Source organism: Actimicrobium antarcticum, from assembly GCF_039536745.1.
In the GTDB taxonomy this organism is placed as follows: Bacteria; Pseudomonadota; Gammaproteobacteria; order Burkholderiales; family Burkholderiaceae_D; genus Actimicrobium; species Actimicrobium antarcticum.
Genome location: NZ_BAAAZE010000008.1, coordinates 857,208 through 972,550, shown reverse-complemented (window position 1 = coordinate 972,550; position 115,343 = coordinate 857,208). Strand labels below are relative to the sequence as shown.

The following is a 115,343-nucleotide window of genomic DNA, read 5'->3' as shown; positions in this document are numbered from 1 at the left end:
TTCGCGGCGGCGATATCGTGGGCGACCACACGGTGCTGTTTGCCGGCATCGGCGAACGGATCGAAATTTCGCACAAGTCATCAAGCCGCGTCACGTATGCCCACGGCAGCTTGCGCGCAGCACGCTTTCTGGCAAACAAAACTACCGGCCTGTTCGACATGCAGGACGTGCTCGGGCTGCGATGACACGATGGTGGGACTGCGTCCGGAGCCGGCACGTCAGACACCACCAGCATCGCCTCTGATACCAACCGGCGTGAAGGCGGGCGCGGTCCGGATCAAGTCCTTCAGCTGTTTTTCGTTGCCCGACCAGCCCGCTCACGCGACTATGCAGCAGCAGAGTCGCCAACCCGCCACAGCCGTTGGAAAACCGGTTGCGCTGTGGTACCAGATACCGATCCCGTCTACACTGCACTCCTGACTTTTTACCCAGGAGCAGCATGAATCTCTCGCCACAACTCGCCCGCTACTGGGCTCAGGGTGACGCCATCTCGCATGCGGTGGCCTACCTGCTGTTGCTGATGTCGCTGGTGAGCTGGTACTTCATTTTGTCCAAGTCATGGAGCGCGTGGCGACTGCGGCGCAGTGCCGTGGCCCTCGATGCATTCTGGAAAGCTCCCAGCATCGCCGACGCCGTCGCCGTCCTGAAACTAGCCGATCCCGAAAACATCTACACCCCGCTGGCGGCCCGCAGTGCCGACGCTGCCACGTTGACGCCCGCCGCCGGTTCTCTCAATGCCGCCAGCGATCGCGGCGAACTGATCACCCGCACGCTGCGCCAGGAAATCAACCGCGTCTCCTCGCGTCTCGAAAGTGGTCTGACCTTGCTGGCCTCGGTCGGTGCGACCGCCCCGTTTGTCGGTCTGCTCGGAACGGTGTGGGGTATCTATCACGCACTGGCGGCGATCTCGACGGCCGGTACGGTACAGATCGACAAGATAGCCGGTCCGGTTGGCGAGGCACTGATCATGACCGCGCTCGGACTGACTGTAGCGATCCCCGCAGTGCTGGCCTACAACGCATTCACCCGCGTCAACCGCGTCACGTTAGCCGAACTCGATGCCTTCGCGCATGACCTGCACGCCTTCCTGACCACCGGCGCACGGGTAGGAAACTGACATGACCTTCGGCGGATTCAACGACAAACAAACTCCTGCGCCCATGGCCGAGATCAACGTCACGCCGATGGTCGACGTGATGCTGGTACTGCTGGTGATTTTCATCATGACGGCACCGCTGCTGACGCAGGCAATCAAGCTCGATTTGCCGCAGGCGACATCGGCCTCCGCGCCCGACAACCCGGCCACCATCCAGCTCGCCATCGATGCCAGCGGCACCCTGTACTGGAACGATACGGCGATCACCACGCCCGAACTCGAACAGCGCTTTGCCGACGCGGGCAAGCGCACTCCGCAACCTGAACTGCGCTTGCGGGCCGACAAATCGACACGCTACGAGGTGATTGCGCAAGTCATGGCATCTGCCCAAAGCAATGGCCTGAGCAAACTGGGCTTCGTGACCGAGCCCAAGCCGACCGGCTCCCCGGCGCGCTGACAACAAGGTCAGCGGATAAACCGGAACAGCATCGACGATAGCGATTCGATCAACGGCAGCGGCGTGCCCTGCCAGAACCGCTTCGGCCGGGACAGCGGAATCACGCCATGCAGGATCACGCCAAAATCCAGCGATGGTTCATGCGGGAAATAATTCTCCTGGATCGACACGATTTGCCGGAAGCCTTTCCGGAAGTAGTACCGTAACTGCGGATCGAGCGGCTCGCCGGAGCGTCCACGCTTTTTGCTGTGGACATATTCCCAGGCGGGCAGGTCCGGCTTGCACTCACGGGCCCGCCGGAAGCCCGGCATCGGCGAACCCAGATACACATCGCGCCACCCGGCCTTGAGCGCACGCGGGTAAAAAAACCGGTACAGATCGTCGGCGGCAGCGGCATTCGTGCTGCTCAGGCTGATGCCAAACAGCGCCCGGGTGTCACTGTGCAGTTCGCAGGCAGCAGGCAAGTTGGCGGTCACGTCCCACCGGGTCGGCGCGGTAAAGATGGCCGGGTTGACTGGCCGCATGAAGGTCGATGCCAGCGCCTTGCCCGACTGGAGGCAAAACGATCCGATACACAGTGTCGGATAGGCAGCGATGCGTTGCCGCAGCATGCTCTCGGTGGCCGCCTGGTTCGGTTCCCATTTGGCATGTTCCAGCGCCAGCAAGGCAGGGATATCGGTCTGCTGCAGATAACGCGTCTGAAATCGCGGTGCGGTGAGGCGACGTAACCAGTCAGCAAACATGATCGACTCCTTTGGAAGGTGTGTGCAGCGCTGCTGCCGAGAGTTCGGCAAGCACGCCGGTCAGATAGCCTTGCGTGATGACTGCGCGGGCACGAAAGGCGGGCTCCTGCATCAGACTCCGGTGCAACCGACCGAGCCGGAAAAAAGGTACCGAGGGAAACAGGTGGTGTTCGGCATGGAAATTCACGCCGTTCTGCGCAATCAGCAAGCGTTCCGGCCAGCCGACCAGAACCGTGCGCGAATTGGCAAAGCCCTCTGCAGGCAAGCCGAAATGCTCACCCAGATCCCGCACATACAGAATCGCCATCAGGACAGTTGCCAGCGGCACGATCCAGTACAGTAGCAGCGTGTGCCACATGCCGAAGTAGGTCACCGCAGCGACCAGAACCAGTGCAAACACCAGCCGGTAAATCGCGGTGCTGCGCGGCAGCGAAGTGGCCATACCCGCATCCACTGTGTAGCGCTTCAACTCCTGCAGCGTGTACCAGCCGATGCCGTGTTTGAGCACGTCGGACCACACCTGCTGCCGCGTTTTCGGGAACTGGTAGCGCAGCTTCCGTGCGGACGCCACGTAGTTGGGATCGTCTTCGGTCCAGGCATGTTTGTGATGCAGCATGTGGTTGCGGCGGAAGCCATGGATCGTGATGAAAAACGGGAAGGCGGTGAAGACGTCGCCGACCAGATCGTTGAGCCAGGCGCGCTTGCGGCTGAGCTGGTAGTGGGAATAATCATGCATCAGCGTCAACAGCGCATGCTGGCGCGTGGCGATCAGAGCCATGCAGAGCAAGCTGATAACCCAGTGCGACGACCAGGTCGCCAGCACTATGAGACCGAAGATACAAAGCCATTCGAGGCCGGTCTGTAACAGCAACCGAATCGGCGCGGGCCTGGCCAGCGCTTTCAGCAGCGCCCGCGGCAGGATGATTTTTTCAGGGAAAACGGGTGTGGTGGTGGACATGGGCAACTCCATTCAGCGATTTAACGATATTTTGTCGTTAACTTAGCGGTGAATTATGTCCGTGCAGTGACATGAAGAAAGAACAACGCATGGAACCACACAGCGTGGGCAGCTACTCATGGAGCGCACTGCTTCGAATAATTATCTCTGACTCTTCCGACCCACCATCATGCTTAACGCCATAGCATCCGGCAGCAACGCACCTCTTTCTCACCGATCTGCCCTTGCAGCTATCGACGAGATCGTTGTCGCGTCGCCACGCGCTGCCGATGCGCGCCATCAGGCAAATGACCGACACGCCCAGGCCGCCAACAACACGATGCGCACCCGGATCGCGCGACTGTTCAACACCAAAAAAGTACCGGATTTGCCAGCGCTGAAGTTCCCTGCAGAATGGGCAACGGCAGCGGGCGACATTTGCCAGAGATGGATCGATGAGCAGACTCGCCACGACCCTGGCAAGGTATCGCTCGTCGCCCTGTCGCGCATGAAAGCACTCGACTACGAGCGCAGGAACCTGCCGCAGATTCATGCAGCGCAGCGGCTGTTGCCCGCATCGGCAACGCAGCAGGATTATTACCAGGCACAAATCGAAGCATTCCTTGCCGCCGTCGGTGAAGAAGATCCGCAGCCCATGCTGGAGAGTTTCAAACACGCCGGTACCGGCGGTCTCCATCGGCAGCATGCCACCGTGGGTGCGACCGTCAGCAACTCGCTGAGCGCGGCAATCCTGTTGGCGCCCGATCCGGTGACCAGAGTCGCCCTGGTCGCCGCGCGCCTGTTGACGCAAAGTGCCACCTCGGCTGCCGTCATTGCGGCGGGACCCCGCCGCTTTCGCAACGCCTGTGCCGAAGACGTGATGCAGCTCGGACGGGCCGATGCAGCGCCTGCGGCCAAGCGGGCGCCCAACATGTTGCAGGCATCGCTGGCCGTCATGCGCATCTTGAAAGGCTCGGAAAAAAACCTGCAGGAAATGCAGAGCGCCATGCAGGCATTGGAACGCGCGCAGCAGGCAACCACGCCGAACCCCAACGCGCTGCGCGAGACCCGGCAACGGCTGGAACTGGCATTCGCCCGAATTTGCCACCAGCTATCGGTCAAGTTCAACTACAAGGCCGCCTCCGAAAGCGCAAAAATTGAATTCTTTGGCAATCTGCGTTACCTGTTGACCAGCTATACCGGCTTCAGCGCTACCCTGACGGCCGGTCTGCTCGCGATCATGACGCCGGTCTTCATCGGCGCGGCCGTCACCGGCGGACTGGTCGCCGGGGCGGCAGCACTGACCGTGGCGATGTATCTCGGTTACCAGCTCAGTACCGGCCCCTCACGCGACGGCGAAGAAAAAGCCAAACGTGCAATTGTTGCCCTGGTAAAAATGCTGGAAGTACTGAGTGGCGAAGATTCCGCCGGCATGCTGAGTCGCGCAAAAGCCTATTCCGACTATTTACAGGAAAGAAAAGTGCCGCGCTTTTGCAAACGGCCAGCCAGGCAACGGATCAGGCAAGCTGCCAAAACGCGCTTGCTGGAACGGCTGGCAGAAACCACCCGCGCCGCACCCGCGCACGCTGGTCTTGATCCCTCGGCCAACTGGCAAGCCTATCGTTCGCATCTGGACTCTGCCAACGCGATGACTGCCAATGCTGCGCAAGACCCCACCACCGGACCAGCCAGTGAGCAACAACTGGCCGCATTGAATGCGCAGTTCAGCGCCCGTCATCAAAACGACTTTGCGGTCAAGACTGTCGTCGATGCCTGGAAACTGCCGATGAGCATCCGCCTGAACGCCGCCAGTCGCATCCTCCAGGGCAAGGTGGCACGATCGCACAAGCGCTTGCTGGCGCTCAAACCGGGTGTGTTTGCCGGCACCGGACATGGCCGGTCAGGCCAGACAATCGAAAGCAAGCGGGCGATCGACCAGCAGAAGAACTTGATGCGCGATCATCTGTTCGACATGTTCAACCTGGAACTTGCACTGCAAGATCTGAAGCTGTCCGCCAACCCCGACGTGGATAGCCCGCGTCGGGCCAATGCTACCGGGCGACTTGCCGCGATCACGGATCAGGATGTGCGTCGATTATTTTGTGGTACCGCCGAAGAACAGGTCGAGTCGATCCGGCTCTCCAAGGAACTGACTGCCGGCGAAAGCGAGCGCTATACCCATGCCAATGCCGGCTCGGCATTCATCGGCATCGTGCTCAATATCGTCGTCCCTGCAGTGGATCTCGGGATCAGTGCGGACAAGGCTGCCGGTACTTACGGCGGCCCCAAATTCAACGACTATAAATTCGTCTTCGTTTCCCAGGCAGGTGCACAACCGGGCGCACACCAGAGCGCCGGCGACCGCGCAGCCATGCAAGGGCGCGAAATTCAACCGCAACTGCAACAAACCGAACTGGCAGAACCCGCGCCGGAGTTTGATCTGGATATCGCTCTGGCAGGCCATGCCATGACGCCGGCCGACGGCGCAGCGAAGAACGCCATGGATGGGCTGATGCAGCAGCTCTGCAACGCGGATGTCGTGCCGCGAACGCTGCGACTGGCACTGACTGGCAATGCGCTCGCGACCGGCGACGTATCCGGCGAACCCGTACCGCCCTCGCAAAATGTCGCCGTTAATCTGAAGCCGACCACGGCCTTTCATAGCGTGCAATACAAAAAAAATCCGTTCGTTCAACGGTTTCGTCATATAAGCGGACAACTCGGCATCATCGGACGGCAGGCGTCGATGTCCATCTTCGGATTGCCGGCACAGTTACTCGCGCAACGCAATCTGAACAGCTCACGTCCAACGCTCAATAACGCAGCCCGACTGACTGGCAGAGTACTCAAGTTGTTGCAACTTGGCCTGCCTGCAACCCCGGCACCCGCCTGTTTCCCGGCGGAGATCGTCCCGCCCAATACCTCCGGCCTGCTCTGCCTCGACAACGAACACGTGATACGGGTGCCCGGTGACGCGCCCGACCAGCCACCTCGACCGATCCATGCCCACAGGGCGGATCAACAGTTGCGAACCGGCGCGAGTTACGCCGCCGGGCAATCACCGGAAGACGCACGGGTCGAGGATTTTCTGTTGCAAGGGATAGCGTCGGGTCAGGGGATATTCCAGTTCGTGTCGCGGCGCGCGCACCATGCGCCCGAGCGCAGTCGCGAAACACCGGTCATCGCGTTGCTCGAACAACGCTGCCTCCGGCCGGACAAACCGCTGATCGGCGGGCGCTACCGACTCGAAAGTGTCGAGCGCACTGCGGGTAAAAATGCAGACGACGGCAGCGACTTTTTGCGCGCCGAAGTGCTCGTTATCGACACCTGGTCGACGGCGCTACCGGCGGCACCCCTCCGTATTCCGATCACGCAGGCCGGCCTTAAATTTACCGATCGACTGCTGCGCGTGGAGCAGATCGAGCGCGCCAGCGCGCTCCTGGATGCGCACAACGACCAATGCCTGACGCCGGACACACCGGAAGCCGCCGACAAAATGGTGCTCAGCTTTGCCGGCATCGGACGCAACGCCACGCTGATCACGTATCGCGTGCTGCGCGACGCCATCGCCCGTGGAGAGCTGACGCAAGACACGCTCGATGCAGCACTCGACGCCGAGATCACGGCCAACCGCGCGCGACGTGGTCCGGGGTATGTGCATTCGATCGAGCAGCGGAATGAATTGCGCGAGGCGTTGTCGATGTTGATCACGAGGAGAGATTCCTGATCGCCTGATACGAACAAGGAATCAGGCCCGTGAGTTGAACTGCAAAGGCCAGCAGCGGTCCGGCAACCTCGTAGATCTTTACAACCATTTTCCGATGGCGACGCATGCCGGGCTTAGCGGCCAGCCCCTTCAAGGTATTCGTCGAACCGAAAATTTCACCACACAGAAAAAGAACCTATCGTTGTGTCCGAAATTACTTGACCACCACAAACCACCGGCCGTAGGTTGGGCTGCCAAGCCCAACATGCGTCAAATTCCGTATGCGCTCGATGCGAGCGAAAGCAGTTTGCCTCTGTCGGGCAGCACCTGGTTTGATGCGTCGGAGCGCTACCGACGACCGTATAACAACTTCACAGGAAGCTTGACGCATGTTGGGCTTCGCAGCCCAACCTACGATTCGGCAACGTCATCGTCACCGTGCTTGCTGTCCGACGCCCACCTCGAAAGGTCTGACTACGCCACCTAACCTACAGAACGAGTGCTCCAAGAATTTTTCAATCCGCCCGGGCTAGCGGCAAAATTCGACAACATTGTTGCTCAAGGCAACTCGCAAATACTGCAGCTATGCCCCTTGCAGTTATGCAGCACGCTATTGCGAATCCGCCGCGTGCTCGTGCCCTGCCCCGCCACACCATTGCCGGCCAGTCGTTCGGCACCGGTGCGCGGCTTCCAGGTATCGGTCACCTGCAAGCTCACGCGCGAGGCATTGAGTGCCGGACGGGCGATGGTTTGCTGTTTGCAGTACGGGCATTCGATCTCGGTATGCAGTGCGGTGACCTTGAGCATGCGCTCGAAGATGCCTTCGCATTCGCTGCAGTGGATGTCATAGAACGGCATGATGATTTCCTTGAAAAAATGACGCGGCAGGGTCGGAGACCCCGCCGCAAGACGTGCATGTCTGTGCCTGCTACGGCTGCTTCCGACCCCAGTGCGCCAGGTCATTCAGCATGCCCTTGGGCGTGATGTCCTGATCGAAAATCTCGGTCGGGATCGACACCGTGCAGGCGCAGTTCGGAATATCAACGATGCCGCCGATGCGGCCTTCGACCGGCGCTGCGGTCAGCAGCATGTAGGCTTGTGGCCCGGTGTAGCCGAAGCGGGTCAGGTAATCGATCGCCTTCAGGCAGGCCTGACGATACGCGACCGTCGCATCGAGGTAGTAGTTCTTGCCGTTCTCGACGCTGATGCCTTCGAAGGTGATGTATTTGCTGTAGTGCGGCTTGACCACGCTAGGCAAAAAGATCGGTGCGGTCAGGCCGTACTTGGCCATGCCGCCCTTGATCAGGTCGAATGCCACATGGGTCGCGCCATCCATCTCGATTGCGCCGCAAAAACCGATTTCGCCATCGCCCTGCGAGAAGTGCAAGTCGCCCATCGAGAAGCCTGCACCCTTGACGTAGACCGGGAAGAAAATCCGCGTGCCCGAGGACAGATCCTTGATGTCGGTATTGCCGCCATGCTCGCGTGGCGGCACGGTACGGGCAGCTTCGGCGGCCATGCGGTCAAAGGCCGAACCGGTCACGCCACGCAGCACGGCGGTCTTCGGGTCCGGTGGTTTGGCCAGGCCGAGCTTGGCCAGTGGCGCTTCGCGGCGATTCCATTCGTTGAGCAAATCCATCGATGGCAAACAGCCCATCAGGCCGGGATGGGTCAGGCCGGCAATGCGCACGCCCGGGATGTGGCGCGAGGTCGCGTACAGGCCCTTCAGGTCCCAGATCGCCTTGGCGGGCTCAGGAAAATAGTCGGCCAGAAAACCGCCACCGTTGGACTTCGCAAACACACCCGAAAAACCCACTGGCGTGATCGGCTTGATGTCGAGCAGGTCGACCACCAGCAAGTCGCCCGGCTCGGCGCCTTCGATGTAGAACGGACCGGTCAGCGGATGGGCGCGGGTCAGGTCGACGTCGCGGACATCGGCGACATCATCGTTGTCATGGATCTGGCCATCGAGGAAGTCGAGCGACTCGATGATGATTTCTTCGCCCGGCTTGACGCGCGAGAGGAACGGAATATCCGGATGCCAGCGGTTGTGGCCCAGTTCGGGTTGCTCGGCCAGTGGTACGCCCGGCTTGATGGTGAAATGCTGCATGGTTTCTCCTCCTTGTTGGGTGATGCGTGACAAATGACGCAAATCAGATCAGGGCAGTCAAAAAAAACGCTAAATCAGGACGCCGGAAACGCACCGGCCACACAGCCCGCCTGATAGCCGCCGCTGACCGTGTCATCCTTGATGGTGGTGCAGACCAGCTTGACCCACTCGTCCTGCTGCAGGACGGTGCCGTCCGGCAGCACGCCGCCGGAGGCGGTGTACGAGAGCAGGCAAACCGGGCAGGTTTGTACCGAGCTGGCGCAGCGCGCCTTGCCACTGTCAGTGAAACCGGCTGTGCCGAATTTGTTGTAGTGCATGAAGCCAATCATCGCGATTCTCCTTGGGCAGAAAAAGTCAGGTGTTCGGGATACCGGGAATCGGGCATTCCGGTGTGCCGGCCGTGGTGCGCGTGAGCGCTTCCGATTGCACGCGGGCGGCTTGCGGGTCGTTGACCCAGGTCTTGTAGAAATCGAACGGGCAATCCGCCACACCGGCCGGGTCTTCGCCGGAATTGATGGTGCCGGTGTAACCACGGTGCAGCAGCTTGTAGAGATGGTTCTGCGACTGGCCGTGGCGGCGCGCGTCGCGGATGCTGCTGACCGACATTTCGGCGTAGTTGATGCCCATTTCTTCGGTGCCGCATTCTCCCAGCGTGCGACCGTCGTAGCCGATCAGGGCCGAGTGGCCAAAGTACGAATACACGCCGTCGAAACCGGTGGCGTTGGCCACCGCGACGTAGACGTTGTTCATGAACGCCATCGCCTTCGACACCATGATTTGCTGTTCCTTGGAGGGATACATGTAGCCCTGGCAGCGAATGATCAGCTCGGCGCCTTTCATGGCGCAGTCGCGCCAGATTTCGGGATAGTTGCCGTCGTCGCAAATGATCAGGCTGATCTTCAATCCCTTCGGGCCGTCGCAGACATACGTCGTGTCGCCCGGATACCAGCCTTCGATCGGTGTCCACGGCATGATCTTGCGGTACTTCTGCACGATCTCGCCCTTGTTGTTCATCAGGATCAGGGTGTTGTACGGCGCCTTGTCCGGATGCGCTTCATGCCGTTCGCCGGTGATCGAGAACACGCCCCAGACATTGGCCTTGATGCAGGCGGCGGCGAAAATGTCGGTCTCGTCGCCCGGGATGGTCGAGGCGGTGTCGTACATTTCCTGCGGGTCGTACATGATGCCGTGGGTCGAATACTCCGGAAAAATCACCAGGTCCATGCCGGGCAGGCCGGTCTTCATGCCTATCAGCATGTCGCCGATCTTGCGGGCGTTCTCAAGCACCTCGGCACGGGTGTGCAGGCGTGGCATCTTGTAGTTGACGACTGCGACGCCGACGCTGTCGTTGCTGCTGGAAATATCACCGTGTCTCATGCAAACTCCTTCAATCAAATTGTGTGCAACTAAATCGTGTGCATCAGATGCTGTCGACTAACACCAACTACACCAACTACACCAACTACACCAACTACACCGACAAATACCGGCTGATGGTCGGTGCATCCACATTGGCGCGCGTGTCTTCGTAGACGAAACGGCCCTTGTCGATCACCAGGAAACGGTCGGCAATATCGAGCGTAAAGCTCAATACCTGCTCCGAGACGATGATGGTCAGCTGACGCATCGTGCGGATCTCTTTGAGGCTACGAGCGATGTCCTTGATGATCGATGGCTGGATGCCTTCGGTCGGTTCATCGAGCAACAGCACTTTTGGCTCGGTGGCCAGTGCACGGGCAATCGCGAGCTGCTGTTGCTGGCCGCCGGACAGGTTGCCGCCCTTGCGGCCACGCATGTCATAGAGCACCGGGAACAGCGCGTAGAGTTCCTCCGGCACCTTGCCGCGGGCCTTGGCAGGCAGCCCGGTCTGGATGTTTTCCAGCACGGTCATGTGGGAAAAAATCATGCGGCCCTGCGGTACGTAGGCAATACCGTTTTCAACGCGCTGATAGCTTTCCATCGCACCGATTTCGGTGCCGTCGATGCGGATGCTGCCGCTGCGCCTGGGTAGCACGCCCATCAGCGTCTTGAACAGCGTCGTCTTGCCCATGCCGTTACGGCCCATGATGGCGACGATTTCGGTCTTCTCGACGTTCAGGTTGATGTCGTGGATGACCTGGCTCTGGCCGTAGCCGGATACGAGATTCGTGATGCTGAACATGGGTTCTCCTGTCGGTTTCAAGGCCGAGTTAATGACACAACTTTAGTGACCCAACTTCAATGGCCCAAATACACTTCGATGACCTTCGGATTAGCCTGCACCGATTCCATGCTGCCCTCGGCCAGCACTTTTCCCTGATGCAGCACGGTCACCTTGTGCGCGATGCTTTTGACAAATTCCATGTCGTGTTCGATCACCAGCACCGAGCGGCCCTGGCTGATCCGGCCGAGCAGTTCGGCGGTCTTGGTGCGCTCGGAGACGCTCATGCCGGCCACCGGTTCATCCAGCATCAGCAGTTCCGGTTCCTGCATCAGCAACATGCCGATTTCCAGCCATTGCTTCTGGCCGTGCGACAGCAGGTCGGCTTGCTGGTGCAATTGCTCGTCCAGGAAAATCTCCGCCGCGACTTCCTTGACCCGGGCGATCACGTCCGGCGAGCGATTGAAAACCAGCGCGCCAAACACCGAGCGGCCTCGCGGAAACGACATCTCCAGGTTTTCGTAGACACTCAGGTTTTCGTAGATCGACGGGGTCTGGAACTTGCGGCCGACGCCGGCGCGGACGATGTCGAATTCGCGCATTTTGGTCAGTTCGCGGTCGTTGAAGCGGATGCTGCCGGAGGTCGACGGCGTCTTGCCGCAGATCAGATCCAGCACGGTGGTCTTGCCGGCGCCGTTCGGGCCGATCACCACGTGGACTTCATTGCGCCCGACATACAGGTTCAGGTTGTCGACTGCCTTGAAACCATCGAACGAAACCGTCAGGCCTTCGATGGCCAGCACGGGACGGTGGGGATTGGTTACGCCGATCGGTGTGGTGCTCATTTTGCGGTCTCCAGGTAAACACCCTCTGCAGGGACTGCGGACTGGCGCGATGTGTCGTTCTTCTCGGTTGCTTTCGCTTTGGCGCGTCCCGAAGGCAGCAAGCGGGCCAGGTATTTACGGCCATGACTCTCATACAGGCCGGCAATCCCGTTCGGGAAATACATCACCACCGCGATGAACAAACCGCCCATCAAAAACAGCCACAACTCGGGGAAGGTTTCGGAAAAATAGGTCTTGCCGAAGTTCACCAGCAGCGTGCCGTAGACCGCGCCCAGCAGCGACATGCGACCACCGACTGCGGCGTAGATCACCATCTCGATCGAGGGCACGATACCGACGAAGGACGGCGACATGAAGCCAACCTGCAACGTGAACATCGCGCCGCCGATGGCGGAAAACGCCGCTGCCACGCAGAACACGAAGACCTTGAAACTGGCCACGTCGTAGCCCGAGAAACGGACCCGCTCTTCCTTGTCGCGCATCGCCATCAGCAAGCGCCCCAGCTTGGAGGTCAGGATGTAGCGGCCGATCAGGATGCACACCAGCAGCAGGCCGACGTTGACGAAATACAGGATCAGCTTGGCCGAGTCGGTACGGATATCCCAGCCCAGCATGGTCTTCAGGTCGGTGATGCCGTTGACGCCACCGGTCAGGCCCTGCTGGCCGATGATCAGGATCGACAGGATCGCGGCGATGGCTTGCGTGACGATCGAAAAATAGACATCGCCGACGCGCCGCTTGAACATCGCCACGCCGATCACGAAGGCCAGCAACGTAGGTACCGCGATCACCAGCAACAGCGTCAGCGGAAGGCTGTGAAACGGCTGCCACATGGCCGGCAGCGAGGTGATCTGGTTCCAGTCCATGAAGTCGGGGATGCCGGGTGTCGACTGGATCCTGGTGCTGATCGGGTCGGAGGCTTCGAGCTTCAAAAACATCGCCATGCAATAGCCACCGACGCCGAAGAACACACCCTGCCCCAGGCTCAGGATGCCGCCGTAACCCCAGCACAGCACCAGCCCGACGGCAACGAAGGCATACGACAGATACTTGCCGACCAGATTCAGACGGAAGCTATCGAACAGTAACGGGAACACCACGATCAGCAGTGCACCCAGCACCAGCAGGCCGATCGCGCCCTGCCGTCCTCCCAGCAATTTTTCGTAGTAGGTATTCATGGGTTTTCCTTTTATTGGGGTGGCGCCTGGGTGATCGGCAGGCCGATCATTTGCGTACCTTGGCGGAGAACAGGCCTTGCGGACGCATCAGCAGGATCAGGATCACTGCCGATAACGTGAGCACCTTGGCCATCGATCCGGACAAAAAGAATTCCGCTGTGGACTGGGTTTGCGCAATCGAGAAGGCCGATGCGATCGTGCCAATCAGACTCTGGGCACCACCGAACACCACCACCAGGAAGGTATCGACGATGTACAGCGAGCCGCTGGTCGGGCCGGTCGAACCGATCGTGGTGAAGGCAGATCCGGCCACTCCGGCTACACCGCAACCGAGTGCGAAGGTGGTGCGATCGACCTTGCGGGTGTTGATGCCAACCGCGCCACTCATCAGCCGGTTCTGCATCGTGGCACGCACCTGCAAGCCCCAGCGCGAACGAAACAGCAACAGGAAAATCCCGCCGGTCATCACCACGGTCAGGCACATCATGAACGCGCCATTGATCGGGATATCGATGTTCTCGGTCGGCTTGAACGACCCCATCAGCCAGTCAGGCAAGGTGGCGCTGACTTCCTTGGCGCCAAAGATCGAACGGAAGGTTTGCTGCATCAGCAGACTCAGGCCCCAGGTCGCCAGCAAGGTGTCGAGCGGGCGTTTGTACAGGCGGCTGATCATCAGCCGCTCGGTCAGATACCCGACGCCGTACGCAGCCAGAAACGACAACACGATCGCCAGAAAAAAATAGTAGGGCTGGAACGCCGGCGCGTAGGTGGTTGTAAGGCTCGAGAGCAAATACGTCATGTAGGCGCCGATGGTGAGGAATTCACCATGCGCCATGTTGATCACGCCCATCTGTCCGAAGATGATGGCCAGCCCCAGCGCCATCAGTAACAGCACGCAAAAGACGGACAGGCCATTGAAGCCCTGCATCGCGAAGATGGCGCCAAACTCAGATAACCATTCCATGGTGACTCCCGTTGATGCTGGTAAAAAATTCGGTGTTTGAATCGGTGCCTGATTCGACATGTGATTCGGTGTTTTTTCGTGCAAAAACCCGGTACATCACGGTCAGGTCGACCTGCGATGAACCGGTTGAGTCATGCCCGAACACAGCCCGGGTACCGTCTGACGGTGCCCGGGCCAGGCTCTGGTTACTGATAGCCTTTAGGGAACGGATTCGGTTCGATCAGACCTGACTCGTAGACCACTTTGAACTGACCGTCTTTCTGTGCCTGGCCAATGCGGGTCTTGCTCCACAGGTGATGGTTTTCATGCACCTTGACGTAGCCTTCTGGCGCCATCTTCAGTTCGATGCCAGCGGAAGCGGCGATGACTTTGTCGACATCGAAGCTGCCGGCTTTTTCGACCGCGGCTTTCCACAGCCATGGGCCCAGATAGCCCGCCTGGGTCACGTCACCCATGACCGAATTGGCACCGTATTTGGCCTTGAAGTCGGCCACAAATTTCTTGTTGTTGGCGTTGTCGAGGCTCTGGAAATACTTCATCGAGGCATAGAAGCCTTCCATGTTTTCGCCACCGATACCGAGCATTTCATCTTCGGTCACCGAGATGGTCAGCACGTTCTGGGTCTTGGCGGTGACGCCGGCGGCTTTCAGCTGCTTGTAGAAAGCGACGTTGCTGCCACCGACCACGTCAGTAAAAATCACGTCCGGTTTTTTCAGCTTGATCTTGTTGATCAACGAGCCGAACTGGGTGTTGCCGAGCGGGTAGTACTCTTCGCCAACGACCGAGCCCTTGATCACGTTCTCGATATGTTTGCGGGCAATCTTGTTGGAGGTCCGTGGCCAGATGTAGTCGGAGCCGACCAGGAAGTAGGTCTTGGCTTTTTTCTCCTTGGCGATCCAGTCGAGGCCGGCCAGCACTTGCTGGGTGGCTTCCTGACCGGTGTAGAACACGTTCTTGGATTGCTCCAGGCCTTCATAGAAAGTCGGGTAGTACAGCAGGCCATTGTCTTTTTCGAACACGGGCAGCACGGCCTTGCGGGACGCCGATGTCCAGCAACCGAAGACGGCGGCGACGCGGTCGCTTTCGAGCAGCTTCTTGGCTTTTTCGGCAAACGTCGGCCAGTCGCTGGCGCCGTCTTCCTGGATCACCTTGATCTTGCGACCAAGGATGCCGCCCATCGCATTGATCTGATCGATGGCCAGGCGTTCGGCCTGGATCGCGCCGGTTTCGCTGATCGCCATCGTGCCGGTGGCCGAATGCAACTGGCCGACCGTGACTTCGGTATCGGTGATGGCCAGCTTGGTGGTGTTGATTTTCGCGGTCGCCGGTGTCTGGGCAAAACCCATGGCCGGCAAGGCCAGCGCAGAAGCAACAGCCAGGCCCATGAGGACTTTGCGGCGCTGGGCCGACTTGATATCGGTGGGGGAACGATGAGTCATGCAATGCTCCTTTCAGACTGTGATGAGGCGGAAAAACGAAGTGGGCAACACACCGGAGTCACCGGCCGCCGGGAACCATGCTGTGGTGTCCTGAACCGGGAAGCTGTTTGCTCTGAGACAAAGAGTAGAAGTTGCGCTGCACTGCATCAATACGTCGTTTGACGTAAGTGATGCTGCGCAGGAGTTGGGAAGGGCATGATGCGGATGCTGTCGATCCCCGGAGATCGCGTGCTGCATGCGATGAAGCAAGGGTTGCGTCGCGGGGATGTGTTTTTGGGCAATTTGACGACGCTGCGCCCTCCGGCATCGGGTGACTGCAGCGCTGTTGGGCCGCAGTTCGGACTGACGGGCGCGGCCTTGCTTTTGATCAAGCAGGCAGGGATTCTTGCCCTTTTTTTAGGCGAAATTCAGGCGAGCAGATATACTTCTTGCGCCGCAGCACTGGCACGACAACCTGCACAGGCCGGTTCCCGTACAACCCGACATCGCCCATGACAAATTCCGACGCAAACAGTCCAATCGATTATCGTCCTCCGGGCGACACGCAAGGACTGCATGGCGGCAAGCAGTTGATTGCGTTTAACTGGTTATTGTTCCTGTATCCCGCATCGCTTGCGGTCAACAAGACGCTGCATGATGTGGTCTCGGTTTCGCTACTGCTATTGAGCCTGATCTGTCTGGTACGTTGCCGCGCGATACTGGCAGAACGGCTGCAGCCGGTCCGCAAGCTGTGGATTCTGGCACTGGTCTTGCCGATATGTCTGGCCGCAGCGCAGTACTTCCTTCTCGATCCGCCGCTGCCGCTGCGCGGCTTCGACGACGTATCGCGCTATCTGCCTGGCATTCCGATCTATCTCGCGTTGCTGGTGACGCGTCCGAACTTCCGCTATTTCTTGCGTGGCTGCCTTGTTTTTGTTCTCTATAGCGTCGCGCTACTGCTCGTCCACATGCAGATCCTTGGTCTCGACCGGGGTGCTCCGCCAAACGGCTTCCTTGCCATCATTCCACAGACGTCACTGACCATTGTCCTCGCCGCTCTCTCGACCTGGTTATGGCTGGATGCCGACGGCACTTGGCGCAAGCGGATCCCGCCGATTCTGCTTTGCCTGCTCGGCCTGGCCGCGCCACTGTTGTCAGTGACACGCAGCGGACTGTTGATCGCCGCCAGCCTTGGCATAGTCGCGTGGCTGCTTCTGGCACGGCGCAACCTGCTCGTCCCGCTTTGTGGTGCGGCCGTTGCAGTCATCACGGCCGTGGTTGTGATGTCGAGTTCGACACTTTGGCCGCGCCAGGACAACACGGTTACGGAGATCAACCAATACCTGACCCGACCCGAAACCGCACTAACCTCCGCAACGATTCGCATCGAGCTATGGCGTGCGGCGGGCAAGATGTTCCTGTCGCATCCGGTGCTCGGCATCGGCAACCACCGGTTTCCCGGTGAATTAGGGACGTTGGTTGCGCGCAAGGAGACCCGAACGAGCATGGAACTGTTTACCCACCCGCACAATGAATTTCTGCGCGCCGCAGCAGAAGGCGGCATTGTCGGCATCCTCAGTTTGGCGCTGCTGTATGGCGTACCGATGGCAGCGGGCATCGCCGCCTACAGCAGTCCTGCCCGGCGTATCGGGGCTGGCGTACTGATCGTACTTACCTCAGGCTTCATTCTGGCCGGGCTGGTCGATATTCTCTTGTACTGGCGCGAAACGATCCTGTTTTTTTCGATCACCATGAGCCTCATGCTGGTCGCACTTGATACGGGCTGGCGTACAGATAACCGAGTCGTGATCGCAAGCACAACCGATTCGGATGCCCGTGAATCGGCGAGGAAAAAAACATGATGGCAGGCACGATTCCTATCTACTGCATTTCACTCAGCGATCAGCTGGCACGGCGGGAGTACATGCGCCTGCAGTTCGAGAGATTCGGTCTACCCTATGCGTTTTTCGATGCAATCCGGATTTCAACGGAGGCAGACGTGCCTGCCATCTACAACCGCAAAGCCCGGCTACGATTTACGGGACGCGAACTCCGGCCTGGCGAAATGGGCTGCTATCTCAGCCATCAGGCGGTCTGGGCCCGTTTTCTTCAGACTGCAGAAAAGGCGTGCCTGATCCTGGAGGACGATGTCGAATTCCATCCGGATTTTGCCGAGGTCGTGCAGTCGCTCTGCGACACCAGTTCCTCGTGGGATTTTGTTCGGCTTTTCGGTGTTTTCAAGTGCCGTTATTTTCCGGTCAAGCGCATCCTTGGCCAACATTTCCTGGTCTCCTATCTCAAACAGCCGAACGGCATGCAAGGCTATCTGATCAATCGTTATGCCGCGACTGTCCTGTTGCAATACACCGCCAGCATGGTCCACCCGATCGATGTCGCCATCGACCGGGACTGGGAGCATCGTTTGAATCTGATGGGGATCGAACCAGCGTGCATTTCGCACATCGGAGAATTCGCGACCACGCTCGGTGCACAGGACCGTTCGCGACTTCCGCTGCGCACCAGACTTGCCAGAGAATTGCATCGCGCTGGCACACTGCACAAAAAACTCTGGTGGCGGGCTTGCAAGCGGGTGCATCTTTTGTTGCGCGGCTCATAAGTTGCTCGCGAGCCATGGCCGCGCTGAACACGGCGCTTGCCAAATGCTATAGAGCAATCCTGCTCAATATGGCCACCAACCGAGTCCCCGGACTCCCTGCCTTGAAAGCGATAGTTCGCAGGAATCACGACGCAACACGCGTCGAGCTTTGCCACATATAATTAAATTTTATGTGGCAAGGAAAAACATGAAGCCGCTTTTCACTACTCACCCAGCCACTATCCAGACGGAATTCGAGAATGTGCGTCAGTCCGCCCAGACGCAGGGAACGCTGCACATTGGAACACCGGGAACAATAGAAAAGCGGGAACGCGGCGACGGTGTGTTTCTCTACCATCGTTACTACGATGCCAATGGGAAGCCTTGCGACAAATATATCGGCGGGCCGACGGGCAACCATGCCGCAGACATCGCGATAGTACTGGCGCAGCAAGGTATTGACAGAACGAAGCAGGATGTGAATTCGGTCAAGATGCTTCGCAAGCTTGGCTTTGTCTGCATGGATGACAAAGCCGGTGCAACGCTAGCGGCATTGCATAACTTTGCGCTTTTCGAAGCGGGTCTGACTCTCATTGGAAGCCACGCTTACGGCGCCATTCTGAACAAGCTCGGCGTCATTGCCCAGAGCTATCTGACCGAGGATATCGATATCGTCAGATCGCACCCCCTGCATCTCGCTGCTGGCGTGAACCTGGCGTTCCTCGACGTTCTAAAAACATCGAACCTGCCATTCATCAAAGTTGCTACTGGCCTGCGCCCCGGCGACTCTGCAGTCACCCACAAACTGCCGGGGGCCGAACGCCTGCTGGTCGATCTGTTGGTCAACGGCAGCGAGACCGGCAAATCTGTCGCGGTACCGGAGCTTGGCGTTCACGCTCAGGCCGTGCCGTTCATGCGCTATCTAGTTGAAGATCGCATGGAGGCGATTACGATGAGCAAGAACCTGATCGTGCCCGTGCATGTGCCCTCGCCGGAGCGATTCGCAGTCCACAAAATGTTTTCGGCAATGTCGCGTAACAATCAGTTCGCCAAAACCGAAAAAGACCTGCTACAGGCGGCAACACTGGTCTGCGTTTTGGAAGCACGATATCCTGGCGAGATTGACGAGGCCATGTCGGCCTTTCCCTCGACCGGAAAAGCGGTGATGCTGAAAGGTGCAATACGGGCCCTCGATCAAGTGCAACAGCACAGTGCGCAGGCCGGTGAGGCATTTGCGCAGGCAATCGCGAATGTACGCAGCGGCACCGCCACAGCACCAGTTCCAGCGAAAAAAAAGCGCCACCCTGAGGCCTGAACCGTACGCACCGGATCGGGCGACATAGCCAAAAAACCCGTAGCACCACAGCCAGCGCAACACGTTTGCGCCTGAGCACCAGGCTCACCAAGGCGATTGTGGAAGTCCGATGCAGCCGCACCACCACGCCGTATCAAGGAACGTTTGCCCGGCAAGCGGGTCACATAGCCCTGATACGCAGTGCGCAAGAGTTTGGCAGTTGCGACCAACGAAAAGACGACAGCACATGTCGTGCAACACCAGATCGCCGAGAGAGCAATGTCCCACCCCTCCTTCCGACTGTCGCTGCGTTTCATCCTGCCATTGATTCTGGTACTGGGGCTGGGTGCCTATCTGGTTGTTCCGTTGATGGATGCGCTGACACTGCGCTGGTCGCTGCGCGATCTCGACACCCGCTCGCGCGTACTGGCAGCAGCACTGCAGGAGCCGCTGGCCGACTATGCCAACGACAAATCCACCACGCGCATCCGCCAATTGTTCAACCGCGCCATCGACGACGACCGCTTGTACGCACTGGCTTTTTGCAATACCGACGACGTCATCATTGCCAGTACCGCCAGCTATCCCGAAGCACTCGGTTGCCGCAACACCGGCTCCGGCGATGCCCTGCGCCAGCCATTAGTGCGGTTGCCGCAGGGGCCGATCCATGTGGCCGAGAGTCTGCTGACGGGGGATGCGAAGCCGCTCGGCAAGCTGATCCTGGTGCACGACATGCGCTTTATCGAACGGCGCAGCGCGGATGCGACCCGGTACGTGATGCTGCTCGCCGGCATACTTGCGCTGGTCATTTCAGCGATCACGCTGCTGGTGGCGCATCTGAGCTGGCATGACTGGATGAAGGGGGTACGCCGTCTGTTGCGCGGAGAATTGATGCCTTTGTCCGAAACCCCCGCCGCGGTGGCACCACCGGAAATGCAACCGCTGGTCGGCGACGTGCGCGCGCTGATGCGGGAATACCATCTGGAGCGCCTGGGCGCGCCGGCCGTCTCGGAACCGTGGACGGCAGACAAGCTGCGCACGCTGCTCGACGGCGAACTTGCCGGCGACCAGGTGCTGGTGGTCTCCAACCGCGAACCATATATCCACATCGACACGCCCGCCGGCATCGAAGTGCGGCGCCCGGCCAGCGGCCTGGTCACGGCCGTCGAAGCCGTCATGCGCGCCTGTTCCGGCACATGGATTGCGCATGGCGGCGGCTCGGCCGATCGCCAGACGGTCGATCGCCACGACCACGTACGGGTCCCGCCCGACAATCCCAGCTACACCTTGCGACGGGTCTGGCTATCGAAAGAAGAAGAGCGCGGGTACTACTACGGCTTTGCGAACGAAGGCATCTGGCCGCTGTGCCACATCGCCCATGTGCGGCCGGTGTTTCGCACCAGCGACTGGGACCGTTATGTCGAGGTCAACCAGCGTTTTGCCGAAGCCGTCATCAGCGAAGCACGTTCCGACGATCCGGTGGTGCTGGTGCAGGATTACCATTTCGCCTTGTTGCCACGCATGGTGCGCGAGGTATTGCCGCGGGCCACGATCATCACCTTCTGGCATATACCCTGGCCGAATTCGGAATCCTTCGGTATCTGTCCGTGGCGCGAACAGATCCTCGACGGACTACTCGGCAGCACCATCCTCGGTTTCCATACGCCGTTCCATCGCAAGAATTTCCTCGACTCGGTAGACCGCTACCTGGAGGCCCGCATCGAAACCGAGGCCTCGACCATTTCGTACGGCGGCGCCCTCACCCAGGTAGAAAATTATCCCATTTCGATTGCCTGGCCCGAGTCGGATGACAGCGACAACCTGCCTGTCGCCGAGGTCCGCGCCCGCGTGCGCAACGCGCTGGCACTCGCGCCGAACTGCCTGCTCGGCATCGGTGTCGACCGGCTCGATTACACCAAGGGCATCATTGAACGCTTTCAGGCGATCGAACGGATGCTGGAACTCAGTCCCGGCATGGTCGGCAAATTTACCTTCGTCCAGATCGCCGCGCCCAGCCGCTCCTCGCTGGAGGAATACCAGGCATTTGAAGTGCGGGTACGCGCACTGGCGCAGCGCATCAACCTGCGTTTCGGGCGGCCGGGCTATCTGCCGATCGTGCTGAAAGCCGCGTACCACGACCAGCAACAATTGCAGCAGTTTTACCGCGCCGCCGATGTCTGCATGGTGACCAGCCTGCATGACGGCATGAACCTGGTCGCCAAGGAATTCATTGCCGCCCGCAACGACGAAAGTGGCGTGCTGATCCTGAGTCAGTTCACCGGCGCCTCGCGCGAACTGCATGAAGCGCTGCTGATCAATCCCTACCATGTCGAAGAAGGCGCCAACGCCTTGCTGCGGGCGCTGACGATGCCCGCCATCGAACAGCGCGAGCGGATGCGCAGCATGCGGTCGCTGGTCAGGAATTTCAATGTCTATCGCTGGGCCGGACACATGTTGCGCGACGCCGCGCGCCTGCGCCAGCGCGAACGGGTCATGTCGAAGATCCATTCCCACAGCCGGCGCTCGCGACGCCAGGCGGTCTGAGTCATGGCGCTGCCTTTCTTTGATCACGGTGCCGCGCGTGTCGCGGCGCTGGTGCGGCCGGGCATGCTGTGTGCGTTCGATTTCGACGGCACGCTTGCACCGATCGTGGCCGACCCGGCTATGGCGGCGATGCCGGACAACGTGCTGCGCCGACTGTTGATGCTGCAACGCCATGCGCAGGTCGCCATCATCACCGGACGTGCGCTGGCCGATATCACCCTGCGACTGGACTTCCGGCCGGACCATCTGATCGGCAACCACGGCATCGAAGGATGGGCCGACTGGGAACGCTGGTCCGGGGGCTACCAGCGCCTGTGCGCGCACTGGCATGCGCGCCTGATCGTCGCGCTGCGCGACACCCGACACTTCGATCCGGCCATCGTCATCGAAGACAAAACCCTCTCGCTGTCGGTGCATTACCGGCGTGTGCGGGAGCGCCGCAATACCGAGATCGCTCTGCGGGCGCTGTTTGCAGGATTGCTGCCCGAGGCCCATGTCGTCACCGGCAAATGTGTCTTCAACCTGTTGCCTCCCGATGCCCCCGACAAGGGCGACGCCCTGGCCGGCCTGTGCGCCCGTTACGCACTGCCCAGTGCGATCTATGTTGGCGACGACGACACCGACGAAGCGATTTTCCGGCGCCATCGCGCCGACTGGCTAACGTTGCGCATTCAGGACGCAGCCGGATCCGGAGCCGAATTTTTTGTGCCGCATCAGCGCGACCTGCTGCGGGTACTCGATACGCTGCTGACACACCTTGCAGGCCAGGAGCCAATACGCCACGGAGCCGAATCATGACCACTTCCCTCGATCTCGGACTGATCGGCAATTGCCGTACCAGTGCGCTGGTAGACCGCCATGCTGCCATCACCTGGTGGTGCTATCCGCACTTCGATAGCGATCCGGTTTGCTGCAGTCTGCTGCAAGGCGGCGATGCCGCATTCGGCCAGATCGAGGTTGGGCTGGAAGGCGTCGTTTCCAGCGACCAATCCTACGAACGCAATACCGCCATCCTCACGACCCGCTTCAAGGATGCGGCCGGGAACGGCATCGAAGTAACCGACTTTGCGCCGCGTTTCGAACAGCATGGCCGCCTGTTCACGCCGTCGATGCTGGTGCGCATCATCCGCCGCACCAGTGGCCGACCGCGCATCCTGTTGCGGGTGCGACCGGCCATTGGTTACGGTAGTCAGCGTGCATCGATGCAGCTCGGTGCGCATCATGTCTCGTTTGCCGGCGCCTCCCAGTCCATGCGCCTGACCACCGATGCAGCCATCTCGGCGATCACGCACGAGATTCCTTTTTTTCTGCAGGACAGCGTGACGATGCTGATGGGTGCCGATGAAACCGTCGCCGCAGCACCGGCCGAAATCGGCCGTAATTTTCATGAAGCCACACGCACGTACTGGCAGCGCTGGGTCCGCAGTCTGGCCATTCCGTTCGAGTGGCAAGGCGTGGTCATCCGTGCCGCCATCACGCTCAAGCTCAATGCCTTCGACGACACCGGTGCGATCGTGGCGGCCACCACGACCTCGATCCCGGAAGCACCGGGCAGCGGGCGCAACTGGGATTACCGCTTTTGCTGGCTGCGCGATGCGTACTTCGTGGTCAATGCGCTCAACAGCCTGGGTGCCACCGCGACGATGGAGCACTATCTGGACTACATCCTCAACATCATCGCCGACACACGCGAAATTCCCTTGCAGCCGGTCTACGGCATCCGGCGCGAAGCGGTGCTCACCGAATTCATCCCGCCGGGGCTGGCCGGCTATCGCGGCATGGGACCGGTACGCGTGGGCAATCAGGCGTATGTGCAAGTCCAGAACGACGTGTTCGGTGAAGCGATCCTGGCCAGCACCCATGCATTTTTCGACTCCCGGCTGGAGCGACCGGCTGGTCGCCACATGTTCACCGACCTCGAACGTCTGGGTGAACTTGCCGTCCTGAATTACAACGTACCCGATGCCGGCCTGTGGGAGTTGCGCGGTGCCAAGCGGGTGCATACCTTCTCCAGCATGATGTGCTGGGCCGCCTGCGACCGGCTCGCCGCGATCGCGCTGCGGCTGGACTTGCCGGAGCGCGCAGCGGTCTGGGCGGCACATGCGTTGCGCATCCATGAACAGATCTGCACCTCGGCCTGGAATCCCGGCCTGAACAGTTTTGTCTCGACCTTCGGCGGCAACCGGCTCGATGCCAGCCTGCTGCTGATGGTCGAAATCCAGTTCCTGGCACCCGACGACCCGCGCTTCGCCGGCACCGTCCACGCGATCGAAAAATATCTGCGGCGCGGGGATTTTTTATTGCGCTACGACGAGCGCGATGATTTTGGCGAGCCCGAAACGGCCTTTCTGGTCTGCACCTTCTGGTGGATCATCGCGCTGGCCCAGCTCGGCGAACACAAACGGGCGCGCGCACTGTTCACCAATGTGCTGACCAAATGCAACCACCTCGGACTGCTGTCGGAAGACGTCGTACCGGATACCGGCGAACTGTGGGGGAATTTTCCGCAGACCTACAGCATGGTGGGATTGATCCAGTGCGCGGCACGCTTGAGCATCCCGTGGGATGAGGCGTATTGAGCGAGCTGACCAGCCGTTTCAAGGCAGGTTTTACCGGCAAATTTCACTGCGCAAACCACCGACCGTAGGTTGGGCTGCGAAGCCCAACATGCGTCAAGCTTCCTGCGCGGCTTGCGGCTTGCGGCTTGCGGCTTGCGGCTTGCGGTAGCTAAAACGGTTGCTCTCCGTTGATGCAAGCCGGGGGCGGCCCGGCAGCCGGTCACTTCTTTTTGCTTCGCCAAAAAGCAGTAACCAAGAAAAAGGCGACCGCTAGACCGCTGCCCTGCGGGTTCCCAAATACCGTGCCCGGTCAGGGGGAGGGCCGCAAACTCGCTGCGCTCAGACAGTGCGGCCCTCTTATCCCCTGCCCGGACACGGTATTTGGCAGCGGCCTTTTATGCGGAATTCAAGATCAAGACCAAGCCCAGCCTTGGTAATTGAATGATGGTCTCGCTCGCTTTGCGCGAGAAAGATGACTTGTAAAAGCCTTGTAGGTTTTGAGTTTGGCGTTGGTTTCGATACTGAATTTGAAACTGGTTTCGACGTTGGTTTCGACGTTGGTTTCGACGTTGGTTTCGACGTTGGTTTCGACGTTGGTTTTGACCTTGGTTTTGACGTTGGTTTTGACGTTGGTTTTGACGTTGGTTTTGAAGTCGATGTCGATCACGACGAGGAAGTTTTCTCGCGCAAAGCGGGCACGACCATCTCGCTGGTTCCAAGGCTGGGCTTGGTCTTGACCTTGAATTCCGCATAAAAAGATCGCTGCCAAAAACCGGGTACGGCAAGAGGATCAGAAGCCCGCACTGTCTGAGCGCAGCGAGTTTGCGGGCTTCCCTCTTGCCGTACCCGGTTTTTGGGAACCCGCAGGGCAGCGGTCTTGCGGTCGCCTTTTTCTTGGTTACTGCTTTTTGGCGAAGCAAAAAGAAGTGACCGGCTGCCGGGCCGCACCCGGCTTGCATCAACGGAGCGCAACCCGTTTTAGCTACCGACGACCGCACGCCGTGGCGACCTACAAGGCAGCTTGACGCATGTTGGGCTTCGCAGCCCAACCTACGATTCTGCTTCAGGACGAAGTGTGGTCTGGATAGCAACGCGCAAAAAATCCGCAATAAGTGCGGTGCCGAACAGTACTTTCCATCACGTTAATTTATATGTCTTAAAAGAATTCTCAACGCAAGTGTGACGGATCAGATATCAGTCGCGTGTTGTGCAATCCGTCACGTCATGGTGATGGACCCGAAAGGGTATAACCGATATTAGCCGCGGCAAAAGCGCCAGCCGAACATGAAGAATCAACACGGATTTACCCTGATTGAAGTCCTGATCGCCACTGCGCTCGTTGCCATCCTGGCAGCGGCGGCCATCTCAAGCTACGCGGCCTACCGGGAGCGCGTACGGGTCGCCGACGCACGACTGACCATTTCGGCAGTGTCGGCAAAAATCATGCTCTACGAAGTCGATGCCCGCGCTTACCCAGCCTCCCTTGCAGCGATCGGCATCACGCAACCTGATCCCTGGGGCAGGCCCTATGTGTATGTCGATCTGACGTTAATCAACGGCAAGGGAATGGCGCGCAAAGACCGTCGTTTGAATCCGCTGAACTCCGACTTCGATCTCTATAGCCTTGGCAAAGACGGTCTGTCGAAGAATCAGATTACGAACAAGGAGAGCCTGGACGATGTCCTGCGGGCCAGAGACGGCGCATTTATCGACCTTGCTGCGAATTTCTGACGCCGTGCCCGATTTTCGTACCCGGACATTTTTTCGCAGCCATGTTTCACGACGGATCACGCTATTTTTTGTGATCGCGGCACTGATTCCGACCCTGCTGCTGGGGTTGCTCACCTATCGCAGCATCAACGCCGGTCTGCAACAGCAACAGCACACCGAACTGGTGGAGGTCAGCCGCAGTTATGCGCAGGCCGTGGCTGGCAGGCTTGGCTTCGCCCATGCTGCACTGGCCGCGCTGGCACAGGACGACAGCGCCGTTCCTTCGCCCACGTCCAGCCGTTACCCGATGTTTCAGTCAATAGACCGGATACCACTGCGCGAACCGGCGTCCGAAAGGGATGTCAGCACGCGAGTCAAGCCAGATGCTGCACCGCATTCGGCGCTGCGGCTAGCGCTGCTGGCGGTACAACCATCCCGCGGTACCGGGCAGGCGGCCATTGTTTCGCTAATCGCTGTCTCACCGAGCCCATCCACTGCGCTGAAGGCACCACTCAGGACCGAGTATTTATGGGGAGATGGGGATGAGATCAGCGCCGCGTATTCCCTGTGCGTCTACGCGAGCGGCAATGCGCCGCTGTTTTGTAACGTTCCCACTGCGCCAGCGCAGCATCTGCGCGACGCCTCTGCGGCCAGAACAGGTAGCTTCGAGTTGTTCCTCAAGCCCGCGTTTCATGTCGCGCCCTGGACCATCGTTGCAAGCCGCCGCTTCCCGGCCAGCGGCGGCGCTTTTGCCGATTTTTTCATGGTGTACCTGACTGTCGCCGTCTCATCGGTCTTGCTGATCCTGCTACTGAGCCTGGTGCAGATCCGGCGTGTGCTCGGCCCGCTGGAACGTCTGACCGCCGGTGCAAGGCGCATCGCAACGGGTGATTTCAGTCCCGTTGCCGTCAGCACCGACGACGAGTTCGGCAAACTGGCCGTCGCGGTCAACGACATGTCCAACCAGATCGGGCGCCAATTGACGACACTGCAAACGCTCGCGGCAATTGACCAGAACATGCTGACCCGCCTCGATTTGCAGAGCGTCATCAGGATGGTCGACGCGCGCATCCGGCTGTTGCTGCCGCATGCCGCCCTCCACGTCGCACGCCAGGTCGCTGACCGGCAGGGTGCAGGCATTCTGTATTCACGGAGTAGCGACGAGACGGTGACCAGCGAAGACACCGTGGACGTGGATCCCTGCCACCAGGACCTCGCGCAAATAGCAATCTCGGCAACCGGCTTGTGCAATCCACCACTGACGAGGCTGACCGATGGCAACAGCAGCTGGACCACCGCGCTGATGTGGCAAGGCGCCAGCCGCGGCATTCTGTCGCTGACGTGGCCAGGACCATCCGTGTTGAACGCCGACACTGTGGACGAACTGACCAAGCTTGCCAATCGCATCGCTGTCGCGATCCAGCTGGAAGAACGGGAGCAGCATTTGCGCTATCAGGCGCTGTACGACAGCCTGACCGGTCTGCTGAATCGATCCGGACTGGAAGAAAAAATCCTGTCACTGATGGCCGGGCGCAGCGCTGGCGTGGTTCTCTTTATCGACATCGACCGCTTCAAGCAGATCAATGACAATTTCGGCCACAAAACCGGCGACCTGGTACTCAAGGAGGTTGGGCAACGCTTGCGTGTAGCGGTTGGCGCCGGTGTGGCAGGCCGCCTGGCCGGCGATGAATTTGTGCTGATCGTGGACGACAGCGATGCCACCAGCGTCGCCGCGTTTGCGCTGCAGGTCATGCAATCCCTGACGCGTCCGTGCGAGGTCGGCACGCAGCAATTTCAGCTGACTTGCAGCATTGGCATCGCGCTGCACCCGTCGACTATTGACGATGGCCTGACCTTGCTCGAACGCGCTGACGTCGCCATGTATCGCGCCAAGCAAAGTGGCCGCAACGCCTACCGCATCTACAACGCCGCCATGACCACCGAAAACCACCAGCGCCAGGCGCTGGAGTCGGACCTGCGGCAAGCACTGAAAGAGGGTCAGTTTTTTCTGCATTACCAACCCAAGGTGAACCTGGTGACAGGCGCAATCGAAGGTGCCGAGGCGCTGGTGCGCTGGCTGCATCCGGTGCGCGGTCTGGTGTCGCCATTGCAGTTCATTGGGCTGGCCGAAGAGATCGGACTGATCGTGCCACTCGGGGCCTGGATCATGCGCACGGCCTGCCTGCAGAACGCCGCCTGGCGACGCGCCGGACTCAAGCCGGTACGCATTGCCGTCAACGTGGCGGCGCGACAATTTGCCGAGCCCGGATTCGTGGAGTCGGTGGCCGCTATCCTGCACGAAACCGGACTGCCCGCCGATGGGCTGGAAATCGAATTGACCGAAGGCACGATGATGAGCGAGGGAGAGCAGATGATCGATCAGCTCACTAAGCTGCGCAACCTCGGCATCCTGCTAGCCATTGACGACTTTGGTACCGGCTATTCAAGCCTTGCGTATCTGAAGCGCTACCCGGTCAGCGTCCTGAAAATCGACCAGTCCTTCGTGCGCGATCTCGCCGCCAATCGCGATGATCAGCTGATCGTCACCGCCATCATCGGCATCGCCCACAACCTGCAGCTGCAGGTCGTCGCCGAAGGCGTCGAAACGCTGGCCCAACTGGACTATCTGAAGGCCCAGGGGTGCGATGTCTATCAGGGGTATTACTGCAGCAAACCGGTCATGCCAGCTGCGTTCATGGCCATGCTGGAAGACCAGAAACACCGGAGCGTCTAGTTGCTCATGCAAGCGGTACGCAACGCTGCAAGCTCAGGTGCTGTAATTGACTCTGGTTTGCCAATGACTGCAGGTGCACATTCGTGATCCCCGTGCACCGGCCAAGGTCGAACTGCTGCAATTGCGGCAGCTGCTCCAGACCAGCTACGGTCAGCGCGGGATTGTTGCTTATATCAAGATGGCGCAAACGCTGTGCCTGCGCTCCCAGCGCTGGCGCGATGATGCGCAAATCATCGTCGGCGATATCGCCATTGGCAAGGTCCAGCTTTCTGATACCGCCAACCCCAAAGGCAGACAGTGCATCCGGCAGCGCACGACGCCGCCTGAGCGCTACTGCCTGGGACGGCTCGGCTCCGGCGCTGCGGAATTTTCGTGCAATGCGCCTGAAATTCTTGCGATCGGCGGTATCGGGCCGGCTGGCGATCCGTACCAGAAGTTCGTCCGGCATGTCCTGCAATGCACAGAAAATGGCAGGTATCGGAACCTCCGGTGGTTGAGCCGCTGCAGCCTGAAGCGCGGCAGAACTGGCGGGTACGTTTGGCGAGAGTGCAAACCGGCCACTGCCCGCTTCCAACGTCGTCAGCACAGCTACCAGGATGGCCACGTCGGGCACACGCGTGTCGCTGCGCGCGGTCCTGCTGGCCGACATGCACGGCATTTTTCGAATTGCATTACCCATGACGCGTTACTACTTTCATCGAGTGAAGTCGCGGTCTGTGTCCGCGTACACAAAATGGTTCAACCTGGCTGCACCATGCCGATTGCGTACCCGTGAACAGGTCTGGACGTTGGCCCGGAACCCCGGCCTGAACAGTTTGGCTTTGATCTTCAGTAGCAACCGGCGACTGGTTTCCGGCTATTCGCTGGTCTCCCGTTCCATACTGAAAGACTGCAAAAATCTGGCAACCCGAAAGGTCACGCCTGCGGCCCGCCGATGACGGTCAGGCCGGGAAGACGCTGCAGCAATCGGTCGATTGCCCTGCGCGAGACCAATCGGCACTCGGTGATATTGAGCTCTTGCAGCGCTGCCAAGGTCTCCAGATGCGCGATACCGGCATCGGTGATGTGACTGTTTCCTTTCAGGCTGAGGTTCTGCAGCAAAACCAGTCCCTGCAAGTGCGCCAGTGCAGCATTTGTCAACGGCGTGCAGTAACTCAGGTCAAGGCGTCGCAGCGCTGCCATCCGTCCCACGTGGACCATATCGGCATCCGCAAGCTGCCTGCAGCAACTCAGATACAGCTCCTGTAACGCAGGTCGTGTCGCAACCTGCGCCAGACCGGCTCCGGTGAACCGGGTGCAGACGTTCAGGACCAGAAAGCGAAGGTCCGGCATCTGCAGCAGTGTGTGCAGGTCGGCATCCGTGACACGGGTCATGGCCACATTGAGCGTTCGCAACTGCGATAGTCTGCCCAGCTCTGCAAAACCCGCGCCGGTGATTTCCCGACACAGCGGCAGTGACAGGTGTTGCAGCGATTGCGCAGCACCGACGACGGCCATTCCTGCATCGTTGAAGTTTCTGCAATGCGCCAGGTCCAGATCCCGTAACGAGGTCACCGCCAGCAAGTGTGCCAGTCCGATTTCAGTGAGTTGATCGCAACCACTCAAGCACAGAGAATTCAGCGAGTTCAGCCCGGACAAATGCGCCAGGCCGGCATCCGTAATCCCCGTGTTGCCTTCCAGACTCAGGCGCTGCAAGGCAGTCAACGGCGCCAGACTCGCAAGAACGCCATCGTCCACGCCGGGGCAGAAAGTCAAATTCAGATGCGCCAGATTCGGCATGGCCGGTGCCAGATGGCCGAGGTGGTCGTTGAGCAGACCATGGCATCCGGTCAGATTCAGATGACGCATCGCATTCATTGGCATGGCTGCTGCCAGCCCGCTGCCCGTCAGGCGATGACACTGACTCAGATCCAGATGCTGCAACTGCGGCAACGCGGGCAGCAACGCCAGGGCCGGATCGGTCAGCTGGTCACAACGCTGCAGGATCAGGTGCTGTAACTGCGCCTGGTTCGCCAATAACTGCAGGTGCGCATTCGTGACCCCCGTGCACCGGCCCAGGTCGAGCTGCTGCACTGGCGGCAGCTGCCCCAGACCCGCTCCGGTCAGCGCGGGATTGCTGCTCAGATCCAGATGACGCAAACGCTGCGCCTGCATCCCCATTGCTGGCGCGATGGTGGGCAAATCGTCGTCGGTGATATCGCTGCTGGCAAGGTCCAGTTTGCGGAGTCCGCCGACACCAAAGGCCGATAGTGCAGCCGTCAGGGCAAGGCGCTGCCGGACTGCCACATGCTGGAACGACTCGGCACCGGCGCTGCGGAATTTCCGCGCAACGAGCCTGAAATTCCTGCGATCAGCCGTCTCGAGCCGGCTGGCGATCCGGACCAGAATCTCGTTCGGCATGGCCTGCAATTGCAAGGCCAGGGCAGATATCGGGATCACTGCCGGTCGGGAGTCGACCGGTTCAGGTGCGACAGGACTGGCGGGCGCATTTGGCGACAAAGCACGGTTGCTGCTGGCCGATGCCGATGCCGACGGTGTGAGCGCGGCTGCCGGCACGCCTGGATCTGGCGCGTTCGCTTCGCTGCGCGCGGTCCTGCTGGCCGATAGACACGGCATTTTTCGAATTGCATTACCCATGATGCGTTGCCACTTTCGTCGATTGAAGTAGCTGTCTGTACCCGCAACCATAAAATGGTTCCGGCTGGCTGCACCACGCCGACATCGTTAGCTGGAAGACTGCAACAATTTGCCTATCCGAAAGGTCGTGCGCGCCGCTCTTCGATGACGGTCAAGTCGGGGAGACACTGCAGCAATCGGTCGATTGCCCTGCGCGAGATCAATGGGCAACCAGTGATATCGAGCTCGCGCAGCCCGGCCAAACTCTCCAGATGCGCGAGACCGGCATTCGTGACGTGACTGCACCTCCGCAAGCTGAGTTTTTGCAGCAAGACCAGTCCCGCCAAGTGTGCCAGTCCGGCACCGGTCAACTGCGGACAGTAACTCAGGTCAAGGTGTCGCAGCGCTGCCATGCGTCCCACGTGGACCATATCGGCATCCGCAAGTTGCGGCGAGTTGCCCAGATACAGGGACCGTAACGCAGGGCGTGTCGCAACCTGTGCCAGGCCTGCCCCGCTGATCCCGGCGCAGGAGGCCAGTTTCAAAGAGCGAAGCTGTGGCATCTGCAGCAGAATATGCAGGTCGGCGTCCGTGACATAGTTAAAGCCCACATTGAGCGATCGCAACTGCGACAGTCTGCCCAGCTCTGCAAAACCCGCTCCGGTAATCGCCAGACACAGCGGCAGCGACAAGTGCTGCAGCGATTGCACAGCACCCACGCACGCCATTCCTGCATCGTTGAGCTGCTCGCAATGCGCCAGGTCCAGGTTGTGTAACGTGGTCACTGCCAGCAAATGTTCCAGTCCGGTTCCAGTGAGTTGATCGCAACCGCCCAAGCCCAGAGAATTCAGCGACCTCAGCCCCGACAGATGCGTCAGGCCGGCATCCGTAATCAGGTCGTCGTTTTTCAGGCGCAGGTGGCGCAAGGAGGTCAACGACGATATTCGGGAGAGACCATCATCGTTCATGCCGAGGCAGGAAGACAAATCCAGATGCGTCAGATTCGGCATGGCCGGTGCCAGATGGGCGAGGTGGTCGTTGTCCAGGCCATGGCATCCCGTCAGATTCAGCTGACGCAGCGCGTCCAGTGGCGTGGCAGCTACCAGTCCGCTGCCCGTGAGGTGATGACAATGGCTCAGATCCAGATGCTGCAACTGCGGCAACGTCGGCAGCAATGCCAGCGCCGGATCGGTCAACTGATCACAACGCTGCAGACTCAGGTGCTGCAACTGTCCCTGGTTCGCCAACGCTTGCAGGTGCGCATTCGTGACCCCCGTGCACCGGCCGAGGTCGAGCTGCTGCACTGGCGGTAGCTGTCCCAGACCCGCTCCGGTCAGCGCGGGATTATTGCTCAGATCAAGATGACGCAAACGCTGCGCCTGCAGCCCCAATGCTGGCGCGATGGTGGGCAAATCGTCGTCGGTGATGTCGCCATTGGCAAGGTCCAGCTTGTGGAGTCCGCCGACACCAAAGGCCGATAGTGCAGTCGGTAGGGCAAGGCGCTGCCGGACTGCCACATGCCGGAACGGCTCGGCACCGGCGCTGCGGAAGTTTCGTGCAATGAGTCGGAAGTTCCTGCGGTCGGCCGTCTCAAGCCGGCTGGCGATCCGGACCAGAATCTCGTTCGGCATGGCCTGCAATTTCAAGGCCTGGGCAGGTACCGGGATCACTGCCGGTCGGGGTGCGACCGGTTCGGGTGCTGCAGGACTGGCTGGGGCATCCGGCGACAATGCAAGGCTGCTGCTCGATGCCGACGTCGTGAGCGCCGCTCCCTGCACGCGTGTGTCGGGCACATTCGCGTCACTGCGCGCAGTCCTGCTGCCCGATAAACACGGCATTTTCTGAATTGCATTACCCATGACGCGTTGCGGCTTTCGTCGATTAAAGTAGCTATTTGTATCTGCAGATGCCAACTGGTTCCACCCGACTGCATCCCATCGACAACACCGGCTGGCAAGCGCACCACGTCGAGCGCCACACTCATTACATTGGTGCAGTGCCGCACCAGCATGTGTCGCCATACCAATGCCGGTCCCGCACAGCCCCCGCGATCACATGGTTTGAAAATTGCTAACCATCCTTGCAAATATGGCATCCCCACCCAACTTCCTGCCGGAGACTCCCATGCCCGCGGCAGCACCCCAGCGCATCATCAAGATCCGTCGCGACTACAACACCCTCGTCGCCAATGAAACGCTGGAAGATTACGCGTTGCGCTTCACGCCGCGTGCGTTTCGCAAATGGTCCGAATTTAGCCTGGCCAATACCGCCATGGGCGCCGTCTCGTTCCTGGCGCTGGAAGCCATCGGCGGCGCGATCACGCTGAGCTACGGATTTACTAATGCGATGTGGGCCATCGTGTGCGTGTCGATCCTGATTTTTTTGACCGGACTGCCGATCAGTTATTACGCGGCCAAGTACGGCGTCGACATGGACCTGCTGACGCGCGGAGCCGGCTTCGGCTATATCGGCTCGACCATCACGTCGCTGATCTATGCGTCGTTTACCTTCATTTTCTTTGCCCTCGAAGCGTCCATCATGGCGCAGGCGGTGCAGCTGTATTTCGGTTTGCCACTGGCACTCGGCTACATCGCCTGTTCGCTGGTGATCATCCCGATGGTGGCGTGGGGGATTACCTGGATCAGCCGCCTGCAACTCTGGACGCAACCGGTCTGGATCATCCTTCTGGTGCTGCCCTACGTGGCGGTGCTCCACAAGGAACCAACTGCGCTGCAGGATCTGATGACCTTCAATGGTCGTTCGGAACTGGGCGGCTCATTCAATCTGACACTGTTCGGTGCCGCGGCAGCAGTCGCCTTTGCCCTGATTGCACAGATCGGCGAACAGGTCGACTTCCTGCGCTTCCTGCCTGAAAAAACCCGCGCCAACCGGCTGCGCTGGTGGTCGGCGCTGTTGCTGGCCGGGCCAGGCTGGATCGTGCTGGGTGTGGCAAAGATGCTGGGCGGCGCGCTGCTGGCGTTCCTCGCCATCCAGCACGAAGTACCGATGGCGCAAGCCATCGAGCCCACGCAGATGTATCTGGTGGCCTATCGTTACGTGTTTTCGGATCCGGCCTGGGTGCTGGCGGCGGTCACGCTGTTCGTGGTGGTGTCGCAAGTGAAGATCAATGTCACGAATGCCTATGCCGGCTCGCTGGCCTGGTCGAATTTTTTTGCACGGCTCACGCACAGTCATCCGGGGCGCGTGGTGTGGCTGGTGTTTAACGTGCTCATTGCCGTGCTGCTCATGGAGCTGGGTGTCTTCAAGGCGCTGGAACATGTGCTGGGCATGTATTCGCTGGTGCCGATTTCGTGGATCGGCGCAGTGGTTGCCGACCTGGTCATCAACAAGCCGTTGGGACTGAGCCCGGCCCATATCGAATTCAAGCGCGCCCATCTGTATGACATCAATCCGGTCGGAGTCGGCGCGATGCTTGGCGCAACCCTGCTGTCGGCGATTGCGCTGTCGGGCTTCTTTGGTGCGCTGGCGCAGGGACTGGCACCGTTCATTGCGCTGGGCAGCGCCATGCTGCTGGCGCCGTTGATTGCCTGGATCACGGATGGACGGTATTACATCGCCCGGGTCGATACGCTGGCAAGCACCGCCAGCGATGCCCGCAACCCGGGCCCCATCAGCACGCATGCTTGCGTGATTTGCGAGAACACCTTCGAGACCGAAGACATGGCGCATTGCCCGGCCTATCACGGTGCGATCTGTTCGCTGTGCTGCTCACTGGACGTGCGCTGCCATGATCGCTGCAAGGTCGGCGCGCGTTTGCCGGAACAGGTCATGGCGCTGTTTCCGGAGCGCCTGGCGGTGCGTCTGCAGACGCGCCTGAGTCGGTACCTGATCGTGCTGGGCATGATGGCCGCCGGGCTGGCATTGTTGTTGTGGCTGTTGTACTACCAGGAAATCACCACGGTCGAGACGGTCACCAGTGTCACTGACCTCGGCAGCATTTTCCTGAAACTGTTTTTCAGCTTGCTGCTGCTGACGGGGGTCGGGGTCTGGTGGCTGGTACTAACCGCCGACAGCCGCCGTATCGCCCATCAGGAATCGGACCGCCAGACCCAGCTGCTGTTGCAGGAAATTGCCGCCCACGAAAAGACCGATGCCGAACTGCAGCGCGCCAAAGAATCCGCCGAATCCGCCAACCTGGCCAAGACCCGCTTCATCACCGGCATGAGCCACGAACTGCGCACTCCGCTCAACAGCATCCTCGGCTATGCCCAGATTTTGCAGTTCGATCCGGCGATGCCGACCCGGCGCAAGGATGCCGTCGATGTGATCCATCGCAGCGGCAACCATTTGCTCAGCCTGATCGATGGCCTGCTCGACATCGCCAAGATCGAAGCCGGTCGCATGCGGCTCGAATCCGATGAACTGGCGCTGCCGGCGTTTCTGGAACAGATCGTCCAGATGATTCGCCCGCTTGCCGCCGAAAAAGGCCTGGCATTTCATTTCACCCTCAGCGGACGCTTGCCGGCCGTGGTGCGAGCGGATCACAAACGGGTGCGCCAGATCCTCATCAACCTGCTCGGCAATGCGGTCAAATTCACCGATGCGGGTTCGGTCACGCTGCACCTGAATTACTTGCGCGAGATGGCGCATTTTTCAATTGAAGATACCGGTATCGGCATTTCAGCGACGGACGCCGAGCGGATTTTTCTGCCGTTCGAACGCACTGCCAGCGCCGACCTGCGCGCCGATACCGGCACCGGCCTTGGCCTGACGATCAGCCGCATGCTGACCCACGTGATGGGCGGCGAACTGAGTGTCACCAGCGAACCGGGCCACGGCAGCTGCTTCCTGCTCAAGCTGTATTTGCCGCAAGTGCATGCGCCGCGTCCGACGCTGACACTGGACGACCCGCTGTCCGGCTACAGCGGCCGACGGCGCCGCATCCTGATCGTTGACGACCAGGCATCGCAACGCACGATGCTCGCGCAAATGCTGCTGCCGATGGGTTTTGACATCACCGAAGCCGACAGCGGCGCGGCCTGCCTGGCAGCGATCGCCGCCAACCGCCCTGACCTGCTGCTGCTCGATATCGCCATGCCGGGCATGGATGGCTGGGCCGTCAGCCGTACCATCCGCGAACTCGGCGACGCCACCTTGCCAATCCTGATCGTCTCGGCGAATGCCTTTGATCAGGCCGCCGGACGCGCCGGTTTTCCGTACCACGACGGCTTCGTCGTCAAGCCGGTATCGCTGCTGGAATTGCTGGCCAAGATCAAGCTGCACTTGCGCCTTGAATGGATTGCCGCGCCCTCCCCGGCATTATCAATCGAGACTTCAGGGCCAGCCGACATCGCGCCGACCTTGCCATCGATTGATGACCTGATCACGCTGCTCGAACTGGGCGCGATCGGTTACGTCAAAGGCATTCTCGAAAAACTCACCGAGCTGGAACAGCGTACGCCATCACAGCTCGCCTTCACGACGGAACTGCGCCAGCTGGTCAAGCGCTACCGCCTGAATGATTTTGCGCACCGACTCAAGGAGGCCATCCGCGATGCCAGCAATGCCAATGACAATACGATCACCTGAACAGCACGTCATCCTGATCGTCGATGATGTCCCGGAAAACCTCGCGGTGCTCTCCGATGCACTCGACGATGCCGGTTACATGGTGCTGGTCGCCACCGACGGACGCAGCGCGCTGGAACGTCTCGGCTATGTCACGCCACACCTGATCCTGCTCGACGCCGTGATGCCCGGCATGGATGGATTCGAAACCTGCCGGCGTATCCGCGCGCAGCCCGGTGCAAGCCATATTCCCGTGATCTTCATGACCGGCCTGACCGAAACCGAACATGTCGTCAGAGGCTTCGAAGTCGGCGGCAACGACTATGTGATCAAGCCACTGCAACCCCGCGAAGTCATTGCGCGCATCGCCGCACAGTTGCGCAGCGCCAGCCAGATTTCGATGGCCAATACCGCCAGCGACGCCAGCGCCCATGCCGTGATCGTGCTGGACCGGCAGGGTCGGCCAATCTGGCAAACCAGCAAGGCGCTGGCCTGGCTCGACAGCTATTTTCCGCAACGCGATGCGCTGCCGGCGTTACCGCTACCGGTACTAACCTGGATCGCAGGGCATCTGGATCAGGCTGCGCTCGATCCGCTGGCGGTGCCGGCATTGGTAGTCCGACAAGCGCAGGCGGACCCCTGCGCACTGCACGCAACCCACGAACTGCGCATCCGCTTTTCGCGCGGCGAGCGCAGTGGTGATCTCTTGTTGATACTCGACGAAATCGTGCACGCTGTGCCGAGCGCGCCGCCGATGGCCAGCTTCCAGCTCACCCCGCGCGAAAATGATGTGCTGACCTGGCTGGCAAAAGGCAAAACCAACCGCGACATCGCCGACATCCTCGGCATGAGCCCGCGCACGGTGAACAAGCACCTGGAACATATTTTCGTGAAGCTGGGCGTCGAGACACGCTCGGCCGCTGCCGCGCTGGCGGTTGGCAGACAGCATGCGGCGAGCGAGTCGGTGCAATAGCAAATTCACTCCACGATGCAGGGCATGCGATACCGGCATCGCTACCGCATCAAACCCGCTCAATGATCAGCGCAATCCCTTGCCCCACCCCTATGCACATCGTACACAACGCAAATCGCCCTTGCGTCTGCTGCAGCTGATTGATGGCAGTCGTCACCAACCGCGCGCCGGACGCACCCAACGGATGACCAAGCGCAATCGCACCACCGTTCGGATTGACACGCGGGTCGTCATCCTGCAAGCCCAGATCGCGCATCACTGCCAGCCCCTGTGCAGCGAAGGCTTCGTTGAGTTCGATCACATCCATCTGATCCAGCGTCATGCCGGCCTGCACCAGCACCTTGCGCGTGGCCGGCGACGGACCGATGCCCATGATGCGTGGCGGCACGCCAGCCGTGGCCATTGCGATCACGCGGGCTTTCGGTGTCAGGCCGTTTTTGTGGGCCGTGCGTTCGTCCGCTAGCAACAGCGCACAGGCACCGTCATTGATGCCGGAGGCATTGCCGGCTGTCACAGTGCCATCCGGACGCACGATGGGTTTGAGTCTGGCGAGTGCGTCGACGGTGGTCGCACGCGGGTGTTCGTCTTCGGTGAAGATGAGCGGTTCGCCGTTTTTCTGGGCCAGCGTGACCGGCGTGATTTCAGTTTCAAAAAACCCGCGCAGCTGCGCCGCCAGCGCCTTGCGCTGCGAGTTCAATGCCATCCGGTCCTGCGACAGGCGATCGATGCCGAATTCGGTCGCGACGTTTTCGGCAGTCTCGGGCATCGAATCGATGCCGTATTGCGCCTTCATCAGCTTGTTGACGAAGCGCCAGCCGATGGTGGTGTCGAACAGCTTGGTATCGCGCGAAAACGCGGTGTCGGACTTGCCCATCACGTACGGCGCACGGCTCATCGATTCGACGCCGCCAGCAATCATCATGCAGGCATCGCCCGAGCGAATCGCGCGCGCTGCCGATCCGATCGCGTCCAGTCCCGACCCGCACAGGCGGTTGATGGTGGCACCCGCCACGCCGACCGGCAAACCGGCCAGCAGCGACGACATACGTGCCACATTGCGGTTGTCTTCACCGGCCTGGTTGGCACAACCGTACAGCACGTCATTGACTTGCTCCCAATCGACCGAGGGGTTGCGCACCATCAGCGCCGCCAGCGGAATGGCGCCAAGGTCATCGGCACGGATCGAGGAAAGGCTGCCGCCGTAGCGGCCGAAGGGGGTGCGAATGGCATCGCAGATGAAGGCTTGAGTGAACATGATTTTCCGAGGAGGAAGCGTTGATCGGATCAGCCGTTACATTTTAATGAAATGCTCACGGTAGTAGCGCAATTCTTCGATCGATTCAATGATGTCGGCCAGCGCAGTATGCTTCTGGTGCTTCTTGAAACCGCTTGCCAGCTCCGGCTTCCAGCGCTTGCACAGTTCTTTGAGTGTCGAGACATCAAGGTTGCGGTAATGGAAGAATGCTTCGAGTTTCGGCATGCCGCGCGCCATGAAGCGGCGATCCTGGCAAATCGAATTGCCGCACATCGGTGATTTGCCGGCGGGGACGTAGTCTTTCAGGAAAGCGATCAGCGCGTCTTCAGCTTCGGCTTCGGTCACGGTCGATGCCTTGACGCGTTCGATCAGGCCGGAACGACCATGGGTACCCTTGTTCCAGGCATCCATGCCATCGAGCGCGGCGTCGGATTGATGGATCGCAAAGACCGGTCCCTGGCCGATGATATTCAGGTCAGAATCGGTGACCACCACGGCGACTTCGATGATGCGGTCGGTGTCCGGTTCGAGGCCGGTCATTTCCATGTCGAGCCAGACCAGGTTGAATTCGTTGGTGCGCAGTGGCGCTGTTTGCGCCTCGGTGGGTTGTGACATAATCGATTCCCTTCGGGTTGGCTTTTTTCAGCGACCCATTTTCTCACAGGAAAAGCATGGCTTCATTCGGGTTTTCAATTTTGTTTGTCAGCGTTTTGCTGCTCACAGTCGCCCTGCGATTCTGGCTGGGGGCACGCCAGATGCGTCATGTCGCCGCCAATCGCAATACCGTACCACCCCAGTTTGCCGAAAAGATCGCCCTCGCCTCGCATCAGAAAGCAGCGGACTATACGATCGCCAAAACCCGCTTCGGCCTGCTGATGCTGGTCGTGAGCAGCGTGGTGCTGATGGGCTTTACGCTGCTGGGCGGTTTGCAGTGGCTGTCAGTGACCCTGCTGTCCATCACCGGCGCGGGCATGGTGTTCCAGCTCGCCTTGCTGGCAGCGTTTGCGGGCATCTCCGGCCTGATCGATTTGCCGTTCGACTACTACAAGCAGTTCGTGCTGGAGCAGCGCTTCGGTTTCAACAAGATGACGCCCGGCCTGTTCTTTGCCGACATCGCCAAGGCCACGGTACTGGGTGCCGCGATCGGTCTGCCGCTGGTCTGGGTGATCCTGACGCTGATGGAAAAATCCGGTGCGCTGTGGTGGCTGTATGCCTGGCTGGTCTGGAGCGGTTTTCAGTTGCTGATGCTGGTGCTGTATCCGACCGTGATCGCACCGCTGTTCAACAAATTCACGCCACTGGCCGATGAAAGCCTGCGCACCCGCATCGAAGGCCTGATGCAGCGCGTCGGCTTTGCCTCACAGGGCTTGTTCGTGATGGACGGGTCGAAGCGCAGTGCGCACGGCAATGCCTACTTTTCCGGCTTTGGCGCGGCCAAGCGCATCGTGTTTTTCGATACCTTGCTGGCGCGCCTGGCACCGCAGGAAATCGAAGCGGTGCTGGCCCATGAACTGGGTCACTTCAAGCTGAAACACATCATCAAGCGCATCGCGATGATGTTCACGCTGTCGCTGGGTTTCCTGGCTCTGCTGGGCTACCTGAAGACGCAAATCTGGTTCTATACCGGCCTCGGCGTCGAGCCCAATCCGGTCATCAGCAATGATGCGATGGCGCTGATCCTGTTCATGATGGTGCTGCCGGTATTCACCTTCGTGTTCGGGCCGCTGACCTCGATCAGTTCGCGCAAGCACGAGTTCGAGGCCGATGCCTTTGCCGCCACCCATACCGATGCACGCGACCTGGTGTCGGCGCTGGTCAAACTGTACGAAGACAATGCCTCGACGCTCACGCCCGACCCGTTGCACTCCGCCTTTTATGATTCACATCCGCCGGCTACCGCGCGGATCAACAAGCTGCTTGCCAGCTGAAACAGGACCACCATGACAACGACCTTGACCGACTTGCTTGAAAAAAAATGCCTGCCCACCGTTGCAGCCTTCACACCGGAGCAAATCACCGCGCACCTGGCGCTGATCGGCGGCTGGAGCCTGACCGATGGCGCGATCATGCGCAGTTTCGATTTCAAGAACTACTATGAAACGCTGGCCTTCATCAACGCGATTGCCTACGTGATCCATGCCGAAGACCATCATCCGGAACTGGTAGTGACCTACAACCGCTGTATCGTCAAATTCAATACCCACTCGGTCAATGCCGGCAAGGGTGGCATTTCGGAAAACGACTTCATTTGCGCGGCCAAGGTCGATGCGATTTTCCAGCAATCGTTTGCCTGATTTGCACCCCATGGCAACTCCGCCCGAACTGATCAGCGCCACCATCATCGCCGCACACGGGCGCCACTATCTGGCGCAAACCGATGCGATCAAATTGCAATGCGTCACCCGCGGCAAGAAAAGCGATGTCGCCGTTGGCGACGTCGTGCGCGTGGCGATGACCTCGCCGAACCAGGGCGTGATCGAATCGATTACCGAACGCAACTCGCTGCTGTACCGCTCCGACCAGTACAAATCGAAACTGCTCGCTGCCAACGTCACCCAGCTATTCATCGTGGTGGCGACCGAGCCGGGCTTCTCGGATGATCTGGTATCGCGCTCACTGGTGGCGGCTGAAGCCGCCGGCGTCCAGGCGCATCTGATCCTGAACAAGATCGATGTCACCGAATCGCTGGCCAAAACCCGCCAGCGTCTGGCGCAGTACGCAAGGCTGGGCTATCCGGTCCACGAAGTCTCGGCCCGCGCCGCGCCGGAAGCCGCCGTCGCCACGCTGGCGCCGCTGCTGCAAGGCCAATCGACCATCCTGATCGGCCAGTCCGGCATGGGCAAGTCGTCGCTGATCAACCTGCTGGTACCGGATGCCGACATCGCGGTGCGCGAGATTTCTGCCGCGCTCGATACCGGCAAGCACACCACCACCTTCACGCGGCTCTACAACACCGGCACTGGCACCGATACCGCGATCATTGATTCGCCGGGTTTCCAGGAATTCGGTTTGTATCATCTGTCGGAAGGCATGCTGGAGCGCGCATTCCCGGAATTCGAGGCCTTGCTGGGCAAGTGCAAGTACTACAACTGCCACCATCTGACCGAGCCAAGTTGCGCGGTTCTGGCGGCGCTGGCGGCGGGCGAGATATTGCCGTACCGGCATGCGCTGTACGTGCAGTTGCTGCATGAGTCGTCGCAGAAGTTGTACTAAGGCGCGGGGTCGGCCCCAGGCACTTTCACTTTGACAAAAATCAACAACCTGCCCGGAATGGAAATTCATCCGGGCAGCAAGACTTGCTGCGCGCAACCCGAAACGGCATTTCCGGCACCCTATCCTTTATAATTGCCCGTTACCCTTTCGGCACTCGGCAGCGTTGTCCGCGTCGTGTTCAACTATGACCATCAAACATTTCCTGCAGTTTTCCGACTTCACACTGGATGAGTTCGAGTACGTCATCGAACGCACTCGCTTCATCAAACAAAAATTCAAGAATTACGAGCCCTACCATCCGCTGATCGACCGCACGCTGGTGATGGTGTTCGAAAAAAATTCGACCCGTACCCGTTTGTCCTTCGAAGCCGGCATGCACCAGCTCGGTGGCGCCGCCATTTACCTCAATACCCGCGACAGCCAGCTTGGCCGCGGTGAGCCGGTCGAAGATGCCGCACAGGTCATGTCACGCATGTGCGACATCATCATGGTGCGTACCTTCGGCCAGGACATCATCGACCGCTTCGCCGCCAATTCGCGCGTGCCGGTCATCAACGGCCTGACCAATGAACATCATCCCTGCCAGGTGCTGGCCGACGTCTTTACCTTCATCGAACAACGCGGTTCGATCGCGGGCAAGACCGTGGCGTGGATCGGCGATGCCAACAACATGCTGTATTCCTGGCTGCAGGCAGCGGAAGTATTTGGCTTCCATGTCAATGTCTCGACACCGGCCGGCTATGACATCGATGCGGCGCTGGTGTCGCCCACCAATACCCGCTATACCCTGTTCGCCAATCCGGCCGAGGCCTGTGACGGCGCCCATCTGGTGACCACCGACGTCTGGACCAGCATGGGTTACGAAGAAGAAAACGTGGCGCGTGTGAAAGCCTTCGATGGCTGGATCGTCGATGCCGCCAAGATGCAGCGCGCGCAACCAGACGCCCTGTTCATGCATTGCCTGCCCGCCCACCGTGGCGAGGAAGTCGCCGCCGAGGTCATCGACGGTCCGCAATCGGTGGTCTGGGATGAAGCAGAAAACCGGCTGCATGTACAAAAAGCCCTGCTCGAATTTCTGGTCATCGGGCGAGTTTAAGCGTGCCTGAACACGACGCGGCGCACACACCAAACAAACATTGTTGATCCAAGGAAGAGAAAAAAATGAGCGATATCAAGAAAGTCGTACTGGCGTATTCCGGTGGCCTGGACACCTCGGTCATCCTGAAATGGTTGCAAGATAATTACCAGTGCGAAATCGTCACCTTCACCGCCGACCTCGGTCAGGGCGAAGAACTGGAACCGGCACGCCAGAAGGCACTGAAATTCGGCATCAAGCCGGAGAACATCCATATCGATGACGTGCGCGAAGAGTTCGTCCGCGACTTCGTCTTCCCGATGTTCCGTGCCAATACCGTCTACGAAGGCGAATACCTGCTCGGCACCTCGATCGCGCGTCCGCTGATCGCCAAGCGCCTCATCGAGATCGCCCGCGAAAGCGGTGCTGATACGATCTCGCACGGCGCCACCGGCAAGGGCAATGACCAGGTCCGTTTCGAACTCGGTGCCTATGCGCTGATGCCGCACGTGAAGATCATTGCGCCATGGCGTGAATGGGATTTGCTGTCCCGCGAAAAACTCCTGAAATACGCAGAAGACGCCGGTATCGCCGTCGACATGAAGCACAAGAATGGTGGCGCGCCGTACTCGATGGATGCCAACCTGCTGCACATCAGTTTCGAAGGCCGTCACCTCGAAAACCCGAGCGCCGAAGCAGAAGAAGCCATGTGGCGCTGGACCGTCAGCCCGGAAGCCGCACCGGACCAGGCCGAGTACCTCGATATCGAATACGAAAAAGGCGACATCGTTGCCTTGAACGGTGTGCGCATGACGCCGGCCGTGGTACTGACCGAACTGAACCGCCTCGGCGGCAAGCATGGCATCGGTCGTCTCGACCTGGTCGAAAACCGCTACGTCGGCATGAAGTCACGCGGCTGCTACGAAACCCCGGGCGGCACCATCATGCTGCGCGCCCACCGTGCGATCGAATCGATCACGCTGGACCGCGAAGTCGCGCATCTGAAAGATGACCTGATGCCGCGCTACGCATCGATGATTTATAACGGTTACTGGTGGTCGCCGGAGCGCGTGGCACTGCAAACACTGATCGACCATACCCAGCAATGCGTCAATGGCTGGGTCCGTCTGAAACTGTACAAAGGCAACGTGATCGTGGTCTCGCGCGACTCCAAGACTGATTCGCTGTTCGACATGATGATCTCGACCTTCGACGAAGACGGCGGCGCGTACAACCAGGCCGATGCTGGCGGCTTCATCAAGCTCAACGCCTTGCGCATGCGCATCGCGGCAATTGCGCGCGACAAGCGTAGCTCGTAACGCGACTTCACTATGAAGCGGCCCGCGGGCCGCTTTTTTTTAACCATTTTATTGAAAGCCCGCCATGTCCGACCAGTTCGATAACGTCACCGTCAAGAAGCAAGCCAATCTGTATTTCGATGGCAAGTGCGTCTCGCACACCATCCTGTTCGCCGATGGCACCAAAAAAACTCTGGGCGTAATTTTCCCGTCGTCGCTGACCTTCAGCACCGGCGCACCGGAAATCATGGAAATCACTGCCGGCAAATGCCGTATCAAGCTGGCCGGACAGAGCGAGTGGCAGACCTATGAAGGTGGTCAGCAGTTTGACGTGGCGGGTAACTCCAGCTTCGAGATCGAGACGATCGACACGCTGGATTATGTTTGCCACTTTGGTTGATGCTGGTTGACCAAATAAATTGAAACATCCGGTGGCGGGCCGATATCACGGCTCGCCATCTTGTCAGACAAAAATCGGTTCCGGCTCCAGCGTCACGCCAAACTTCTGCAGCACATCCTGCTGGATCGCTTGCGCCAGACGCAGTACATCCTCACCTTTCGCCCCGCCAAGATTGACCAGCACCAGCGCCTGCTTTTCATAAACGCCGGCCGCACCCAGCGCCCGGCCTTTCCAGCCACACTGATCGATCAACCAGCCTGCTGCCAGTTTGGCGCTGCGATCCGGTTGATCATGGCTGACCAGCGCAGGATGCGCTATCAGCAACGCATCGCGCTGCGCCCGCGTGACCAGCGGATTCTTGAAAAAACTGCCGGCGTTGCCGATCACTGCCGGATCGGGCAACTTACGCCGGCGGATGGCGATGACCGCGTCGCTGACCTGCCGCATGTTTGGTGGGGTGCCATCGCCGGATTGTGCGAGTTCATTCGCCAGTTCGGCATAGCGTAACTCTGGCGTCCAGTTTCGCGGCAGCGCAAACGTCACATCCAGGATCACGGCACGGTCACGCAAGTCGTGCTTGAAGATGCTGTCACGGTAACCGAATGCGCAGCCAGCCCGGTCCAGCGTGAATAGCGTGCCATCCTGCAGATCGAAGGCGGTCAGTGAGTGAAAGCAGGATTCCATTTCGACACCGTAGGCGCCAATATTCTGGATCGGCGCGGCACCGACGCTGCCGGGAATCAGCGAGAGATTTTCCAGTCCGCCCAGTTGATGCGCCAGCGTCCAGAGCACCAGCGCGTGCCACGATTCGCCGGCGGCAGCGCGCACCAACGTATGGCTGGCGGTCTCGCCGACGATGGCGATGCCGCGGCTGCAGCTGTGCAGCACCAGGCCGTGAAAGTCGCCCCGCAGGACGATATTGCTACCGCCACCGAGCACCAGCCTGGGCAAGTCCGCCAGGAACGGATTGGCGATCAGCGCGTGCAGGTCGGCCGCCGAACGCACCGGCAAATAGGCATCGGCGCTGGCCGCAATGCCAAAGGTATTGTGCAAGCGCAACGGGAAATTGTGTGTGATCGAGAGTGAAGAAGGCATGACGCGCAGTTTATCAATGCCGGACGCATAGCCACCCATTTTTTTGTCCGTTAAAATGGGCCTAGCGCAATGAATGATTTATACGATTTCACAGCACCATTTTTAGTGGCGCCAACGCGCCCGTCACAAGGAACCCGCCATGCCCTCGTTTGATGTTATCTCCGAAGCCAACACTGTCGAAGTCAAGAATGCCGTCGAGCAATCCAACAAGGAAATCACCACCCGCTTCGACTTCAAGGGCAGCGATGCCCGCATCGAACAAAAAGAACTTGAACTGACCGCCTATGCCGATGCCGATTTCCAGCTCAGCCAGGTCCGCGATGTCCTCAACAACAAGCTCGCGAAGCGCAATGTCGACCTGCGTTTTCTGGACCTTGGAAAAATCGAAAAAATTGGCGGCGACAAGGTCAAGCAAGTCATCAAGATCAAGAACGGCATCGAATCCGACGCCGCAAAAAAAATCGTGCGCCTGATCAAGGATAGCAAGATGAAAGTTCAGGCCAGCATCCAGGGCGACGCAGTGCGCATCACTGGTGCCAAGCGCGATGACCTGCAGGCAGCCATGGCTGCCCTGCGCAAGGACGTGCCCGAATTGCCGCTGGAATTCAACAACTTCCGCGACTGATCCATACAGATTTCGCAGGTATGATCCGATCCGCCGTCCCGACCCGCGCCCTGACGATACTGGCTTTTTGCCTGTCCGGCTCGACAGCGTGGGCGGAGTCAATCGGCGTGGTCGGCCTGTTTCCGGGCAAAGCGGTACTCATACTTAATGGTGCCGCGCCGCGCACCTACACGGTCGGCACCATCATCGCCGATGGCCTGCGCCTAACCGGTGCGAGCGATACGACAGCGTCGTTCGATGATCATGGCAAGCGCCTGCTACTCGGTATCGGCACGCATGCCAGCAGCAATACGGCATCGACTGGTTCTGCCAGCGTGACCTTGCAAGCCGACGGCCGTGGTCACTTCATGGCGCAAGGAAAAATCAACGGTCTGAGCTTACCGATGCTGGTCGACACCGGCGCCAGCATGATCACGCTGTCGAGTCAGGATGCACGTCGACTTGGCATCGATTACAAGAGCGGGCAGCGCGTCATGTCCAATACCGCCAATGGCGCGGTGCCGGTCTATCTGGTGCGCATCAACAGCGTACGTGTCGGCGACATCGAACTGAGCCAGGTCGATGCGCTGGTACAGGAGCAGGGATTGCCGTTTGCGTTACTGGGAATGTCGTTTTTGAACCGGACCACGATGCAGCGGGATGGGGAACAGATGGTGTTGACCAAGCGGTATTGAGGCTGTTGGTCGGTGGGGCATGCAGTGCAGGAAGCTTGACGCATGTTGTGCTGCGAAGCCAGCCCTTTCAAGGTAGGCGTCGGACAGCAAAAACAGCGACGGTGACGTTGCCGAATCGTTGGGCTGCCAAGCCCAACATGCGTCAAGCTTCCTGCGAGTTTGTTGTACGGTAGTCGGTAGCGGAAGTTGTTAGCGCTTCGAAGCATCAAGCCAGTCATTGCCCGACGCAGCGAAACCGCTTCCGCTTGTACCGACCGTTTACGGGACTTGACGCATGTTGGGCTTTGCAGCCCAACCTACAGCTGGGGGTTTGCGTGGTGAAATTTGCGACCCGACGAACACCTTGAAAGGGCTGCTTTCGCAGCTCAACCTACAGACTGTTCTGCGACAAAGCAAATTTACTCGGGAAATTTCTCCATACCCTTCGCACGCGCAACGACACCAAGCGCGTGTGCGACATAACCGGAATTGTTAGTCTCAAACGCTTCCGCAATGAAAGTTATCATCGCTTCGTCTGAAATTAAATCCTCGGCGGGATCGTAAGTTGTCAGTTTTTCAGCCATCTCATTCATTCCCTTCAGCACAGCAACCTCGCGAAAGTCATCTAACGACCCTGGAACGCGCCAGCAACATCGATACCCGCGATGTCGCCTGGCGCGTTTGCTTCGCAAGGTGATCACTTACCTCAGCACACCATCCCGTATCACGCGTCCGGATCCTTGACATGACGCCGCTGCCTGACCGCCTGCGCCAATCCCTCCAGCACACCTAGACTGTCATCCCAGCTGATACAGCCATCGGTCACGGATTGCCCGTAGACCAGCTCTTTGCCAGGAATCAAATCCTGCCGTCCAGCCACAAGATGCGACTCGATCATCAGGCCGACGATGCGATGGTCACCACCGGCGATCTGGCGTGCAATGTCAGCGCAGACCGGTATCTGGTTCGCCGGATTCTTGCTGCTGTTGGCGTGTGATGCATCGATCATCAGGCGCGATGCCAGGCCATTGGCGGCGATATCCTTGCAGGCCAGGTCGACGCTGGCAGCGTCGAAGTTCGGGGTTTTTCCGCCGCGCAGGATGATGTGGCAATCTTCATTGCCATTGGTCGAGACGATCGCCGAATGGCCGCCCTTGGTGACCGACAGGAAATGATGTGGCTGCGATGCCGCCTTGATCGCGTCCACCGCGATCTTGATATTGCCATCGGTACCGTTCTTGAAACCGACCGGACACGACAGGCCGGACGCCAGTTCGCGATGCACCTGGGACTCGGTGGTGCGGGCACCGATCGCGCCCCAGCTGATCAGGTCGGCAATGTACTGCGGGCTGATCACGTCAAGGAATTCGGTACCTGCCGGCAGGCCGAGCTCATTGATTTTCAGCAGCAGTTCACGGGCCATCCGCAAGCCATCATTGATGCGGAAACTGTTGTCCATGAACGGATCGTTGATCATGCCCTTCCAGCCCACCGTGGTGCGCGGTTTTTCGAAATACACGCGCATGACGATTTCGAGCTCACCGGCGTACTGTTCGCGCGCCTTGGCCAGCAATGCAGCGTATTCGAGCGCGGCTTTGGTGTCATGGATCGAGCAGGGTCCGATCACCACCATGACCCGGTCATCCTGGCCGTGCAGGATGCGGTGCAACGCGGTGCGGGAATTGGCCGCCACGGTGGAGGCAACATCGGAGCAGGCGAACTCGCGAATCAGGTGCGAGGGGGGGGTCAGCTCTTTCATTTCTCGGATACGCAAATCATCGGTGCGGGGCATGGTGTTCTCCAGATATAAAAGTGTTTGATTGAAATCGACAATGAACGAGTAAGAAGGAAAATCTGTTCGGAGGCCGGAAATGAAAAAACCGCCATCTCTGGCGGTTTTTAAGGAATCTGGTTGGGTTACGTTGCACTTGCTTTTACGTGAACCTTCCGCTTTTCCACCGCCGTTGGGCTGGAACCGCTAAAGTAAAAATAAAAGTAAAAGTGGTGACGTGACATGGTGTCTGCGGTTCATGTGTGGCGTAGATCGGTGGAAGGATAGTGCAGTAATTCGCGCTGTTTGGCAAGCATCAGAAAGCGATTAATCCTTGACGCGGCAGCAAAACCGCTCTCCGCTACCAGCGCAGAGCGCTAGGCACCACATCAGGCTGTGCCACCCACCGTCACGCCATCGATACGCAACGTTGGTTGCCCGACCCCGACCGGCACGCTTTGCCCTTCCTTGCCACAGACGCCCACGCCGGAATCAAGCTGCATGTCGTTGCCGATCATCGAGACCCGATTGAGTACATCCGGCCCATTGCCGATGAGCGTGGCACCCTTGACCGGATAGGTCACTTTGCCGTTTTCGATCATGTACGCCTCGCTGGCCGAAAATACGAATTTGCCATTCGTGATGTCGACCTGGCCACCCCCAAAATTGACCGCATACAGGCCGTTCTTGACCGAGGCCAGAATCTCGGCCGGGTCCTTGTCGCCGCCCAGCATGTAGGTATTGGTCATCCGCGGCATCGGCAGATGGGCAAAGGATTCGCGGCGGGCGTTGCCGGTGATCGGCATGTTCATCAGACGCGCATTCATCGTGTCCTGGATGTAGCCCTTCAGGATACCGTCCTCGATCAGCGTGGTGCACTGGGTCGGATTGCCTTCGTCGTCCATGTTGAGCGAACCGCGCCGGTCGGCAATCGTACCGTCATCCACCACCGTGACGCCTTTGGCCGCTACCCGTTCACCGATCATGCCGGCAAAGGTACTCGATCCCTTGCGATTGAAATCGCCTTCCAGACCGTGACCGATGGCTTCGTGCAGCAGGATGCCGGGCCAGCCGGGTCCGAGCACCACGGTCATCGGTCCGGCCGGTGCCGGCCGTGCATCAAGATTGACCAGCGCCGAATCGACCGCTTCGTCGGCGTATTTTTCCAGCATCGCCTCGCTGAAATAGGCGTAGTTGAAACGACCGCCACCGCCCGACGAACCCATTTCGCGACGGCCATTCTGTTCGGCGATGACCGTGATCGACAACCGCACCAACGGCCGGATATCGGCAGCCAGCACACCATCGCTGCGCAACACCAGCACCACATCGTATTCGGCGGCCAGACCAGCCATCACCTGGACCACGCGCGGGTCGCGCGCGCGGGCCATGCGCTCGATGCGTTCGAGCAGCTTGACCTTGTCGGTCGCGTCGAGCGAGGTCAGCGGATCATTCGGCAGATACAACGCGCGGCCACCGGATGGCTGGGCGACGCCAGCGACCTTGATTTTTCCGGCACCCTGACGCGCGATGGTGCGGGTTGCAGCGGCGGCATCGAGCAAGGCGCGTTCGGAAATCTCGTCGGAGTACGCAAATGCAGTCTTCTCACCGGATACCGCGCGCACGCCGACACCCTGATCGATCGAAAAACTGCCGGTCTTGACGATGCCTTCTTCCAGGCTCCAGCTTTCGCTGCGGGTGGACTGAAAATACAGGTCGGCATAATCGACCTTGTGGGTGAACATGGTGCCGATTGCGCGGATCAGCTTGGCTTCGTCGAGTCCGAACGGTGTCAGCAGGACATCGCGCGCGACTGCCAGATTGGAAAAATTCGGTTCGAACAGATTCATGAAAAGGCACTTTTCAAAAGGGAGCCAGGAGTCACGGCGTTCAGGGAAAAAGTAAAGAAGCGCACAGGCCAGCTCAAAGTCGCCGATGTTCCAGCGCAGGCAAACTGATACGCACCTGCTCAAGATGATGGGGTTCGATCTGGCCGAATACAACCCCCTCGCCTTCGGGCAGCACGGCCTTGATCTCGCCCCACGGGTCGATCAGCATGCTGTGGCCCCAGGTGCGGCGGCCGTTTTCGTGGCGACCGCCCTGGGCTGCGGCCAGTACGTAGCACTGGTTTTCAATGGCACGGGCACGCAGCAGGATTTCCCAGTGGGCCTGACCGGTGGTCCAGGTGAATGCCGCCGGCACCACGATCAGGGCGCAATGTCCCATCGCCCGGTACAACTCGGGAAAGCGCAGGTCGTAACAGACCGACAGTCCGACCCGCCCGAACGGAGCCTCGAAGGTGGTGACCTCGGCGCCATGCGCGATGGTGCGGGCTTCGTCGTAGGACTCCTGGCCTTTGGTAAAACTGAACAGATGGATCTTGTCGTAGCGCACCACGGCTTCGCCAGCCGGGTTGTAGACCAGCGTGCTGTTGCGGATCTTGCCGGCTTCGGTCGCCACCATCGGCAGCGTGCCACCAATGACCCAGATGCCATGCTCGCGCGCCATGTCGGCCATGCACTGCTGGATCGGCCCGCCTTGCGCTGATTCGGCCAGTGCCACCTTGTCGGTTTCATGCATGCCCATGATCGGCCAGTATTCGGGCAACAGCACCAGTTGCGCGCCCCGTCCGGCAGCCTCGGCCACCAGCCGGCGCGCCGTCTGCAGGTTGTGCGCGACCGATGGCGTGGAGACCATCTGAATGGCGGCGAGCGCGAACGGTGCGCTCGCAATGGCGCTGGGGCGGGACAGGTCGGTATTGCGTGGAGTGCTGGCCATCAGGTCATCCTTTCAGATCGGCGCCATCGGTACCGGTGGACGACTTCGGCTTGACCGGCTCGCCGGTGGTACGGTCAAGTTTTTTTACCGAAGGGTCTTTCCATGGGCCGGTGATTGCGTATTCGAACGTGAATGCGCGCCGTAACGGTTCGCGCAGGAACAGCTGCGCCAGGAACGAGCCAAGTCCGATCACCGGGTTGACTGCCAGAGCGTACATCACCGAGGCAGCGCCGACATTAATTTCGGGCAGCACCGCGACGTGCAGGTTCTGCGTCTCGGCCGTGATATCGGCCGATCCATCGAGTAGTACGGTGGCATTCACGCTGCGCATCTTGAAGTTGCTGGTCCTGGCGACGCCGCGTGAAATAGCCGCGTCGGCCGTAATGCCGTCGAAGGCAAACCCTTCCGAAAACACGTCCCGGAAATCCAGCGTCAGCCGGCGTGGCAGCGATTGCAGGCTGAGCACACCGAGCAGCTTGGCGGCACCGGGATCGACTTTCAGGAATTGTCCTGCCGCCAGGTCGAGCTGGATTTTACCGGTCAGGCTCGGCAGATCCATCGAAAACGGGACGCCGTCCCAGACCAGGTCACCTTCCATCTTGCCCTTGCCACCGCGCAGTACATTGGCAAATCCGAACCGCTCCAGCAATTTTCCGGCATCGACAATATCGAGCGTGTAGACCAGGCTGCTGACGCTCTGGCCATCCTTGCTGACGAATTTTCCGGTGGCATTGAGCTGCACATCCGGATTGGCGATCGACAATTTGCCGATGCGCCATTCGGTGCCGCTAGCGACCGCGGCATTGTTGGCCAGCAGCTCGACGCGACCGAAATTCTTGCCCATCAGCTGGAAGCTTTCTGCCACCACGTCCAGTGCCGGAATCTGCGTGGCGCTGCTTTTTCCTTCGAGCAGTTCCGTCACTTCGCTCGTGGCCGATTGCGGGATCGATAGCGACGCCAGGCGCGCCGTGACCTTGCCCAATCCGCGACCGGACGGCGCCTCGGCCCAGGTCAGGTAACCGGAGACTTGCTCGGCATTGATATTGGCTTGCCAGACAGTGTTCTGGCGCGACACACCGACCACGACGTTATCGAGCTTCTTGCCGGACAGGATGAGTTCGGTGGCGCGCGCCGCCATCACATCCGGCTCGATGAACGGTGCCAGGTCGATATCCTCCTCTGGCGTTGCGGACGCGGCCCCAAGCGACTTGTCGGCCGTCATCACCGAGCTGACCAGTGCGCGCCAGTCATCGATATTCAAGGTGCGCAGGCTGACATTGAGGTGCAAGCCGCTATCGGGTTCCGGCGGCGGCGCATTGACGCCGATACCGCCGCGCAGCACCTGCCAGGAGGCGTCCCTGTTACGCGCCTTGCTGCGCAGGTAGCGCGCAGAAAACGCATTCCCCAGCGAGATCCTGATTTCATCGCGCAACGGCGCGGCGGTCTCGGTGGGCAAGTCGGCCAGCACGAACCGCAACGGCAGCGCGTCGACGCCGGCCTTGCGTAGCGGCAGCGGCAAGTCCAGTCCCAGGCCTTGCAGGTTCGATTCAATGACGACTTCTGCCACCTGCTTTTTGACGCTGATGGTGGTTGAAAAGCGTGTCGACCCGGAGACTTTTTGCAGCAAGCGTCGCAGCGACGGCGCCGGATAGGTTTTACGCAAGCCCTCCGCCGAAATCACGCCGTCGGCCTTCACGAGGATGTTGCCATCGCGCTGGGTGCCACCCGAAATGGTGGCGGGCGCACCGATGACATTGGCTTTGATGGCATTGAGGGTTAGCCCGGCTTCATTGAAATCGAGCTTGCCGTTGGTCTGCGTCAGCATCGGGATACCGTTTTGCAGCGTGACATCGTTGTTCAGGAATTGCAGCGATCCGACCACCTTGGCATCGAGCATGTGGTTCAGGGGCAGGCGCAGTTTCAGCGCCAGTCGCGCCGGTCCGGCAGCGCGGGTGTCTTCGGTAAAGTTACCGATCCAGCCGAGCACCGGACTGGCGTTGACATAGCCCACCAGGTCCTGCAGCTTGCCGCTGGCTTCACCATCAATGTCCAGCTGTGCATCGTCGGCCAGCAGATCGGGCACCACCGCCCTGACTTTGCCGATCACGACATTGCGGCTGAGCGCGCTGTCGGCACGGATGTCGAGGCGGGTCCGGTCGATGGAGAGCGTACCCCTGATTTTTTCGAGCAGCGGCCAAAGCGGCGCGGCGCCATCGGGCGCTTTTTCGCCAGGCGCGTACAGCATTGCACCGTCGCTGATCTTGCCGCGTACCGTGAATTCGCCTTTCGGCTTGTCGCCAGGCCGGGTGGTGCGGAACGGGAAGTCGGCCAGCGCGCCTTTCAGACGCACAACGACATCCTGAGCCTGTCCCTGTTGCAGCGCGCCGGTCAGCCAGTTGCGCAAATCGACCGGCGTTTGCAATGGCAGATAACGCGGCACCCGATTGATATCGATGCTGGCGATGCGCGCCGTCATGTCGATGGCGCCAAGGTTATTGGCAGTCGGGGTCAATGGCATCAGGTGCTGGCCTTGCACGGCAACCCGCACGCCATCCTGCTGCAGGTCGAGCTGGTCGATATGCAGCAGAAGCTGATCGTTTTTTTCCAGTGACCAGCGGGCCCGCATCGCGAGCTGCTCGAAGGAGATCGATGGCTCGCTGAGGTAACCCGGCAGACGCAGCGTGAGCTGGTTCGAGGCGAGGTTGACCGCGCCGCCGCGCTCCGTGGCATTGATGGAACCAGTCAGGTTGTCAAATCCGGGAATCGCTGGCACGCCCGCCAGGGCCGGACTGGCAGCCGTCTTTGGTTGCGCAGCGCGGGCCGGTTGGGCATTCAGACCGAGTTTGTCAAACTGGCCCTTGACGCTGTAGGCAACGATGGCCGGATACGCACCCTGCCAGCTGGCCTGGAAATCACGCAGCTGCCCGTGTGGCGCGAAGTCCGATAGCAGCTGCTGTTGCGCCGCAGGCAGCGGCAGGCGCTCGACCAGGCTGGCGAGGACTTCGAGGTCGAGCACTTTGGCTTCGAGGTGGAATTTTTCGGGTGTGGATGGCGTTGCGGCGATGAAGGTTTCGCTGATCGTGGTCGTGGGCAGCTGCAAGCCATCCTCGGCCTGTAATGAAAAATTGGTCAGCGCCACGGTGTGTCCGTGCGCGCCAAAGGTCGGCAGACCCAGCGCGGTTTTTGCATTCAGCGATTCACGCACGTCGATGCGACCACGCACCGCGGTCAGGTTCAGCGGCTGCAAATCGGGACGCAGCCGCGCTGCCACGCTGGTGGCATCCAGGTCGGCGGTCAATTGCGCAACGCGGGCCCGATCCACCTTCAGCCAGGCACGCAGCGAGCCGGTGCCGCGCTGCAGCTCGAACGGAAAATCGAGCCAGGTTTTCCAGGCGGCCAGATCGGCGTCGTGCAGGTCGGCATAGACCTCGCCGCGCCACTGGCGGGGGTCGGATATCTGCGTACTGAAATGCGGATGACTGAAGTCGGCGCGTACATCGATCGGTGCGGCCAGTGCGGCCGGCGGCACGGCGTTGAGCGCGACGCGGTGATTGCGCCAGCTGTTGCGCAAGGTGAAGTCGACCTTCTGCAAGAGCAGTTCGGGCGCCCCGCGCTGCTGGTCGATCCAGTGCACGCGGCCATCACGGATCACAATTTCACTCTGCACCAAGGCCCAGTCGGCACCTTTGCTGTCACCCGGCTTGCCGTCGTCCAGCGTGATGCCGGCGACCTGGATACGGCCCTGTGCATCGCGCACGATGTCGATTTCGGGACGCTCCAGTGCCAGGCGCTGCAAGCGCACATCCGCCACGACCAGGCTCCACCAGGACAGGGTGGCCTCGACCTTCGGCAACATCAGTGCGGCCTCGCCGCGCTTGTCATGGATCACCACATTGCCCAGCGCCAGCGTCGGATGCAGGCCATCCCAGCTGGCGCCGATGGTGGCAATGCTGACCGGCTGGCCAACCGCGCGCGAGGCCAGTTGCTCGACGTCGGTTTTGTAGTGGTCGATATTGGGCAGCACCAGATAGCGCAGTATCAGCACCAGCAGGCAGAACAGGAAGTACAGCACGACCAGCAGCCTGAGCAATGCGCCGATGGTGTGATGGGTGGCGGTATTGAGGTAGCGGTAGCTCACGCGCAGCGAGCGCCAGCAAGCTGCGTAGCGACGATTACCGACAGGGGAGTGAGAAGAAGGTTCGGACATCAGGGGCTAGTGCAGAACGGATCTGCCAGACTGCTTCGCATAGAATGAATCAATTGATGATCAAGAATCACAAGTTGGCGCACCATTCCTGAACACTTTTCTACAAGATGGCATCGCACCATGACGAATTCCGATTTAACAGGCATCCAAGGCGCTGACGCAATTGCGCTCTCACCACGTGTTGCATCGCGCTTTTACAGCCGCTGGCACGATGCCGACCCGCGCCGCGACGGGCAGATCGCCAGTCTTGCCGGATTATCCCTGACCCGCTCCGTGTTTGCGCGCTTATTACAAAAAGAAATCGCCGACGGAATGCCTCTGCCGCGCGCAATGCGACGCTTGCGCAACCTGCTCATCGTGACGCTCATCGAACGCGACCTGAACAACCACGGCGACCTGGTGCAAGTAGTCGACACCATGACCGCCTTTGCCGAATTCGCCATCGAGACCCACGTTGCCGCGCTGACTGCCGAACTGCAGGAAATCCACGGTGTGCCCATCGGTGACGACAGTGGCCGTCCGCAGTGCCTGATTGTACTGGGCATGGGCAAGCTCGGTGGCGGCGAGCTCAACGTGTCGTCGGATATCGACCTGATCTTTGTGTATCCGGAAGATGGCGAGACCCGGATCTCGGGATTGCATCAGCGCAGTCTGTCGAACCACGAGTTTTTTGTGCGGCTGGGACGCCGCCTGATTGGTGACCTGTCAGAGATCACGCAGGATGGTTTTACCTTCCGCGTCGACATGGCATTGCGCCCCAACGGCAATGCCGGCCCGCTGGTGGCCAGTTTCGGCATGGTCGAGGAATACCTGATCGTGCAGGGCCGCGAATGGGAACGCTATGCCTGGGTCAAGGCGCGCGCGCTCTGCGGCGACCCGTCCGACGTCGATACGCTCGACCAGATCATCCGGCCATTCGTGTATCGGCGCTATCTGGATTTCGGCTCGATCGATGCGATACGCGGCATGCACCGGCAGATCCGCGCCGAGGTCACGCGGCTCGAAGCGCTGCATCCCGATCGCAGCAACAACGTCAAACTGGGACGTGGCGGCATCCGCGAAATCGAATTCCTGGCGCAGGTTTTCCAGCTCATCCGCGGCGGCCGCGAGCCGGCCCTGCGCGAGCGCTCGACACGCATCGTCCTGCGCACGCTGGCCGACAAGCAGTTGCTGGAACCGGTCGTGGTCGAGCAGCTGCTGCAGGCGTACACCTTCCTGCGCAATCTCGAACACCGGCTGCAGTATCTCGATGATGCGCAAACTCATACGCTGCCCGCCAATGATGCGGACCGGTTGCTGGTGGCACAGATGATGGGATATGCCGATACGGCGGGCTTGCTGGCGGCACTGGAAGCACAACGCCAGTTGGTGTCGAGCCAGTTCGATGCAATTTTTTCCGACAAGAACGGGACGCAGGAATCGGGTGACACGATCAGTCCCGACATCCACGCCGCCATCGCCTCGGGCGAGCCACTGGAAGCGATCGCCGAACACCTGACCACGCTCGGTTTCGGTGAACCGCAACAGGCGGCGCAGCGCTTGCTGTCGACCTGGCAATCGGCGCGCGTGCAGGCACTACCCGAGGTCAGTCGCAACCGGCTGGTCACGCTGGTCAATGCGGCGCTGCCGTTGCTGGTCGACTGCGGCGCGACGCAACTGATCACGCTGCACCGCCTGCTGGACTTCCTCGAAACCGTGGCCCGGCGCGCTGCCTACCTGGCGTTGCTGACCGAATATCCGCCGGCGCTGATGCGCGTGATCCGGATGATGAGCGCCAGCGACTGGGCCGCCAAGTACCTGACCAACCATCCGATCCTGCTGGATGAATTGCTCGATGACCGCACCCTGCGCGCACCACCGGACTGGCCCGCCTTCACGCACGACCTGCAACAGCAGCTGGCGGCCCATGCCGGCGACACCGAACGTCAGCTCGACACGCTACGCGAAATGCATCACGCCCAGACCCTGCGCCTGCTGGCACAGGACCTCGAAGGCGAGCTCAGTGTCGAACGGCTGGCCGATCATCTGTCCACGCTGGCCGATATCCTGGTCGACCAGACGGTGCAGGCAGTCTGGAAGACCCTGCCGCAGCGGCATCGGGAAGTGCCGCAATTCGCCGTGATTGCCTACGGCAAACTGGGTGGCAAGGAGCTCGGGTATTCGTCCGACCTCGACGTGATCTTCCTGTACGACGATGACGACCCGGAGGCCCCGGCCCAGTACGCCAAACTGGCACAGCGCTTCATTACCTGGATGACCAGCCATACCCCGGCCGGCATCCTGTTCGATATCGATATCGCCTTGCGGCCTGATGGCGCCAGCGGATTACTGGTATCGACGGTCACCGCGTTCGACAAATACCAGCGGCAATCAGCCTGGGTCTGGGAACACCAGGCGCTCACGCGGGCGCGCTTTTGTGCCGGCGACAGCGCCATCGGCGATCGCTTCGAAACGCTGCGAAACGATGTACTGCGCCAGCCGCGCGAAGCGTGCGCGTTGCAGCGCGACGTGCTGGCGATGCGCCAGAAAATGACACGTGCCCATCCCGGCAAGGCACACCAGTTTGAGCTGAAACAGGACAGTGGCGGCATGATCGACATCGAGTTCATTGTCCAGTACCTGATCCTGCTGCACGCCTCTGCCTGGCCGCAACTGACCGCCGACATCGGCAACATCGCCTTGCTGAAACTGGCCGGAGAGTTGGGATTGATCGATACGGCGCTGGCGAACGCGGCCGCGGCGGCGTATCGCAACTACCGCAAGCTGCAGCATCAAGCCCGTTTACAGGGTGACGAGCAATCACTGGTCGTCCCGGAACGCATCAGCGCAGAGATCGCTGCGGTGCGGCAATTGTGGGCGAGTGTGTTTGCGTCAGTAGCTGCTACGTAGGTTTAGCAGTAGGTCCACTCGGCTGGCATCGAAAATCAAGGCGCTGCGCCGCAAGCGCTCGTCCACACGGTATGCGAAGCCACGTTAAACGCGAACAGGCCGAAAAGGACAGAAAGCAAATTCTCGCACTCTGGTTCATAAGCCCTTCGCTCTTGAAAGCCGCGACCCCTGCCAGCCCTTTTTAAAAGTGCAGTTTTTTTACCCTAGCCGTAGTACGGTGATTAATTTAAAAACGATACTGCGGGTAAGCGGGTCGAGTAACGCGGTGCGGCGCTCGGCTTCGTTAGCGATATCGATCATCATCCAATGCAGCTCGTCCAGAGTGGCATGCAGCTCGATCAGGATCTCCCTTTCCCCCCTAGCCAGTTCCAGTAACATTTCCGCATTTTCAGGATCGATCCCGACCTGCAATACGAGTGATCGAAGCAACGACATGCGCTCATTGAGAAAACCAAGGGACGGCCCGCACGACGGCTGTGCGGCAAGCGCATCCCGAACGCCGGGCCAAGCGGCGATTACGGCCATCACATGGGTTAAGTGGACTGAAGGATCGCATTCTGGCAATGCAGCTTGCTTCTCGCTGTCACCAATTCTCAGCAGGTCACGCAATACTCCCAAGACGGCGGGATCGAACCGCTGCTGGTTCAAACGCAGTATTACATCGAGCCGATGCCGGTCCGCACGCCGAACCACCCCGACCATGACTTCCGCGACGCACAACAGTTTTGCCAAGGGATGGATTTCACTTTCGGTCAAGCCATGAGGATAACCACTACCGTCAATTCGTTCATGATGGTGTAGCACTGCTTGCAGGGTTGCAGACGGTATGTCCGGCATCGCCTGAAGTATGACGTAGCTGGTAATCGGATGAACATGGATGAAGCGACGCTGCTCCGACGTGATGCGGTGATCAGAAGCAAGCAGTTCGGGATCGGTATGCATTTCCCCCAAATCGTGGCAGAGAGCTGCCAGCAGAACATCGTGTTTTTCCATTTCTGTCAGATCGAGCCTAACAGCCATGGCGTGGGTAATGAGCGCCACGCGCAGTGTGTGCCGGTACAGCCCGTTGCGTTTCTCGCGCATGACAGTAAGGCGAAATCCCAATGGACGCGACAACGTCAGCGCGCTCAGTCCCTGACGAAATCCTTGCGGGTCGCCGCTTCGTTCGGCCAGCCGTAACATCACGGGGTCTTCGGCAAACATGCGATTGGCATCCGCGGCAAGCATGCTGCCATCAATTGTCTGCTCAGCCGACAGAACCAGGTCCAGAGGCACCTGAAGCTTATGCATCTTGAGTCGTTCGGCTTGTTGACGATTAATGCGTGCGCCCTTGGCCAAAAGCTTCATCCCGTTCGAAGCGTATATATCTTCGTGCGCGACGATTTCGCGCTCCTCGCCGAGATCAGCTACCGCCTGAATGTAGTGCGGGCTTTGATCAGGAAGAGCAACGTGGTCGACTACTAAAGGAACGACATTTGGTTGAACAACTTGGGGGAATCCGTTTGTTAAAGCCATCTAGAAGAAAATCCTAAGGACGCAAGCGCAGGAGCGTAGTGAGTGATAAAAATACCGGAAATTAATTTCTTAAATGAAAATATTTCTAATAATACAAGATTTTTTTGACTAACACTCGCCGTTTTCTTTCCGAAGGACATCATCGATCATCGGTACCGTACTTAAGTCGTGACCGGCTTGTTGGCGAAACTGCAGTTACGGTGACCAGGAGTGCCGTTTCGTTTGCAGCCATTGCGGGTCAGCTGCGAAGGATTGCTGGTCGGCGCCATCGAACACAGGGCATGCGCAATTGTCCCAGGTCTGAGCGCCCGTCAGTCGCAGTTAATTCTGGCGGAAAATCGCACCGGATACAGGGTTGACCATTGTCGAATGCAGGTAACTATTTAGTCGCGCACGATTTTAGGCAAAAGATCAAACTGTCGTCAAATTGACAGAAACACGCGATGAACTACGTCAGGAGATGGAAAGTACGAGGTACCGATTACAACGAACGACTTGGACGCGATACGATACAAAATAAAAAAATCCGACAACCAGATCCGCCTGGGATTTAGGCATCCACCCGATGTCGGTTGGGCAATGGAAAAAGGAAATCTTGCGCAGGCATGAGAGCTGTTCGAGGACGCGCCATGCTATGCCGATCTACCAATACGCAAAACGTCGGCGCCCTTACAATGCAACAGGTAAAAAATAACTTAATTGGGTTAAAAAGTCCGGGCTGAGTCAGTGACGACGCGCATGGATCAGATTGCGCCAGAAAATGGCCTCGCGATTACCTATCCGTTCGCGCTGAAGAGTGTGTCGGGGCAACCGTTTATCATCGACGTGAGCCCCGTCTGAAGCTAGTGTGGAAGCTATTATTATCCCAACTGATCGACGAAGATACCCTGAAGCTTTTGTATCAAAGCCGCAAAAAAATCTGCTTCCTGATGACGCTTGGTCACGCGCCATACCGCAAGTGCGTCCGACGCATAACGCCCAAGAGTGGATTGCGGATATTAGCTTTATCAATCCCGCGCACCGATTCGTCAAACTGGACGATGCAACGTGTTCGCACTGCAAGCCGACAATCTTCAAAAGCGATCTAGACCCGTAGCTTAACAGCGACGTATTTACGGACGTACTGCTGCGCCAGAATGCCACGATCAACTTGGACAGGCGCCGTCTGGCGTTCGGCAACATCGCCGTCAAACGTCGTTGGCGGACCGTCAAGTGCAGTCAAGTCTATTCGGACAAGCGCGAACTGCTATGCGGCGTGATCGATTACGTCGTGTTCAATAACGAGGGGTGCATTCGCGAGCCATTGGGTAATAGCACGTTAGCCCATCCGTCCCGGACCGGCGTCGGCAGTGGCGCCATACCTTTGAATAAATGCAGTTCTGCTACCGATGTGGCCTCGCAGCAGCGAACTCAACGACAGCAACAACGTCAAAAAACCGCAAAACGGGGCGGCGTGGCCAAATATCCGGAATATCCCGCTTAACCCAAATACTTTTTTGTCTTGACCGATAGATCCGATTTTGTAGTCACGAGTTGTCGTCGTCCAGCGAGGCACCGAAGCGTTCCAGACGCGGCGTGAAGTAACGTTCTGCGTCCAGTGAAAATGCCACCCGTCCGACCCGGCCGGTAATCAGTTCGCGCTTGACGAAGCCGATGAAGCGCGAATCGCGGCTGTTGTCACGACTGTCGCCGAGCATCAGGTATTCGCCCTGCGGCACCTGCATTGGTCCGAAGTTGCGCAACGCATCCGGCCGCTCGGGCATCAGGACGATCGGGCGCTGGCTGCCGAGGATGCGTTCGTTGAGGACGATTTGCTTGCCGTCGTATCCCGGCGTCACCCGGCTGGCCACACCGCCCGTGGCAGTCACGTAGGATGCCGGTACCCCGTTGAGATAGAAAATTTCATTGCGCATTTCAACCGTGTCGCCAGGCAGGCCGACCAGCCGCTTGACCAGCCGCGCGCCGTCTTCCGGTGAGGAAAAGGTCACGATGTCACCGCGCTTCGGGTCCGCGATATGGGTCAGCACGATGTCGGTAAATGGCAGCTTCAGGTCATAGGCCACGCGGTCGGCAATGATGCGGTCGCCGATCAGCAGGCTTGGATACATCGACCCCGACGGCACCGAGTACCAGTCGGCAATCGCGCTGCGCACCAGAATCATGCCGATCATGAAGAGGAAGAATGCCTTGTTGCGGGTAATCAGATTGTTGATGGTGGCCATGGCGAACTTGCGTCGGAAAGTGATTGTTGATTATGCGGCAGGATTTTTCCGATACTGTGATCTGCGGCAAGCAATCTGGTGACTCGCACCAGACCGTGTCTTTTTTGACGACGATGCTGGCAAGTTCCCCACAGTGCCCGCAGACGATCACACTAGAAAAAATCCCTGCCGCGCGCAATTTAATTCGACTATTATCGAAATATGAAAACCAAAGATGCTCTGTCCGCCCTTTCCGCGCTCGCGCATGACTCACGGCTCGCCGTGTTCCGATTGCTGGTGCAGGCCGGTCCTGCCGGAGTTGCGGCCAGCAAAATCGCCGAACAGCTCGCCATCCCGCCGTCATCGCTATCGTTTCACTTGAAAGAACTGAACCATGCGGGGATGGTGACCGCGACCCAGGACGGGCGATCCATCATTTATGCAGCACAATTTTCCACGATGAATGACTTGCTGGCCTACCTGACCGAGAACTGCTGCGGCGGAACGCCATGCACACCGACTGGCTGCACACCGGCCACAGACAATCCCAAGGAGGTCTCTTGAGCATTACGATTTTCCATAATCCGGCCTGCGGTACCTCGCGCAATACGCTGGCGTTGATCCGCAATAGCGGTGTCGAACCCACGGTGATCGCGTATCTGACACAGCCACCGGGTCGCTCCGCGTTGCAGACCATGATCCGCGCTGCCGGCCTGACCGTGCGCCAGGCCCTGCGTGAAAAGGGCACGCCCTATGCCGAACTCGGGCTGGACAATCCGGCATTGACCGACGATGCATTACTGGATGCGATGCTGGCCCATCCGATCCTGATCAATCGTCCGTTCGTGGTGACATCGCTGGGTGTCCGATTGTGCCGGCCGTCCGAACTGGTACTGGAAATCCTGCCGCAACCGCAACGTGCGGCCTTCAGCAAGGAAGACGGCGAAGCGGTCATCGACGCGAGCGGCCAGCGCGTGCGGCCATGATCGACGACCTTCCCAATATCGACGCGCAGTATCTCGCGTTGCCGGCCATCGATCAGCTCGAACCCGCCACGCGCGCGACCCACGCACCGCGCATCCTGCTGTTGTACGGCTCGCTGCGCGACCGCTCTTACAGCAGGCTGCTGACGCTGGAAGCGGAGCGCCTGCTGCAGCATTTCGGTGCCGAGACCCGCGTCTTCGATCCGCATGGCTTGCCGATGGTCGACAGCGTGACCGCGGATCATCCGAAGGTGCAGGAACTGCGCGCACTGTCGCTGTGGTCCGAGGGCCAGGTCTGGTGCAGTCCCGAACGGCATGGCACGCTGACCGGCATTTTCAAGTCGCAGATCGACTGGCTGCCGCTGGAAATCGGCGCGGTCCGCCCGACCCAGGGTCGCACGCTGGCCGTGATGCAGGTGTGCGGCGGTTCGCAATCCTTCAATGCGGTCAATGCATTGCGGGTGCTCGGGCGCTGGATGCGGATGGTGACGATACCGAACCAGTCATCGGTCGCCAAAGCCTACGAGGAATTCGATGAAGCCGGCCGCATGAAGCCGTCGGCGTATTACGACCGGCTCACCGATGTGATGGAAGAACTGGTGAAGTTCACGCTGCTGGTGCGCGACCGGTCGGAGTATCTGACCAGCCGCTATAGCGAACGCAAAGCGTTCCAGCCTTTGCCCGGCAAGCTCTGAGGGTCCGCTAACGCCACTTGTTCTTTTTGGTCCGGAATTCGTGCTGCAACACCAGCCGGGTCGTCTCGACCAGCGGACTCAGGCCGAGCACCAGCTGGGTCAGGACATGCCCTGGCAAAATCCACAGCGACGCCGCCGGTGCGGCCACCTGTGTCGCCGCCGAAATCAGCGGCGTGACCCAGTCGGCCTCCTCGGTCACGTCCAGCAGGACGTCGCCATCGCCATTGGTATGCAAATAAATCTCGCCGCCTTCAGTCAGCCGGAAGCACACGCCGGGATTGCTGACCGGCTGCTTGCGGATCACCGCATGCAGATCGCGGTTCAGGCCATCGATCCAGGCGTCGACATCGACGATCGTCTCCAGCACGGTCCACGGACGTTCTTGCAGCGTCGCGCCGGCGCGCTCTTCATCGGGTTCATCCATCGGATGCGGCGGCAGGGAAATGGGAGTCATGGTGGAATCCGGAAAAGTCAGCGTAGTCCGCTCAATGCGACATTATCGGGCAAGCCTGTCAATCCGGCGTAGCGTTCTGTCGTACTTGCGCAGGACTCCCCTCATCGACCGTGCCGCAACATCGCCAACGTCATCCGCCGGTAACCTTGACTGGCTATCATGATGTCTCTTGCAACACAGCGATTGTGTGGCGAGCTGCACTGATGTGAAGAGCACAGGCACTACCGTAGCTGGCGGTCGGGAAAGATACCAGCACCAATTCCAATGACGCTGCCATGCAGTGTCAACGCCACCAATAAAAACGCCCCGACAGATCGGGGCGTTTTTTAATGCGATGCCTCTATCAGCTTACTTCGCCGACATCAGCGCCACAGTGGTGTCGAGCATGCGGTTCGAGAAACCCCACTCATTGTCATACCACGACGACACCTTGACCAACCGACCCGAGACTTTGGTCAGGGTTGAATCAAAGTTGCTCGATGCCGGATTGTGGTTGAAGTCGACCGACACCAGCGGCTCGGTCTGGTACGTCAGGATGTCTTTCAACGCGCCTTCGGAAGCAGCCAGCATGATCGCGTTGACTTCTTCCACGGTCGTGTCACGGGCCGCGATGAAGGACAGGTCGACGATCGAGACATTGATCGTAGGCACGCGGATCGCGTAGCCATCGAGCTTGCCATTGAGTTCCGGCAGTACCAGGCCGACCGCAGTGGCGGCGCCGGTCTTGGCGGGAATCATGCTGCTGGTGGCTGAACGGGCGCGACGCAGGTCTTCATGCATGACGTCGGTCAGTACCTGGTCGTTGGTGTAGGCATGCACGGTGGTCATCAAGCCATTGACCAGGCCGATCGTGTCGTTCAATGGCTTGACCAGTGGGGCCAGGCAATTGGTGGTGCACGAGGCGTTCGAGATCACGGTGTCGGTGGCCTTGAGCACATGCTGGTTCACGCCGAAGACGATGGTCGCGTCGACATCCTTGCCGCCCGGGGCGGAAATGATGACTTTCTTGGCGCCGCCCTTCAGGTGGGCCGAGGCTTTTTCTTTGGTGGTGAAGAAGCCGGTGCATTCCAGCACGACGTCCACATTGAGCTCGCCCCATGGGATTTCGGCAGGGTTGCGCTGGGCGAAGACACGGATGCTGTCGCCATTGACAATCATGTTGTCGCCTTCGACGACGACGGTGCCCGGGAACTTGCCGTGGGTGGTGTCGTAGCGCGTCAGGTGGGCGTTCGATTTGGCGTCACCGAGGTCGTTGATGGCAACGATCTGGATGTCATTCTTTTTTCCGCCTTCGTAATGTGCGCGAAGGATGTTGCGGCCGATGCGGCCGTAGCCGTTGATTGCGACGCGAATAGTCATGCTGCTTCTCCTGAGAACAAAAAATTCTGTCAAAAAGTGATGCTGAACCGGTGTTGCAACACGCCGCAAATTTCCCTGCGACGTGGATCAATCAATGCGGCCTGAACAGACTCAGGTTGCGCCAGCCGTAACCCACTTCCAGCATGTCGATACCGTCCCAGCTGAAGGCTTGTTCGACCAGCAGTTCAGCCTGGTGCTTTTCAAAAAACTGGCGGGCAATCTTGTTGCGTGAAATGACCCAGGTAATCAACCCGTTGGCGCCCTGCTCCTGCTGTGCCCGCGCCACCATATTGACCAGCCGGCCACCAATACCGGCCCGCTGCAGATCCGGAATCAGGTAGATCGCAGCCAGCTCGGCATCGAGGCCGAACTTCGGTTCGTCCAGCATTTTGCCCGCGGCAAAACCAACCACTTCGCCATCGAGCTCGGCGACGAAGACCGAGGTCTTTGCCGACGGCGTACTCAACACGCGATGCCACAGGTTCATGCTTTCTTCGACTTCCATGTTGTCGAGATACGTATCGGGAATGATGTCCCGGTAGGTCTGACGCCAACTGTCGATCCGGACCATCGCGATGCCTTCGGCATCATCCGGCGTTGCTACCCGCAAGTATGTCGCGTCGACCGCGCTCAAGCGAGAGTCCGCTGGACAGTGGCGACAACATTCTCGACCGTGAAGCCGAAGTGCTTGAACAACACCGGTGCCGGTGCCGATTCACCGAAGGTATCGATGCCGACGACGGCGCCTTCAAGACCGACATATTTGTACCAGAAGCCCGTGACACCAGCTTCGACCGCAACCCGGGGCACGCCTATGGTCAGCACGCTGGCCTTGTACGCGGCATCCTGACGATCGAACACATCCGTACTTGGCATCGACACTACGCGCACCGCCACACCCAGCGCGGCCAGCGTATCGGCGGCCTTGACGGCCAATTCTATTTCGGAACCGGTGGCAATCAGGATCGCCTTGGCGTCGGCGGCATCCTTGAGCACATAGCCACCGCGCGCAATGTCGGCAACCTGTTGCGCCGTGCGTTCCTGGTACGCCAGATTCTGACGCGAGAAAATCAGCGTGCTCGGGCCGTTCTTGCGCAGCACTGCTTGCTGCCATGACACGGCAGATTCGACCGTGTCGCACGGACGCCAGTTATCCAGATTCGGAATCAGACGCATGCTGGAAATATGCTCGACCGATTGGTGGGTCGGACCATCTTCGCCGAGGCCGATCGAGTCATGCGTGAAGACAAAGATCGAACGGATTTTCATCAGCGCGGCCATGCGCAAGGCATTGCGGCTGTAATCCGAGAAGGTCAGGAAGGTCGCGCCGAACGGGATGAAACCGCCATGCAGGGCGATCCCGTTCATCATCGCGCTCATACCGAATTCACGTACGCCGTAGTTGATATGGTTGCCGGCCTGGTCGGCGCGCACTGCCACGCATTCTTTCCAGTTGGTCAGGTTCGATCCGGTCAGGTCGGCCGAGCCGCCGAGGAATTCCGGCAGCACCGGTGCCATGGCCTGAATCGCATTCTGGCTGGCCTTGCGGGTGGCAATGGTTTCTTTCTTGTCGACACAGGCAGCGATGTAGGCGGCCACGGACGCATCGAAATTGCCCGGCAATTCACCGCTCATGCGACGCAGCAATTCGCCGGCCTGTTGCGGGAAGCGCTCGGTGTAGGCCGCGAACAAGGCGGTCCATGTGGCCTGGCGTTCAGCCCCTGCAGCTTTTGCGTCCCATGCCGAATAGACGTCGGCAGGAATCTCGAACGGTGCAGCAGTCCAGCCGATGGCCGCGCGCACGGCCGCAATTTCCTTGTCACCGAGGGCGGCGCCATGGACCTTGTCGGAACCTTGCAGATTCGGCGAACCCTTGCCGATGATGGTCTTGCAGCAGATCAGGGTTGGCCGGTCGGCGGTTTTGGCGGCGGCAATCGCTGCAGCCACGGCGGCGACGTTGTGACCGTCGATTGCCGGGATCACGTTCCAGCCGTATGCCTCGAAGCGCTTCGGCGTATCGTCGCCGAACCAGCCGGCGACATTGCCGTCGATCGAAATACCGTTGTCGTCGTACAGCACGATCAGTTTCGACAGGCGCAGCACACCAGCCAGCGAACAGACTTCGTGTGAAATGCCTTCCATCAGGCAACCGTCGCCGACGAACGCGTAAGTGTGGTGATCGACTACATCAAAACCGGTCTGATTGAATTCGGCAGCCAGCAATTTTTCTGCCAGCGCCATGCCGACTGCGTTGCCCAGGCCCTGGCCGAGCGGACCGGTGGTGGTTTCGATCCCTGGCGTGACGTCGACTTCCGGGTGGCCCGGCGTCTTCGAATGCAGTTGGCGGAAATTACGCAACTCGTCCATCGGCAAGTCGTAGCCGGTCAGGTGCAGCAATGCGTAATGCAGCATCGAGCCATGGCCGTTCGACAGCACGAAGCGGTCGCGGTTGACCCAGTGCGGGTCCGACGGGTTGTGACTGTAATGGTTGGACCACAACGCAACCGCGATATCGGCCATCCCCATCGGCATGCCCGGATGGCCGGAATTGGCTTTCTGTACGGCGTCCATCGCCAGCGCGCGGATCGCATTGGCCATATTGTTTGTGGTTTGCAAGGAAGTCATCGTGATCACGTAGAAATTAGGATGGGTGGAACGGGCAAAAGGTCTTGCGGACTTGCCACATGCATTGCGATTGTGGCAACTGAGCATCAGCAAGGAAGCGGGCATTTTACCAGACCGACCCGATGAAATCCGGAATTGGACGCTGTTCGTCCTTGCTTACATAGTGCAGACTCTGGCGCATTGATCTGCCAACAAGGTTCCTCCATGCCACGATTCCATTGCCCGCAACCGCTCGCCATCGGCGACATCCTGACGCTGCCTGACAAGGTGGCTCACCATATTCAGGTCATCCGCATGCAGGCAGGCGACACCATCACGCTGTTCAATGGCGACGGCGATGACTACACCGCATCCCTGACCTTGCTGGAAAAAAAGCGCGTCACGGTCGAGGTCAAGGCGTGCACCTCGCGCTCGGTCGAGCTGCCGTATGCCATCACGCTGGCGCAGGCACTGCCGGAAGCCGCGAAGATGGACTGGATCATCGAGAAGGCCGTCGAGCTTGGCGTAGCCGGCATCCAGCCGTTGGCGGCCCAGCGCTGCGTGGTGCGACTATCCGCCGAACGTGCCGAGAAACGCCAGCTACACTGGCACGGTATCATTGTCTCGGCCAGCGAACAAAGCGGGCGCAACCGGCTGGCACAGCTGGCGCCGCTGACGGATTTCAAAAGCTGGGTCGCGCAACAGGATTTGCATCGCCGCATCCTGCTGACACCGCGTGCCACGCAGTCGCTGGCGGACTGGGCGCGGCATCAGCCAGCGCAAGCAGTGGCGCTGCTGATCGGGCCCGAAGGGGGATTGACAGATGAGGAAGAAAAACTGGCGGTGCAGCATGGCGCCATCGCACTGTCGATGGGACCACGCGTATTGCGTACCGAAACCGCAGGACTGGCGGCGCTCGCCACGCTGACGGCGGCGTGGGGTGAACTTCCCTGAAACAGTCGGTGCAAAAGCCGCATCGGGCATCAGCCACGCTCCCGCCCCGACTTGGCACGAAGAAAGCCACCGAAAGCATTTATAATCCAAGGCTTTCCGATTGCTCCCTACTGTGACCTTATGAAGGTATTTCGCGGACTACCCAACGCTGCGGCACGCGCGCCCTGTGCGCTGACGATCGGCAACTTCGACGGTGTCCACCTCGGCCATCAGGCCTTGCTGGACCGCGTCAACGGGGCCGCATTGCAACTCGGACTCGATTCTGCAGTGATGACCTTCGAGCCGCACCCGCGTGAATACTTTGCCCGGTTACAGGGTGACCCCGCCAACGCACCAGCGCGTATCGCCAACCTGCGCGACAAGCTGCGCACCCTGAGTGATGCCGGTATCGACCGCGTCATCGTCCAGCACTTCAATGCGCACTTTGCGGCCTTGACCCCGCAAGAGTTCATCGAACAGATCCTGGTCACGGGTCTGCATGTCAAATGGCTGATGGTCGGCGAAGACTTCTGTTTTGGCGCACGCCGCGCCGGCAATATCGCGCTGTTGATCGAAGCAGGAAAACACTACGGCTTCCATGTCGAGACCCTGCCGACGGTGTTGCATGCTGGCCAGCGCATCTCTTCCTCGGCCATCCGCGCTGCCCTTGCGGCAGGGGATTTTGTGCAAGCCACGCACATGCTGGGCCATCCGTATGCGATGTCCGGCCATGTCATCCACGGTAAAAAACTGGGGCGTACGATCGGCTTTCCGACCCTGAACCTGGCGGTCACGCACAAGCATGCGGCGCTTGGCGGCATTTATGTCGTGCAGGTGCATGGACTGGCCGACCAGCCCCTTCCTGGTGTTGCCAGCATCGGCGTGCGGCCCACCGTCGATGACAGCGGCCGCGTGCTGCTCGAAACCCATGTGTTCGACTTCGCAGGCAACTGCTATGGCAAACTGGTCCAGATCGAATTCCTGAAAAAATTGCGCAACGAAGAAAAATACATCGACCTGCCTAGCCTGACTGCCGCGATAGGCCGCGATGCGGACAATGCCCGCAGCTACTTCCGTCAGGCAGGCGACGTCGCGATGTCCGCAACAGACCGAATTTAGCGCTATTCCCGATTCGTATTCAACGCTCGGCGGCCCAGCCTGAACAGGTCGACCCGCCGGACCAGATCCACCGACTTTTCCTGAAAAAAATCCCATGTCCGATAACGAATCCAGCAAACCCGTCAACCAAGCCGCCGGCAAATCCGACAAGCCCAAAGGCAAACCGGCCAGCAAATATCCGGTCAACATGACCGAAACGCCGTTTCCGATGCGCGGTGATCTGGCCAAGCGCGAGCCGCAATGGATCAAGTCGTGGCAGGAAAAGAAGGTCTACGAACGTGTTCGCAAGGCCGCCAAGGGACGCCCGCTGTTCGTGCTGCATGACGGCCCGCCGTACGCGAATGGCGATATCCATATCGGACACGCCGTCAACAAGGTACTGAAAGACATCGTGGTCAAGTCGCGCAACCTGGCCGGCTTCGATGCACCGTACGTACCGGGCTGGGATTGCCACGGCATGCCGATTGAAATCCAGATCGAAAAGCAGTACGGCAAAAGCCTGCCGACTGCCGACGTGCTGGAAAAATCCCGCGCCTATGCGACCGTGCAGATCGAGCGCCAGAAGCTTGACTTCATCCGCCTCGGCGTGCTGGGTGAATGGGACAACCCGTACACCACGATGAACTTCGGCAATGAAGCTGATGAGTTGCGCGCGCTCGGCACCATCCTTGAAAAAGGCTATGTGTATCGCGGCCTGAAACCGGTCAACTGGTGCTTCGATTGTGGCTCGGCCCTGGCCGAAGCCGAAGTCGAGTACCAGGACAAGCGCGATCCGGCCATTGACGTCGGTTTTGCCTTTGCCGAACCCGAAAAAATCGCCGCCGCCTTCGGTCTGGCGTCTCTGCCCACCGAGCGCGGCTATTGTGTGATCTGGACCACGACGCCGTGGACCATCCCGGCCAACCAGGCCATGAACGTGCATCCGGAATTCGACTATGCGCTGGTGCAAACCGCGCGCAATGGCGAACCGCTGTTGCTGATCCTGGCGCTGGACCTGGTCGAGGCGTGCCTGAAGCGCTACGGCCTTGAAGGCAGCGTGATCGCGACCTGCAAAGGCGCCGCGCTGTCGCTGATCGCGTTCAAGCATCCGCTGGCCGACACCGACACCGGCTACGATCGCCTGTCGCCGATCTATCTGGCCGAGTACGTGACGCTCGATACCGGCACCGGCATCGTCCATTCGTCGCCGGCCTACGGTATCGACGACTTCCTGTCCTGCCGCGCGCATGGCATGAAAGACGACGACATGCTGAACCCGGTGATGGGCGACGGCCGCTACGCATCGTGGCTGCCGTTCTTTGGTGGCCTGACCATCTGGGAAGCCTCGAAGCCGATCTGCACCAAGCTCGAGGAAGCCGGTGCGCTGTTCAAACTGGTGATGTTCGAACACAGCTACATGCATTGCTGGCGCCACAAGACACCGATCATCTATCGCGCCACGTCACAATGGTTTGCCGGCATGGACCGCACGCCCAAGGATGGCAGCGCGACGCTGCGTGAGACGGCGCTGGCCGGTATCGATGCGACCACGTTTTATCCTGGCTGGGGCAAGGCGCGCCTGCATGGCATGATCGCCAATCGTCCTGACTGGACCCTGTCACGGCAGCGCCAGTGGGGCGTGCCGATGGCATTTTTCGTACACAAGGAAACCGGCGAACTGCATCCGCGCACACCGGAATTGCTGGAAGCCATCGCCAAACGCGTCGAGGTGTCGGGTATCGAAGCCTGGCAGGCACTTGATCCGAAAGAGTTGCTGGGCGACGAAGCCGATCAGTACCTCAAGAACAAGGACACGCTGGATGTCTGGTTCGATTCCGGCACCACGCACCAGACCGTGCTGCGTGGCTCGCACGCGCAGACCTCGCACTTCCCGGCCGACCTGTATCTGGAAGGTTCTGACCAGCATCGCGGCTGGTTCCATTCGTCGCTCCTGACCTCGTCAATGCTCAATGGTTGCGCACCCTACAAGACGCTGCTGACACACGGCTTCGTCGTCGACGGCGAAGGCAAGAAAATGTCGAAGTCGGTCGGCAACGTGGTCGCGCCGCAAAAAGTCGCCGATTCGCTCGGTGCCGACATCCTGCGGTTGTGGGTCGGCTCGACCGATTATTCCGGCGAGTTGTCGATCTCCGATGAAATCCTGAAGCGCGTCACCGAAAGCTATCGCCGCATCCGCAACACGCTGCGCTTCCTGCTGGCGAACACCTCCGATTTCAATGCGGCCACCGATGCCGTTCCGGTCGCCGAACTGCTCGAAGTCGATCGCTATGCATTGGCGCGCATCACCCAATTGCAGGCCGAAATCATGGCGCATTACGCAGTCTATGAATTCCATCCCGTGACGTCGAAGCTGCAGATGTATTGCTCGGAAGACCTCGGTGGCTTCTATCTGGATGTGCTGAAAGACCGGTTGTACACGGCGGGCGTGAGCTCGGCGGCACGGCGTTCGGCGCAGACGGCGATCTGGCATATCACGCAAGCGCTGTTGCGCCTGATGGCACCGATCCTGTCATTCACGGCCGAAGAAGCATGGGAGACTTTTGCCGACCCGGCAGCGTTTGCGGCCAGCGATGAGACCATTTTCACGCAAACCGTCTGGGCTGTACCGGCCGTGGCTGACGCAGACCCGCTGCTCGAACGCTACACGACATTGCGCGATATCCGCACCGAAGTCTCGAAGCAACTGGAAGAGGTCCGCATCGCTGGCGGCATCGGTTCATCGCTGCAAGCCAACGTCGAGATCCGTGCCAGCGGCACGAAGTTCACCCTGCTCGACAGCCTCGGCGACGATCTGCGCTTCGTATTGATCACGTCGCAAGCGGCGGTCAGCGAGGTGGCTTCGGCCGCCGATGAAGCCATCGTAGTCACGCCGTCGACGGCCCAAAAATGCGAGCGCTGCTGGCATTACCGTGCCGATGTCGGCGCCGATGCAGCCTATCCCGAACTGTGCGGCCGTTGCGTGGCCAACCTGTTTGGTGCGGGCGAAACCCGTTGCTTTGCTTGATGACCGATTGCCCTCTCATCCACTTCACAACCGACCTCCATGGCTACTAAAAACCGCTTTTCCAGTGCACCGCAAACCCGCCTCGGGTCATGGCTCGGCATCGCCGCGCTCATTGTTCTGATCGATCAGCTGACCAAGATCACCATTACCAAGCTGTTCACATACGGCGAATCGCTGCCTGTGACGTCGTTCTTCAATCTGGTACTGGCCCATAACAAGGGCGCGGCATTCAGTTTTCTGGCGACCGAGTCGGGCTGGCAGCGGTATTTTTTTACGGGACTGGGTGTGGCTGCGGCGCTCTTCATCGTGTATCTGCTCAAGCGCAATGCGGGGCAGCGACTGTTCTGCTGGGCTCTCGCGTTGATCCTTGGTGGCGCGGTGGGTAACGTGATCGACCGCATCCTGTATGGCTATGTCATCGACTTCCTGGATATCCATGTCGCTGGCTGGCACTGGCCGGCCTTCAATGTCGCCGACAGCACCATCTGTGTCGGTGCGATCCTGTTCGTGCTCGATGAGCTTAGACGCGTCAACAAATAACCGCACGGAGCAAGCATGGATCTCGCTGGAAAACACATCGTACTGGGGCTGACCGGCGGCGTGGCCTGTTACAAGTCTGCCGAACTGACGCGCGCACTGATCAAGGCCGGTGCCACCGTGCAAGTCGTGATGACCCAGGCGGCAACGCAATTCATGACTGCAGTAACGATGCAGGCGCTGTCGGGACGCACCGTCTATACCGATCAATGGGACGCGCGCATCGCCAACAACATGCCGCATATCGATCTCACACGCGACGCCGACGCCATCGTGATTGCGCCTTGCTCAGCCGACTTCATGTCCAAGCTGGCCCGCGGCGCCTGCGATGATTTGCTGTCGACATTGTGCGTGGCACGTCCGGCCAGGCTGCCGCTGCTGATCGCTCCCGCCATGAATGTCGAAATGTGGCAAAACCCCGCAACCCGGCGCAACGTGCAGCAACTGGCTGCCGACGGCATCGTATTACTGGGACCGGATATTGGTGACCAGGCCTGCGGCGAAACCGGCATGGGCCGCATGCTCGAACCGGCGCAATTGCTGGAAGAAGTCGTGGCGGCACTGCAGCCGAAAACACTGCGCGGTAAAAAAGTCCTGATTACGGCCGGCCCGACCTTTGAGCCGATCGATCCGGTACGCGGGATTACCAATCTGTCGTCCGGCAAGATGGGTTACGCCCTGGCCCGCGCCGCACGCGAGGCGGGTGCCGACGTGACACTGGTGTCCGGGCCGACGGCACTTGTCACGCCAACCGGCGTGCACCGAATCGATGTCCAGACCGCGCGGCAAATGTTCGATGCCGTGATGTTGCACGCCAGCGGACAGGATGTCTTCATCGCCGTCGCCGCCGTCGCGGACTGGCTCGTCACCAATGCCAGCGCACAGAAACTAAAAAAAACCGCCGACGGAGCGTTGCCGCATCTTGAGTTTGCACTCAACCCGGACATCCTCGCTGCAGTGGCTGCCCTGCCCGGCAGGCCCTACTGCGTCGGCTTTGCCGCCGAGTCGGAAGAGTTGCTGAAACACGGCAAAGCCAAGCGCGAGCGCAAGGGAATTCCTCTGCTGGTCGGTAATATCGGGCATGCCACCTTCGGCAAGGACGAGAATGAACTGGTGTTGTTTGACGAGAATACCGAAGTCCATTTTCCGCATGCGCACAAGCAGTTGCTGGCACGCCAGTTAATTACCGAAATCAGTGAACGGATTCACATGGATCCGGTTCACGCCTTGCATCTGACCCAGCCAATTTGACCAGCCATGACCCTGAAAACCATCGACATCAAGATCCTCGACCCGCGCATGCAGGACCAGTTGCCGGCCTATGCCACCCATGGCAGCGCCGGCCTTGATCTGCGTGCCTGCCTCGATGCACCGTTGACGATCAAACCGGGAGAGACCCACCTGGTCCCGACCGGTCTGGCCATCCACCTTGCCGACCCCGGTTATGCCGCCATGATCTTGCCGCGCAGCGGACTCGGCCATAAGCACGGCATTGTCCTGGGGAACTTGGTGGGTTTGATCGACTCAGATTACCAGGGCCAACTCATGGTCTCGACCTGGAATCGCGGGCAGACCGAATTCACACTCAATCCGATGGAACGACTTGCGCAACTGGTGATCGTGCCAGTGCTGCAGGTCGGCTTCAATATCGTCGACGAATTTGACGACAGTACACGGGGCGAAGGTGGCTTCGGCAGTACCGGAACACATTAATGGAGAAAACAATGCAAGGCGTGGTTGAACCGAATTTGCAGCGCTGTCGTTCAGCCCTGATTGCCCTCGGTGTTACGGGATTACTGGCAGCGTGTGCCACCCCTGCACCGTCGTCGCAACAACAAAAAGAACTTGCGGGCGCCATATCGTCGCCAGCGCCGGTGCAGGTGCCTGACTTGCCCGTTGAATCGCCCGAAGAAATTGCCCTGCGCCAGCTGGTCGCGCTGCAGGACAGACTGGACCGTGTCGCCGCGCCGCTGCTGGTGAACAATCCTGCGCTGTGCAAGGGCAACGCCCGTCGCCTGCTTGGCTTTACGGCCAAAACCAAGTACTCGTATTCCGACGAATACCTGCAAGCCGCACAAAAACTGTTCAAGCTCGATGAACGACTGCAAGTGACTGGTGTGTTGCCAGGCAGCGGCGCGGCGCGGGTTGGCGTCGCGCGTGGTGATAGTCTGATTGCGGTGGATGACAAGGCCTTGCCTCAAGGCCGCAATGCCGAACGCCAGGCAGCTGCAATCCTGGCACCACTCGTGAATGGTCGCGCCAATGTCAAATTGACCGTCCAGCGCAAAGGCAATACCGTGGTACTTGATGTGCCATTGACGACTGCCTGCGCGTTTCGGGTCGAGCTCGGCAATTCCGATGCGGTCAATGCCTATTCTGACGGCCACCGGGTTCTGGTCACGCGCGGCATGATGCGCTACGCAACATCCGATCAGGATCTGTCCTATGTACTGGCCCGCGAACTGGCCCACAATGCATTGCGACATCCCGTGCGGTTGCGCAATAGTGCAACGATCGCCGGCGTGATCGACAATCTGATCCGTATCAAGCCTGACCTGAACATGATCACCGGCACCGCTGGCATCAAGCCCTACAGCCAGGAAATGGATGCCGCGGCGGACACCATCGGCCTGTACATGGCCGCACGGGCTGGCTACGCGATCGAACGGTCATCGGTATTCTGGCAGGGACTGGCTAGCCAGTATCCGGCCTCCATCACCAATGGCTACACTGCATTGCACCCGTCGACCGAGTTCAGGATTGCCGCCATCGACAAGGCGAAGATGGATATTCGCGCCAAACAGTCCGCGCAAAAGACCTTGCTTCCGTAGTGATTGCCCGGCCTGAAAGGGCTGACAGGACTCACATCAAAGCAAAGCAGACATAAAAAAGCCCGGATCGCTCTTACGATCCGGGCTTTTTTGTTCAGGACGCCGTTGCTCGAAGTTACTCGACTTCCAGTGTTTCTTGCGGGGCAACCGGAGGCGGCGTGCTGTCACCATCCGAGAAGTCCAGCTTGATCAGGTCTTTCTCATCGAGACCGACTGTCACCTTGCCACCACTGACCAGCTTGCCGAACAACAGCTCGTCGGCCAGCGCCTTGCGGATCATGTCCTGGATCAGGCGCGCCATTGGACGCGCGCCCATCAGTGGATCGAACCCTTTCTTGCCAAGGAACTTGCGCAAGTCTTCGGTAAAGATCGCATCGACTTTTTTCTCGTGCAGTTGCTCTTCCAGCTGCATCAGGAATTTATCGACCACACGCAGGATGATCTCCTCATTGAGCGCACCGAAACTGATGATCGAATCGATCCGGTTACGGAACTCGGGAGTGAACATGCGCTTGATGTCTTCCATCTCGTCGCCGGCTTCTTTTTTCTCGGTAAATCCGATCGACCGTTTTTGCAGGCTCTCGGCACCGGCATTCGTGGTCATGATGATGATCACGTTGCGGAAGTCTGCTTTCCGCCCGTTGTTGTCGGTCAGCGTGCCGTGGTCCATCACCTGCAACAGGATATTAAAAATATCCGGATGGGCTTTTTCGATTTCATCGAGCAGCAGGACAGCATGCGGCTTTTTGGTAATCGCTTCGGTCAGCAAACCACCCTGGTCAAACCCGACATAACCCGGTGGCGCACCAATCAGGCGACTGACGGCGTGACGCTCCATGTATTCCGACATGTCGAAACGGATCAGCTCGATGCCCAGGATGAAGGCCAACTGCTTCGCAACTTCGGTCTTGCCCACACCGGTCGGACCGGAGAACAGGAATGATCCGATAGGCTTGTCGGTCTTGCCCAGCCCGGCACGCGCCATCTTGATCGCCGATGACAGGGCTTCGATGGCAGGCTCCTGGCCAAACACGACGTTCTTCAGGTCACGTTCGATCGTCTGCAGTTTGCTGCGATCATCCTGATTGACCGATTGCGGCGGGATGCGTGCGATCTTGGCGATGATGTCTTCGATCTCGGCCTTGCCGATGGTCTTTTTCTGCTTCGACTTCGGCAAGATACGCTGCGCCGCACCGGCTTCGTCGATCACGTCGATCGCCTTGTCGGGCAAATGACGGTCATTGATGAAGCGTGCTGCCAGTTCGGCCGCCGTGGTCAGTGCGGATGCAGAGTACTTGATGCCGTGGTGTTCTTCGAAGCGGGACTTCAGACCACGCAGAATCTGAATGGTTTGCTCAACCGTCGGCTCGTTGACATCGACTTTCTGGAAGCGACGTGACAGCGCGTGGTCCTTCTCGAACACACCACGATATTCGGTATAGGTGGTCGCACCGATGCACTTGAGCTGACCACTCGACAACGCTGGCTTGAGCAGGTTCGACGCATCGAGCGTTCCGCCCGATGCTGCGCCAGCGCCGATGATGGTGTGAATCTCGTCGATGAACAGGATGCCATTCGGGCTGTCTTTCAATTGCTTGAGGACCGCCTTCAGACGCTGCTCGAAATCGCCGCGGTATTTGGTACCGGCCAGCAGTGCGCCCATGTCGAGCGAATACACGACCGCATCCTGCAGGATTTCAGGGACTTCCTTCTGCGTAATGCGCCATGCCAGGCCCTCGGCGATCGCCGTCTTGCCGACACCGGCTTCGCCGACCAGCAACGGGTTGTTCTTGCGGCGGCGGCATAGCGTTTGCACCACGCGCTCCAGTTCGGACTCGCGACCGATCAACGGATCGATCTTGCCTTCGAGGGCAAGCTTGTTCAGATTTTGCGTGAACTGGTCGAGCGGACTCTCTTTTTGCTGACCTTCTGACGGTGCTTCTTCGCCACTTTCAGGCGCCTTCTGCGGTTCGGCCTGCTGATCCTTGCGCACGCCATGCGAAATGAAATTCACCACATCGAGGCGGGTTACGCCCTGCTGATGCAGGTAGTACACCGCGTGCGAGTCCTTCTCGCCAAAGATCGCTACCAGCACGTTGGCACCAGTCACTTCCTTCTTGCCATTCGAGGCGGACTGTACATGCATGATGGCGCGCTGAATCACGCGCTGGAACCCCAGCGTTGGCTGGGTATCCACCTCACTGGCACCGGGAACGGTCGGCGTATTGTCCGCAATGAAATTGGTCAGCGTTTTCCGCAGATCCTCAATATTGACAGCGCAAGCGCGCAACACCTCTGCCGCTGATGGATTGTCCACCAGAGCCAGTAGCAAGTGCTCTACGGTAATAAATTCGTGACGTGCCTGCCGAGCTTCGACAAACGCCATATGCAAACTAACTTCGAGTTCCTGAGCAATCATGCTTCCTCCATCACGCATTGCAGGGGGTGCCCTGCCTTTCTTGCATGGGTTAAAACGTATTCGACTTTAGTGGACGCAATATCCTTGGGATATACGCCGCACATCCCTTTACCATCGCGGTGCACCATCAGCATGATCTGTGTGGCGTTCTCGCGATCCTTGTTGAAGTATTCCTGAATGATGGCAACTACAAACTCCATCGGGGTGTAGTCATCGTTCAGCAAATACACCTGGTACATCGGCGGCGGCTTGATTTTCTGCGCTTGCCGGACGAGTACTGTGCCGTTTTCATGCTTGGTTGCCATGCGCCTGCTCTGACTCCTTCAACTGATGTTGTGTCGCGGGGAGGAGACTGGGTTGCTCTTCTTCCGACTTGATATTACGCGCTTTCGACGTAGGACGCAGGTGGCGTCCCTCGTTAAAAATTCAAGTGTGTTTTATTCTCGCAACTGGACATCATTTTCGACAACGACGCAAGCATGATGCACAAAATCTTGACTTCCTCTTTTTTTACGAGAACAATGAATCGTCGTTACGGGTAACTATTAGTGCACCTGTCAAGACGAAGTGAGCAAGTGTAAAGAAGGAAGAGGGAGCAGCGTTATGCAAGGCTTCTTGCTTTTACGGCTCGTGTGATCAAGCAAATTTGAGAGACGCTTTTATGGCAACAGGTACAGTCAAGTGGTTTAACGACTCCAAGGGTTTCGGATTCATTACTCCGGACGACGGTGGCGAAGATTTATTCGCGCATTTTTCCGCTATCCAGATGAATGGCTTCAAGACATTGAAAGAAGGTCAAAAAGTACAGTTCGAAGTCACGCAGGGCCCCAAAGGCAAGCAAGCTTCAAACATTCAAGCGCCCTGATTCCCGAATCAGGCGCTCAGTAGAAACCCCGCAGTGCGGGGTTTTTTTATGGTCGGCATTCCATCATTTTGTTGATTGCCATTACTACGGCTATTGGTAGCTCCATGAATCTCAGGCAAAAAATAATCCTACTTGCAGTGACTCCGCTCATTGTCGCGCTCTGTGCAATTGCGTTGGCAGTACAGCATCAGGCCGCCCTCCTCACCCAACAGCAACGCAACTCAGTAGAGACTGCCTACCTGACCAGCAAGGAAGCAGAGCTACGCCATTACGTCACGCTGGCGACACGCTCGATCAAGGTTATTTATGACTCGGGACGGCAGGACACAGCAGCGCTGAACGAGGCAAAAAGGATTCTGTCCGAGCTCGACTATGGAGATGACGGCTACTTCTTTGTCTATGACATGCATGGAGTCAATCTGGTCCATCCACGTCAGCCGGATTTAATTGGTCGCAATTTGTGGGAGCTCAGAGACAACCAGAACAATCCAACTATCCAGCGGCTGATTGCACGTGCCCAGAGCGGCGGTGGCCTGGAACGTTATCTATGGGTAAAACCGTCCACGAATAAAGTCGTCCCCAAGCTGGGTTACGTCATCAGCCTGCCACGTTGGGGCTGGGTACTTGGCACCGGCATCTATCTGGACGATGTCGACGATGTGGTGAACAAAATCGATGCGCAGATTTCGCGCAATATCCAGAACACCATGTTGTGGATTTCCGGGATTGCGATTACCAGCGTACTGGCGCTTGCCTTGTTCGGGCTGGCCCTGAATTTTAGCGAGCATCGAGTCGCCGATGCCAAACTCAAGGTGCTGGCCCAGCGCGTCGTGCACTCGCAGGAAGACGAACGGGCAAGACTGTCACGCGATCTGCATGATGGCATTAGCCAGTTGCTGGTTTCCATCAAACTGCAAGTCGAATCCGGAATTGCCAAGCTGGCCGGACCGGCTGCACAAGCCAATTCGGCACGGCTCTCGTTTGACCGGGCAGCAACCCAGCTCAATGACGTACTGGGAGAAGTCCGGCGCATTTCTCATGACTTGCGACCCGCGTTGCTCGACGATCTGGGACTGGGCGCGGCTCTCGAGCACCTGACCCGTGAATTCACCGAACATGCCTTGTCCGAAGTCGACCTGGCTATCACCGGCAACACGGACAACCTGTCGGAAGTACGCAAGACTGTGTTGTTCCGCATCGCTCAGGAAGCACTCACCAACATCAAGCGGCATGCGGCGGCGTCCAGCGTGCACTTGACGCTGAGCGGCGATGCTGCGACTGTGCGCCTGATCATTTCGGATAACGGTCGCGGCTTCAACATGGCGCTGATCGCCGATAATCCCAAACGTGGTATCGGCCTGCGCAACATGGTCGAACGCGCCGAAGCTGTTGGTGGTACGTTGCAACTGACCTCTTCCGCAGATGGCACCCAATTGATTGCTACGCTGCCCAACGGCTGAACCGATCGGTCTTAACTTCGCAATAACGTGACGTGACAATGATTACATTACCTACTGTCCATATCATGCTGGTCGACGACCATCCGCTGGTGCGAGATGGCTTGCGCGCCCGGCTTGAATCGATTGCCCACTTCGAGATCGTGGCCGAAGCATCCAATGCAGACGATGCATTGCGCCATGCGGCCCATAGCGTCATCGACCTTATCCTGATGGATATCAATCTCAGTGGCATGAATGGCATTGAACTGACGGCGCGAGTGCATGCACTGCATCCGGCCATCGCCGTACTGATGCTGAGCATGCACGACAAGGCGGAGTACGTGACGCAGGCGATCCAGGCTGGCGCCAGTGGCTATGTCCTGAAAGACGCGCCCGCCATCGACATCATCACGGCAATCGATACGGTGATTGCCGGTGGAATCTATTACAGCGAAGGCATACGAAGCCAGCTGTCATCGGCCACCACGTCGACATCGTTACTGACACCACGTGAAAATGAAGTGCTGCAATTCATAGCGACCGGAAAATCCAACAAACACATTGCGCGCAGCCTGGACTTGAGCGTACGCACTGTGGAAACCCACCGCCTCAACATCAAACGCAAACTCGGCATCGAAGGCCAGGCGGACCTGATTCGGTTCGCCCTGGAGCGAACTCCGATGAAGGTATAAAAAAAGCCAGTCATGGAAATGACTGGCTTTTTTGCAACTGTCGCGCGCTGTGGCGGCGCCGTGAAAACAATTACATATTCTCGATCATGACATCGCCAAAACCCGAGCACGACACCTGAGTTGCGCCTTCCATCAGGCGAGCGAAGTCGTAAGTCACTTTCTTCGACGCGATGGACTTTTGCATGGAGCTGATCAGCAGGTCTGCGGCTTCGAGCCAGCCCATGTGGCGCAGCATCATTTCAGCCGACAGAATCAGTGAACCCGGGTTCACATAGTCCTTGCCTGCGTACTTCGGTGCAGTACCGTGAGTTGCTTCGAACATCGCAATCGAGTCCGACAGGTTGGCGCCCGGTGCAATACCGATACCGCCAACTTGTGCGGCCAATGCGTCCGAAATGTAATCGCCATTCAGGTTCAGTGTCGCAATAACGCTGTACTCGGCTGGGCGCAACAGGATCTGCTGCAGGAAGGCATCGGCAATCGAATCCTTGACCATGATGTCGCGACCGGTCTTTGGATTCTTGAACTTGCACCATGGACCACCGTCGATCAGCTCGGCGCCGAATTCTTTTTGTGCCAGGGCATAGGCCCAGTCACGGAAGCCGCCTTCGGTGTACTTCATGATGTTGCCCTTGTGGACAATCGTCACCGATGGCTTGTCATTGTCGATCGCGTACTGGATCGCCTTGCGCACCAGGCGCTCGGTACCTTCACGCGAGACCGGCTTGATGCCGATACCGGACGTTTCCGGGAAGCGAATCTTGGTGACGCCCATTTCCTTGATCAGGAAAGCGATCAGTTTTTTGGCGCCTTCGCTACCCTCTTGCCATTCGATACCAGCGTAGATGTCTTCCGAATTTTCACGGAAAATCACCATGTCGGTCTTCTCAGGCTCCCGTACTGGCGACGGCACACCGGTGAAGTAACGCACAGGACGCAGGCAGACATACAGGTCGAGTTGCTGGCGCAGCGCCACGTTCAGCGAACGAATGCCGCCGCCAACCGGCGTCGTCAACGGACCCTTGATCGAGACAACGTATTCTTTCAGGGCATGCAGTGTTTCTTCTGGCAGCCAGACATCCGGGCCATATACGTTGGTCGATTTCTCGCCAGCGAAAATTTCCATCCAGCTGATCTTGCGCTCGCCGCCATAGGCTTTGGCGACGGCAGCGTCGATGACCTTGATCATGACGGGGCTGATGTCGATACCGGTACCGTCGCCTTCAATGTAAGGCACGATAGGGTTATTAGGTACATTCAACGAAAAATCGGCATTGACCGTAATTTTTTTGCCTTCTGCAGGCACTTTGATATGTTGATACATCGATGTCTCCGGTACGGGGCGAAAAGACCAAACCATTTAGGCAGGACAGCTGGTTGACGCTTCAATTCTACACTTCAAGTCGGCACTTCAAGTCTTATATAAGACATAAGACAACGTTTCGTATTATGCCACCGTATTTTACTGGATGCCACCGGTTTGCGACACAGGCAATCTTGTCGTCACGCCAAACAGGCGGGGCGGGGAGCTTAAAATAGGCTGAATCAGTCAACCCGATCACCGAAAAATTCTCGTATGGCACTCATCCTTTTCAATAAACCATATCTGGTTCTGTGCCAGTTTTCTCCGCAGGCAGGGCGTGCCACGCTGGCCGATCATCTCCGTATTCCGGACATCTACCCGGCAGGTCGACTCGATGCGGATAGCGAAGGCCTGATGCTACTGACTGACAATGGAAAACTGCAGCACGACATCAGTCACCCGACGCACAAGCAACCAAAAACGTATCTGGTGCAGATAGAGGGAGTCCCTGATGAGACTGCGCTGAACGCATTGCGAGCTGGCGTCGATCTGGGTGATTTCAGGACACAGCCTTGCAAGGCAATGGAAGTCGGTGCTCCCGACTGGTTGTGGCCGCGCGATCCGCCCATCCGGCAGCGCGCTGCGGCACCAACCCGCTGGCTGGCAATCACCATCACCGAAGGAAAAAATCGCCAGGTGCGGCGCATGACGGCAGCCGTCGGGCTGCCAACGCTGCGCCTGGTGCGGGTTGCCATCGGCCCGTATTCGCTGGAAAGCCACCCGCTGTTACCGGGCGAGTCCCGCCTGGTAGACGCCGCCGACCTATTGGTCGGCCGACGTTAAAACGGCAGGAATTTCATGTCGAAAGCACGTTCGACCAGCCAGCCGGCGGCCAGCAAGGCAATCAGCATGGAGCCACCGAGCAGGATGACCTTGCGGTACAGCAGGGTGTGCCGCAAATAAAAGGCCACGGGCAGGAACGCTGCCACGATCGCCAGCTGCCCCGTCTCGACACCGACATTGAAGCCGACCAGCGCCAGCACCAGCGCACTTTGTGGCAGTCCCAGATCACTCAGCACGCTGGCAAAACCGAAGCCGTGTATCAATCCGAATAAAAAAGCCATCATCCAGCGCCGCTCGCGAAACAGCGGGTAGATATTGTTCAGCGCAGCGATCACGACCGAGGCCGCAATAGTCGACTCGACCCAGCGCGACGGCAGGCTGATGACACCCAATGTCGCAAGGGTCAGCGTGATCGAATGCGCGAGCGTAAATGCGGTGACGATTTTCAGGACCGACCAGAACGCCGGTTTGAAGGCATCCACGGCCTGCCATGTTTTGCGCTGGCGGATGACGACCGCCGGCAACAGCAACGCCAGCAGAAACAGGATGTGGTCGTAGCCTATCCAGATATGCCAGACACCTTCGCGCGCATAGTCGAGAAATTGCCCGATACGGCTTGGACGTGTTAGTGAAAATTGCTGGGTGGCTTTCTCGGGGCTGAAGATCGCAGTGCTGGAGACGCCCTGGTACTGCAACTGCAGAAGTCCCTTGTGCTGCGGATCGATATCGAAAAACAAGCCGTAGCGCGTTTGCAGAGTCGTGACCGGTTGCGCGCATACGGATTCGAAACGCAACACCACATAGGCACCGTCGGTATGGTCATCGATCAGATGATCGGATACGCGCGTCGGGCACACCAGGCCATCGGATTGCAGCTGCAGGCGCGCCATCGCGTAGGCGTCGATCTCGCGCTGTTTAGCCTTCACTTCTCCCCAGGTAATCTGGGCATCGCCATTCGTGTCGAGTCCGATCGCAAAGTCGAGGTCGCGCAGTGCGATGTCCCATTGGCCAGAGATGATTTTTCCATCGACAGAAAAATTCAGATAGCTGTCACTGGGTTTATGCGCCTGGGCCGAAAGCGCATGAAAAAACAGGACCACGAGCAAAAGAAGGCGGTTCATTGCGCCGCCCCTTTGATTTGTTGCGCCAGTGTGCGCAAGGTACGGTCTTCATTCCCGCTGGCGGACAGCCAATCCAGCACAGGTTGCGCCGCAGCAGGTTTGCCAGCCGCCAGTGCTGCCTCCAGCACAATGCGTGCATCGCGCGGTTCAAGCTGCACCTTCCAGTTTTCCAGGGCGAGGCCAAGCGCCTTGCCGGGGTTGCCTTCGACAGCGAGTGCAAAACGCGCCTCTTCTTGCTGATGCACGGTGTCGCCCCGCAATTGCGCTGCCGCGTATCGCGCAGCCAGGGTTGCTTCCCGGGCGCCGGCCGCAGAAAGCTTCAACGTCCGCTCGGCAAATACCAGTCGCAACAACAGTACATCCGAACGCGTACGGTCTTTTAATAGCGCAACCACTTCCGCCGGACGATGCTGGTCAAGTAATAAATCAGCGTACGCCGCAAGCATGAACGTGTCGGAGATGTTCAACGCCAGCGCTTGTTTGAAGTGCTTCTCCGCGATCTCGACATGTCCGATGCGCTGGGAAATTTCGGCAAGACGCAGCAATACCCACAGCTGCTCATCGGGACGTGCCTCGGGATGCCGCGAAAATTCTGCCAGCAGTGTGTCATAGGCTGCCTGCGCCTTTCCCGTAAGACCGTCAACCATCGCGGAGCAACCCGTTGCTATCACGTCATCTGTCAGGCCGCGCAGCGCCTGGCAATCAATGCGGGCTTCCGGGTAGCGCGCCTGCACCATGTGGATGGTGGCACGCAGCGCGCGGGCCTGAGCGTGCTGCGGATAACGGGCAATGATGTTGTTCAGGTCGCTGACCGCACCGCTGAAATTGTGATTGAACTGGGCCAGACTTGCGCGCATGACCTGGATCTCGACCGGTGGTTCGGCCATCGTCCACCATGGCGCCAGTGCCGCCTGCGCGTAGCCGATATAGCGCGGGTCGCCTTCCTCCGCAACGAGTCCGTAATAGCGTTGCGCCAGTTTCAGGGCGGCATCCTGGTCGCGGGGATTTTTCCGCAGCGTCGTGCGCAGCTCAGACATTTCGCGTGCAATCGGGTCGTTCGGACGAAACGGCAAACGCTCCAGAACCACGTTGTCGGCAGCAGGAATTCGTGGCGCAGCGTGCGCTTGAGCGAACACGGACAGGCAGGCAAGAAACAGTAAAAGACCCAGTGGCATCGCGGTTTCCATGGAGTGTGTCGGGATAACGAACAAAACGCTCCGCATGATAGCGTGACTGCCAGACTAGCGCGCCGTAGTGCGCGCCAGACGGTGCCAATTAACGTATTTCCGTTGCCATTTTTACAGGTTGCCAGCGGCGGACTTGAACATCGTCAGATTTTTTTGATTTTTTTGATAAAACTGTCAACGGAGTACAAACCAACCCGTTATTGCTCGTGATTCATGTGAATCGCCGATCATCAACGTATCAATTTGAAGGATTAAAAATGAAAAACCTTATCGCTGCCTTGGTTGCTGGTCTGTTCGCTGTTTCCGCATTTGCTGCAAGCCACACCGCAGCTCCAGCTGCTCCGGCTGCAGCCGCCGCACCAATGGCCGCCCCAGCTACGCCTATGGCTGATGCGCCAAAAGCCAAAAAAGCTAAAAAAGCAAAGAAAGCAAAGAAAGAAGCAGCACCAGCTGCAGCAATGCCAGCAGCACCAGCTGCCAAGTAATTTGCTGTTAAGCTATGACCGAAGGGCAGGTTTAACCTGCCTTTTTTTATGTCCGAACGCTTTTCAACTTTTCCCTGGCAGACTTCAACAATGAACCTTTCCTCCCTTTGCGTGAAAATGCTGGCATTGACCGGCACACTGCTCCTTTCGTCGTTCGCGCAAGCGCAGCAACCGACCAGATTCAGTGTGACATCGTTGACAGCGGGCATGCATGTGATCCGCGCAGAGGTCGCGGCCACGTCGGCAGAGCGCGAGCAAGGCTTGATGTATCGTGAAAAAATGGGGCCTAACGAGGGAATGGTGTTTTTGTTCGGCGCACCCGCTGGTGTCTGCATGTGGATGAAAAACACGCCCTTGCCCTTGTCGGTCGCCTTTCTCGATGATGACGGCAAGATCGTCAATATCGAGGACATGAAACCGCAGACCACGGAATCGCATTGCGCCGTCAAACCGATCCGCTACGCGCTGGAGATGAACCTGGGCTGGTTCAAGCAAAAGAACATCCGGCCAGGCAGCACCATCGAAGGACTGCCACGCAATAAATAATCGCGGCAATGCGGCTCCACGGAGGATTCCCGCATTACCCACTTGATCTGTGGTCCCTAAAATAAAAAATCCCGTCGGGCTGACGCCGAACGGGATTTTTTTTCCTCACTGTCCACACCCCTTGGGGTGCGCCAGCGGTGAACAGTATTTAGGCTGCCAATGCTTTCAGGGCTGCGGCCATACGGCTCTTGTGACGTGCTGCTTTGTTCTTGTGAATAATTTTCTTGTCAGCGATGCGGTCGATGGTTGAGATCGATGTCTGGAATACCTGGGTCGCTACCGCTTTGTCCCCGCCTTCGATTGCTTTGCGGATCGCTTTGATTGCGGTACGCAAGGTCGAACGCTGGCTGGAGTTATGCGCGTTTTGCTTGACTGCTTGACGGGCACGCTTGCGTGCTTGTGCGGTATTTGCCATGAATGATATTTCCTAAATCGAGGTCAGGTTGCGTCATCAATGACGCATGTGGTAGACAGAATTCTGTGAAGCGTCGCAGTATATCGGCTTTTATCGGAAAGGGCAAACAGATGATGCGATGCCGTTTCTATCGCCGCCCGAAACCGCCGCGGATGCCAGCAACAGAGCCGCGACCAGAGATATCGAACAGCTATAATCCGGCTCCATGAACCTGCATAAAACGCTCGCCACGATCTTCGGCATGACCATGTTGTCCCGCATCACCGGCATGATACGGGATGTCCTGATAACCCGCGCCTTTGGCGCCTCCGGCTACACCGACGCTTTCTTTGTCGCTTTCCGCATTCCCAACTTGCTGCGCCGCCTGTTTGCCGAAGGCGCCTTTGCCCAGGCCTTCGTGCCGATTCTGGCCGAGTATCGCAACAAGCGTGGCGAAGAGGCCAGCAAACAGCTGGTCGACCATGTCGCAACCATCCTGAGCTGGGCACTGCTGGCAACCTGTGTGATCGGCATTGTCGGCGCGCCGGTGATCGTGTACCTGATGGCCACAGGCCTAGCTGCCAATGCGCAGGTGTTTGACACCACGGTGCTGATGACGCGCATCATGTTCCCGTACATCGGATTCATGTCGCTGGTAGCGCTGGCTGGCGGCATTCTGAATACCTGGAGCGAGTTCCGGATTCCGGCATTCACGCCGGTGCTATTGAACCTCTCGTTCATTGTTGCCTCGCTGGCGGTTGCCCCTTTTCTTGCGGAACCAATTTACGCGCTGGCCTTTGCGGTGTTTTTTGGCGGCTTACTGCAACTGGCTATCCAGATACCCGCATTGATCCGCATCGGCATGCTGCCACGCTTTCAGTTGAACCCGCGCTTCGCTCTGGCAGATCCCGGCGTACGACGTGTGCTGCGGCAAATGGCCCCAGCCACATTCGCGGTGTCGGTTGCGCAGGTCAGCCTGGTCATCAATACCAATATCGCGTCCCATCTGGAGCTCGGCAGCGTGTCGTGGCTGTCGTTTGCGGATCGGCTGATGGAGTTCCCAACGGCATTACTGGGAGTGGCACTAGGAACCGTATTGCTGCCCAGCCTGTCCAAAGCCCATGCCGCAGGGGACCCGGTCGAGTATTCCGCACTGCTTGACTGGGGCCTGCGACTGACCTTCCTGCTGGCCCTGCCGGCGGCGGTCGGACTAGCGACCTTGTCCGAACCATTGACAGCGACGCTCTTCCATTACGGAAAATTCGATGCCCGCGCCGTGATGATGACGAGCCATGCGCTGGTGGCCTATGGCGTCGGCCTGATCGGGCTGATCGTGGTCAAAATCCTGGCACCCGGCTTTTACGCAAAACAGAATATCCGCACGCCCGTCAAGATTGCCGTTGGCGTGCTGATTGCCACGCAACTGATGAACCTGATATTCGTGCCAAAGCTGGCGCTGGCAGGGCTGGCGTTGTCGATCGGCCTGGGTGCGTGTCTGAATGCGATTTTTCTGTATCTCGGGTTGCGCAAGCGCGGCATTTATATCGCCAGAAGTGGGTGGGGCCTGTTTCTCGTGAAGCTGTCAGGTGCCTTGTTCCTGATGGGCGGCGCGGCACTCTGGACGGCCGGACAGTTTGACTGGATCGCCATGCAGGCGCATGCAGCCATGCGTATCGGTGCGCTGTGCCTGGTGCTGGGGGTTTGCGCGATCACGTATTTTTCGGCGCTGGCGGCGATGGGATTCCGGCCATCCGATTTCAAGCGTAGCGCAGCATGATCACCCCGCTCGACTTTTTCGGCTCGCTGGTGCAGCGCAAGGACAGCATTCCATTATTTGAAGCCGCATTGACACTGGCCCAAGATGCCGATCCGCAATTTGATCTGGGCGCCGCACAGGCGGAAGTCGACCAGATGGCAGCAAAACTGTGCAAGCGCCTGCCCGCCGATACGGCGCAAATACAGAAACTGCGCCTGCTGAATCATTACTTTTATCGGGAACTGGGCTTCGCCGGCAACATTAACAATTACTACGATCCGGACAACAGCTATCTGCATCGGGTAATCCGGACGCGCCGCGGCATTCCGATTTCTCTGGCCATGCTGTACATGGAAATTGCCCAGCAAATCGGACTCGATGTGCAAGGCATTTCTTTTCCGGGCCACTTCCTGATGAAGTTATCGACCCAGTCCGGTGAAGTCATCCTTGATCCGGTGAATGGTGCAAGCTTGTCGCGCGAAGACCTGGAAGAACGACTGGAGCCGTTTGTCGCGCAGATCATCAGTGCCGGCAAGCCGCTGGCGGAGTACCTGGAACCGGCGTCCCCGCACGCGATCCTGGTTCGCATGCTGCGCAATCTGAAGTCCCTCTTTGCCGAGCGAGAGCGCTGGCAGAAGTTGCTGGACGTGCAGGAGCGCCTGCTGCTCCTGTTACCGGATGACAGCATAGAACGACGCGACCGCGGAATTGCGTTTGCCAACCTCGATTGCCCGAAGCCAGCGCTAGCGGATATCGAAGCCTATCTGGCAAAAAGGCCGGAAGCGGAAGATGCCGACACACTGCGCGGGCGGTTGCCGGCATTGCGGGAAGCGATCCGCCGGCTGAATTGAACGTGACAGGACGGGGAAGACAGCGAGACCACGCCAGAAAATACCGTGGCACAGGCTTGTTTGAAAATACCGTTCGGACTGCCATTTTTAATCGGCACACAACGCAGATCGGGCAGGGCTTGGGTTGATTGCACACAACTGCCTACCATCAACTCCAGCCCACCCGCGGGCAATGCCAAATCAACTGTTGCCGCGTGCCTCGATGACTTCCCACTTTTCCAGCGCTTCCAGCAGTTCGGCATCCAGCTTGGCAAAACGCTGATTCAACCGCTGCTGCTCAGCCGGCTTTTGCTTGTAAAAATCAGGATCAGCCAGTTGTGCGGAAATGGTTTTTTGTTCCGCTTCGAGCTGGGAAATCAATAGCGGCAATGCATCCAGTTCGCGCTGTTCCTTGAAGCTCAATTTCTTTTGCTTGGCTGGTGCCGCAGCGACCGGCTCTGCGGCGGATTTGACGTCGCTTTTGACGGACTTCACTACAGCAGCGGTCAGCGGCGTACGGCGTACGCGTTCCCAATCGGAATAGCCACCGATGTACTCGCGCCACATGCCGTCCCCTTCGGCCACGATTACCTGTGTCACGACGTTGTCGAGGAAGGTCCGGTCATGGCTGACCAGAAATACGGTGCCGGTATAGTCCTCCAGCAATTCTTCCAGCAATTCCAGCGTATCGATATCCAGATCGTTGGTCGGCTCATCGAGCACCAGCACGTTGGCTGGCTTGGCAAACAGGCGCGCCAGCAAAAGACGGTTGCGTTCGCCACCCGACAACGATTTGACCGGTGAACGGGCCCGTTCCGGTGCGAACAGGAAGTCATTCAGGTAGGTCATCACATGCTTGCGCTGGCCATTAATCTCGACCCAGTCACTGCCCGGAGCGATGGTGTCGGCCAGGCTGTCGTCTTCATTGAGCTGTGCGCGCATCTGATCGAAGTAAGCCACTTGCAGCTTGGTACCCTGACGGATCGTGCCCGAATCCGGCTGCTCTTCTCCCAGAATCATTTTCAGCAAGGTGGTCTTGCCGGCTCCGTTCAACCCGATCAGGCCAACCTTGTCGCCGCGCAGCAATGTCGCGCTGAAGTCGCGCACGATGACCTTGTTGCCATAGCTCTTGTTGACGTTCTCGAGTTCGGCCACGATTTTGCCGGAACGCTCGCCTGCCGATACGTCAAGGCGCACCTGGCCCTGCTGGTCTCGCCGCACGCTGCGCGTCATGCGCAGAGCTTCCAGGCGGCGTACGCGACCTTCATCACGGGTACGGCGGGCCTGTACGCCCTTGCGGATCCAGATTTCTTCCTGCGCCAGGAATTTGTCGAACTTGGCATTTTCGACTTCTTCGACTTCCAGCTGTTCGGCCTTGCGCAACTGGTACGCAGTGAAGTTCCCCGGGAAGGACAACAGGCGACCGCGATCCAGTTCGATGATGCGCGTGGCGACATTATCGAGAAAGCTCCGGTCATGGGTAATGAACAGCACGCTACCTTTGTAGTCGCGCAGCAGACCCTCAAGCCAGAGAATCGATGTGAAATCCAGATGGTTGGTTGGCTCATCGAGCAACAGCACATCCGGCGCACTGACCAGTGCGCAGGCCAACGCGACGCGCTTTTGCATTCCACCTGACAGCGTACCCATCAGCGATGTGCCATCCAGGTTCAGACGGTCCAGCGTAGTCTCGACTTTGTTGTTGAGGTTCCAGGCATCGGCAGCATCGAGCTTGAGCTGGATTTCGTGCATGCGCTCCATCAGCGCCTCATCATCGTCGCCGCCAAACTGGCCGGTCAGCACATCGTATTCCTTGAGCAGCGCCTGCATCTCGCCCATGCCGGAAGCCACTGCATCAAATACCGAAATCTGACGGTCGAACTGTGGCTCCTGGTCGACGTAAGTAATCTTCACGCCTTGCTGCATGACCAGCAGGCCATCGTCGAGTTTCGACTGCCCTGCCAGGACTTTGAGCAACGATGATTTACCGGTGCCGTTGCGACCGATCAGGCCGACCCGTTCGGTCGTTTCGAGTGAGAATTCTGCACGGTCGAGCAAGGGAACGTGGCCGAATGCGAGTTGTGCATTGGATATAGAGATGACTGCCATAATTGCCTGAAGTGGAGGGGCGCATGCACCGGTGTGCAACGCCAGTAAATCGATGGAAGTGCGCATTGTACCGACTCCGCGCCATCTCTCCTCAACGGGCACCGGGTTTTTGCTGCATTGCGACAGGCAGGGCGACGTAACGAGATGGAAGAAGCTGTCAGGAATGTGCGAAAATACGCGTCGCTGCCCCCGTAGCTCAGTGGATAGAGCGATCCCCTCCTAATGATTTGGGCATCGGGCTCCGAAAGGTCCCGCATGAATGGAGTCAAATTCGGTGAACCCTGACAGGTCATGCTGTTGGCAACGCCGAGCCAAGCCCGATATTGATCGGGAAGGTGTAGAGACTAGACGGCTCCCGCCTGTAACGCAATGCGCGTCATGGTGAAGGCATAGTCCAGACTGCAAACGGGTCAACCGGTGGCGAAAGCCATAGCGGGATGAAGGGATAGGTCACACGTTCGATCCGTGTCGGGGGCACCACCGGATCAGTTGTGCGCAATCGGATTGCGTGTCACCTGCAGCAGATTTGTGTCACCCGCATCGCTGTCGTTTACCGAGCAGTACACGAACACTTTCTTACATATTCTTGCGACAACGAAATCGCGTCCTGTGCGTTACTTGCATATCCGGCTAGCTGGAAATTTTCCGCGTGACGACCGGCACCACACCGCGACAATGTTTCATTGAGTCAATGTGCGCTGCCGAACCGACACACTCGCGTCGTTCGAATAACCTATCAGGCATCAACAGGAGAAATCATGAAAACCACCACGACTCTGGCTGCATCCGTCCTCATCGCGTCGAGCCTGCTCGCCGGTTGCGCAGCGCCATACCAGCAGCCAAACAATTCTCAGAATTATCCGAGCTCGAACCAGGGCTACAGCAATCAACAAGGATATGGCAACCAGCAGGGTTACAACACGCAGTACGGCGTAATCGATTCGATTCAGGTATCGCGCTCGGGCAATACCGCCGGACCGGGCCTAGGCGCGGTAGTGGGTGGCGTGGTCGGCGGACTACTGGGTAACCAGGTGGGCGGCGGAACTGGCAAAGCGTTCGCGACGGCAGCAGGCGTGGTCGGTGGTGCGGTGGTCGGCAACCAGGTCCAGCAGAACAACCAGGGCGCAGGTCGCGACACCTATCAGATCAATATTCGCCTCGACAGCGGCCAGTACGAAACGATCAATCAGGACAACGTCAACGATCTGCGCGTCGGCAACCGTGTACGTGTCGAAAATGGCCGCGTCTACCGTTACTGATCGATTGCCATAGCAATCCTGGATCGCCTCACGCGATCCTGACCTGCAGCGAGCCAAGTCCGTCGATCTTGCCAACCAGCAGATCGCCGGACACGACCGCAGCAACGCCCTCAGGCGTCCCGGTATAAATCAGGTCGCCGGGTTGCAGCGCGAATAATGTCGATAGCTGAGCAATTGTTTCAGCAACGTTCCAGATCATTTTTTCCAAGGTGCTTTGCTGACGAACACCGCCGTTGACGGTGAGGGTAATTCCCGGACCCGGTACACTCCGATGAATCGGCCCGATCGGTGCCGAGCAATCAAATCCCTTGCCGGTTGACCACGGCCTCCCGAGTTTTTTTGCTTCTCCCTGCAAATCGCGCCGGGTCATATCCAGACCGATCGCGTAGCCCCAGATATGCGCTGCTGCATCGTCCACCGCGATGTCCTTGCCACCAGTGCCGATGGCGACCACGAGTTCGATTTCGTGCTGCAGGTCTGACGTCACCGACGGGTAAGGCATCGTACCGATACTGCCCTTGGCCACCGGCAGAACAGCATCCGCAGGCTTCATAAAAAAGAATGGTGCTTCACGACCAGTACCACCCATCTCTTTGGCATGGTCAGCATAATTACGCCCGACGCAATAAATGCGATGCACCGGAAAAAGTTCGGACGAGTTTGCTACGGGAACTGCGGCCTGCATCGGGGGAGAAAATACGAACGTCATCTTGATTCCTTGAAGGTTGACTGAAGACCATGCGAAAATTTCATCGCAAAAAAACGCCATGCCGGATTATCACCGGCATGGCGTTTTTCAACCTGCAAGAATCTGCAGGAAAGTTGTTTAGCCTTCGCCCAGATATGCTTCCTTAACGCGTGGATCATTCAACATATCGGCGCCTGCGCCGCTCATGGTGATCAATCCGGAATCCATCACGTAACCGCGATGCGCCGCCTGCAATGCCAGTTTGGCGTTTTGTTCCACCAGCAGGATCGTGACACCTTCGGCCGAGACGGTACGCACCACCTCGAAGATTTTTTCGACCATGATAGGCGACAGTCCCATCGATGGCTCATCCAGCAACAGCAATTTCGGATGCGACATCAGTGCGCGCGCCATTGCCAGCATTTGCTGCTCGCCACCTGACAAGGTACCCGCCATTTGTGCAGCACGCTCCTTCAATCGCGGAAATACTGCGAACCACTTGTCGATGTCGGCATCGATGCCGGCCTTGTCGTCACGGGTGTACGCCCCCATCAGCAAGTTTTCATGGATCGACATGCGCGTGAAGACGCCGCGACCTTCGGGCACCATGGCGAGTTTTTTCTTCACCAGGTCGAACGAACCCACGCCCTTGATGGCTTCACCAGCGTAGTCGATATGGCCTTCAACCCGGCAATTTGGCAGCGTGCCGGTGATGGCCTTCAGGGTCGTGGTCTTGCCGGCGCCATTGGCACCGATCAACGTGATCAGCTCACCCTTGTTGACCTCCAGATCGATCCCCTTGACCGCCTGAATACCACCGTAGGCGACTTTCAGGCCACTGATCCTGAGAACATTTTCGCGCACGGCCGGTTGGCTATCGTTGGCTACCATTAATGTGATCCTCCGAGATAGGCTTCGATGACAGCCGGATTTTTTTGCACGTCGGCAGGGATGCCTTCGGCGATGGGCTTGCCATAGTCCAGCACGGTGATCCTGTCGCACAGACCCATGACCAGTTTGACGTCGTGTTCGATCAGCAGGATGGTCTTGCCTTCTGCCTTGATCTTCACTAGCAGCTCGCGCAGCGCGAGCTTCTCGGTGGCGTTCATGCCTGCTGCCGGCTCGTCCAGCGCCAGCAACTGCGGGTCGGTCGCCAGCGCACGCGCAATCTCCAGACGGCGCTGGTCGCCGTATGACAAGTGTCGGGCAGTACGATCGGCGAATTTGGCGATACCGACAAAGTCGAGCAGCTCTAGCGCACGCTTGCGAATGCCAGCCTCTTCCTCGCGCGCTGCCTTGTGACGAAACACGGCGCCGAATACGCCCTGACTGGAACGTACGTGCCGTCCCACCATGACATTTTCCATCGCGGTCATTTCACCAAACAAGCGGATATTCTGGAAGGTGCGTGCAATACCCGCCTTCGCCACTTCGTGCGGTGCTGACGGCGAATAGGGCTTGCCGGCCAGTTCGAACGAACCGGTATCGGCCTGGTACAGGCCGGTGATGACATTGAAAAAAGTCGTCTTGCCGGCGCCGTTCGGACCAATCAAGCCATAAATCTGGCCCTTCATGATCTTCATGTTCACGCCGGACAAGGCCTGCAAACCGCCAAAACGCTTGGTGACGCCGGCAATATTAAGAATGATTTGTTCGCTCATGATGATCCTCAGGCTGGCACTACGCCGGTTGCTTTTTCCGGTTTGTCGATGTCGCCGTCAGGACGGTCCTCGTGCTTCGGTGCAGGCCACAATCCGGCAGGACGGCTCAGCATGATGACGACCATGGCAAGCCCGTACAGCAACTGGCGCAACACTTCGGCATCGATCCAGACCCGTCCGAAAATGGCCATCTGGACTGGCTCGACCGTATGGCGCAGGACTTCCGGCAAGGCAGCCAGGATGATGCCGCCCAGGATGACACCAGGGATGTGCCCCATACCGCCCAGCACGACCATGGCGAGGACAGCGATCGACTCGGTCAGGGAAAATGACTCAGGTGACACGAAGCCCTGGAACGATGCAAACATCGAGCCGGCAACGCCACCAAACGAAGCACCCATGGCAAACGCCAGCAACTTGACGTTGCGGGTGTTGATGCCCATGGCCTTCGCCGCAATTTCATCTTCGCGAATGGCAACCCAGGCACGACCCAGACGGGAATTCTGCAAACGAATCGAGACGAAAATGATGGCGATGCACAGCACCAGGAACAGGTAATAGTACGCGTTGACGGATGGCATCGAAAAGCTGCCGAACACCAGATTGGCACGCGATCCCGGCTCACCACCGAGCGACACACCAAAGATCCTGATCGGGTCGATCATGTTGATACCCTGCGGACCATTGGTGATGTTCACCGGCCCATTCAGGTTATTCATGAAGATGCGGATGATTTCACCAAATCCGAGTGTCACGATGGCCAGATAATCGCCGCGCAACTTCAACGTTGGCGCGCCAAGCAGCGCGCCAAACACGCCTGCCAGCAGCGCACTGAGCGGCACGATGAACCATACTGACAAATGGATACCGGTCTGGGCGATTTCCGGCCCGAACAACGCCACCAGCGCGTTGCCGATCGCCGGATACTGATTCACGAACGATTCCAGCACCACGGCGAATTGCGGCGAGGCCAGCAACGCCGTCATGTAGGCACCCAGCGCATAAAACGCGATGTAACCCAGATCGAGCAGCCCGGCAAATCCGACCACGATATTGAGACCCAGCGCCAGCATGATGTAGAGCAGCGCAAAGTCCATGATGCGGACCCAGGAATTGCCATAATTCTGTGCAATGAACGGGAACAGCAGCACCAGCACCAGAAGGATTGCGAGGCTACCGTACGCCTTGCGCGGATTGTTTTTGGTATCGAAATAATTAGCCATGAACTTGTCCTTTACGCACGGTCTGCCACACGCTCGCCCATGATGCCGGACGGTCGTAGCGTGAGCACAATAATCAGGACCACGAAGGCAAAGATATCCTGGTAGTGACTACCGAGGAATCCACCGGTCAGGTCACCGATATAGCCGGCGCCCAGGCTTTCGATCAGGCCGAGCAGAATACCACCGAGCATCGCGCCGTAAATATTGCCGATACCGCCCAGTACCGCAGCCGAAAACGCTTTGAGACCTGGCACGAAGCCCATCGCAAATTGTGCGGACGCGTACGTGGCACCCCACATCACGCCAGCGACGGCGGCAAGCGCTGCACCGATTGCAAACGTCATCACGATCACGGCATTCGAATCCACGCCCATCAGCCCGGCCACCCGCGGATTTTCAGCGGTGGCGCGCATGGCGCGCCCCATCTTGGTTTTTTCAACCAGCATCACCAGAGCAAACATCGACAGTGATGCGAGTACCAGCAACATGACCTGCGTGGGTGAAATCAGCGCACCAAGAATGTGGTACGAGTCAGTCGAAATGACTTGCGGGAACGCCACCGGACTGCGGCCCCAGATCATCATTGCGAAAGTTTGCAGAAGGATCGACACACCGATCGCCGTAATCAACGGAGCCAATCGCGGCGCGTTACGCAAACGTCGATACGCGACGCGCTCGATCAACAGGTTCACGGCGACACAGATCGGAATGGCACCGGCAATCGCGATGATGACCTTGACCACGCCTGGCAGGTCGGGCGCAACGGTTTGTATGATCTTGAGAATAGTGACACCGGCCATCGCGCCGATCATCAACACGTCGCCGTGCGCAAAGTTAATCAGGTTCAGCACTCCGTACACCATGGTGTAACCGAGAGCAATCAACGCATACATGCTGCCGAGTACCAGCCCGTTGATAATTTGCTGGATAAATGTATCCATAGTTTGCTTCTTTCTCAAAAACCCGGAGTGACCCGGCTTTGCAAATTGACTGCGATTGTTTGATTTCCCGTGGCAGGAATCAGCGTGGATAACAAAGCGGCACCCGTTCTTCCAACCCGGGTGCCGCTCGTGCCTGTACTGGATAACAGGACCCTGTCGCGCAAAATGATGATATTGAGTGCATTTGCATCAATGCTAACCTCCCGACTTCCTGAAACTAAACATACCCTATCAGGAAACAAGGACCGGATTCTATAGCGAGTTAATCGACTCGTCAGCTTTCTTTGATATGACTCATGCAATTAGCCTTGCCGCTCAGGGATGCATGACAAGCCGACAAATCCTTCGCCAACGGGAATGATAGCGATGAAGGCAAAAAACTATCAATGGAAAATCAACCCCGGCTCAAAATTTAGTTCTGCGCCAAATCGACGCCTGTCAAGCCTTTTGGCATAGGAAACGTCACATGCTCTTCCACTCCGGCCAGCACCCGCACACTATTGACGCCAAAATCTTTCAATTTATCGATAACTGCCTGCACCAGTACCTCCGGTGCAGAAGCACCGGCTGTCACCCCAATGCGCTGCTTGCCTTCCAGCCAGGCTGGATCGATTTGCATCGCGTTATCCACCATGAATGACGGAACGCCTTTTTTTTCCGCTACTTCACGCAAACGGTTCGAGTTGGAACTGTTCGGGCTCCCAACAACGATCACCAGCTCGACTTGTGGCGCCATGAATTTGACAGCCTCCTGCCGGTTCGTCGTCGCGTAACAGATATCGCCTTTCTTGGGCTCGGCGATATCCGGGAAACGGCGCTTCAGCGCAGCAATGATGTCGGCCGTGTCGTCGACCGACAGCGTGGTCTGCGACACATACGCAAGCAAATCGGGGTTTTGTACCTGAAGCCGCTCAACATCGTCGGTCGTCTCGACCAGGTACATGCCAAGTTCCGACTGCCCCATGGTGCCCTCCACTTCCGGATGACCATCATGGCCGATCATCACGATTTCCCGACCCGCGCGACGCATCTTCTCGACCTCGACATGGACTTTGGTGACCAGAGGACAGGTCGCATCGAAGATGCGCAAGCCACGCTGCTCGGCTTCGGCCTGCACGGCTTTCGATACGCCGTGTGCCGAGAAGACCACGGTCTGTCCGGTCGGAACATCGGCCAGCTCTTCGATAAAGATGGCACCCTTCTCGCGCAGATCATTGACGACGTACGCGTTATGAACAATTTCATGGCGCACGTAGATCGGCGCGCCAAATTGTGTCAGCGCACGTTCGACAATTTCGATTGCACGGTCGACCCCGGCACAAAAACCGCGCGGCTGGGCCAACAGAATTTCCTTGTTGCTTGTCATTGGACTACCTCTTGTCAATTACGTCGAACCTAACTGCGCCGTGACCATCTTGTGGGCTCAAAGTATCCCGATGATCCTGACTTCGAATTTCAATGACTGACCGGCGAGCGGATGATTGAAGTCGAACACCGTATCGTCACCAGAAAATTCACGCAGCACACCGGCAAAACGGCCACCATTTGGCGCATTGAATTCGACCACGTCACCGATCGCGTATTCCACGCCGAACTGCGAATTTTCAGCCAGCGTGGCACGCGTGACTCGTTGCACCAGAGATGGATTACGCGGACCAAATGCCTCGTCGGGCAGCAAATCAAAGGTTTGGTGAGCGCCTTCCGGCAAGCCCAGCAAACGTTGTTCGAGAAACGGTGCCAGTTGACCGCTTCCCAATTGCAGCGTCGCCGGATTGTCATTGAAGGTCGTGACGATTTCCGTCCCATCCTGCGAGGCCAGACGGTAATGCAAGGTCAGGTAAGCACCGTCGCAAACGACAGGCTGTGGGGTATTCGACATCGATGATTCCTAGATAACAAACAATGCGCTATTTTAAGCCACTCAGCCGACAACGCCTGCGGGCGTTCGCAAACTCTGAAGTACGCTTGGCTCTCCCGTTGCAATGTACTGAACACCACGCGGATCAATGCGATCCGGAACCCAGGCTCAACAACCATGGCAATTACCGACTGGCCTGAAAATCAACGTCCGCGCGAACGGCTCATCGCGCATGGCCCGGCGTCACTGTCGGATGCGGAATTACTGGCCGTATTTTTGCGTATCGGCGTCGCCGGCAAGACTGCGGTCGATCTCGGTCGGGATATGGTCAGTCATTTTGGATCGTTGCATGCGATGTTCCTGGCCAGTCTTGAGCAGTTCTCTGCGCTGCATGGACTTGGTCCGGCAAAATTTGCACAACTGCACGCAGTGATGGAATTAGCCAGACGCGCGCTGTCGGAAGAACTTCAGGCTGGCATTACGCTGACATCGCCGCAGACAGTGCGGGAATACTTAAAATTGCTCTTGGCGGGTAAAAGCTACGAGTCCTTCACTGTCTTGTTTGTCGATGTCGGGAATCGACTGATCGCCACCAAAGAAATGTTTCGCGGCACGTTGACCCATACCAGCGTCTATCCGCGTGAAGTGGTCAAGGCCGCATTACGCCATAATGCGGCCGCCCTGCTGCTGGCTCACAATCATCCGTCGGGACGACCGGAGCCAAGTGCCGCCGACCTGTCATTGACCAATACCCTGCGCCAGACACTCGGAATGATCGAAGTGAAAATACTGGATCACTTCGTGGTTGCAGGAAGTCAGGTGTATTCCTTTGCGGAGCACGGCCATCTTTGACGAGAAATGCGATGATATCTCCGCGCTCGCCACATTGTTAAATATATTTATAGATAATAGTCACAATTGTTTTACGCAAGTCGTTGAATAACCTGATTTTTTTCGTTATACTCGATTTTTTTCCAATTTCGGAAATCATTTAGGAGTGAGATATGGCACGTGTATGCCAAGTCACTGGGAAAAAGCCGATGGTCGGCAATAATGTTTCCCATGCAAATAACAAAACGAAACGCCGCTTTTTGCCTAACCTGCAAAAACGTCGCATTTTCGTTGAGTCCGAGAATCGCTGGGTCTCCCTGCGCCTGTCCAACGCTGGTCTGCGTGTCATCGACAAGCTCGGCATCGATGCCGTACTGGTAGACATGCGTGCTCGCGGCGAAAAAGTCTAACTAGCAGAATAAAGGAACCATCATGGCTAAATCTGGCCGCGACAAAATCAAGCTGGAATCGACTGCAGGTACGGGTCACTTCTACACGACTACCAAAAACAAGCGCACTACTCCGGAAAAAATGTCGATCATGAAATTCGATCCGAAAGTACGCAAGCACGTTGAATACAAAGAGACCAAGATCAAGTAATTTGATTGCACTCTCGTTCTGGCATTACCGAAGCCGATCGCACTAGCGAACGGCTTTTTTTCGTCCCGATTTTTATCACGCGATACACAAGCATGTGTCTGGACAAGCAAAAAAAATGCGACCTGTCGAGGTCGCATTCTTGGTGTTACCGGGCTACCAACAGCTGACTAGCTATGCCGGTCGGCGATCCTGATTACGCGTAGCTGCGCAGACGGAATGAAAAATCCTGCAACGCCTTGATGCCGGACGCCTCGGCACGCACACACCAGTCCTGCAGTTGCTGCAGCAGCTGATCGCGGCTGCTATGTGAACGTTCCCAGATCGCACTGAGTTCGGAACGCATTTCATGCATCGTTTGCAATGGCTTGCTGTGGCTAAACAGTTCCCGCAGCTGCTGCTGTTGCGGCACTTCAAGCTTGGCCGGCTCGCGATGCATCAGACGCTTGGCTGACTTCAGGAATCCCGACTTCAGCTCGGCTTTGCCACGCAGATGGTCAAGTTCGTCATGCCAGGTGGTTTTCACCGACTTGGCATATTTGGCCATGACGTCATAGCGATTCGAGATCACTGATTGCAGCGTTTCAAAATCAGCCACCATTTTCTGGCGATCGAATTTCGGTGCAGGCGCAATTTTCTTGACCTTTGCCAGGCCAGCCATTTCCATCATGCGGATATACATCCAGCCGATATCGAATTCGTACCACTTCGACGATAGCTTGGCGGAGGTACCAAACGTGTGATGGTTGTTATGCAGTTCTTCGCCACCAATCAGAATACCGATAGGAAAGATATTTCTGGAGGCGTCCGTGCAATCGTAGTTGCGGTAGCCCCAATAGTGGCCAATACCGTTAATGATGCCTGCAGCCGTGATCGGGATCCAGATCATCTGGACGGCCCATACCGTGAGCCCGAGCACGCCGAACAGCATCAGATTAATCACTAGCATCAAGCCAACACCCTGCCAGCTGAAACGGGTGTACAGATTACGTTCAATCCAGTCATCCGGCGTGCCGTGGCCGTATTTGTCGATGGTTTCCATGTTCTTGGACTCGGTGCGATACATTTCCGAACCAGTCAACAAGACATTTTTGATACCACGGGTGACCGGGCTGTGCGGATCATCCACGGTTTCGCATTTGGCGTGGTGCTTGCGATGAACCGCAGCCCATTCCTTGGTGACCATACCCGTCGTCAACCACAACCAGAAACGGAAAAAATGACTAGGTATCGCGTGCAGGTCCAAGGCGCGATGCGCCTGATGACGATGCAAATAGATGGTGACGCCGGCAATGGTGATATGCGTCACGATCAGGGAATACACGACAACTTGCCAGACACTTGCACCGGTCAAGCCATTTGCCAGAAAATCGAGAACTGCGTCAAAGACTGTGTTCAAAGTAGCGCTACTCCACGGTTAAAAGAATTTTCACTCGTTAGGCTGAATCTGTGTCCGGCTTTTCATTGTTGCGAGCAGGATTGTACCCGCTTTCACTTGTTGCGCCCACGCCTGGCGGAGTGACAACTTTGCCGGGCACGGGTTCGTCAGCAAGGCCGGCGAGCGCGACCTGATTCAGGATTCGTACTTCATGTTGGGTATACGGAATGGAGATGCCATTGGATTGCAACATGCGCCAGATTGCGCGATTGACGTCCGAGGTCACGCCAAAGGTGCCGTTTTCTGGATCGATGATCATGAAACCAACTTCCAGTTCCAATCCATCCGCAGCAAAAAAACGCAGAACCGCACTCGGTGGCGGCGCCGAAGAAACGCGACTGATGCTACCTGCAGCCTCCTCCAGCATGGGCAGCAATGCCTCGATGTCCGTGTCGTATGCGACCGTCAACTTGGTACTGAGTCGGATCGAACGATCAGACAGCGAATAGTTCTGCATCGGCCCGGAAACGAACAGTTCGTTGGGAATGATCGACTCGACACCGTCCAGCCCCCGCAACACGGTATAGCGGGTATTTATACGAGTTACCTGCCCGTAGTATTTGTCCACGGTCACCATATCGCCAATCGCCATACTGCGCTCAAGCAGGATTACAAATCCGGAGACATAGCTTCCGACGATTTTTTGCAGGCCCAGCCCAAGCCCGACACCCAGCGCGCCACCAAAAATCGATAACACCGTCAAGTCGATGCCCACCAGTGACAGGCTGACCAGTATGGCGACAAGGATCAACACGGCCCGTGCCATGCGGGCCATCACGGCGCGAATGGACGAATGCACCGAGTCCAGACTCATCAGGCGCTGCTCCAGCGCAGCGCCAGCCCACAAAGCCACGATCAATGTTCCCATTACGGAGACGACGGCCTGCAGGATAGTCAGGAGCGACACTTTGTAGCGACCAAGCGGCAACACCGTTTTTTCCAGCAAGTCGACCAGGTCCGGCCATAAACCGGTGATGTACAGCGCAAAGCCGATCCAGACAATTGCTGCAATCATTTTTTCGATGGCGACGACGCTGGCACTGGCATTACCACCCCGTGAAAACACCCGGCGCAATACATAAAAGCTCAGACGCACCAGGACAAACGAGGCAACCAGCGGAATGGCAAGACGAAGCAGGTGAACATGTTGCACCTGTTCCAGCAATGGCTTGGCTACCAGGATCAAGCCCAAGGTAATCGACGGCGACAACACCCGAGAAAAACTCTCCAGGCCGATGCGAAAAATACCTTGGTCCGGGCTGCGACCGCCAAAGAAAGATCGGACGAGTCGGGCAAGCAACCAGCCCAGCACCAGGCATCCGGCAATCGTCGCGATTTGCCAGAGGACTTCCGGCTCCTGCAAGTCGGACCAAAGGTCAAGCAACAACCCGGACAGAATATTGTTTTTCACTTGGAATACGCGGATGCGCCCGGGCTGGATTACTTTTTACGTTCGAGGACGGCAGCAAAGAAACCGTCGGTCTGATGCTGGTGCGGTGTCAGCTTGAGGTAGTCGTCCATCTCAAGGTCGACTTTTTGCTCGGCCAGCACGTCTTTCATCGGCACGAGCACGAAGTCTTCATGCGTCGCAAGAAAAGCCGTCACGATGTCTTCATTTTCTTCATCGAGCAAACTGCAGGTGGCATAAACCAGCCGTCCGCCAGTCTTGACCATGCGCGCCGCGCCAGACAGGATCGAGGTCTGCTTGACATTCAGTTCAGCCACGCCGATTGGCGTCTGGCGCCATTTCACGTCGGGGTTGCGGCGTAAGGTACCGAGTCCGCTACATGGCGCATCGACCAGTACACGATCGATCTTGCCGGCCAGACGCTTGATCTTCGCATCATTTTCATGGGCGATCTGCACTGGATGGACATTCGACAAACCGCTGCGGGCGAGCCGTGGCTTCAACTTTGCCAGACGTTTTTCCGAAATATCGAACGCATACAGGCGGCCAGTGTTGCGCATTGCGGCACCCAGCGCCAGTGTCTTGCCGCCGGCACCCGCACAGAAGTCGACCACCATCTCGCCGCGCTTGGCACCGACGATCTGCGCCAATAGCTGACTTCCCTCGTCCTGCACTTCGATCAGGCCATCCTTGAACAGCGGCAGGTTCTGCAGCGCCGGCTTTTTCAGCACGCGCAAACCTACCGGCGAAAACGGCGTTGGCTCGGACAGGATCGGTGCAGTGGCAAGCGCTGCCATGACATCCTCACGCGTACCCTTGATGACATTCACCCGCAGATCCAGCGGCGCAGGTTCGTTCAGTGCGGCCGCCATGACCAACGCGCCCTCCTCACCTTCACGAGCAACAAGCTTGTCAAACAGCCACTGGGGCAGGTTCGAGCGCATCGATGCCGGCAGCAAATTGCGATCGATTTGCATCGTATGGTCGAGCCAGGCGGTTTCTTCGTCGGTCAAGCCTCCGAGTGCATCGGCACCGACGGCACCGGCAAGTCCCAGCAGCGTCATGCGCCGCATGGTCGGTCCGTTGCCGGACTCGGAAAAACTGGTGTAGACCGATTTATTGCGCAAAATGCCGTAAATACCTTCGGCAATCGCACCACGCTCGCGCGAACCCAGCCTTGGGTGGTCACGGAAATACCGTGACAGCGTGCTGTCGGCAGGTCCGGTAAAGCGCAGGATCTCGCGCAGGATTTCTTCGGTATTGTGTACGATCGCAGGTGGCAATCTCATGCTGTTTCTCTCAAAATTAGGGTGTTCTATGACGATTCGGGGGCGAGCCGCACCAGACCATCGAGCAAACTCAGTCGCCCATCAATGAACCAGCGTACGGCTAGTGGATAAATCAGGTGCTCTTGCTGCAGCACGCGTTCGGCCAACGATTGTTCGGTGTCGCTATCGAGGACTGGCACCGCCGCTTGCGCGACGATCGGTCCGTGATCGAGCTCGGTGGTCACGAAATGCACTGTCGCACCATGCAATTTCACGCCGGCAGCCAATGCCTGGCGATGGGTCGAAAGGCCAGGAAAACTAGGCAACAGGGACGGATGAATATTGAGCATCCGGTCCCGGTAATGGTCGACAAATCGGGCCGTCAGAATGCGCATGAATCCTGCCAGAACGATCAGGTCCGGCGAAAAGCCATCTATCGTCGTCTGCAGGGCAGCGTCGAAGGCATCGCGTGTCGGATAGTCTTTACTGGCGACTACGGCAGTGGGAATCTGGTGACTGGCGGCGAATGCCAGGCCTTCTGCATCAGCCCGACTGCTGATTACTGCAGCGATGCGGCAAGCCCATTTTTGCTGCTGCGCGCGTTGAGCAATGACCTGCATGTTGCTGCCGCGACCGGAAATCAGAATCACGATATTTCTCATGGCGCGCATTGTACCGCAAGGACATGCTGTCACACCCATCAAAAAGCCGACCGCGTGGTCGGCCTGATAGCACCGTCGCGGACTTACTGGAATGAATAAAAAACGCGGAACGGTACTTTTTTCTCGGCCCAGAATTCGGCTGCATCACGGAACACATCCAGCAGAGTTTCGCGCGCTTCCTTGTCAAATTTAGGCGTGTTGGGCAACTGTTCCAGCACCACCAGAAATCCGGGCTGCGGGCCCGCCTTGCAGACGATATCTGTCAGGCAGTCAGCCAGCGCATCAAAATTTTTACCAAAATGTCTGGGGAAATGAAACGCTTCTGCGATGCAAACCAGGACCTGCTGCTTGGTCAGTGCGTCGGCACAATACGCATACAAAAAATGCTGTCCGAGGCGAGCGGCCTCTGCCTGCAGCTCGACCACCCTGAACGCACGGATGGACTGCACCAGATTTGGCGGCACGGTTTTAAGCAAACTCATTTCTCCCTCAATTCGAGCCATGTTGATGTAATGCGTTAAAGTCACTCTGCGCTGATGCGCTTGAATGTCACGTAGTGGTCAGCGGTATAGAAGTAATCTGCCCGATCGGGTGGCTGGCCACCAACAATAATGCGGCGTGCTCCGCGGTTGCGGGCACGCGGTGTCGGCACCGTATATTCACGGTAGTACCCGCGCTTCTGGCCGGGAAGCTGCCGTTCGTAGTTACCGAACACGGACCCGTCTTTTTCATAGGGGAAAGGACCGCCCTGTTTGATCAACGACAGCGTCACTTTTGCCTCATGCGGCAATGCGCCAACGGGAATGGAATCCTGCGCCGGGAATTGCCTAGCGTGGACACTTGAGGCCAGAATTACCGCCACACAGCCGACCGCTACTTGCCTGAGCACCTTGAGGGACACGGTACTTTCCTTGATATGGTGTGCGGATTACGCGATTGAAAACCTGCAGAATCCCGTAGGGTAACGTGTTGTGTTGCCCGAATCAACCCGAATCATGCCCTGCTACGCGTAACCGCATGGCGAAATGTGACGATTTTGCTGCGACACAGCAAACCACGTAGGGCGCTACCCGATTCCTAGAATCCATTGTTCCAACTTAATAAGGCTGCGCATATCGCGCAACAACCGATCTGCCTGCAGTTTGCGCAGTTATATCTGCGCGCCCAACCTGCCAATAAAACTGCCACTCCACGGCACGCCTGTTGGGAGCTAGTCGATTACGCGCCCGACCTCGAAAAAATCCAGCACATCGGCACGGCGCGCCAGGGCATCACGCTCGCCTAGCGCAATCAACTCGCGGGTATAACTGGATTCGAATAACAGGTAAGAAGCCAGCGCCGCACCCCGGACCTCGGTTGCGCCTATACCGGAGAGCATCATGCGTATGGGTTTGGGCAGACTGCCGGTATGGCGACTGGCAATTTCATCAAGCCGCTGTGATGGGGCGATGATCAGCATCTCGACCGGTCGCAACGACGTTTGCATGCGCTGCTCCTCGCTGAGCATCGACAAGGTGAGGTTAATGCGCGTCATGCGCTCGATGTCCACCGCCAGACTATCAAGAAAAATACTCGACATCGCATGCCCGGCAACCTGGGCGAGGCTGGGATAGCGCGCCGCGCCCTCGCGCATTGTTGGCGGCTCATGGAGCCTGCCGGCACCGACCACCAGCACCTTGTCGGCACCCAGATGAATGGCCGGTGAAATCGGTGCCAGCTGGCGCATCGAACCATCGCCACAATACTCGCGTCGCCCATCGAAAAACAACGGCGTGGCAGGAAAAATCAGCGGAATCGCCGATGACGCCAGCAGATGCTCGACACCAATCTGGGCCCGTATCGAGACGCGCTGCGTACGCACCCACGGTGCGATCTGCGCTTCGCTTTGATAGAAAGTGACATGCTGGCCGCCCGTGTACGACGATGCCGTTACCGCCAGCGCGTGCAGCTTGCCATCAAGCAGCGCCGCATCCAGCCGCGGAAAATTCAGCATCCTGTGTAGCAGCGTAATCAGTGGCGTATTGTCGAGCAATGCGTTCGGCGGATTGGCATGCCATTTGCGCAGTAACCAGCCAAACGACAGCAACGACAGCCAGCGCGCGCCCGAACGCATCACCCCGAGCGAGTCGGCACGATAGACCTGTTCGACCGAAAAATTTTCCCAGATAGATAGCACATGCTGCAAGCCACCACCAAAATCATCGGCATGGCAGGCCAGCGCCGTGGCATTGATCGCACCGGCCGAAGTGCCACAGATGATGTCGTAGGGATTGCGCGCCGCCGACCATCCCGCCTCACACAGAATCTGCGAGATCGCCTTCAGTACACCCACCTGATACGCACCACGTGCGCCACCACCGGTGAGGACCAAGCCTGTTTTTTTGGGATTTTGCATGGGCGATCAGTCGCCCATAACCAAGCCCTCACGACGCGGATCGGCGCCGCCAAACCAGACATCCTCGCCATGGATGGTCATGCGCATGATGCCTTGCAGACCGGAGGTCTGTTCCATCACGCGTACGTTATGTCCCTTGGCTTTCAATCCATCGACCAGCGCATCCGAGACCCTGCCCTGCTCCAGCTCGGTCGGTCCGTTGCGGCTGCCAAAGTTCGGCAGGCTGATGGCCTGCTGCACGTCCAGCCCCCAGTCCATCATGCCGATGAGCACCTTGCCGACATAGTTGATGATCGCGGACCCACCCGGCGAACCGGCCGACAACATCAGTTTGCGGGTGCCTTTTTCGAACACGAAGAGCGGCGACATCGCACTGCGCGGACGCTTGCCACCCTCGACGCGGTTGGCGATTGGGCCGTTCGCATCACTGGCATCAAACGAAAAATCGGTCAGCTGATTGTTCAGTAAGAAGCCATCGACCATCTGGCGCGAACCGAACTGGTCCTCAATGGAGGTCGTCATCGATACCGAATGGCCTTGTGCATCCACGATCGATATGTGCGAGGTCGAGTTGTACTCCGGCGCGGTGTCGAGTCCCTGCGCCAGCAGCGTCACGCGTGGCAGGCCGAATCGGGCAACGCCCATCGACTTGTCGGTAATAAGCTCCGCACGGGAGGCCAGGTACTGTTTGTCCAGCAGCGGTTTGACGCTGCCACCTGGCAAAGGCACGAAATCGGTATCGGCAACATAGCGCGCACGATCCGCAAAGGTCAGACGGCCGGCTTCACTGAACAGGTGCACACCCTCGACGTTGAGTACGCCATCTTTGGGTGCATAGGCGCCCATGTTGCGCGTTTCCAGGATGCCCAGAATCTGTGCAATTGCGATACCTCCCGAGGACGGCGGCGGCATGCCGCAGACAGTCCAGGCTTTGTAATCGCTGCAAACCGGCTCACGTACCTTGGCCTGATAGCCGGCGATATCGGCGACGGTCAGGCCGCCCGGATTGGTTGGATGGCCCTGCACCTTGGCGGCGATATCCCGCGCCACCCGGCCGCTGTAAAACGCGTCGGCACCACCGGCTGCGACTTCCCGCAAGACCCGCGCCAGCGCCGGATTTTTCAGCACGTGGCCTGCGGTCCATGGGTTACCCTCCCTGTCATAAAAATAGGCAGCGGCAACCGGATCTTTCCTCAAATGGCGTTCATTTTTGAGCAGACTGGCGAGCCTTGGGCTAACCGCAAATCCGTCATCAGCGAGTTTGATGGCGGGGGCAAACAGCGTCGCCCAGGGCAGCTTGCCATATTGCTTGTACGCCAGTTCGAGCAAGCGCAATTCGCCGGGGGCTCCAACCGAGCGGCCACCGACGACGCCATCAAGAAACGCCAGCGGCTTGCCATCGGCGGACTGAAACAGCTTCTCGGTGGCGCTGGCCGGTGCCGTTTCGCGACCATCGAATGCCTTGACATCGGTGCCGTCGAAATACATCAGAAATCCGCCACCGCCGATGCCGGACGATTGCGGCTCCACCAGCGTCAGCACCATCTGGGTAGCGATCGCCGCATCGATTGCGGAACCGCCGGCTTTGAGGATCTGGTAACCGGCATTGGTGGCCAGCGGATTGGCTGCAGCGACCATGAATTTTTTGGCGGCGACACCGGTTTTTTCGGTGTACCCGCTGGCGGCTTCGGGGGACGCTGACGGTGCAACCGAAGCAACCGGAACCAGCGCAGCGGGATTACTGGCGCAACCCGCGAGGGTCACGACAGAGGATGCGACGAAGAGGGAAATGAGGTTGAGTTTCTGCATGCGGACTCCATAAAAAAAGGCAAGCACAACGCTTGCCTCAGTGTAGGCCGCAGAGCCAGTGACTGTCATTGAAAAATCCGCTGCAACGACCCTCTGCGCATCAACAAAATGACAAAAATTTCGTGACCAGTTTATTTTGGCTGCATGCGGATGGCGCCATCGAGCCGGATGGTTTCACCATTCAGCATGACGTTTTCAATAATCGCCTTGGCCAGATGCGCGTACTCGGCAGGACGTCCGAGCCGGGGTGGGAACGGTACCATCTTGCCGAGTGCATCCTGGACTTCCTGTGGCATGCCAAGCAGCATCGGCGTTTCAAAGATACCGGGTGCAATCGTCATCACGCGCACGCCGCTGCGCGACAGGTCGCGCGCCATGGGCAAGGTCAGACCGACCACCGCTGCTTTGGACGAGGCATAGGCTGCCTGACCGATCTGGCCATCGTAGGCCGCGACCGATGCGGTGTTGATGATGATGCCGCGTTCGCCATGTTCGGCGGGCTCGGTTTTCTCCATGGCTTCGGCAGCCAGGCGTGCCATGTTGAACGTACCGACCAGATTGATGTTGACGGCGCGCTGGAAGACATCCAGCGGATGCGGGCCATTTTTGCCAACGGTCTTGACGGCAGGTGCCACACCGGCGCAATTGATCAGGCCACGCAAGGTTCCCAGGCTGACGGCGGCGGCAACAGCGGCCATGCCGTCGACTTCGGAAGTGACGTCGCATTTGACAAACTTGCCGTGCAATTCAGTGGCGAGCAATTCACCGGCTTCGGTCTGGACATCAGCCAGGACGACTTTGCCGCCGTTGGCCACGATCATGCGCGCGGTCGCGGCGCCAAGTCCGGAGGCCCCACCGGTGATCAGGAATACGTTGTCTTGGATTTGCATGCTGTTCTCGCTCAGGTTGGAATTGGAAGGAAGCCAGATTGACGTATACGTCAATTAGCCGGAGATTGTAGCGAGTTTTCTCCTGTGCACCAGAAAAAAGAAAGCCGCCAAAGCGGCATTCTTCTTTTTAAAAATAATCTACGGCTTGGGCGCAGGTGCCTGCGGCGGCAATGGCGCGATCGGCGCAGGTGGTGCCAATGAAGGAACCGGCGTTGTCGGTGCCATCACGCTGCTGTGCGCGCCGCCCATTTGCGGACCCACCGCGGGCAGCAGCGGCACCATCAGCAGCGCGACAATGTTGATGATCTTGATCAGCGGATTGACCGCCGGACCGGCCGTATCCTTGTACGGATCGCCGACCGTATCGCCCGTTACCGCCGCCTTGTGTGCCTCCGATCCCTTGCCGCCGTGATGGCCGTCTTCAATGTATTTCTTGGCATTGTCCCAGGCACCACCGCCGGTGGTCATCGAGATCGCCACGAACAGGCCAGTCACGATCGCCCCCATCAGCAAGCCACCGAGCGCGGCAGGCCCAAGCAGCAGACCGACCAGGATAGGCACGATGACCGGCAACAGCGATGGCACGATCATTTCCTTGATTGCGGCGGTAGTGAGCATATCGACCGCCTTGTCGTATTCGGGCTTGCCGCTGCCGTCCATGATGCCTTTGATGTCACGGAACTGGCGCCGCACCTCGACCACCACGGCACCGGCGGCACGACCGACGGCCTCCATCGCCATTGCACCGAACAGGTAGGGAATCAGGCCGCCAATAAACAGGCCGACGATCACCAGCGGATTCGACAGATCGAATGAGGTGCCCTTGCCCACCGCATCGAGCGCATGGGTGTAATCGGCAAACAGCACCAGTGCGGCGAGCCCGGCCGAGCCGATCGCGTAACCCTTGGTGACGGCTTTGGTGGTATTGCCGACCGCATCCAGCGGATCGGTGATCGCCCGCACCGATTCCGGCATGCCAGACATTTCGGCGATGCCACCGGCATTGTCGGTAATCGGACCGAACGCATCGAGCGCGACGATGATGCCGGCCATCGACAGCATCGCCGTTGCCGCAATTGCGATGCCGTACAGACCACCCAGATAATACGAGATCAGGATTGCTGCGCAGACCGCCAGTACCGGATACGCCGTCGACTTCATCGACACGCCCAGCCCGGCAATGATGTTGGTGCCATGGCCAGTCGTCGAGGCCTGGGCGATGTGCCGTACCGGCTTGAAATCAGTCCCGGTGTAGTACTCGGTGACATACACCATCACACCGGTGAGGACGATCCCGACCACGGCAGAACCCAGCATCGATGGCCGCATGTCATAGGGCATGACGAGCCAGGTCACGGCAGCAAAACCGATCAGCGACAAGCCTGCCGCCCACCATAATCCGGTGTACAGGGCCGACATGATTTTTTTACCGGGTTTGGCTTTGACCATCGAACAGCCGATGATCGATGCAGGGATCGAGACCGCGGCGAGCAGCAGCGGATACAGTGCCGCCTGCAGCTCGTTTCCCTTGATCAGCAAGGCCCCCAGCAGCATCGTCGCAATCAGCGTCACCACATAGGTTTCGAACAGGTCGGCGGCCATGCCGGCGCAGTCGCCGACGTTGTCACCGACGTTGTCGGCAATCACGGCGGGATTGCGTGGATCGTCTTCGGGAATCCCGGCTTCGACCTTGCCGACCAGATCGGCGCCCACATCCGCGCCCTTCGTAAAGATGCCACCGCCCAGCCGCGCGAAAATCGAGATCAGCGACGCGCCGAACGCCAGTCCGATCAATGGCTTGATCAGGTCATGCAGTACCGCAGTGCTGCTGGCCGCCGTAGTCAGGTACCAATAGAACAGCGTCACTCCGAGCAGCCCGAGTCCGACCACCAGCATGCCGGTGATCGCGCCGCCGCGAAACGCCACATCGAGCGCATCGTTCATGCCGCGCGTCGCGGCCTGGGCGGTGCGCACATTGGCCCGCACTGATACATTCATGCCGATGAATCCGCACGCGCCGGACAGCACCGCGCCAATCAGAAAGCCGATGGCCGTGATCATGCCTAGCCCCGGAAGAAACGCAATCACGACAAACAGGATCGCGCCGACGATGCCGATGGTGCGGTATTGTCGCGCCAGATAGGCTGAGGCGCCGAGTTGAATTGCCGCAGCGATTTCCTGCATGCGGGGGTTGCCCGCGTCCTGCTTCAATATCCAGCTGCGCGACCATATTCCGTATACCACTGCGACGATCCCGCATGCTACGGCAAACCACAAACCTGCTGTCATGTCGATTCCTCCTCATGTTCACAATCAAGAAAACACCGGATGGAGAATGACAAGGCGAGTAGGCATTGTCGATGCCGTCTTGCCTTGCCGCGCTCCGTTCAACCTTCACGCTACCCTGCCTGTCTGGCTTGCCGCTTGATATTGCTTGATTCGGTGGCTGCATGCGCCTGCCCGAATCGTGTTCTTGCGCTGGTTACCCGAGACCCCGCGAATGACTTCTGGAGCTGGTACCAATTTGCCCATAAAAAAAGCGGACACATGGTCCGCTTTCATTTTTCTTCGCTTATTTTGCGAGCGCTTCAAACGCTGCGTCGCGAATGGCTTCCACCGGACCCACCCCCGCAATCTTGCGATATTGTGGTGCTGCAGGCAGACCCGATTCGGCCCACTGGTTGTAATAGCCAACCAGCACTTCGGTCTGTTCGTGGTAGACCGAAAGGCGCTTTTTGACGGTGTCTTCCTTGTCGTCATCGCGCTGGATGAGTTCCTCGCCGG

General features: G+C 58.7%; 101 protein-coding genes (2 of these 101 cut by a window edge). 48 read left to right on the top strand and 53 right to left on the bottom strand.

Going from position 1 to position 115,343, the window contains the following annotated elements; all coding sequences use genetic code 11:
- The 3 genes from dapB to ABD720_RS12370 all read left to right on the top strand — a co-directional run.
- Positions 1 to 185, top strand: the 3' end of a protein-coding gene (dapB, locus tag ABD720_RS12380; protein ID WP_344763602.1) for a 4-hydroxy-tetrahydrodipicolinate reductase. 622 nt of this gene lie to the left of the window's left edge; the window shows 185 of its 807 coding nt (coding positions 623–807); the start codon falls outside the window, past its left edge; the stop codon is at positions 183 to 185.
- 254 nt (positions 186 to 439) lie between these two features.
- Positions 440 to 1,117 carry a MotA/TolQ/ExbB proton channel family protein gene (locus ABD720_RS12375; protein ID WP_344763601.1) on the top strand — a complete coding sequence of 226 codons (678 nt, stop codon included), beginning with the start codon at positions 440 to 442 and terminating at the stop codon, positions 1,115 to 1,117.
- A gap of 1 nt (position 1,118) precedes the next feature.
- Positions 1,119 to 1,553 carry an ExbD/TolR family protein gene (locus tag ABD720_RS12370; protein ID WP_344763600.1) on the top strand — a complete coding sequence of 145 codons (435 nt, stop codon included), beginning with the start codon at positions 1,119 to 1,121 and terminating at the stop codon, positions 1,551 to 1,553.
- Positions 1,554 to 1,561: 8 nt separating this feature from the next.
- Here ABD720_RS12370 and ABD720_RS12365 read toward each other — a convergent pair whose 3' ends face one another.
- Both ABD720_RS12365 and ABD720_RS12360 read right to left on the bottom strand, forming a co-directional pair.
- Positions 1,562 to 2,296 carry a hypothetical protein gene (locus ABD720_RS12365; RefSeq protein ID WP_344763598.1) on the bottom strand — a complete coding sequence of 245 codons (735 nt, stop codon included), beginning with the start codon at positions 2,294 to 2,296 and terminating at the stop codon, positions 1,562 to 1,564.
- Positions 2,286 to 3,254: a fatty acid desaturase family protein gene (locus ABD720_RS12360; RefSeq protein ID WP_344763597.1), complete on the bottom strand. Its 969-nt coding sequence runs from the start codon at positions 3,252 to 3,254 to the stop codon at positions 2,286 to 2,288. The genes ABD720_RS12365 and ABD720_RS12360 overlap by 11 nt, the downstream gene beginning before the upstream one ends.
- Before the next feature lie 169 nt (positions 3,255 to 3,423).
- Between ABD720_RS12360 and ABD720_RS12355 the strand changes: the two genes are divergently transcribed.
- Positions 3,424 to 6,960 carry a hypothetical protein gene (locus ABD720_RS12355; protein WP_344763596.1) on the top strand — a complete coding sequence of 1,179 codons (3,537 nt, stop codon included), beginning with the start codon at positions 3,424 to 3,426 and terminating at the stop codon, positions 6,958 to 6,960.
- 537 nt (positions 6,961 to 7,497) lie between these two features.
- Here ABD720_RS12355 and ABD720_RS12350 read toward each other — a convergent pair.
- The 9 genes from ABD720_RS12350 to urtA all read right to left on the bottom strand — a co-directional run bounded on the left by ABD720_RS12350 (position 7,498) and on the right by urtA (position 15,615).
- Positions 7,498 to 7,797, bottom strand: coding sequence for an FmdB family zinc ribbon protein (locus tag ABD720_RS12350; RefSeq protein WP_344763595.1), 300 nt, complete (start codon positions 7,795 to 7,797; stop codon positions 7,498 to 7,500).
- Between the two features lie 70 nt (positions 7,798 to 7,867).
- Complete coding sequence (gene fmdA, locus ABD720_RS12345; protein WP_322124401.1) at positions 7,868 to 9,049, bottom strand: formamidase; 1,182 nt, start codon at positions 9,047 to 9,049, stop codon at positions 7,868 to 7,870.
- A 74-nt stretch (positions 9,050 to 9,123) separates the two neighbouring features.
- Positions 9,124 to 9,378 (bottom strand): hypothetical protein, encoded by a 255-nt coding sequence (locus tag ABD720_RS12340; protein ID WP_344763593.1) that lies wholly within the window; start codon positions 9,376 to 9,378, stop codon positions 9,124 to 9,126.
- Between the two features lie 25 nt (positions 9,379 to 9,403).
- A complete protein-coding gene (locus tag ABD720_RS12335) occupies positions 9,404 to 10,426 on the bottom strand; it encodes an aliphatic amidase (RefSeq protein WP_344763592.1) in 1,023 nt (340 codons plus the stop codon).
- 94 nt (positions 10,427 to 10,520) lie between these two features.
- Positions 10,521 to 11,210 carry an urea ABC transporter ATP-binding subunit UrtE gene (gene urtE, locus ABD720_RS12330; RefSeq protein WP_344763591.1) on the bottom strand — a complete coding sequence of 230 codons (690 nt, stop codon included), beginning with the start codon at positions 11,208 to 11,210 and terminating at the stop codon, positions 10,521 to 10,523.
- 56 nt (positions 11,211 to 11,266) lie between these two features.
- The gene (urtD, locus tag ABD720_RS12325; RefSeq protein ID WP_344763590.1) at positions 11,267 to 12,034 is read right to left on the bottom strand and encodes an urea ABC transporter ATP-binding protein UrtD; all 768 of its coding nucleotides are present in this window, start codon (positions 12,032 to 12,034) and stop codon (positions 11,267 to 11,269) included.
- The gene (urtC, locus tag ABD720_RS12320) at positions 12,031 to 13,212 is read right to left on the bottom strand and encodes an urea ABC transporter permease subunit UrtC (protein WP_344763589.1); all 1,182 of its coding nucleotides are present in this window, start codon (positions 13,210 to 13,212) and stop codon (positions 12,031 to 12,033) included. The genes urtD and urtC overlap by 4 nt, the downstream gene beginning before the upstream one ends.
- A gap of 46 nt (positions 13,213 to 13,258) precedes the next feature.
- A complete protein-coding gene (urtB, locus tag ABD720_RS12315; protein WP_344763588.1) occupies positions 13,259 to 14,176 on the bottom strand; it encodes an urea ABC transporter permease subunit UrtB in 918 nt (305 codons plus the stop codon).
- A gap of 185 nt (positions 14,177 to 14,361) precedes the next feature.
- The gene (urtA, locus tag ABD720_RS12310; protein ID WP_344763587.1) at positions 14,362 to 15,615 is read right to left on the bottom strand and encodes an urea ABC transporter substrate-binding protein; all 1,254 of its coding nucleotides are present in this window, start codon (positions 15,613 to 15,615) and stop codon (positions 14,362 to 14,364) included.
- Positions 15,616 to 15,810: 195 nt separating this feature from the next.
- On the opposite strand from urtA, the gene ABD720_RS12305 reads away from it, so the two are divergent.
- The 10 genes from ABD720_RS12305 (at position 15,811) to ABD720_RS12260 (ending at position 29,030) form a co-directional block, all read left to right on the top strand.
- Positions 15,811 to 16,110, top strand: a complete 300-nt coding sequence (locus ABD720_RS12305; protein WP_344763586.1) for a hypothetical protein — start codon at positions 15,811 to 15,813, stop codon at positions 16,108 to 16,110.
- Positions 16,111 to 16,184: 74 nt separating this feature from the next.
- Positions 16,185 to 17,456 (top strand): O-antigen ligase family protein, encoded by a 1,272-nt coding sequence (locus ABD720_RS12300; RefSeq protein ID WP_344763584.1) that lies wholly within the window; start codon positions 16,185 to 16,187, stop codon positions 17,454 to 17,456.
- Positions 17,453 to 18,211, top strand: a complete 759-nt coding sequence (locus ABD720_RS12295) for a glycosyltransferase family 25 protein (protein WP_344763583.1) — start codon at positions 17,453 to 17,455, stop codon at positions 18,209 to 18,211. The genes ABD720_RS12300 and ABD720_RS12295 overlap by 4 nt, the downstream gene beginning before the upstream one ends.
- A 187-nt stretch (positions 18,212 to 18,398) precedes the next feature.
- Positions 18,399 to 19,505 (top strand): GSU2403 family nucleotidyltransferase fold protein, encoded by a 1,107-nt coding sequence (locus tag ABD720_RS12290; protein ID WP_344763582.1) that lies wholly within the window; start codon positions 18,399 to 18,401, stop codon positions 19,503 to 19,505.
- A gap of 258 nt (positions 19,506 to 19,763) precedes the next feature.
- On the top strand, positions 19,764 to 22,028 hold the full coding sequence (locus ABD720_RS12285; RefSeq protein WP_344763581.1) for an alpha,alpha-trehalose-phosphate synthase (UDP-forming): 2,265 nt from the start codon (positions 19,764 to 19,766) through the stop codon (positions 22,026 to 22,028).
- A 3-nt stretch (positions 22,029 to 22,031) separates the two neighbouring features.
- Positions 22,032 to 22,826: a trehalose-phosphatase gene (otsB, locus tag ABD720_RS12280; protein WP_344763580.1), complete on the top strand. Its 795-nt coding sequence runs from the start codon at positions 22,032 to 22,034 to the stop codon at positions 22,824 to 22,826.
- Positions 22,823 to 24,607 carry a glycoside hydrolase family 15 protein gene (locus tag ABD720_RS12275; RefSeq protein WP_344763579.1) on the top strand — a complete coding sequence of 595 codons (1,785 nt, stop codon included), beginning with the start codon at positions 22,823 to 22,825 and terminating at the stop codon, positions 24,605 to 24,607. The genes otsB and ABD720_RS12275 overlap by 4 nt, the downstream gene beginning before the upstream one ends.
- A gap of 451 nt (positions 24,608 to 25,058) precedes the next feature.
- Positions 25,059 to 25,340 carry a FliH/SctL family protein gene (locus ABD720_RS12270; protein ID WP_344763578.1) on the top strand — a complete coding sequence of 94 codons (282 nt, stop codon included), beginning with the start codon at positions 25,059 to 25,061 and terminating at the stop codon, positions 25,338 to 25,340.
- A 530-nt stretch (positions 25,341 to 25,870) separates the two neighbouring features.
- Positions 25,871 to 26,317 (top strand): prepilin-type N-terminal cleavage/methylation domain-containing protein, encoded by a 447-nt coding sequence (locus ABD720_RS12265; RefSeq protein WP_344763577.1) that lies wholly within the window; start codon positions 25,871 to 25,873, stop codon positions 26,315 to 26,317.
- Positions 26,318 to 26,321: 4 nt separating this feature from the next.
- The gene (locus tag ABD720_RS12260; RefSeq protein WP_344763576.1) at positions 26,322 to 29,030 is read left to right on the top strand and encodes a putative bifunctional diguanylate cyclase/phosphodiesterase; all 2,709 of its coding nucleotides are present in this window, start codon (positions 26,322 to 26,324) and stop codon (positions 29,028 to 29,030) included.
- Positions 29,031 to 29,034: 4 nt separating this feature from the next.
- On the opposite strand, the gene ABD720_RS12255 is transcribed toward ABD720_RS12260, so the two are convergent.
- The 3 genes from ABD720_RS12255 to ABD720_RS12245 form a co-directional block, all read right to left on the bottom strand.
- Positions 29,035 to 29,709, bottom strand: coding sequence for a leucine-rich repeat domain-containing protein (locus tag ABD720_RS12255; protein ID WP_344763575.1), 675 nt, complete (start codon positions 29,707 to 29,709; stop codon positions 29,035 to 29,037).
- A 236-nt stretch (positions 29,710 to 29,945) separates the two neighbouring features.
- Positions 29,946 to 31,646, bottom strand: a complete 1,701-nt coding sequence (locus ABD720_RS12250; protein ID WP_344763574.1) for an F-box protein — start codon at positions 31,644 to 31,646, stop codon at positions 29,946 to 29,948.
- 134 nt (positions 31,647 to 31,780) lie between these two features.
- Positions 31,781 to 33,484, bottom strand: coding sequence for an F-box protein (locus tag ABD720_RS12245; RefSeq protein WP_344763572.1), 1,704 nt, complete (start codon positions 33,482 to 33,484; stop codon positions 31,781 to 31,783).
- Between the two features lie 286 nt (positions 33,485 to 33,770).
- Here ABD720_RS12245 and ABD720_RS12240 point away from each other — a divergent pair, with 286 nt between their 5' ends.
- On the top strand, positions 33,771 to 37,196 hold the full coding sequence (locus ABD720_RS12240) for an ATP-binding protein (protein WP_344763571.1): 3,426 nt from the start codon (positions 33,771 to 33,773) through the stop codon (positions 37,194 to 37,196).
- On the top strand, positions 37,177 to 38,148 hold the full coding sequence (locus ABD720_RS12235; protein WP_344763570.1) for a response regulator: 972 nt from the start codon (positions 37,177 to 37,179) through the stop codon (positions 38,146 to 38,148). Before ABD720_RS12240 ends, ABD720_RS12235 begins: the two co-directional genes overlap by 20 nt.
- Before the next feature lie 49 nt (positions 38,149 to 38,197).
- Here the strand turns inward: ABD720_RS12235 and pcaF are convergent, their stop codons facing one another.
- Positions 38,198 to 39,403, bottom strand: coding sequence for a 3-oxoadipyl-CoA thiolase (pcaF, locus tag ABD720_RS12230; protein WP_344763569.1), 1,206 nt, complete (start codon positions 39,401 to 39,403; stop codon positions 38,198 to 38,200).
- 36 nt (positions 39,404 to 39,439) lie between these two features.
- A complete protein-coding gene (orn, locus tag ABD720_RS12225; RefSeq protein WP_344763568.1) occupies positions 39,440 to 40,018 on the bottom strand; it encodes an oligoribonuclease in 579 nt (192 codons plus the stop codon).
- A gap of 56 nt (positions 40,019 to 40,074) precedes the next feature.
- On the opposite strand from orn, the gene ABD720_RS12220 reads away from it, so the two are divergent.
- The 6 genes from ABD720_RS12220 (at position 40,075) to ppnP (ending at position 45,389) form a co-directional block, all read left to right on the top strand.
- On the top strand, positions 40,075 to 41,331 hold the full coding sequence (locus ABD720_RS12220; protein ID WP_344763567.1) for a M48 family metallopeptidase: 1,257 nt from the start codon (positions 40,075 to 40,077) through the stop codon (positions 41,329 to 41,331).
- Between the two features lie 12 nt (positions 41,332 to 41,343).
- Positions 41,344 to 41,697: a 4a-hydroxytetrahydrobiopterin dehydratase gene (locus ABD720_RS12215; RefSeq protein ID WP_344763566.1), complete on the top strand. Its 354-nt coding sequence runs from the start codon at positions 41,344 to 41,346 to the stop codon at positions 41,695 to 41,697.
- 10 nt (positions 41,698 to 41,707) lie between these two features.
- Entirely contained in the window at positions 41,708 to 42,616 is a 909-nt protein-coding gene (gene rsgA / locus ABD720_RS12210) for a ribosome small subunit-dependent GTPase A (RefSeq protein WP_344763565.1), read from the top strand.
- Positions 42,617 to 42,800: 184 nt separating this feature from the next.
- Complete coding sequence (gene argF, locus ABD720_RS12205; protein WP_344763563.1) at positions 42,801 to 43,712, top strand: ornithine carbamoyltransferase; 912 nt, start codon at positions 42,801 to 42,803, stop codon at positions 43,710 to 43,712.
- Between the two features lie 65 nt (positions 43,713 to 43,777).
- Positions 43,778 to 45,010 (top strand): argininosuccinate synthase, encoded by a 1,233-nt coding sequence (locus ABD720_RS12200; protein WP_344763562.1) that lies wholly within the window; start codon positions 43,778 to 43,780, stop codon positions 45,008 to 45,010.
- A 64-nt stretch (positions 45,011 to 45,074) separates the two neighbouring features.
- Positions 45,075 to 45,389 (top strand): pyrimidine/purine nucleoside phosphorylase, encoded by a 315-nt coding sequence (gene ppnP / locus ABD720_RS12195; RefSeq protein ID WP_344763561.1) that lies wholly within the window; start codon positions 45,075 to 45,077, stop codon positions 45,387 to 45,389.
- A 63-nt stretch (positions 45,390 to 45,452) separates the two neighbouring features.
- Here the strand turns inward: ppnP and murB are convergent, their stop codons facing one another.
- The gene (gene murB, locus ABD720_RS12190; RefSeq protein WP_344763560.1) at positions 45,453 to 46,484 is read right to left on the bottom strand and encodes a UDP-N-acetylmuramate dehydrogenase; all 1,032 of its coding nucleotides are present in this window, start codon (positions 46,482 to 46,484) and stop codon (positions 45,453 to 45,455) included.
- Between the two features lie 139 nt (positions 46,485 to 46,623).
- On the opposite strand from murB, the gene ABD720_RS12185 reads away from it, so the two are divergent.
- Together ABD720_RS12185 and ABD720_RS12180 are read left to right on the top strand one after the other, a co-directional pair.
- Positions 46,624 to 47,109, top strand: coding sequence for a YajQ family cyclic di-GMP-binding protein (locus ABD720_RS12185; RefSeq protein WP_344763559.1), 486 nt, complete (start codon positions 46,624 to 46,626; stop codon positions 47,107 to 47,109).
- Positions 47,110 to 47,129: 20 nt separating this feature from the next.
- Positions 47,130 to 47,783, top strand: a complete 654-nt coding sequence (locus tag ABD720_RS12180) for a retropepsin-like aspartic protease family protein (RefSeq protein WP_344763558.1) — start codon at positions 47,130 to 47,132, stop codon at positions 47,781 to 47,783.
- Positions 47,784 to 48,181: 398 nt separating this feature from the next.
- Here ABD720_RS12180 and ABD720_RS12175 read toward each other — a convergent pair whose 3' ends face one another.
- From ABD720_RS12175 to ABD720_RS12155, 5 genes are all read right to left on the bottom strand, one after another.
- On the bottom strand, positions 48,182 to 48,346 hold the full coding sequence (locus tag ABD720_RS12175) for a helix-turn-helix domain-containing protein (RefSeq protein WP_344763557.1): 165 nt from the start codon (positions 48,344 to 48,346) through the stop codon (positions 48,182 to 48,184).
- Positions 48,347 to 48,486: 140 nt separating this feature from the next.
- Complete coding sequence (gene aroG, locus ABD720_RS12170) at positions 48,487 to 49,554, bottom strand: 3-deoxy-7-phosphoheptulonate synthase AroG (protein ID WP_344763556.1); 1,068 nt, start codon at positions 49,552 to 49,554, stop codon at positions 48,487 to 48,489.
- Between the two features lie 368 nt (positions 49,555 to 49,922).
- Entirely contained in the window at positions 49,923 to 51,383 is a 1,461-nt protein-coding gene (gene tldD, locus ABD720_RS12165; RefSeq protein WP_344763555.1) for a metalloprotease TldD, read from the bottom strand.
- Between the two features lie 73 nt (positions 51,384 to 51,456).
- Positions 51,457 to 52,311 (bottom strand): carbon-nitrogen hydrolase family protein, encoded by an 855-nt coding sequence (locus tag ABD720_RS12160; RefSeq protein WP_344763554.1) that lies wholly within the window; start codon positions 52,309 to 52,311, stop codon positions 51,457 to 51,459.
- 4 nt (positions 52,312 to 52,315) lie between these two features.
- Positions 52,316 to 56,518, bottom strand: a complete 4,203-nt coding sequence (locus tag ABD720_RS12155; RefSeq protein ID WP_344763553.1) for a YhdP family protein — start codon at positions 56,516 to 56,518, stop codon at positions 52,316 to 52,318.
- Between the two features lie 120 nt (positions 56,519 to 56,638).
- Here ABD720_RS12155 and glnE point away from each other — a divergent pair, with 120 nt between their 5' ends.
- Positions 56,639 to 59,407, top strand: coding sequence for a bifunctional [glutamate--ammonia ligase]-adenylyl-L-tyrosine phosphorylase/[glutamate--ammonia-ligase] adenylyltransferase (glnE, locus tag ABD720_RS12150; protein ID WP_344763552.1), 2,769 nt, complete (start codon positions 56,639 to 56,641; stop codon positions 59,405 to 59,407).
- 198 nt (positions 59,408 to 59,605) lie between these two features.
- On the opposite strand, the gene ABD720_RS12145 is transcribed toward glnE, so the two are convergent.
- Positions 59,606 to 60,922: an HD-GYP domain-containing protein gene (locus ABD720_RS12145; RefSeq protein WP_344763551.1), complete on the bottom strand. Its 1,317-nt coding sequence runs from the start codon at positions 60,920 to 60,922 to the stop codon at positions 59,606 to 59,608.
- A 1,150-nt stretch (positions 60,923 to 62,072) separates the two neighbouring features.
- On the opposite strand from ABD720_RS12145, the gene ABD720_RS12140 reads away from it, so the two are divergent.
- Entirely contained in the window at positions 62,073 to 62,405 is a 333-nt protein-coding gene (locus ABD720_RS12140; protein WP_344763550.1) for a hypothetical protein, read from the top strand.
- A gap of 43 nt (positions 62,406 to 62,448) precedes the next feature.
- Here ABD720_RS12140 and lepB read toward each other — a convergent pair whose 3' ends face one another.
- Positions 62,449 to 63,144: a signal peptidase I gene (lepB, locus tag ABD720_RS12135; protein WP_344763549.1), complete on the bottom strand. Its 696-nt coding sequence runs from the start codon at positions 63,142 to 63,144 to the stop codon at positions 62,449 to 62,451.
- A 201-nt stretch (positions 63,145 to 63,345) separates the two neighbouring features.
- On the opposite strand from lepB, the gene ABD720_RS12130 reads away from it, so the two are divergent.
- From ABD720_RS12130 to arsH, 3 genes are read left to right on the top strand one after another with little or no spacing between them, the layout of a single operon-like run.
- Positions 63,346 to 63,687, top strand: a complete 342-nt coding sequence (locus ABD720_RS12130; protein WP_344763548.1) for an ArsR/SmtB family transcription factor — start codon at positions 63,346 to 63,348, stop codon at positions 63,685 to 63,687.
- Positions 63,684 to 64,109, top strand: coding sequence for an arsenate reductase (glutaredoxin) (gene arsC, locus ABD720_RS12125; protein WP_344763547.1), 426 nt, complete (start codon positions 63,684 to 63,686; stop codon positions 64,107 to 64,109). The genes ABD720_RS12130 and arsC overlap by 4 nt, the downstream gene beginning before the upstream one ends.
- The gene (gene arsH, locus ABD720_RS12120; RefSeq protein WP_344763546.1) at positions 64,106 to 64,801 is read left to right on the top strand and encodes an arsenical resistance protein ArsH; all 696 of its coding nucleotides are present in this window, start codon (positions 64,106 to 64,108) and stop codon (positions 64,799 to 64,801) included. Before arsC ends, arsH begins: the two co-directional genes overlap by 4 nt.
- Before the next feature lie 7 nt (positions 64,802 to 64,808).
- Here the strand turns inward: arsH and ABD720_RS12115 are convergent, their stop codons facing one another.
- The 4 genes from ABD720_RS12115 to tkt form a co-directional block, all read right to left on the bottom strand.
- Entirely contained in the window at positions 64,809 to 65,255 is a 447-nt protein-coding gene (locus tag ABD720_RS12115; protein WP_344763545.1) for a hypothetical protein, read from the bottom strand.
- Between the two features lie 348 nt (positions 65,256 to 65,603).
- Positions 65,604 to 66,614 carry a type I glyceraldehyde-3-phosphate dehydrogenase gene (gene gap / locus ABD720_RS12110; RefSeq protein WP_344763544.1) on the bottom strand — a complete coding sequence of 337 codons (1,011 nt, stop codon included), beginning with the start codon at positions 66,612 to 66,614 and terminating at the stop codon, positions 65,604 to 65,606.
- A gap of 91 nt (positions 66,615 to 66,705) precedes the next feature.
- Complete coding sequence (locus ABD720_RS12105; protein ID WP_344763543.1) at positions 66,706 to 67,248, bottom strand: GNAT family N-acetyltransferase; 543 nt, start codon at positions 67,246 to 67,248, stop codon at positions 66,706 to 66,708.
- Entirely contained in the window at positions 67,245 to 69,239 is a 1,995-nt protein-coding gene (gene tkt, locus ABD720_RS12100) for a transketolase (RefSeq protein WP_344763542.1), read from the bottom strand. Before tkt ends, ABD720_RS12105 begins: the two co-directional genes overlap by 4 nt.
- A gap of 204 nt (positions 69,240 to 69,443) precedes the next feature.
- On the opposite strand from tkt, the gene ABD720_RS12095 reads away from it, so the two are divergent.
- The 7 genes from ABD720_RS12095 (at position 69,444) to ABD720_RS12065 (ending at position 77,642) form a co-directional block, all read left to right on the top strand.
- The gene (locus tag ABD720_RS12095; RefSeq protein WP_344763541.1) at positions 69,444 to 70,172 is read left to right on the top strand and encodes a 16S rRNA (uracil(1498)-N(3))-methyltransferase; all 729 of its coding nucleotides are present in this window, start codon (positions 69,444 to 69,446) and stop codon (positions 70,170 to 70,172) included.
- Positions 70,173 to 70,292: 120 nt separating this feature from the next.
- Positions 70,293 to 71,270, top strand: a complete 978-nt coding sequence (locus ABD720_RS12090; RefSeq protein ID WP_344763540.1) for a bifunctional riboflavin kinase/FAD synthetase — start codon at positions 70,293 to 70,295, stop codon at positions 71,268 to 71,270.
- A 94-nt stretch (positions 71,271 to 71,364) separates the two neighbouring features.
- Positions 71,365 to 74,274 carry an isoleucine--tRNA ligase gene (ileS, locus tag ABD720_RS12085; RefSeq protein WP_344763539.1) on the top strand — a complete coding sequence of 970 codons (2,910 nt, stop codon included), beginning with the start codon at positions 71,365 to 71,367 and terminating at the stop codon, positions 74,272 to 74,274.
- Between the two features lie 39 nt (positions 74,275 to 74,313).
- On the top strand, positions 74,314 to 74,814 hold the full coding sequence (lspA, locus tag ABD720_RS12080) for a signal peptidase II (RefSeq protein WP_344763538.1): 501 nt from the start codon (positions 74,314 to 74,316) through the stop codon (positions 74,812 to 74,814).
- Between the two features lie 15 nt (positions 74,815 to 74,829).
- Complete coding sequence (gene coaBC / locus ABD720_RS12075; protein ID WP_344763537.1) at positions 74,830 to 76,062, top strand: bifunctional phosphopantothenoylcysteine decarboxylase/phosphopantothenate--cysteine ligase CoaBC; 1,233 nt, start codon at positions 74,830 to 74,832, stop codon at positions 76,060 to 76,062.
- Between the two features lie 12 nt (positions 76,063 to 76,074).
- Positions 76,075 to 76,524, top strand: coding sequence for a dUTP diphosphatase (dut, locus tag ABD720_RS12070; protein ID WP_344763690.1), 450 nt, complete (start codon positions 76,075 to 76,077; stop codon positions 76,522 to 76,524).
- Positions 76,524 to 77,642, top strand: coding sequence for a M48 family metalloprotease (locus ABD720_RS12065; protein WP_344763536.1), 1,119 nt, complete (start codon positions 76,524 to 76,526; stop codon positions 77,640 to 77,642). Before dut ends, ABD720_RS12065 begins: the two co-directional genes overlap by 1 nt.
- Positions 77,643 to 77,757: 115 nt before the next feature.
- Here the strand turns inward: ABD720_RS12065 and clpA are convergent, their stop codons facing one another.
- Together clpA and clpS are read right to left on the bottom strand one after the other, a co-directional pair.
- The gene (gene clpA, locus ABD720_RS12060; protein ID WP_344763535.1) at positions 77,758 to 80,061 is read right to left on the bottom strand and encodes an ATP-dependent Clp protease ATP-binding subunit ClpA; all 2,304 of its coding nucleotides are present in this window, start codon (positions 80,059 to 80,061) and stop codon (positions 77,758 to 77,760) included.
- On the bottom strand, positions 80,058 to 80,366 hold the full coding sequence (gene clpS / locus ABD720_RS12055; RefSeq protein WP_344763534.1) for an ATP-dependent Clp protease adapter ClpS: 309 nt from the start codon (positions 80,364 to 80,366) through the stop codon (positions 80,058 to 80,060). Before clpS ends, clpA begins: the two co-directional genes overlap by 4 nt.
- 356 nt (positions 80,367 to 80,722) lie before the next feature.
- Between clpS and cspE the strand changes: the two genes are divergently transcribed.
- From cspE to ABD720_RS12040, 3 genes are all read left to right on the top strand, one after another.
- Positions 80,723 to 80,926 carry a transcription antiterminator/RNA stability regulator CspE gene (gene cspE, locus ABD720_RS12050; RefSeq protein ID WP_009665919.1) on the top strand — a complete coding sequence of 68 codons (204 nt, stop codon included), beginning with the start codon at positions 80,723 to 80,725 and terminating at the stop codon, positions 80,924 to 80,926.
- A 104-nt stretch (positions 80,927 to 81,030) separates the two neighbouring features.
- On the top strand, positions 81,031 to 82,386 hold the full coding sequence (locus ABD720_RS12045) for a cache domain-containing protein (RefSeq protein WP_344763533.1): 1,356 nt from the start codon (positions 81,031 to 81,033) through the stop codon (positions 82,384 to 82,386).
- Between the two features lie 38 nt (positions 82,387 to 82,424).
- Positions 82,425 to 83,057 (top strand): response regulator, encoded by a 633-nt coding sequence (locus ABD720_RS12040; protein WP_344763531.1) that lies wholly within the window; start codon positions 82,425 to 82,427, stop codon positions 83,055 to 83,057.
- Between the two features lie 70 nt (positions 83,058 to 83,127).
- Here the strand turns inward: ABD720_RS12040 and icd are convergent, their stop codons facing one another.
- Positions 83,128 to 84,381, bottom strand: coding sequence for an NADP-dependent isocitrate dehydrogenase (icd, locus tag ABD720_RS12035; RefSeq protein ID WP_344763530.1), 1,254 nt, complete (start codon positions 84,379 to 84,381; stop codon positions 83,128 to 83,130).
- Between the two features lie 252 nt (positions 84,382 to 84,633).
- On the opposite strand from icd, the gene ABD720_RS12030 reads away from it, so the two are divergent.
- Complete coding sequence (locus ABD720_RS12030) at positions 84,634 to 85,203, top strand: pseudouridine synthase (RefSeq protein WP_344763529.1); 570 nt, start codon at positions 84,634 to 84,636, stop codon at positions 85,201 to 85,203.
- Here ABD720_RS12030 and ABD720_RS12025 read toward each other — a convergent pair.
- Both ABD720_RS12025 and ABD720_RS12020 read right to left on the bottom strand, forming a co-directional pair.
- The gene (locus tag ABD720_RS12025) at positions 85,200 to 86,324 is read right to left on the bottom strand and encodes a HupE/UreJ family protein (protein WP_344763528.1); all 1,125 of its coding nucleotides are present in this window, start codon (positions 86,322 to 86,324) and stop codon (positions 85,200 to 85,202) included. The genes ABD720_RS12030 and ABD720_RS12025 overlap by 4 nt on opposite strands.
- Entirely contained in the window at positions 86,321 to 87,499 is a 1,179-nt protein-coding gene (locus ABD720_RS12020; protein ID WP_344763527.1) for a tetratricopeptide repeat protein, read from the bottom strand. The genes ABD720_RS12025 and ABD720_RS12020 overlap by 4 nt, the downstream gene beginning before the upstream one ends.
- Before the next feature lie 269 nt (positions 87,500 to 87,768).
- Between ABD720_RS12020 and ABD720_RS12015 the strand changes: the two genes are divergently transcribed.
- Together ABD720_RS12015 and ABD720_RS12010 are read left to right on the top strand one after the other, a co-directional pair.
- Complete coding sequence (locus ABD720_RS12015; RefSeq protein ID WP_344763689.1) at positions 87,769 to 87,996, top strand: hypothetical protein; 228 nt, start codon at positions 87,769 to 87,771, stop codon at positions 87,994 to 87,996.
- 90 nt (positions 87,997 to 88,086) lie between these two features.
- Positions 88,087 to 88,542, top strand: coding sequence for a DUF192 domain-containing protein (locus ABD720_RS12010; protein ID WP_344763526.1), 456 nt, complete (start codon positions 88,087 to 88,089; stop codon positions 88,540 to 88,542).
- A gap of 148 nt (positions 88,543 to 88,690) precedes the next feature.
- Here the strand turns inward: ABD720_RS12010 and rpsT are convergent, their stop codons facing one another.
- On the bottom strand, positions 88,691 to 88,957 hold the full coding sequence (gene rpsT / locus ABD720_RS12005) for a 30S ribosomal protein S20 (protein WP_344763525.1): 267 nt from the start codon (positions 88,955 to 88,957) through the stop codon (positions 88,691 to 88,693).
- A 205-nt stretch (positions 88,958 to 89,162) separates the two neighbouring features.
- Here rpsT and murJ point away from each other — a divergent pair, with 205 nt between their 5' ends.
- Both murJ and ABD720_RS11995 read left to right on the top strand, forming a co-directional pair.
- Positions 89,163 to 90,713: a murein biosynthesis integral membrane protein MurJ gene (murJ, locus tag ABD720_RS12000; protein ID WP_344763524.1), complete on the top strand. Its 1,551-nt coding sequence runs from the start codon at positions 89,163 to 89,165 to the stop codon at positions 90,711 to 90,713.
- A complete protein-coding gene (locus ABD720_RS11995) occupies positions 90,710 to 91,543 on the top strand; it encodes a SirB1 family protein (RefSeq protein ID WP_344763523.1) in 834 nt (277 codons plus the stop codon). Before murJ ends, ABD720_RS11995 begins: the two co-directional genes overlap by 4 nt.
- Before the next feature lie 180 nt (positions 91,544 to 91,723).
- On the opposite strand, the gene ABD720_RS11990 is transcribed toward ABD720_RS11995, so the two are convergent.
- Positions 91,724 to 93,631, bottom strand: coding sequence for an ATP-binding cassette domain-containing protein (locus ABD720_RS11990; RefSeq protein WP_344763522.1), 1,908 nt, complete (start codon positions 93,629 to 93,631; stop codon positions 91,724 to 91,726).
- 758 nt (positions 93,632 to 94,389) lie between these two features.
- On the opposite strand from ABD720_RS11990, the gene ABD720_RS11985 reads away from it, so the two are divergent.
- The gene (locus tag ABD720_RS11985) at positions 94,390 to 94,890 is read left to right on the top strand and encodes a glycine zipper 2TM domain-containing protein (protein ID WP_344763521.1); all 501 of its coding nucleotides are present in this window, start codon (positions 94,390 to 94,392) and stop codon (positions 94,888 to 94,890) included.
- A 28-nt stretch (positions 94,891 to 94,918) separates the two neighbouring features.
- Here ABD720_RS11985 and ABD720_RS11980 read toward each other — a convergent pair whose 3' ends face one another.
- The 7 genes from ABD720_RS11980 to ABD720_RS11950 all read right to left on the bottom strand — a co-directional run bounded on the left by ABD720_RS11980 (position 94,919) and on the right by ABD720_RS11950 (position 101,282).
- Positions 94,919 to 95,599, bottom strand: coding sequence for a fumarylacetoacetate hydrolase family protein (locus ABD720_RS11980; RefSeq protein WP_344763688.1), 681 nt, complete (start codon positions 95,597 to 95,599; stop codon positions 94,919 to 94,921).
- Positions 95,600 to 95,716: 117 nt separating this feature from the next.
- Positions 95,717 to 96,469, bottom strand: a complete 753-nt coding sequence (locus ABD720_RS11975; RefSeq protein ID WP_425547969.1) for an ABC transporter ATP-binding protein — start codon at positions 96,467 to 96,469, stop codon at positions 95,717 to 95,719.
- Complete coding sequence (locus tag ABD720_RS11970) at positions 96,469 to 97,239, bottom strand: ABC transporter ATP-binding protein (protein ID WP_344763520.1); 771 nt, start codon at positions 97,237 to 97,239, stop codon at positions 96,469 to 96,471. Before ABD720_RS11970 ends, ABD720_RS11975 begins: the two co-directional genes overlap by 1 nt.
- 8 nt (positions 97,240 to 97,247) lie before the next feature.
- Positions 97,248 to 98,462: an ABC transporter permease subunit gene (locus ABD720_RS11965; protein ID WP_344763519.1), complete on the bottom strand. Its 1,215-nt coding sequence runs from the start codon at positions 98,460 to 98,462 to the stop codon at positions 97,248 to 97,250.
- Positions 98,463 to 98,473: 11 nt separating this feature from the next.
- The gene (locus ABD720_RS11960; RefSeq protein WP_344763518.1) at positions 98,474 to 99,403 is read right to left on the bottom strand and encodes a branched-chain amino acid ABC transporter permease; all 930 of its coding nucleotides are present in this window, start codon (positions 99,401 to 99,403) and stop codon (positions 98,474 to 98,476) included.
- A gap of 412 nt (positions 99,404 to 99,815) precedes the next feature.
- On the bottom strand, positions 99,816 to 100,769 hold the full coding sequence (gene ispH / locus ABD720_RS11955; protein WP_344763517.1) for a 4-hydroxy-3-methylbut-2-enyl diphosphate reductase: 954 nt from the start codon (positions 100,767 to 100,769) through the stop codon (positions 99,816 to 99,818).
- A gap of 57 nt (positions 100,770 to 100,826) precedes the next feature.
- The gene (locus ABD720_RS11950; RefSeq protein WP_344763516.1) at positions 100,827 to 101,282 is read right to left on the bottom strand and encodes an FKBP-type peptidyl-prolyl cis-trans isomerase; all 456 of its coding nucleotides are present in this window, start codon (positions 101,280 to 101,282) and stop codon (positions 100,827 to 100,829) included.
- A gap of 156 nt (positions 101,283 to 101,438) precedes the next feature.
- Here ABD720_RS11950 and radC point away from each other — a divergent pair, with 156 nt between their 5' ends.
- From radC to rpmG, 3 genes are all read left to right on the top strand, one after another.
- Positions 101,439 to 102,113: a RadC family protein gene (radC, locus tag ABD720_RS11945; RefSeq protein WP_344763515.1), complete on the top strand. Its 675-nt coding sequence runs from the start codon at positions 101,439 to 101,441 to the stop codon at positions 102,111 to 102,113.
- Positions 102,114 to 102,265: 152 nt separating this feature from the next.
- Positions 102,266 to 102,502 (top strand): 50S ribosomal protein L28, encoded by a 237-nt coding sequence (gene rpmB / locus ABD720_RS11940; RefSeq protein ID WP_344763514.1) that lies wholly within the window; start codon positions 102,266 to 102,268, stop codon positions 102,500 to 102,502.
- Positions 102,503 to 102,524: 22 nt separating this feature from the next.
- On the top strand, positions 102,525 to 102,692 hold the full coding sequence (gene rpmG / locus ABD720_RS11935) for a 50S ribosomal protein L33 (RefSeq protein ID WP_009667251.1): 168 nt from the start codon (positions 102,525 to 102,527) through the stop codon (positions 102,690 to 102,692).
- Positions 102,693 to 102,885: 193 nt separating this feature from the next.
- Here rpmG and ABD720_RS11930 read toward each other — a convergent pair whose 3' ends face one another.
- The 11 genes from ABD720_RS11930 to adk all read right to left on the bottom strand — a co-directional run.
- Entirely contained in the window at positions 102,886 to 104,088 is a 1,203-nt protein-coding gene (locus tag ABD720_RS11930; protein ID WP_344763513.1) for a DesA family fatty acid desaturase, read from the bottom strand.
- Positions 104,089 to 104,125: 37 nt separating this feature from the next.
- The gene (locus ABD720_RS11925; protein WP_344763512.1) at positions 104,126 to 105,538 is read right to left on the bottom strand and encodes a mechanosensitive ion channel family protein; all 1,413 of its coding nucleotides are present in this window, start codon (positions 105,536 to 105,538) and stop codon (positions 104,126 to 104,128) included.
- A 29-nt stretch (positions 105,539 to 105,567) separates the two neighbouring features.
- Positions 105,568 to 106,824, bottom strand: coding sequence for an RsmB/NOP family class I SAM-dependent RNA methyltransferase (locus tag ABD720_RS11920; RefSeq protein ID WP_344763511.1), 1,257 nt, complete (start codon positions 106,822 to 106,824; stop codon positions 105,568 to 105,570).
- Between the two features lie 26 nt (positions 106,825 to 106,850).
- Positions 106,851 to 107,474, bottom strand: coding sequence for a phosphoribosylglycinamide formyltransferase (gene purN, locus ABD720_RS11915; RefSeq protein WP_344763510.1), 624 nt, complete (start codon positions 107,472 to 107,474; stop codon positions 106,851 to 106,853).
- A 74-nt stretch (positions 107,475 to 107,548) separates the two neighbouring features.
- On the bottom strand, positions 107,549 to 107,947 hold the full coding sequence (locus tag ABD720_RS11910; RefSeq protein WP_344763509.1) for a barstar family protein: 399 nt from the start codon (positions 107,945 to 107,947) through the stop codon (positions 107,549 to 107,551).
- 41 nt (positions 107,948 to 107,988) lie between these two features.
- Positions 107,989 to 108,366: a guanyl-specific ribonuclease gene (locus ABD720_RS11905; RefSeq protein ID WP_344763508.1), complete on the bottom strand. Its 378-nt coding sequence runs from the start codon at positions 108,364 to 108,366 to the stop codon at positions 107,989 to 107,991.
- A 309-nt stretch (positions 108,367 to 108,675) separates the two neighbouring features.
- Positions 108,676 to 109,860, bottom strand: coding sequence for a patatin-like phospholipase family protein (locus ABD720_RS11900; protein ID WP_344763507.1), 1,185 nt, complete (start codon positions 109,858 to 109,860; stop codon positions 108,676 to 108,678).
- Between the two features lie 6 nt (positions 109,861 to 109,866).
- Complete coding sequence (ggt, locus tag ABD720_RS11895; protein WP_344763506.1) at positions 109,867 to 111,669, bottom strand: gamma-glutamyltransferase; 1,803 nt, start codon at positions 111,667 to 111,669, stop codon at positions 109,867 to 109,869.
- A 131-nt stretch (positions 111,670 to 111,800) separates the two neighbouring features.
- Entirely contained in the window at positions 111,801 to 112,559 is a 759-nt protein-coding gene (locus ABD720_RS11890) for a 3-hydroxyacyl-CoA dehydrogenase (RefSeq protein ID WP_344763505.1), read from the bottom strand.
- 138 nt (positions 112,560 to 112,697) lie between these two features.
- A complete protein-coding gene (locus ABD720_RS11885; RefSeq protein WP_344763504.1) occupies positions 112,698 to 114,848 on the bottom strand; it encodes a sodium-translocating pyrophosphatase in 2,151 nt (716 codons plus the stop codon).
- Positions 114,849 to 115,131: 283 nt separating this feature from the next.
- Positions 115,132 to 115,343: the 3' end of an adenylate kinase gene (adk, locus tag ABD720_RS11880; RefSeq protein ID WP_344763503.1), read on the bottom strand. 445 nt of this gene lie beyond the right edge of the window; 212 of the gene's 657 nt are visible here — the last part of the coding sequence; the start codon falls outside the window, past its right edge; the stop codon is at positions 115,132 to 115,134.

What these genes read in the sequence shown, in the direction of transcription:
- ABD720_RS12255 (WP_344763575.1), bottom strand. Translation starts at nt 29,709, where the DNA reads ATGGGTAATGCAATTCGAAAAATGCCGTGCATGTCGGCCAGCAGGACC.
- ABD720_RS12290 (WP_344763582.1), top strand. Translation starts at nt 18,399, where the DNA reads ATGAAGCCGCTTTTCACTACTCACCCAGCCACTATCCAGACGGAATTC.
- ABD720_RS12015 (WP_344763689.1), top strand. Translation starts at nt 87,769, where the DNA reads ATGAAAAACCTTATCGCTGCCTTGGTTGCTGGTCTGTTCGCTGTTTCC.
- ABD720_RS12375 (WP_344763601.1), top strand. Translation starts at nt 440, where the DNA reads ATGAATCTCTCGCCACAACTCGCCCGCTACTGGGCTCAGGGTGACGCC.
- ABD720_RS12350 (WP_344763595.1), bottom strand. Translation starts at nt 7,797, where the DNA reads ATGCCGTTCTATGACATCCACTGCAGCGAATGCGAAGGCATCTTCGAG.
- ABD720_RS12270 (WP_344763578.1), top strand. Translation starts at nt 25,059, where the DNA reads ATGACTTGTAAAAGCCTTGTAGGTTTTGAGTTTGGCGTTGGTTTCGAT.
- ABD720_RS12115 (WP_344763545.1), bottom strand. Translation starts at nt 65,255, where the DNA reads ATGACTCCCATTTCCCTGCCGCCGCATCCGATGGATGAACCCGATGAA.
- urtB (WP_344763588.1), bottom strand. Translation starts at nt 14,176, where the DNA reads ATGGAATGGTTATCTGAGTTTGGCGCCATCTTCGCGATGCAGGGCTTC.
- ABD720_RS11910 (WP_344763509.1), bottom strand. Translation starts at nt 107,947, where the DNA reads ATGAGTTTGCTTAAAACCGTGCCGCCAAATCTGGTGCAGTCCATCCGT.
- purN (WP_344763510.1), bottom strand. Translation starts at nt 107,474, where the DNA reads ATGCGCGCCATGAGAAATATCGTGATTCTGATTTCCGGTCGCGGCAGC.
- ABD720_RS11975 (WP_425547969.1), bottom strand. Translation starts at nt 96,469, where the DNA reads ATGGTAGCCAACGATAGCCAACCGGCCGTGCGCGAAAATGTTCTCAGG.
- ABD720_RS12235 (WP_344763570.1), top strand. Translation starts at nt 37,177, where the DNA reads ATGACAATACGATCACCTGAACAGCACGTCATCCTGATCGTCGATGAT.
- murB (WP_344763560.1), bottom strand. Translation starts at nt 46,484, where the DNA reads ATGCCTTCTTCACTCTCGATCACACACAATTTCCCGTTGCGCTTGCAC.
- murJ (WP_344763524.1), top strand. Translation starts at nt 89,163, where the DNA reads ATGAACCTGCATAAAACGCTCGCCACGATCTTCGGCATGACCATGTTG.
- icd (WP_344763530.1), bottom strand. Translation starts at nt 84,381, where the DNA reads ATGTATCAACATATCAAAGTGCCTGCAGAAGGCAAAAAAATTACGGTC.
- ABD720_RS12045 (WP_344763533.1), top strand. Translation starts at nt 81,031, where the DNA reads ATGAATCTCAGGCAAAAAATAATCCTACTTGCAGTGACTCCGCTCATT.
- ABD720_RS12240 (WP_344763571.1), top strand. Translation starts at nt 33,771, where the DNA reads ATGCCCGCGGCAGCACCCCAGCGCATCATCAAGATCCGTCGCGACTAC.
- radC (WP_344763515.1), top strand. Translation starts at nt 101,439, where the DNA reads ATGGCAATTACCGACTGGCCTGAAAATCAACGTCCGCGCGAACGGCTC.
- ABD720_RS11965 (WP_344763519.1), bottom strand. Translation starts at nt 98,462, where the DNA reads ATGGCTAATTATTTCGATACCAAAAACAATCCGCGCAAGGCGTACGGT.
- ABD720_RS12360 (WP_344763597.1), bottom strand. Translation starts at nt 3,254, where the DNA reads ATGTCCACCACCACACCCGTTTTCCCTGAAAAAATCATCCTGCCGCGG.
- ABD720_RS11920 (WP_344763511.1), bottom strand. Translation starts at nt 106,824, where the DNA reads ATGAGATTGCCACCTGCGATCGTACACAATACCGAAGAAATCCTGCGC.
- clpS (WP_344763534.1), bottom strand. Translation starts at nt 80,366, where the DNA reads ATGGCAACCAAGCATGAAAACGGCACAGTACTCGTCCGGCAAGCGCAG.
- rsgA (WP_344763565.1), top strand. Translation starts at nt 41,708, where the DNA reads ATGGCAACTCCGCCCGAACTGATCAGCGCCACCATCATCGCCGCACAC.
- ABD720_RS12010 (WP_344763526.1), top strand. Translation starts at nt 88,087, where the DNA reads ATGAACCTTTCCTCCCTTTGCGTGAAAATGCTGGCATTGACCGGCACA.
- ABD720_RS12215 (WP_344763566.1), top strand. Translation starts at nt 41,344, where the DNA reads ATGACAACGACCTTGACCGACTTGCTTGAAAAAAAATGCCTGCCCACC.
- ABD720_RS12295 (WP_344763583.1), top strand. Translation starts at nt 17,453, where the DNA reads ATGATGGCAGGCACGATTCCTATCTACTGCATTTCACTCAGCGATCAG.
- ABD720_RS12040 (WP_344763531.1), top strand. Translation starts at nt 82,425, where the DNA reads ATGATTACATTACCTACTGTCCATATCATGCTGGTCGACGACCATCCG.
- ggt (WP_344763506.1), bottom strand. Translation starts at nt 111,669, where the DNA reads ATGCAGAAACTCAACCTCATTTCCCTCTTCGTCGCATCCTCTGTCGTG.
- ABD720_RS12185 (WP_344763559.1), top strand. Translation starts at nt 46,624, where the DNA reads ATGCCCTCGTTTGATGTTATCTCCGAAGCCAACACTGTCGAAGTCAAG.
- ABD720_RS12335 (WP_344763592.1), bottom strand. Translation starts at nt 10,426, where the DNA reads ATGAGACACGGTGATATTTCCAGCAGCAACGACAGCGTCGGCGTCGCA.
- ppnP (WP_344763561.1), top strand. Translation starts at nt 45,075, where the DNA reads ATGTCCGACCAGTTCGATAACGTCACCGTCAAGAAGCAAGCCAATCTG.
- gap (WP_344763544.1), bottom strand. Translation starts at nt 66,614, where the DNA reads ATGACTATTCGCGTCGCAATCAACGGCTACGGCCGCATCGGCCGCAAC.
- glnE (WP_344763552.1), top strand. Translation starts at nt 56,639, where the DNA reads ATGACGAATTCCGATTTAACAGGCATCCAAGGCGCTGACGCAATTGCG.
- cspE (WP_009665919.1), top strand. Translation starts at nt 80,723, where the DNA reads ATGGCAACAGGTACAGTCAAGTGGTTTAACGACTCCAAGGGTTTCGGA.
- ABD720_RS12090 (WP_344763540.1), top strand. Translation starts at nt 70,293, where the DNA reads ATGAAGGTATTTCGCGGACTACCCAACGCTGCGGCACGCGCGCCCTGT.
- otsB (WP_344763580.1), top strand. Translation starts at nt 22,032, where the DNA reads ATGGCGCTGCCTTTCTTTGATCACGGTGCCGCGCGTGTCGCGGCGCTG.
- tkt (WP_344763542.1), bottom strand. Translation starts at nt 69,239, where the DNA reads ATGACTTCCTTGCAAACCACAAACAATATGGCCAATGCGATCCGCGCG.
- ABD720_RS11995 (WP_344763523.1), top strand. Translation starts at nt 90,710, where the DNA reads ATGATCACCCCGCTCGACTTTTTCGGCTCGCTGGTGCAGCGCAAGGAC.
- ABD720_RS11970 (WP_344763520.1), bottom strand. Translation starts at nt 97,239, where the DNA reads ATGAGCGAACAAATCATTCTTAATATTGCCGGCGTCACCAAGCGTTTT.
- ABD720_RS12065 (WP_344763536.1), top strand. Translation starts at nt 76,524, where the DNA reads ATGGAGAAAACAATGCAAGGCGTGGTTGAACCGAATTTGCAGCGCTGT.
- rpsT (WP_344763525.1), bottom strand. Translation starts at nt 88,957, where the DNA reads ATGGCAAATACCGCACAAGCACGCAAGCGTGCCCGTCAAGCAGTCAAG.
- fmdA (WP_322124401.1), bottom strand. Translation starts at nt 9,049, where the DNA reads ATGCAGCATTTCACCATCAAGCCGGGCGTACCACTGGCCGAGCAACCC.
- rpmG (WP_009667251.1), top strand. Translation starts at nt 102,525, where the DNA reads ATGGCTAAATCTGGCCGCGACAAAATCAAGCTGGAATCGACTGCAGGT.
- ABD720_RS11990 (WP_344763522.1), bottom strand. Translation starts at nt 93,631, where the DNA reads ATGGCAGTCATCTCTATATCCAATGCACAACTCGCATTCGGCCACGTT.
- ABD720_RS12340 (WP_344763593.1), bottom strand. Translation starts at nt 9,378, where the DNA reads ATGATTGGCTTCATGCACTACAACAAATTCGGCACAGCCGGTTTCACT.
- ABD720_RS12020 (WP_344763527.1), bottom strand. Translation starts at nt 87,499, where the DNA reads ATGCCACTGGGTCTTTTACTGTTTCTTGCCTGCCTGTCCGTGTTCGCT.
- ABD720_RS12030 (WP_344763529.1), top strand. Translation starts at nt 84,634, where the DNA reads ATGGCACTCATCCTTTTCAATAAACCATATCTGGTTCTGTGCCAGTTT.
- ABD720_RS12155 (WP_344763553.1), bottom strand. Translation starts at nt 56,518, where the DNA reads ATGTCCGAACCTTCTTCTCACTCCCCTGTCGGTAATCGTCGCTACGCA.
- rpmB (WP_344763514.1), top strand. Translation starts at nt 102,266, where the DNA reads ATGGCACGTGTATGCCAAGTCACTGGGAAAAAGCCGATGGTCGGCAAT.
- orn (WP_344763568.1), bottom strand. Translation starts at nt 40,018, where the DNA reads ATGTCACAACCCACCGAGGCGCAAACAGCGCCACTGCGCACCAACGAA.
- ABD720_RS12145 (WP_344763551.1), bottom strand. Translation starts at nt 60,922, where the DNA reads ATGGCTTTAACAAACGGATTCCCCCAAGTTGTTCAACCAAATGTCGTT.
- ABD720_RS12130 (WP_344763548.1), top strand. Translation starts at nt 63,346, where the DNA reads ATGAAAACCAAAGATGCTCTGTCCGCCCTTTCCGCGCTCGCGCATGAC.
- aroG (WP_344763556.1), bottom strand. Translation starts at nt 49,554, where the DNA reads ATGCCCCGCACCGATGATTTGCGTATCCGAGAAATGAAAGAGCTGACC.
- ABD720_RS11960 (WP_344763518.1), bottom strand. Translation starts at nt 99,403, where the DNA reads ATGGATACATTTATCCAGCAAATTATCAACGGGCTGGTACTCGGCAGC.
- lepB (WP_344763549.1), bottom strand. Translation starts at nt 63,144, where the DNA reads ATGGCCACCATCAACAATCTGATTACCCGCAACAAGGCATTCTTCCTC.
- ABD720_RS12160 (WP_344763554.1), bottom strand. Translation starts at nt 52,311, where the DNA reads ATGGCCAGCACTCCACGCAATACCGACCTGTCCCGCCCCAGCGCCATT.
- urtC (WP_344763589.1), bottom strand. Translation starts at nt 13,212, where the DNA reads ATGAATACCTACTACGAAAAATTGCTGGGAGGACGGCAGGGCGCGATC.
- ABD720_RS12250 (WP_344763574.1), bottom strand. Translation starts at nt 31,646, where the DNA reads ATGCCGTGTCTATCGGCCAGCAGGACCGCGCGCAGCGAAGCGAACGCG.
- ABD720_RS12370 (WP_344763600.1), top strand. Translation starts at nt 1,119, where the DNA reads ATGACCTTCGGCGGATTCAACGACAAACAAACTCCTGCGCCCATGGCC.
- ABD720_RS11985 (WP_344763521.1), top strand. Translation starts at nt 94,390, where the DNA reads ATGAAAACCACCACGACTCTGGCTGCATCCGTCCTCATCGCGTCGAGC.
- ABD720_RS12095 (WP_344763541.1), top strand. Translation starts at nt 69,444, where the DNA reads ATGCCACGATTCCATTGCCCGCAACCGCTCGCCATCGGCGACATCCTG.
- argF (WP_344763563.1), top strand. Translation starts at nt 42,801, where the DNA reads ATGACCATCAAACATTTCCTGCAGTTTTCCGACTTCACACTGGATGAG.
- ABD720_RS11980 (WP_344763688.1), bottom strand. Translation starts at nt 95,599, where the DNA reads ATGACGTTCGTATTTTCTCCCCCGATGCAGGCCGCAGTTCCCGTAGCA.
- ileS (WP_344763539.1), top strand. Translation starts at nt 71,365, where the DNA reads ATGTCCGATAACGAATCCAGCAAACCCGTCAACCAAGCCGCCGGCAAA.
- ABD720_RS12285 (WP_344763581.1), top strand. Translation starts at nt 19,764, where the DNA reads ATGTCCCACCCCTCCTTCCGACTGTCGCTGCGTTTCATCCTGCCATTG.
- ABD720_RS11885 (WP_344763504.1), bottom strand. Translation starts at nt 114,848, where the DNA reads ATGACAGCAGGTTTGTGGTTTGCCGTAGCATGCGGGATCGTCGCAGTG.
- ABD720_RS12220 (WP_344763567.1), top strand. Translation starts at nt 40,075, where the DNA reads ATGGCTTCATTCGGGTTTTCAATTTTGTTTGTCAGCGTTTTGCTGCTC.
- clpA (WP_344763535.1), bottom strand. Translation starts at nt 80,061, where the DNA reads ATGATTGCTCAGGAACTCGAAGTTAGTTTGCATATGGCGTTTGTCGAA.
- ABD720_RS12275 (WP_344763579.1), top strand. Translation starts at nt 22,823, where the DNA reads ATGACCACTTCCCTCGATCTCGGACTGATCGGCAATTGCCGTACCAGT.
- ABD720_RS12245 (WP_344763572.1), bottom strand. Translation starts at nt 33,484, where the DNA reads ATGCCGTGTTTATCGGGCAGCAGGACTGCGCGCAGTGACGCGAATGTG.
- ABD720_RS11900 (WP_344763507.1), bottom strand. Translation starts at nt 109,860, where the DNA reads ATGCAAAATCCCAAAAAAACAGGCTTGGTCCTCACCGGTGGTGGCGCA.
- ispH (WP_344763517.1), bottom strand. Translation starts at nt 100,769, where the DNA reads ATGACAAGCAACAAGGAAATTCTGTTGGCCCAGCCGCGCGGTTTTTGT.
- ABD720_RS12025 (WP_344763528.1), bottom strand. Translation starts at nt 86,324, where the DNA reads ATGAACCGCCTTCTTTTGCTCGTGGTCCTGTTTTTTCATGCGCTTTCG.
- ABD720_RS12180 (WP_344763558.1), top strand. Translation starts at nt 47,130, where the DNA reads ATGATCCGATCCGCCGTCCCGACCCGCGCCCTGACGATACTGGCTTTT.
- ABD720_RS12175 (WP_344763557.1), bottom strand. Translation starts at nt 48,346, where the DNA reads ATGGCTGAAAAACTGACAACTTACGATCCCGCCGAGGATTTAATTTCA.
- ABD720_RS12305 (WP_344763586.1), top strand. Translation starts at nt 15,811, where the DNA reads ATGATGCGGATGCTGTCGATCCCCGGAGATCGCGTGCTGCATGCGATG.
- ABD720_RS12265 (WP_344763577.1), top strand. Translation starts at nt 25,871, where the DNA reads ATGAAGAATCAACACGGATTTACCCTGATTGAAGTCCTGATCGCCACT.
- lspA (WP_344763538.1), top strand. Translation starts at nt 74,314, where the DNA reads ATGGCTACTAAAAACCGCTTTTCCAGTGCACCGCAAACCCGCCTCGGG.
- ABD720_RS12355 (WP_344763596.1), top strand. Translation starts at nt 3,424, where the DNA reads ATGCTTAACGCCATAGCATCCGGCAGCAACGCACCTCTTTCTCACCGA.
- ABD720_RS12365 (WP_344763598.1), bottom strand. Translation starts at nt 2,296, where the DNA reads ATGTTTGCTGACTGGTTACGTCGCCTCACCGCACCGCGATTTCAGACG.
- urtA (WP_344763587.1), bottom strand. Translation starts at nt 15,615, where the DNA reads ATGACTCATCGTTCCCCCACCGATATCAAGTCGGCCCAGCGCCGCAAA.
- ABD720_RS11890 (WP_344763505.1), bottom strand. Translation starts at nt 112,559, where the DNA reads ATGCAAATCCAAGACAACGTATTCCTGATCACCGGTGGGGCCTCCGGA.
- ABD720_RS11950 (WP_344763516.1), bottom strand. Translation starts at nt 101,282, where the DNA reads ATGTCGAATACCCCACAGCCTGTCGTTTGCGACGGTGCTTACCTGACC.
- ABD720_RS12200 (WP_344763562.1), top strand. Translation starts at nt 43,778, where the DNA reads ATGAGCGATATCAAGAAAGTCGTACTGGCGTATTCCGGTGGCCTGGAC.
- coaBC (WP_344763537.1), top strand. Translation starts at nt 74,830, where the DNA reads ATGGATCTCGCTGGAAAACACATCGTACTGGGGCTGACCGGCGGCGTG.
- urtD (WP_344763590.1), bottom strand. Translation starts at nt 12,034, where the DNA reads ATGAGCACCACACCGATCGGCGTAACCAATCCCCACCGTCCCGTGCTG.
- arsH (WP_344763546.1), top strand. Translation starts at nt 64,106, where the DNA reads ATGATCGACGACCTTCCCAATATCGACGCGCAGTATCTCGCGTTGCCG.
- tldD (WP_344763555.1), bottom strand. Translation starts at nt 51,383, where the DNA reads ATGAATCTGTTCGAACCGAATTTTTCCAATCTGGCAGTCGCGCGCGAT.
- urtE (WP_344763591.1), bottom strand. Translation starts at nt 11,210, where the DNA reads ATGTTCAGCATCACGAATCTCGTATCCGGCTACGGCCAGAGCCAGGTC.
- pcaF (WP_344763569.1), bottom strand. Translation starts at nt 39,403, where the DNA reads ATGTTCACTCAAGCCTTCATCTGCGATGCCATTCGCACCCCCTTCGGC.